Origin of the sequence: Algibacter miyuki, assembly GCF_030409805.1 — a bacterium.
GTDB classification, from domain to species: Bacteria; Bacteroidota; Bacteroidia; order Flavobacteriales; family Flavobacteriaceae; genus Algibacter; species Algibacter miyuki.
In genome coordinates, this window is record NZ_JAUFQP010000004.1 from 1 (window position 1) to 115343 (window position 115343).

At 33.6% G+C, this 115343-nt stretch carries 101 protein-coding genes and 2 tRNA genes (1 of these 103 running past the window's edge); 44 read left to right on the plus strand and 59 right to left on the minus strand.

Annotated elements, in window-relative coordinates; genetic code table 11:
• From QWY92_RS02175 to QWY92_RS02190, 4 genes are all read left to right on the plus strand, one after another.
• A partial coding sequence (locus tag QWY92_RS02175) for a hypothetical protein (RefSeq protein WP_290268285.1) occupies positions 1-204 on the plus strand: 204 nt, incomplete at its 5' end.
• 197 nt (positions 205-401) lie between these two features.
• Positions 402-701: a TonB-dependent receptor domain-containing protein gene (locus QWY92_RS02180; RefSeq protein ID WP_290268286.1), complete on the plus strand. Its 300-nt coding sequence runs from the start codon at positions 402-404 to the stop codon at positions 699-701.
• Positions 702-843: 142 nt separating this feature from the next.
• Complete coding sequence (locus QWY92_RS02185) at positions 844-1617, plus strand: TonB-dependent receptor domain-containing protein (RefSeq protein WP_290268287.1); 774 nt, start codon at positions 844-846, stop codon at positions 1615-1617.
• A gap of 387 nt (positions 1618-2004) precedes the next feature.
• On the plus strand, positions 2005-4944 hold the full coding sequence (locus tag QWY92_RS02190) for a TonB-dependent receptor (protein ID WP_290268288.1): 2940 nt from the start codon (positions 2005-2007) through the stop codon (positions 4942-4944).
• A gap of 297 nt (positions 4945-5241) precedes the next feature.
• On the opposite strand, the gene QWY92_RS02195 is transcribed toward QWY92_RS02190, so the two are convergent.
• From QWY92_RS02195 to QWY92_RS02210, 4 genes are read right to left on the minus strand one after another with little or no spacing between them, the layout of a single operon-like run.
• Entirely contained in the window at positions 5242-8769 is a 3528-nt protein-coding gene (locus tag QWY92_RS02195) for an efflux RND transporter permease subunit (RefSeq protein ID WP_290268289.1), read from the minus strand.
• 47 nt (positions 8770-8816) lie between these two features.
• Entirely contained in the window at positions 8817-9986 is a 1170-nt protein-coding gene (locus tag QWY92_RS02200) for an efflux RND transporter periplasmic adaptor subunit (RefSeq protein WP_290268290.1), read from the minus strand.
• A 6-nt stretch (positions 9987-9992) separates the two neighbouring features.
• Entirely contained in the window at positions 9993-11318 is a 1326-nt protein-coding gene (locus QWY92_RS02205) for a TolC family protein (RefSeq protein WP_290268291.1), read from the minus strand.
• Between the two features lie 3 nt (positions 11319-11321).
• Complete coding sequence (locus QWY92_RS02210; RefSeq protein ID WP_336622083.1) at positions 11322-12092, minus strand: TetR/AcrR family transcriptional regulator; 771 nt, start codon at positions 12090-12092, stop codon at positions 11322-11324.
• Between QWY92_RS02210 and QWY92_RS02215 the strand changes: the two genes are divergently transcribed.
• From QWY92_RS02215 to QWY92_RS02235, 5 genes are all read left to right on the plus strand, one after another.
• Complete coding sequence (locus QWY92_RS02215; protein WP_290268292.1) at positions 12053-13027, plus strand: polyprenyl synthetase family protein; 975 nt, start codon at positions 12053-12055, stop codon at positions 13025-13027. The genes QWY92_RS02210 and QWY92_RS02215 overlap by 40 nt on opposite strands.
• Positions 13028-13057: 30 nt before the next feature.
• On the plus strand, positions 13058-13408 hold the full coding sequence (locus QWY92_RS02220; protein ID WP_290268294.1) for a hypothetical protein: 351 nt from the start codon (positions 13058-13060) through the stop codon (positions 13406-13408).
• A gap of 67 nt (positions 13409-13475) precedes the next feature.
• A complete protein-coding gene (locus QWY92_RS02225) occupies positions 13476-13910 on the plus strand; it encodes an RrF2 family transcriptional regulator (RefSeq protein WP_290268295.1) in 435 nt (144 codons plus the stop codon).
• Positions 13911-13959: 49 nt separating this feature from the next.
• A complete protein-coding gene (gene ric, locus QWY92_RS02230; RefSeq protein ID WP_290268296.1) occupies positions 13960-14691 on the plus strand; it encodes an iron-sulfur cluster repair di-iron protein in 732 nt (243 codons plus the stop codon).
• 111 nt (positions 14692-14802) lie between these two features.
• Positions 14803-15990 (plus strand): hypothetical protein, encoded by a 1188-nt coding sequence (locus tag QWY92_RS02235; protein WP_290268297.1) that lies wholly within the window; start codon positions 14803-14805, stop codon positions 15988-15990.
• Positions 15991-16025: 35 nt separating this feature from the next.
• Here QWY92_RS02235 and QWY92_RS02240 read toward each other — a convergent pair whose 3' ends face one another.
• From QWY92_RS02240 to QWY92_RS02255, 4 genes are all read right to left on the minus strand, one after another.
• Positions 16026-16736, minus strand: coding sequence for an SCO family protein (locus QWY92_RS02240; protein ID WP_290268298.1), 711 nt, complete (start codon positions 16734-16736; stop codon positions 16026-16028).
• Positions 16737-16740: 4 nt separating this feature from the next.
• Positions 16741-17517 carry a formylglycine-generating enzyme family protein gene (locus tag QWY92_RS02245; protein WP_290268299.1) on the minus strand — a complete coding sequence of 259 codons (777 nt, stop codon included), beginning with the start codon at positions 17515-17517 and terminating at the stop codon, positions 16741-16743.
• A gap of 9 nt (positions 17518-17526) precedes the next feature.
• Entirely contained in the window at positions 17527-18975 is a 1449-nt protein-coding gene (nirK, locus tag QWY92_RS02250; RefSeq protein ID WP_290268300.1) for a copper-containing nitrite reductase, read from the minus strand.
• Positions 18976-19132: 157 nt separating this feature from the next.
• On the minus strand, positions 19133-19663 hold the full coding sequence (locus tag QWY92_RS02255; RefSeq protein WP_290268301.1) for an alpha-ketoglutarate decarboxylase: 531 nt from the start codon (positions 19661-19663) through the stop codon (positions 19133-19135).
• A gap of 157 nt (positions 19664-19820) precedes the next feature.
• Between QWY92_RS02255 and QWY92_RS02260 the strand changes: the two genes are divergently transcribed.
• The gene (locus tag QWY92_RS02260; protein WP_290268302.1) at positions 19821-22559 is read left to right on the plus strand and encodes a 2-oxoglutarate dehydrogenase E1 component; all 2739 of its coding nucleotides are present in this window, start codon (positions 19821-19823) and stop codon (positions 22557-22559) included.
• 40 nt (positions 22560-22599) lie between these two features.
• Complete coding sequence (gene odhB, locus QWY92_RS02265) at positions 22600-23805, plus strand: 2-oxoglutarate dehydrogenase complex dihydrolipoyllysine-residue succinyltransferase (protein WP_290268303.1); 1206 nt, start codon at positions 22600-22602, stop codon at positions 23803-23805.
• Positions 23806-24306: 501 nt separating this feature from the next.
• Here odhB and QWY92_RS02270 read toward each other — a convergent pair.
• From QWY92_RS02270 to QWY92_RS02295, 6 genes are all read right to left on the minus strand, one after another.
• The gene (locus QWY92_RS02270; protein ID WP_290268304.1) at positions 24307-24936 is read right to left on the minus strand and encodes a response regulator; all 630 of its coding nucleotides are present in this window, start codon (positions 24934-24936) and stop codon (positions 24307-24309) included.
• Between the two features lie 50 nt (positions 24937-24986).
• Complete coding sequence (locus tag QWY92_RS02275; protein WP_290268305.1) at positions 24987-25430, minus strand: retropepsin-like aspartic protease; 444 nt, start codon at positions 25428-25430, stop codon at positions 24987-24989.
• On the minus strand, positions 25396-27975 hold the full coding sequence (locus tag QWY92_RS02280; RefSeq protein ID WP_290268306.1) for a CHAT domain-containing protein: 2580 nt from the start codon (positions 27973-27975) through the stop codon (positions 25396-25398). Before QWY92_RS02280 ends, QWY92_RS02275 begins: the two co-directional genes overlap by 35 nt.
• Positions 27976-28005: 30 nt before the next feature.
• Positions 28006-29961, minus strand: coding sequence for a DUF7849 domain-containing protein (locus tag QWY92_RS02285; RefSeq protein WP_290268307.1), 1956 nt, complete (start codon positions 29959-29961; stop codon positions 28006-28008).
• A 377-nt stretch (positions 29962-30338) separates the two neighbouring features.
• Positions 30339-31316, minus strand: coding sequence for a hypothetical protein (locus QWY92_RS02290; RefSeq protein ID WP_290268308.1), 978 nt, complete (start codon positions 31314-31316; stop codon positions 30339-30341).
• A 90-nt stretch (positions 31317-31406) separates the two neighbouring features.
• Entirely contained in the window at positions 31407-31850 is a 444-nt protein-coding gene (locus tag QWY92_RS02295; RefSeq protein ID WP_290268309.1) for a hypothetical protein, read from the minus strand.
• A 143-nt stretch (positions 31851-31993) separates the two neighbouring features.
• On the opposite strand from QWY92_RS02295, the gene QWY92_RS02300 reads away from it, so the two are divergent.
• The 10 genes from QWY92_RS02300 (at position 31994) to QWY92_RS02345 (ending at position 38529) form a co-directional block, all read left to right on the plus strand.
• Positions 31994-32575 carry an RNA polymerase sigma factor gene (locus tag QWY92_RS02300; protein WP_290268310.1) on the plus strand — a complete coding sequence of 194 codons (582 nt, stop codon included), beginning with the start codon at positions 31994-31996 and terminating at the stop codon, positions 32573-32575.
• A 5-nt stretch (positions 32576-32580) separates the two neighbouring features.
• On the plus strand, positions 32581-33330 hold the full coding sequence (locus QWY92_RS02305) for a tetratricopeptide repeat protein (RefSeq protein ID WP_290268311.1): 750 nt from the start codon (positions 32581-32583) through the stop codon (positions 33328-33330).
• A 61-nt stretch (positions 33331-33391) separates the two neighbouring features.
• Positions 33392-34159, plus strand: a complete 768-nt coding sequence (locus QWY92_RS02310; protein ID WP_290268312.1) for a TatD family hydrolase — start codon at positions 33392-33394, stop codon at positions 34157-34159.
• 3 nt (positions 34160-34162) lie between these two features.
• Complete coding sequence (locus tag QWY92_RS02315) at positions 34163-35185, plus strand: asparaginase (RefSeq protein ID WP_290268313.1); 1023 nt, start codon at positions 34163-34165, stop codon at positions 35183-35185.
• A 74-nt stretch (positions 35186-35259) separates the two neighbouring features.
• A tRNA-Ser gene (locus tag QWY92_RS02320) sits at positions 35260-35347 on the plus strand.
• Between the two features lie 75 nt (positions 35348-35422).
• Positions 35423-36196: a MotA/TolQ/ExbB proton channel family protein gene (locus tag QWY92_RS02325; RefSeq protein WP_290268314.1), complete on the plus strand. Its 774-nt coding sequence runs from the start codon at positions 35423-35425 to the stop codon at positions 36194-36196.
• A gap of 23 nt (positions 36197-36219) precedes the next feature.
• A complete protein-coding gene (locus QWY92_RS02330; protein WP_290268315.1) occupies positions 36220-36639 on the plus strand; it encodes a hypothetical protein in 420 nt (139 codons plus the stop codon).
• 3 nt (positions 36640-36642) lie between these two features.
• Positions 36643-37233: an ExbD/TolR family protein gene (locus QWY92_RS02335; protein WP_290268316.1), complete on the plus strand. Its 591-nt coding sequence runs from the start codon at positions 36643-36645 to the stop codon at positions 37231-37233.
• A gap of 18 nt (positions 37234-37251) precedes the next feature.
• A complete protein-coding gene (locus QWY92_RS02340; protein WP_290268317.1) occupies positions 37252-37725 on the plus strand; it encodes an ExbD/TolR family protein in 474 nt (157 codons plus the stop codon).
• A gap of 108 nt (positions 37726-37833) precedes the next feature.
• Positions 37834-38529 (plus strand): porin family protein, encoded by a 696-nt coding sequence (locus tag QWY92_RS02345; RefSeq protein WP_290268318.1) that lies wholly within the window; start codon positions 37834-37836, stop codon positions 38527-38529.
• Between the two features lie 58 nt (positions 38530-38587).
• Here the strand turns inward: QWY92_RS02345 and QWY92_RS02350 are convergent, their stop codons facing one another.
• The 11 genes from QWY92_RS02350 to rplM form a co-directional block, all read right to left on the minus strand.
• Entirely contained in the window at positions 38588-39193 is a 606-nt protein-coding gene (locus QWY92_RS02350; RefSeq protein WP_290268319.1) for a hypothetical protein, read from the minus strand.
• The gene (rpoN, locus tag QWY92_RS02355; RefSeq protein WP_290268320.1) at positions 39193-40650 is read right to left on the minus strand and encodes an RNA polymerase factor sigma-54; all 1458 of its coding nucleotides are present in this window, start codon (positions 40648-40650) and stop codon (positions 39193-39195) included. The genes QWY92_RS02350 and rpoN overlap by 1 nt, the downstream gene beginning before the upstream one ends.
• A 166-nt stretch (positions 40651-40816) precedes the next feature.
• Positions 40817-42250 carry an asparagine--tRNA ligase gene (asnS, locus tag QWY92_RS02360; protein ID WP_290268321.1) on the minus strand — a complete coding sequence of 478 codons (1434 nt, stop codon included), beginning with the start codon at positions 42248-42250 and terminating at the stop codon, positions 40817-40819.
• 114 nt (positions 42251-42364) lie between these two features.
• Complete coding sequence (locus tag QWY92_RS02365) at positions 42365-44773, minus strand: efflux RND transporter permease subunit (RefSeq protein WP_290268322.1); 2409 nt, start codon at positions 44771-44773, stop codon at positions 42365-42367.
• Positions 44774-44820: 47 nt separating this feature from the next.
• On the minus strand, positions 44821-46089 hold the full coding sequence (locus QWY92_RS02370; RefSeq protein ID WP_290268323.1) for a DUF5686 family C-terminal domain-containing protein: 1269 nt from the start codon (positions 46087-46089) through the stop codon (positions 44821-44823).
• A gap of 80 nt (positions 46090-46169) precedes the next feature.
• Entirely contained in the window at positions 46170-46724 is a 555-nt protein-coding gene (gene frr, locus QWY92_RS02375; RefSeq protein WP_290268324.1) for a ribosome recycling factor, read from the minus strand.
• A 49-nt stretch (positions 46725-46773) separates the two neighbouring features.
• On the minus strand, positions 46774-47481 hold the full coding sequence (gene pyrH / locus QWY92_RS02380) for a UMP kinase (protein WP_290268325.1): 708 nt from the start codon (positions 47479-47481) through the stop codon (positions 46774-46776).
• A gap of 437 nt (positions 47482-47918) precedes the next feature.
• Entirely contained in the window at positions 47919-48893 is a 975-nt protein-coding gene (tsf, locus tag QWY92_RS02385; RefSeq protein WP_290268326.1) for a translation elongation factor Ts, read from the minus strand.
• An 87-nt stretch (positions 48894-48980) separates the two neighbouring features.
• Complete coding sequence (gene rpsB / locus QWY92_RS02390; protein WP_290268327.1) at positions 48981-49757, minus strand: 30S ribosomal protein S2; 777 nt, start codon at positions 49755-49757, stop codon at positions 48981-48983.
• A gap of 199 nt (positions 49758-49956) precedes the next feature.
• Entirely contained in the window at positions 49957-50343 is a 387-nt protein-coding gene (gene rpsI, locus QWY92_RS02395; protein WP_290268328.1) for a 30S ribosomal protein S9, read from the minus strand.
• A gap of 1 nt (position 50344) precedes the next feature.
• Positions 50345-50800 (minus strand): 50S ribosomal protein L13, encoded by a 456-nt coding sequence (rplM, locus tag QWY92_RS02400; RefSeq protein ID WP_290268329.1) that lies wholly within the window; start codon positions 50798-50800, stop codon positions 50345-50347.
• A gap of 276 nt (positions 50801-51076) precedes the next feature.
• On the opposite strand from rplM, the gene QWY92_RS02405 reads away from it, so the two are divergent.
• The 3 genes from QWY92_RS02405 (at position 51077) to QWY92_RS02415 (ending at position 53671) form a co-directional block, all read left to right on the plus strand.
• Positions 51077-51661: a YceI family protein gene (locus QWY92_RS02405; protein WP_290268330.1), complete on the plus strand. Its 585-nt coding sequence runs from the start codon at positions 51077-51079 to the stop codon at positions 51659-51661.
• A 28-nt stretch (positions 51662-51689) separates the two neighbouring features.
• Entirely contained in the window at positions 51690-52958 is a 1269-nt protein-coding gene (locus QWY92_RS02410) for a hypothetical protein (protein WP_290268331.1), read from the plus strand.
• Positions 52959-53080: 122 nt separating this feature from the next.
• Positions 53081-53671 carry a YceI family protein gene (locus tag QWY92_RS02415; protein ID WP_290268332.1) on the plus strand — a complete coding sequence of 197 codons (591 nt, stop codon included), beginning with the start codon at positions 53081-53083 and terminating at the stop codon, positions 53669-53671.
• An 82-nt stretch (positions 53672-53753) separates the two neighbouring features.
• Here the strand turns inward: QWY92_RS02415 and QWY92_RS02420 are convergent, their stop codons facing one another.
• On the minus strand, positions 53754-54662 hold the full coding sequence (locus QWY92_RS02420; RefSeq protein WP_290268333.1) for a hypothetical protein: 909 nt from the start codon (positions 54660-54662) through the stop codon (positions 53754-53756).
• Positions 54663-54870: 208 nt separating this feature from the next.
• Between QWY92_RS02420 and QWY92_RS02425 the strand changes: the two genes are divergently transcribed.
• Entirely contained in the window at positions 54871-56502 is a 1632-nt protein-coding gene (locus QWY92_RS02425) for an ABC-F family ATP-binding cassette domain-containing protein (RefSeq protein ID WP_290268334.1), read from the plus strand.
• Positions 56503-56845: 343 nt separating this feature from the next.
• Here the strand turns inward: QWY92_RS02425 and QWY92_RS02430 are convergent, their stop codons facing one another.
• The 5 genes from QWY92_RS02430 to QWY92_RS02450 all read right to left on the minus strand — a co-directional run bounded on the left by QWY92_RS02430 (position 56846) and on the right by QWY92_RS02450 (position 60566).
• Complete coding sequence (locus tag QWY92_RS02430) at positions 56846-57589, minus strand: hypothetical protein (RefSeq protein ID WP_290268335.1); 744 nt, start codon at positions 57587-57589, stop codon at positions 56846-56848.
• A 58-nt stretch (positions 57590-57647) separates the two neighbouring features.
• Positions 57648-58223 carry a peroxiredoxin-like family protein gene (locus QWY92_RS02435; RefSeq protein ID WP_290268336.1) on the minus strand — a complete coding sequence of 192 codons (576 nt, stop codon included), beginning with the start codon at positions 58221-58223 and terminating at the stop codon, positions 57648-57650.
• A 17-nt stretch (positions 58224-58240) separates the two neighbouring features.
• Complete coding sequence (locus QWY92_RS02440) at positions 58241-58501, minus strand: heavy-metal-associated domain-containing protein (RefSeq protein WP_290268337.1); 261 nt, start codon at positions 58499-58501, stop codon at positions 58241-58243.
• A 253-nt stretch (positions 58502-58754) separates the two neighbouring features.
• Positions 58755-58943, minus strand: coding sequence for a T9SS type A sorting domain-containing protein (locus tag QWY92_RS02445; protein ID WP_290268338.1), 189 nt, complete (start codon positions 58941-58943; stop codon positions 58755-58757).
• Positions 58944-59348: 405 nt separating this feature from the next.
• Positions 59349-60566, minus strand: coding sequence for a hypothetical protein (locus QWY92_RS02450; RefSeq protein ID WP_290268339.1), 1218 nt, complete (start codon positions 60564-60566; stop codon positions 59349-59351).
• Positions 60567-61041: 475 nt separating this feature from the next.
• On the opposite strand from QWY92_RS02450, the gene QWY92_RS02455 reads away from it, so the two are divergent.
• The 5 genes from QWY92_RS02455 to QWY92_RS02475 all read left to right on the plus strand — a co-directional run bounded on the left by QWY92_RS02455 (position 61042) and on the right by QWY92_RS02475 (position 66485).
• Entirely contained in the window at positions 61042-62994 is a 1953-nt protein-coding gene (locus QWY92_RS02455) for a YgiQ family radical SAM protein (protein ID WP_290268340.1), read from the plus strand.
• Between the two features lie 161 nt (positions 62995-63155).
• The gene (locus tag QWY92_RS02460; RefSeq protein WP_290268341.1) at positions 63156-64907 is read left to right on the plus strand and encodes a carbamoyltransferase family protein; all 1752 of its coding nucleotides are present in this window, start codon (positions 63156-63158) and stop codon (positions 64905-64907) included.
• The gene (locus QWY92_RS02465) at positions 64894-65304 is read left to right on the plus strand and encodes an SxtJ family membrane protein (protein ID WP_290268342.1); all 411 of its coding nucleotides are present in this window, start codon (positions 64894-64896) and stop codon (positions 65302-65304) included. The genes QWY92_RS02460 and QWY92_RS02465 overlap by 14 nt, the downstream gene beginning before the upstream one ends.
• Before the next feature lie 2 nt (positions 65305-65306).
• Entirely contained in the window at positions 65307-65465 is a 159-nt protein-coding gene (locus QWY92_RS02470) for a DUF5989 family protein (RefSeq protein WP_290268343.1), read from the plus strand.
• 57 nt (positions 65466-65522) lie between these two features.
• Positions 65523-66485 carry an SGNH/GDSL hydrolase family protein gene (locus QWY92_RS02475; protein ID WP_290268344.1) on the plus strand — a complete coding sequence of 321 codons (963 nt, stop codon included), beginning with the start codon at positions 65523-65525 and terminating at the stop codon, positions 66483-66485.
• Between the two features lie 8 nt (positions 66486-66493).
• On the opposite strand, the gene QWY92_RS02480 is transcribed toward QWY92_RS02475, so the two are convergent.
• From QWY92_RS02480 to QWY92_RS02505, 6 genes are all read right to left on the minus strand, one after another.
• Positions 66494-67654, minus strand: a complete 1161-nt coding sequence (locus QWY92_RS02480) for an SGNH/GDSL hydrolase family protein (RefSeq protein ID WP_290268345.1) — start codon at positions 67652-67654, stop codon at positions 66494-66496.
• Positions 67655-67666: 12 nt separating this feature from the next.
• Positions 67667-68623 (minus strand): acyltransferase family protein, encoded by a 957-nt coding sequence (locus QWY92_RS02485; RefSeq protein ID WP_290268346.1) that lies wholly within the window; start codon positions 68621-68623, stop codon positions 67667-67669.
• 6 nt (positions 68624-68629) lie between these two features.
• Positions 68630-69295: a methyltransferase gene (locus QWY92_RS02490; protein WP_290268347.1), complete on the minus strand. Its 666-nt coding sequence runs from the start codon at positions 69293-69295 to the stop codon at positions 68630-68632.
• Between the two features lie 11 nt (positions 69296-69306).
• Complete coding sequence (locus QWY92_RS02495; RefSeq protein ID WP_290268348.1) at positions 69307-70842, minus strand: B12-binding domain-containing radical SAM protein; 1536 nt, start codon at positions 70840-70842, stop codon at positions 69307-69309.
• Positions 70842-71621, minus strand: coding sequence for a class I SAM-dependent methyltransferase (locus QWY92_RS02500; RefSeq protein ID WP_290268349.1), 780 nt, complete (start codon positions 71619-71621; stop codon positions 70842-70844). Before QWY92_RS02500 ends, QWY92_RS02495 begins: the two co-directional genes overlap by 1 nt.
• A gap of 122 nt (positions 71622-71743) precedes the next feature.
• Positions 71744-72106, minus strand: a complete 363-nt coding sequence (locus QWY92_RS02505) for a hypothetical protein (RefSeq protein WP_290268350.1) — start codon at positions 72104-72106, stop codon at positions 71744-71746.
• Positions 72107-72255: 149 nt separating this feature from the next.
• Here QWY92_RS02505 and QWY92_RS02510 point away from each other — a divergent pair, with 149 nt between their 5' ends.
• The 3 genes from QWY92_RS02510 to QWY92_RS02520 all read left to right on the plus strand — a co-directional run bounded on the left by QWY92_RS02510 (position 72256) and on the right by QWY92_RS02520 (position 75946).
• On the plus strand, positions 72256-73374 hold the full coding sequence (locus QWY92_RS02510) for an SGNH/GDSL hydrolase family protein (RefSeq protein ID WP_290268351.1): 1119 nt from the start codon (positions 72256-72258) through the stop codon (positions 73372-73374).
• A gap of 3 nt (positions 73375-73377) precedes the next feature.
• Complete coding sequence (locus tag QWY92_RS02515; protein ID WP_290268352.1) at positions 73378-75018, plus strand: glycosyltransferase family 39 protein; 1641 nt, start codon at positions 73378-73380, stop codon at positions 75016-75018.
• A 91-nt stretch (positions 75019-75109) separates the two neighbouring features.
• Entirely contained in the window at positions 75110-75946 is an 837-nt protein-coding gene (locus QWY92_RS02520) for a 2OG-Fe(II) oxygenase (protein ID WP_290268353.1), read from the plus strand.
• Between the two features lie 2 nt (positions 75947-75948).
• Here QWY92_RS02520 and QWY92_RS02525 read toward each other — a convergent pair whose 3' ends face one another.
• The 6 genes from QWY92_RS02525 to QWY92_RS02550 are packed head-to-tail and all read right to left on the minus strand — an operon-like array spanning position 75949 to position 82368.
• Complete coding sequence (locus QWY92_RS02525) at positions 75949-77100, minus strand: lipopolysaccharide biosynthesis protein (protein WP_290268354.1); 1152 nt, start codon at positions 77098-77100, stop codon at positions 75949-75951.
• Positions 77093-78142, minus strand: coding sequence for a glycosyltransferase family 4 protein (locus tag QWY92_RS02530; RefSeq protein ID WP_290268355.1), 1050 nt, complete (start codon positions 78140-78142; stop codon positions 77093-77095). The genes QWY92_RS02525 and QWY92_RS02530 overlap by 8 nt, the downstream gene beginning before the upstream one ends.
• Positions 78143-78186: 44 nt before the next feature.
• The gene (locus tag QWY92_RS02535; protein ID WP_290268356.1) at positions 78187-79023 is read right to left on the minus strand and encodes an FkbM family methyltransferase; all 837 of its coding nucleotides are present in this window, start codon (positions 79021-79023) and stop codon (positions 78187-78189) included.
• Between the two features lie 2 nt (positions 79024-79025).
• Positions 79026-79952 (minus strand): GNAT family N-acetyltransferase, encoded by a 927-nt coding sequence (locus QWY92_RS02540; RefSeq protein ID WP_290268357.1) that lies wholly within the window; start codon positions 79950-79952, stop codon positions 79026-79028.
• A 3-nt stretch (positions 79953-79955) separates the two neighbouring features.
• Positions 79956-80942, minus strand: coding sequence for a polysaccharide deacetylase family protein (locus QWY92_RS02545; RefSeq protein ID WP_290268358.1), 987 nt, complete (start codon positions 80940-80942; stop codon positions 79956-79958).
• Positions 80923-82368 (minus strand): ArnT family glycosyltransferase, encoded by a 1446-nt coding sequence (locus QWY92_RS02550; protein WP_290268359.1) that lies wholly within the window; start codon positions 82366-82368, stop codon positions 80923-80925. The genes QWY92_RS02545 and QWY92_RS02550 overlap by 20 nt, the downstream gene beginning before the upstream one ends.
• A gap of 42 nt (positions 82369-82410) precedes the next feature.
• Here QWY92_RS02550 and QWY92_RS02555 point away from each other — a divergent pair, with 42 nt between their 5' ends.
• Together QWY92_RS02555 and QWY92_RS02560 are read left to right on the plus strand one after the other, a co-directional pair.
• On the plus strand, positions 82411-83211 hold the full coding sequence (locus QWY92_RS02555) for a glycosyltransferase family 2 protein (protein ID WP_290268360.1): 801 nt from the start codon (positions 82411-82413) through the stop codon (positions 83209-83211).
• A gap of 31 nt (positions 83212-83242) precedes the next feature.
• Complete coding sequence (locus tag QWY92_RS02560) at positions 83243-84661, plus strand: B12-binding domain-containing radical SAM protein (protein WP_290268361.1); 1419 nt, start codon at positions 83243-83245, stop codon at positions 84659-84661.
• Between the two features lie 97 nt (positions 84662-84758).
• Here the strand turns inward: QWY92_RS02560 and QWY92_RS02565 are convergent, their stop codons facing one another.
• From QWY92_RS02565 to QWY92_RS02590, 6 genes are read right to left on the minus strand one after another with little or no spacing between them, the layout of a single operon-like run.
• A complete protein-coding gene (locus tag QWY92_RS02565; RefSeq protein WP_290268362.1) occupies positions 84759-85862 on the minus strand; it encodes an SGNH/GDSL hydrolase family protein in 1104 nt (367 codons plus the stop codon).
• A 7-nt stretch (positions 85863-85869) separates the two neighbouring features.
• Positions 85870-86622 carry a class I SAM-dependent methyltransferase gene (locus tag QWY92_RS02570; protein WP_290268363.1) on the minus strand — a complete coding sequence of 251 codons (753 nt, stop codon included), beginning with the start codon at positions 86620-86622 and terminating at the stop codon, positions 85870-85872.
• A complete protein-coding gene (locus QWY92_RS02575) occupies positions 86619-88010 on the minus strand; it encodes a B12-binding domain-containing radical SAM protein (RefSeq protein WP_290268364.1) in 1392 nt (463 codons plus the stop codon). The genes QWY92_RS02570 and QWY92_RS02575 overlap by 4 nt, the downstream gene beginning before the upstream one ends.
• The gene (locus QWY92_RS02580) at positions 88007-88789 is read right to left on the minus strand and encodes a class I SAM-dependent methyltransferase (protein ID WP_290268365.1); all 783 of its coding nucleotides are present in this window, start codon (positions 88787-88789) and stop codon (positions 88007-88009) included. The genes QWY92_RS02575 and QWY92_RS02580 overlap by 4 nt, the downstream gene beginning before the upstream one ends.
• The gene (locus QWY92_RS02585; RefSeq protein ID WP_290268366.1) at positions 88782-90224 is read right to left on the minus strand and encodes a B12-binding domain-containing radical SAM protein; all 1443 of its coding nucleotides are present in this window, start codon (positions 90222-90224) and stop codon (positions 88782-88784) included. The genes QWY92_RS02580 and QWY92_RS02585 overlap by 8 nt, the downstream gene beginning before the upstream one ends.
• A 2-nt stretch (positions 90225-90226) precedes the next feature.
• On the minus strand, positions 90227-91051 hold the full coding sequence (locus QWY92_RS02590) for a nucleotidyltransferase domain-containing protein (protein WP_290268367.1): 825 nt from the start codon (positions 91049-91051) through the stop codon (positions 90227-90229).
• Positions 91052-91747: 696 nt separating this feature from the next.
• Here QWY92_RS02590 and QWY92_RS02595 point away from each other — a divergent pair.
• Both QWY92_RS02595 and QWY92_RS02600 read left to right on the plus strand, forming a co-directional pair.
• Entirely contained in the window at positions 91748-92815 is a 1068-nt protein-coding gene (locus QWY92_RS02595) for a methyltransferase (RefSeq protein WP_290268368.1), read from the plus strand.
• A 107-nt stretch (positions 92816-92922) separates the two neighbouring features.
• A complete protein-coding gene (locus QWY92_RS02600; RefSeq protein ID WP_290268369.1) occupies positions 92923-93729 on the plus strand; it encodes a TspO-related membrane protein in 807 nt (268 codons plus the stop codon).
• A 3-nt stretch (positions 93730-93732) separates the two neighbouring features.
• Here QWY92_RS02600 and QWY92_RS02605 read toward each other — a convergent pair whose 3' ends face one another.
• The gene (locus QWY92_RS02605; RefSeq protein WP_290268370.1) at positions 93733-93888 is read right to left on the minus strand and encodes a hypothetical protein; all 156 of its coding nucleotides are present in this window, start codon (positions 93886-93888) and stop codon (positions 93733-93735) included.
• Positions 93889-94078: 190 nt separating this feature from the next.
• Between QWY92_RS02605 and QWY92_RS02610 the strand changes: the two genes are divergently transcribed.
• On the plus strand, positions 94079-94372 hold the full coding sequence (locus QWY92_RS02610) for a hypothetical protein (protein WP_290268371.1): 294 nt from the start codon (positions 94079-94081) through the stop codon (positions 94370-94372).
• Here the strand turns inward: QWY92_RS02610 and QWY92_RS02615 are convergent.
• The 5 genes from QWY92_RS02615 to QWY92_RS02635 form a co-directional block, all read right to left on the minus strand.
• Complete coding sequence (locus tag QWY92_RS02615; protein WP_290268372.1) at positions 94369-95490, minus strand: HNH endonuclease; 1122 nt, start codon at positions 95488-95490, stop codon at positions 94369-94371. The two genes, QWY92_RS02610 and QWY92_RS02615, sit on opposite strands and share 4 nt — an antisense overlap.
• A gap of 142 nt (positions 95491-95632) precedes the next feature.
• Positions 95633-97105 carry a DNA cytosine methyltransferase gene (locus tag QWY92_RS02620; RefSeq protein WP_290268373.1) on the minus strand — a complete coding sequence of 491 codons (1473 nt, stop codon included), beginning with the start codon at positions 97103-97105 and terminating at the stop codon, positions 95633-95635.
• Positions 97106-97196: 91 nt separating this feature from the next.
• Positions 97197-100040: a DNA polymerase I gene (gene polA / locus QWY92_RS02625; protein ID WP_290268374.1), complete on the minus strand. Its 2844-nt coding sequence runs from the start codon at positions 100038-100040 to the stop codon at positions 97197-97199.
• A gap of 296 nt (positions 100041-100336) precedes the next feature.
• Positions 100337-103354 (minus strand): T9SS type A sorting domain-containing protein, encoded by a 3018-nt coding sequence (locus QWY92_RS02630; RefSeq protein WP_290268375.1) that lies wholly within the window; start codon positions 103352-103354, stop codon positions 100337-100339.
• A gap of 17 nt (positions 103355-103371) precedes the next feature.
• Positions 103372-103527 (minus strand): hypothetical protein, encoded by a 156-nt coding sequence (locus QWY92_RS02635; RefSeq protein ID WP_290268376.1) that lies wholly within the window; start codon positions 103525-103527, stop codon positions 103372-103374.
• 251 nt (positions 103528-103778) lie between these two features.
• Between QWY92_RS02635 and QWY92_RS02640 the strand changes: the two genes are divergently transcribed.
• On the plus strand, positions 103779-105683 hold the full coding sequence (locus QWY92_RS02640; RefSeq protein ID WP_290268377.1) for a tetratricopeptide repeat-containing sensor histidine kinase: 1905 nt from the start codon (positions 103779-103781) through the stop codon (positions 105681-105683).
• Here QWY92_RS02640 and QWY92_RS02645 read toward each other — a convergent pair.
• Positions 105664-106278: a response regulator transcription factor gene (locus QWY92_RS02645; protein WP_290268378.1), complete on the minus strand. Its 615-nt coding sequence runs from the start codon at positions 106276-106278 to the stop codon at positions 105664-105666. The two genes, QWY92_RS02640 and QWY92_RS02645, sit on opposite strands and share 20 nt — an antisense overlap.
• Positions 106279-106607: 329 nt before the next feature.
• On the opposite strand from QWY92_RS02645, the gene QWY92_RS02650 reads away from it, so the two are divergent.
• Both QWY92_RS02650 and QWY92_RS02655 read left to right on the plus strand, forming a co-directional pair.
• Positions 106608-107843 carry a metallophosphoesterase gene (locus QWY92_RS02650; RefSeq protein WP_290268379.1) on the plus strand — a complete coding sequence of 412 codons (1236 nt, stop codon included), beginning with the start codon at positions 106608-106610 and terminating at the stop codon, positions 107841-107843.
• Between the two features lie 134 nt (positions 107844-107977).
• Positions 107978-108274: a thioredoxin family protein gene (locus tag QWY92_RS02655; protein WP_290268380.1), complete on the plus strand. Its 297-nt coding sequence runs from the start codon at positions 107978-107980 to the stop codon at positions 108272-108274.
• A 194-nt stretch (positions 108275-108468) separates the two neighbouring features.
• Here QWY92_RS02655 and QWY92_RS02660 read toward each other — a convergent pair whose 3' ends face one another.
• Positions 108469-109134, minus strand: coding sequence for a polysaccharide deacetylase family protein (locus tag QWY92_RS02660; protein ID WP_290268381.1), 666 nt, complete (start codon positions 109132-109134; stop codon positions 108469-108471).
• Between the two features lie 3 nt (positions 109135-109137).
• Complete coding sequence (locus QWY92_RS02665; RefSeq protein ID WP_290268382.1) at positions 109138-112521, minus strand: glycosyltransferase family 117 protein; 3384 nt, start codon at positions 112519-112521, stop codon at positions 109138-109140.
• Positions 112522-112672: 151 nt separating this feature from the next.
• Here QWY92_RS02665 and QWY92_RS02670 point away from each other — a divergent pair.
• Positions 112673-112745, plus strand: a tRNA-Gln gene (locus tag QWY92_RS02670).
• 270 nt (positions 112746-113015) lie between these two features.
• Here the strand turns inward: QWY92_RS02670 and QWY92_RS02675 are convergent.
• Positions 113016-113840 carry a universal stress protein gene (locus tag QWY92_RS02675; RefSeq protein ID WP_290268383.1) on the minus strand — a complete coding sequence of 275 codons (825 nt, stop codon included), beginning with the start codon at positions 113838-113840 and terminating at the stop codon, positions 113016-113018.
• Between the two features lie 213 nt (positions 113841-114053).
• Between QWY92_RS02675 and rimP the strand changes: the two genes are divergently transcribed.
• Both rimP and nusA read left to right on the plus strand, forming a co-directional pair.
• Entirely contained in the window at positions 114054-114515 is a 462-nt protein-coding gene (gene rimP, locus QWY92_RS02680; RefSeq protein WP_290268384.1) for a ribosome assembly cofactor RimP, read from the plus strand.
• 12 nt (positions 114516-114527) lie between these two features.
• Positions 114528-115343, plus strand: the 5' portion of a protein-coding gene (gene nusA, locus QWY92_RS02685) for a transcription termination factor NusA (RefSeq protein ID WP_290268385.1). The gene runs 417 nt beyond the window's last position; 816 of the gene's 1233 nt are visible here — the first part of the coding sequence; the start codon lies at positions 114528-114530; its stop codon lies beyond the right edge, outside the window.

Consider the following 115343-nt stretch of genomic DNA (forward strand, 5'->3'; position numbering starts at 1 on the left):
TTTTTTAACGCAGGAGTGCCTTCAAAAATGATTCAGGTGAGTTTTTATACTTTTGGAGGTGTAACGTCTAGACAAGGCACAAGTTTTGCGTTATACAGAGCGCCTTACTGGGTTGGAGATCCATATAATTTATTACACGAAGCGGGTTCTGATTATAATGGTTTCAGCCCACTTTTGAAACCGATGTTGTCGATAACAACTTAACGGCTGGTGTAAAGTGGAAATTATTTAACTTCGATGTCGATTTTAGTGGAACATACGGAAGAAACAGAATTGATTACGATGTAAACAACACTTTAAATATAGACTTAGGAGCAAATAGTCCAATTGAATTTGCTGTTGGGGGTTATACGTTAGCAACTCGTTGGCGAATTTAGATTTGTCAAGAAGTTTTAGGGCAAGTGAATATTGCTTTTGGAGCAGAAATAAAGAAAGAGAACTTTTCTGCAAGAGCAGGTGATCCTGCTTCCTACTATAATCCTACAGGGAATGGTAATGCGCAGTCTTTCCCAGGTTTACAGCCTGCTAATGCGGTGCGTGCCGATAGACATAATTATGGTGTTTATGGCGATTTAGAATGGGAGCCAACCGATGCTTTACTAATTGGTGGAGCTATTCGATATGAAGATTTTAGCGATTTTGGAGACAATGTATCATGGAAAGTAAGTGGGCGTTACTCCTTAGGTGATAAAGGGCTTTGAGGGCATCATATAGTACAGGGTTTAGAGCGCCATCGTTACATCAAATATATTTAAGTAATGTGCAAACATTGGTTTCTGGTGGTAGTATTTCAAACCAGGCACGTTTAATAATGTAGACCCAATTATTCGAGAAGATTTAGGTGTGCCGCAGCTTACTGCGGAAACATCTAAAAACATATCGGCAGGTATAACTTATAAGGTTAAACCTAACCTTTCTGTTTCAGCAGATTTTTATAATGTAAAGGTGGATGATCGTGTTTTATTTACAGGTGAAATTGGATTCGATGGCGATGATGGATCAACAAATCCAGTAGAAAGTGTATTGATAGCTAATTCTATTACCAGTTTGAAGTTTTTTGTAAATGCTGTAAGTACAAGTACTTCAGGAGTAGATTTAGTGGTTAATTATACTAATATCGATTTAGGTAAAGGGCTCTTGAATGCTACTTTAGCGGCTAATTTTAATGAAACTACTATTGAAGGCGCAATTGATACACCTGCTATATTTGCAGCAAATGGTTACGAAATTTTCAATAGAAAGGAGCAAGCTAGAATTACATCGGCAAGACCAAAATCTAAAGTATTATTAGGTTTAGATTACGATTTAAATAAATGGGATTTTATTGTAAATAATACTTATTTTGGCGAGGTTACGTGGCAACATGGTAGTAATCCTGCGTTCGATCAAACCTTCGCAGGTAAGGTGCTTACAGATTTAATCGTTGGTTATGAGTTTAATGAAAAGGTTTCGGGGAACATTTCTGTAAATAATTTATTTAATGTGTATCCAGATGAATTAGATGCTAAAGGTGATGTGGTTACCGATCTTGGAGGGCGTTTTAAATACGCTTGGGAAGTAAATCAATTTGGTTTTAACGGTACTATAATTAATGCGAGTTTAGCCTTTAAATTCTAAAGTTAATAACGCTTGTTTTAGAAAACGTATTTTTTATTCTATAAACCCCAAATTTTGGCCTTTTCTCCAAAATTTGGGGTTTTTTTTTAAGTTTAACATTTTTTTTAGACTATTTAAAATAATTCTTAAATACTAATAAAACGTTAATAATACGTTTTATTTTTAAGGCTATACTTTGTGGTTTGTTTTTTTAGAATATTGATTGTCATTGAGTTATAGTTGTGTTTGGTTTTTTGTTTAAAAAAACAAGACACAAAAACAGTTTTTTAATTTGTAAGTTTTTATATCGGAAAGGATGTTTTGTGTGTATTGTTTTACATCTAAGCATTTAATATCCAATATAATATGCATATATTAGCTTTAACTAATTCAAAATTATTTATTATTATGAGTAAACTTTTAAACTTTAAATGCTTGATGTTTCTATTATTTATGGGAACTTCAGGAACGCTATTCGCCCAAGATGTTTCGGGTGTTGTAAAAGATGATTCTGGAGCACTGCCAGGTGTGTCCGTTGTTGTGAAAGGCACAACAACAGGAACAACAACAGATTTTGATGGAAATTATTCTATCAACGCCAGCAACGGCGCTATTTTGGTGTTTTCTTATGTGGGTTATGAGACACAGGAGAAAGCTGTTTTGGGTAGTGTAATGAATATAAGGATGCAATCTGGAGTTGCTTTGAATGAGGTGGTTTTAATTGGGTCTAGAAATCCAAGTAGAACATCTGTAGACACGGCTGTTCCTGTTGATGTTATTGATATGGCCGATTTAGCTACTGCGGGTCCTCAAGTTTCAGTAACACAAATTTTGAACTATGTGGCGCCTTCATTTTCATCTAACACACAAACTGTTGCCGATGGGACGGATCATATTGATCCTGCTCAATTAAGAGGGCTTGGACCAGATCAAGTATTGGTTTTAGTGAATGGAAAAAGAAGACACACATCGTCTTTAGTAAATGTAAACGGTACGCCAGGACGTGGTTCTGTAGGAACCGATTTAAATGCTATTCCTGCAGCATCTATTAAAAGAATTGAAGTATTACGTGATGGTGCTGCGGCACAATACGGATCTGATGCGATTGCTGGAGTTATCAATATTGTATTAAAAGATAATGTTAATGAACTTACAGCTGCCATAACTACGGGAGCAAACATGTCTAAAAATGGAAATGATCATGATGGTGGTATCGATGGTGAAAAAACACAAATTGATTTAAACTATGGTATTCCATTAGGTGATAAAGGAGGTTTTATTAACATGACGGGGTCTTTAACAACACGTCAAAGAACTTCTCGTGCACGTGCAACTACTGGAGATATTTTTCATGCTTACAATTCTATAGAGTGGCAAGCGTATCAAGATGGTTTTAATCTGTCTGATTTAAGAACCGATTTAGGAGCTATTCAAAACTATGCTTCACAAGTAGGTCATTTTGATTCTGGTTTACAATCGCAAATCGCTGGTGCTTCAAGTATTGAAGAGTTATCGGGGTATAATACAGTTACAGGAGCGCAAACTGCCGGAATTTTAACTGGTTTAGATGTTACTGATGCTGAGTTAGTGGCTAGAGGTCAAACGCGTAACGATTATAATATGAGCGTAGGTCAGTCTGCTTTAGATCAAGGGCAATTTATGGGTAATTTAGAAATCCCTTTAGGTGATGATGAAAACGAGGCTAAATTATATGCTTTTGGTGGTTTATCTTACCGTCATGGTGATGCTTCTGGATTTTATAGAACGCCTGGGCATGCTTCTGGTAGAGGAAATACCTTATCTTATATTAATGGATTCTTACCAGATATCGAGTCTGATATTATTGATAAATCTTTAGGTTTCGGTATTCAAGGAAAAATTAACGATTGGAATATCGATTTATCTCATACTTGGGGTTTAAATACTTTTGCATATAATATTACGAACACCACAAACTTTTACTTACAAGCTTCATCTCCAACGGAATTTGATGCAGGACTTAATGGTTTTCAACAAAACACGGTTAACTTCGATATGTCTAAGTTTTACGAAGATATCATGTCTGGTTTAAACGTTGCTTTTGGTGCGGAATATCGTGTTGAAAATTTCTTTATTGAAGCTGGTGAAGTATCATCTTACGCTAAATATGATGTTAATGGTGAGATTGAAACTGTTGCAGCGTCTGGAACTCCAGCATTACAAGTAACTGACTTTTTTGGAAATCAAACCGATGCAGGTTCTCAAGTATTTTCAGGGTTTACTCCAGGAAATGCTATAGATACTAAAAGAAACAGTATGGCATTATATGTTGATGTTGAAGCAGATATTACCGAAGCATTTTTAGTGAGTGGAGCAGTGCGTTTTGAGGATTTTAGCGATTTTGGAAGCACATTGAATGGTAAATTAGCCATGCGTTATAAATTAAGTGAGAACACCAATATTAGGGGGGCTTTAAGTACAGGGTTTAGAGCGCCATCTTTACATCAACAATTTTATAGCAAATCGAATACCTTATTTAACGATCAAGGTATTGCAGAGCAAGTGGGTACATTTACAAATAACTCTAGAGCAGCAGCTTTATTCGGAATACCGAAGTTAAAAGAAGAAACATCGTTTAATGCGAGTTTAGGGTTTACTTCTAAAATACCAGATGCTAACCTAACATTTACAGTTGATGGTTACTATATCGCTATTGATGATAGAATTACATACACAGGTAACTTTTCAAGTCCTAATGATGGCTCTCAGTTAGCCGATATTTTTACTAATTTAGGTATTGGTCAAGCAGCGTTTTTTGCAAATGCTATTGATACAGAAACTAAAGGTTTAGATGTTGTTATTTCTCATAAAGCAAATATTGGAAACGGACGATTAACTAATAATTTAGCAGCAACTTATTCAAAAACTAAAAAAGTAGGCGCTACAAAAGGAAGTGATATTCTAACGGCTGCAGGTTTATTGGATAATTATTTTGATGAAGCTTCTAGGATATATTTAGAGCTTGCAGTACCTAGAGTTAAAGCGAATCTATCGCATAACTTAGAAATGGGAGATTGGAATTTCTTCTTAAGAAATGCATTCTTTGGTAGTGTTTTCGATACCGGAAACTTAACAGGTGGTGGTCATCCAGAAATTGGATCTAATGTAGTAACCGATTTAACTGTAGGTTATAACTTTAGCGAATCTCTTAGGTTAACTGTAGGAGCAAACAATTTATTAGATGTTTATCCAGATGAATTACCAGGTTATTTAACGTCTAGCAACCAGTTTGTGTACTCTCGTCGTGTATCGCAATTTGGTAACAACGGACGCTATGTTTTTGGTAGATTAACATTCAACTTGAAATAAGATAGTTTACCTATTAATATTTAAAAGCCTCGTAAATCATTTGATTTACGAGGCTTTTTTTTTGAGCTTATTTAATTATGATGATACAATTTCTCCTTACGTTGAAATGGTTTACGTAAACTTTATACGCTTAGAAGTATACCGACGATTGGCGGTGTCACACACGATTCTATTAGCATAGTTCTATTTAATGATACTACGTGTTTTAACAGACTAATATCAAAAAATAAAAACCCAGACACTTTAATAAAAAAGGTCTGGGTTTTCGCTATTAATTGAGTTAGTCAAACAATTAAATTAATCTTCGATACGCTTATCCATATTGAACGTTTCTTGCGCCGCAACGGCCTCTGTTTGAGGAACACGATCGCTATAAATTTTCATTTTGAATTTTGTTACTAAATAAAATAAGATTGGTACAACAATCAATGTTAAGAAAGTAGCAATAAACAGGCCATAAATTACAGTCCATGCTAATGGTCCCCAGAAAATAACGTTATCTCCTCCCATATAAATGTTTGGGTTGAACTCGCTAAACAACGTGAAAAAGTTAATATTTAATCCAATAGCTAGCGGTACTAAGCCTAAAATGGTTGTAATAGCGGTAAGTAATACCGGACGTAAACGTGCTTTTCCACCTGTAATAATGGCTTCTAATAAATCGTCGTTTTGTAAATATTGATCATCTTCTAAATGACGTTTTACCTTTTTTCTATCAATTAAAAGTTGTGTGTAATCTAAAAGTACCACACCGTTGTTTACTACAATTCCGGCGAGAGAAATAATTCCCATCATGGTCATCATAATAACGAAAGAACTTCCGGTAAGCACAATACCTCCAAACACACCAATTAAACTTAAAAAGATAGCTAACATGATAATTCCAGGTTTTGAAACCGAATTAAATTGAAATATTAAGATGAAGAAAATTAAGCCTAAACCGGTGAAAAATGCTCCCATTAAAAAAGCCATTTGCTTGTTTTGTTCTTCAATCTGACCAGTGTAATCAATGTTTACATCATCAGGTTTTTCCGTAAAGGTTTTCATTTCATTTTGAATTTTTGAAACAATGGCAGCAGCATCGGTATAACCAGGGGCTAAGGCCGAATACAATGTTACCACACGCTTTACGTCTTTATGTTTTATAGCGCTAAATCCAGAAGAATTCGTTTGCTTAGCAACAGCTGAAACAGGAATTTCTTTTACTTGCCCAGAAGTCATATCTCTAAATGTGATTTTCTGATTAAAAAGTGCACTAGTGTTGTATCGATCTTCTTTATTAAAACGTACATAAATGTCGTAATCGTCTCCGTCTTCTTTGTAAATACCAGCTTTAGCTCCGAAGATAGAATTACGTAATTGTTGACCAACTTGCCCGGTAGAAATGCCTAGTTCTCCAGCTTTCTTTCTATCAACTACCACTTGCATGGCTGGTTTCGATTTGTTGACATCAATTTTTAATTCATCAATACCTTGCACGTTTTTAGAGTTGATAAAATCACGCATGCTTTCTGCTGTAGCAATAAGTTCAGCATAATCATTACCTTCTAATTCCACGTTAATAGGGTAGCCTGCAGGTGGACCATTGGCATCTTTTTCAACTGAAATAGCAACGCCAGGATAAATATCTTTTAAAGCGGCTTGTACTTTTTTAAGAAGATCTTGGCTATCGGCACCCTCACGGTATTTATACTCACGCATGCTGGCTGTAATTTTTCCTCGGTGTGGCATTTCGGCAGCCGATCCTCCATCGGTTTGTGGGTTTCCTGCACCTTCACCAACTTGAGAAACTGCACTTTCTGTTAAGAAATTGAAATCACCATCCATATACGCATCGTCGTTTAATATTTTATAAACGCGAGTTTCAATATCTTTAGTAATAGCATTGGTTTTTTCAATGTCTGTACCTTCTGGATATTCAATATATACAATAATTTGGTTGGGTTTATTATCTGGGAAAAATTCTACTTTGGTACGCTGACTTCCTACTGATGCGCCAAAACCCATAAAGGCAATAATCAACAAAATAAAAGTTCCAATCGTAATAAAAGCAGGTTTTTTTCCTCCCAAAGCATAGCGAAGCGATTTTTCATAAGCTCGCTCCCAGCGTGGTAATACTTTGTTTTGGAAGCTATTAGACCATTTTCTGAGTAATAAACGATAGATCCAAAGTAGGATAACAACAACAATCATTAAGGTTCCTAAGGCATTATAATCACCACCAAACAGCATGATTAACAGGCCGATAATACCAAATATAGCTGAGATTTTGATAATTTGGTTTAACGGCATGTCTTTGTCTTCTACCGTCATGTATTTCGATACTAAAACGGAATTGAAAAAGATAGCTACAAATAATGATGATCCTAAAACTACGGATAGAGTTATCGGGAAATATTTCATAAACTGCCCCATAACACCTGGCCATAAACCTAACGGAATAAATGCGGCAACCGTTGTTGCTGTAGATATAATAATAGGATAAGCAATTTCGCCAATACCTTTTTTGGCAGCTTCAACACGGCTCATACCTTCTTCACTCATTAAGCGATAAACGTTTTCTACCACCACAATCCCGTTATCTACCAGCATACCAAGTCCCATAATTAATCCGAAAAGGATCATGGTGTTCATGGTGTAGCCTAATAAATCTAAAATCATGAGCGACATAAACATCGACATCGGAATGGCAAATCCAACAAACAAAGCGTTTTTAAAGCCTAAAAAGAACATTAAAACGGTTACAACAAGTATGATACCGAAAATAATATTGTTTACTAAATCGTCAACCTGCCCGATAGTTTTAGACGATTGATCGTTTGCGATAGTTACTGTTAAATCTGGAGGGAATACATTTTTAATGGCGTCCTTAACAATGATATCGATTTGTTCCGCAGCAGCAACCATGTTTTTTCCGGCACGTTTTTTAACGTCCAACATCACTACTGGGTGCCCAAATTCTCTGGCGTACGTCGTTTTATCTTCATCTTTAAATCGAACTTTGGCAACATTTTTTAAGTAAATAGGGTTGTTGTGTTCCGATTTAATAACAAAGTTTTCTAAGTCTTTAGGGTCTTCAATTTCACCTATAATTCTAATCGTACGGCGTTGTCCACTGGTAATTAAATTCCCAGCAGATAGGGTTATGTTTTCTCTGTTAATGGCGTTTATAATATCGTCGAAGCTTACTTGTGCAGCCATCATTTGATAAATATCAACAGCGACTTCAACTTCTTTTTCTTGAGCACCACGAATATCAACTTGTTTAATTTCCTGAAGATTTTCAATTTCATCTTCTAGATATTCACCAAATTCTTTAAGTTTATCAACGGGGTAATCGCCAGAAATGTTAATATTTAAAATGGCAATTTCTTCCGACATACTTAAATCGAAAACATTAGGTTCTACTTTGGCGCCGTTAAAGGTTGGCCAATCTTCACCCGAAGTTTCAGAGTCTAATTCATCTTTCACCTTTTGTTTGGCAGCTTCAACAGTGATGTTTTCATCAAATTCAACAACTACAATAGAATAATCTTCTTGTGATGTTGAGGTGATTTCAATAACATTACTAACTGTTTTTAGCTTGTCTTCAATAGGGTCGGTTATCAATTTCTCGATATCCTCAGCCGTATTTCCAGGGTAAATAGAGCTGATGTAAATTTTAGTTTCCTTAATTTCTGGAAAGTTTTCTCTAGGCATACTAAAGTATGAGCCCGTACCAAGAAAAAGGATGAGCGCAATTAAAACATACATGGTTGTTTTATTGTCTATGGCCCAGGATGCTAAACCAAATTCCTTGATTACATTTTTTTTCTTTTTAGTCATAAGTATTAAGTCTTTAGACGTTAATGTTTGTTGCTAGAATTAGTGGTTTATTGTGTAATTAAAATTTTAACGCTTTGCCCGTCTTTAACACTTCTGGCACCTTCGTTAATAATTTCGCTTCCGTTTTCTAGTCCAGAAAGAATTTCGATGTAATCACCTTGTGTTTTTCCTGTGGTAACAAAAGCGCGTTTTGCTTTAGCATGGTTATCTTCTTTTTCGCTTATGGTGTATACATATTGTTGGCCTTCGGCGTTTTCTGAAATAATACTTTGCGGAATTAATATCGCTTTCGGGTTGGTATAATCGTTAATTCTAAGTTTAGCTGTTAAGTTTGGTTTAATGGTTCTGTCCTTATTATCAACAGCAACTTCTATTTTAAACGTACGATTTGCAGGGTTGATGAAATTTCCGGCTTGACGTACTTTGGCATCCATTTGTTTGTTCAGAATAGGGAAATCTACTTTTACATCTTTTCCTGGAGCTAATTCTGTAATATAACGTTCTGGTACATCGGTTTCAATGTACATATCTTGAAGATTTACAATTCTGAAAAGTTGAGATTGTCCCGGTGCTACAACACTACCTTGTTCAGTAATGACATCGTCAATAGTGCCCGAAAATGGCGCTCTAACAATAGTTTTGCTTACCTGTTGCGATAATTGTCCAACAGCTTGTACTTGTCCGTCGTAAGTTGCTTTGGCTTGTAAATATTGAATTTCACTACCAATTTTTTGTTCCCATAAACGTTCCTGACGTTCAAAAGTTGTTTTTGCTAAAGCTGTTTGAATTTTTAATTGAGCTAATTGTTGGTTTAAACCACCATCGTCAATTTTTGCAAGCGATTGTCCTTTGGTAACACGTTGTCCTTCTTTTACATATACCGTGGTTAAAACGCCCGAGTATTCTGGGTAAATCACAATGTTTTGTTTGGTACTCACACTACCTTGCAATTCCACGTAGTGTTTAAAAACCGTGTCGTTTGCAGTAAAAGTTGTAATTAATGGAATTTTTTCCTGAGGATCTAATTCCTTAATTTTTAGTTGTAGTAGTTTTATTTGTTCGGCAAGGGCTTGTTCTGCTGTTTCAAGTTCTACCGTTTTTTTATGAATTAATTCTAAATCGTTGGTTGCAATAACAGCTTCAACAGATTGTTTTTTTTCGCCACCACAAGACGTTAATAATACTGCGGTTAATAAGGTTGAATATATATATTTCATGATGGGTTATTGTTTAATGTTAAGTAAGTTTTTTAGTGCTGCTTTTTTATTAATTACGTCTATAATAGCTTGTAAATATTCTTGTTGGCTAGTGTATAATTGCAATTGTGCTTGTCTTAAATCGAAACTACCAGCAATACCTTCTTTGTATTTAATGGTGTTTTTGTGTTCAATTTTTTCGGCAAGTGCTAAGTTTTTTTGCTTGTTAGTATAGGTGTCTATAGCTAAAGTGTATTCGTTTTTAGCATTTTTAAACTCTAACGATATGGTGTTTTCTTTATCTATAAAATCGTTTTTGGCAATATCCCATTCAATTTTGGCTCTTTGTCTTCTTGCTTTTCCTCCAAAAGAAGAGAAAATAGGGAAGGTTAAACTCACACCGCCAACAGTTGTAAATAACCAGTCTTGCTCTTTGCTTGTAAAGGTTGAAAAGCTGTTGCTGTAGCCTAAATAACTAGAGGTTAAAAAAGCATTTATTTTTGGTAACTGCTCCGATTTTTCTAATTTGTATTCTAAATATTTGCTTTTTACTTCGTTTTCGGCAATTTTGTAATCAATATTATTAGCAACAGGATGCGTCGTATTAATAAGGTCTAAAGAAATATTATCTGTAATTAAACTTTCTAGGGTATCGGTAAGTTCAATAGTTTCTTCAGCATCAATCCCTAATAGAATTTTTAAATAACCTTTAGAAATTTCATAAAGTGTCTCTAGATTTTTTAAGTTATTTTCTAAATTAGATTTGGTTAACTGAAGTTGCTCAACATCTTCTTCTTCAATTAAACCATTTTCATAAATCTGAGAGGTTTCTTCTAAATTAGAACTTAAAGCACTAATATTATTTTTCATAATAGCAATGCTTTCTTTAGTTAAAAGGGCATTGTTATAAGCGCTAACAATATTAGTTTCAATCTCGTTTTCGGTTTTATCTTTGGCATTTTCCGATATTTCTAAAAACACTTTGTTCGATTGAAGTCCTACGATATAACCACCATCAAAAAGTAATTGATTTAACGTAACACTTGGTGTCATGCTGTGTTTCGGAAACAAGAATAAAAACGGATCGTTCGGGTCTAAAGCCGCCGTGTCGAAAGGTGATTTTATGTTCGATTTGTAATCTATAGCGCCGTTTATTTGAGGTAATCCAATCGCTTTAGTTTCCCAAACCTGCTGTTCTGCCGCAAGAATATTTAAGTGCGCATTTTTAATTATTCTATTGTTTTCTCGCCCATAAACTATAGCTTCGTTTAAAGAGAAGCTACGTTTGTTTTCTTGAGAAAACAGCATGATACTGCATAGTAAACTAAAAAGTATGATGAGTTTGTGTTTCATTTTTTATGATTGATTTGTTGTTATAAATTTATTTAAAATGTCTAAGCCTTTTTCGGTTACAATGGCTCTTAAGTGGTATTCTAGGTAGCTTTCCATTAAATAATTCATCGAAAATGTTTCTAGAGGAAAAATAGAATGATCTTTAATACCCGTCATACCATTAAAATACATTCTGGATATGAAGTCGATATCAATATTCGGACGAAACAATTCGGTTTCAATACCTTTTTGAAGACTAGCCTTTACGGAATCATGCATTTTTTCGAATTGCTTTAGGTGTAAACTAGCATGTATTTGAGGGTAATATTTTTTAAGTTGAAATTGGGGTGACGATTTTTCGCTCTTTAAATGATGCATCACGAACATTTTAATATCGTACAATTCCTCAATTGGGTTGTTGGAATTATTGCAAATACCATCAATACCGGTGCAAATCATATCAAAAAGTGAAAACGAAACCGCTTCAACTAATTTTGTTTTATTAGCAAAATGCACGTAAATGGTTTTTTTAGAAATGCCCATTTCGTGAGCAATATCGTCCATCGTTACACTCTTAAATCCAAGGTTTAAAAACAAGTTTTCAGTTGTATGTATAATTTTTTTTCTCATAATCTCGGGCAAATGTACAACAGGAAACTTTAAAAACAAAAATAGTTTCCTTAGTTTTAATGATTTCTTAATATTAAACAGAATAGAAAGGGTGTTAATTTGTGCAATTCCTTTATTTTTGTTCGATGCTTTCAATAGAACAATACCAACACGAATTCGTTTCATATTTAGAAAAATATGAAACCGGAAAGGAACCTAAAAACCTGTACCAACCCATTCAATATATTTTAGAATTAGGCGGAAAAAGATTGCGCCCAGTTTTAGCTTTAATGACGGCCGATATTTTTGGGGAAGATTATAAACTAGCCTTAAATGCTGCGCTAAGCGTTGAGGTGTTTCATAATTTCTCTTTAGTTCATGATGATATAATGGACGATGCGCCATTGCGTCGCGGCCACCAAACCGTACATGAAAAGTGGGATATTAATACCGGAATTCTTTCTGGAGATGCCATGCTAATTATGGCGTATCAGCTTTTTGAAAACTACGATGCGGAAACCTTTATGGAGCTTGCTAAACTCTTTAGTAAAACGGCGCTAGAGGTTTGTGAAGGGCAACAATACGATGTAGATTTTGAAACCAGAAACGATGTTAGTATTCCTGAATATTTAAAAATGATAGAATACAAAACAGCTGTTTTGGTTGCTGCAGCCATGAAAATGGGAGCTATTGTATCAAAGGCTTCACAGGAAGATCAGGATAATATTTATAATTTTGGTCGTTATTTGGGGATTGCTTTTCAATTACAGGATGATTATTTAGATGCGTTCGGTGATCCGAAAACCTTTGGGAAACAAGTTGGCGGAGATATTATAGAGAATAAGAAAACCTATTTGTATTTAAAAGCTTTGGAGTTTTCTAATGAAACCGATTGTGAGGAATTAATGGCATTGTTTGCATCAAATCCAGAAGATGTTTCAACCAAAATAGAAACGGCAAAACAGTTTTTTGTAAATTCAGGGGCGGCAGAGGCTACTCAAAAAGCAATTAAGGAATATACGCTAAAAGCTTTTACCGTACTGGAATCTTTACATGTTTCTGAAGATAAAAAAACGATGCTAAAAAACTTTGGCAGCCATTTAATGAACCGAACAGTGTAACCTTTTTTCCGAGTACTCGGATGTTCTATTATGCAATTACCCTCAAATTTTGAAGCTTTAATTAAAGAAGCTAACGCGTTAGATTTATATAAGAAGTTAATTCTTCAACTCAATAAAGATTTTCTTTTGGCAAATGTTGATTTGGGTTTTCATGAAGAAACCTTGCCGTCGAGTTTAAAACTACTTTTGCACGAAACGGTGTATAAACTTATTCAAGAAAAATTCACCGAATATTTAAACCTGCTTTATATTATCGATGTGTCGGAATCTGAGGTAAAAGCCTTAAATGGTGATGATATTTTAAAGCTTTCAGAAGATGTTTCCTTCTTAATATTGAAACGCGAATGGCAAAAAGTCTGGTTTAAGAATAAATATTCTTAAATTCAATAAAGATAATATTGTCCGAATTAAAAATTTTTAATATATTTGTTTCAAATAAACCTACGATATGTTTTCTAAAGCTTGTGAATATGGAATTAAAGCAGCAATTTTTATTGCTACAAAATCCTATGAAGATAAGCGTGTTAGCCCAAAAGAAATTGCCGAGGAAATAAATTCGCCCCAAGCTTTTACGGCTAAAATATTACAATCGTTGGTGCGTCATGATGTGGTGAGTTCTGTAAAAGGCGCTTATGGAGGCTTCGAAATTGAAAAACGTAAAATAAGTGAGGTTAAATTAGCTCAAATTGTGAATGCTATTGATGGCGACAGTATTTATGTTGGCTGTGGTTTGGGCTTAGCAAAATGTGACGAAAATCACCCATGTCCGGTGCACGACAAGTTTAAAAGCGTGAGGGAAGAACTTAAAAATATGCTAGAAAACACCACCTTAGAAGAGTTAGCGCTTAATATTAAATCTGGCGCTTCCTTTTTAAGAGCCTAAAAAAAATTTGATTATAAATAGGATAAATTTATCCGAAATAAATAAAGCTATGGAAACATTAAATAATTATGCTGAAAAACAAATAGGAGAATTAGTAGCTCAAGATTTTAGAACCGCTGCTGTTTTTAATAGTTATGGTATCGACTTTTGTTGCAAAGGAGATAGAACCATTGATGAGGTTTGCTCGAAAAAAGGGATTGATGCTAATGTAATTATGGAAAAATTAGATGCCATTTTTAACGAATCAACCAATCAGGCGGTAGATTATAAATCATGGCCTTTAGATTTATTAGTAGAATATATTGAGAAAAAACACCATCGCTATGTTGAAGAAAAAATTCCTGTAATACGTCAGTTTCTAGATAAACTATGTCGTGTTCATGGAGGAAGTCATCCTGAATTATTCGAAATTAATCAACTTTTTACAGCTTCGGCAGGAGAATTGTCGGCACACATGAAAAAGGAGGAACTCATTTTATTTCCTTTTATTAAAAAAATGACTTTAGCAGAAGGGCAAGCAGGAGCAATTCACGCGCCTCACTTTGGGACTGTAGAAAACCCTATTGCTATGATGAAGGAAGAACATGAAAATGAAGGTGAGCGTTTCAGACAAATTGATGCGCTTTCTAATCATTATAATCCACCTGTAGATGCGTGTAACACCTATAAAGTAACATTCGCTATGCTCGATGAATTTGAAAAAGATTTGCATTTACACATTCATTTAGAAAACAATATTTTATTTCCAAAAGCTATAAAATTAGAGCGGAAATTAAGGTAATAGAAACGTTGTTTTATAGCTTTAATCCTAGAAGGTCTATCATAATACCTTCTAGGGTTTTTTATTTCTACCTTTTAAGCTTGTTATATTTATCCATTAGAAACTCAAGTAATGCCGAAAAAATTAGTTGTTGTCTGTTTATTTAATTTTTTAATTGCAGCCTTAATGGGCTTGGCTTTGCGTTATTCGTTTTTAGATTCTGTGGGATTAAATTATAGGTTTTTAACCCATGCACATTCGCATATTGCTATGTTGGGTTGGGTGTATTTAATGCTTTACACGGCTATTGTGTATTATTTCGTTCCCGAATATAAAACGAAACCAATTTTTACCAAATTATTTTGGCTTACTGAAGTTGCTGTAGTAGGCATGATGTTGAGTTTTCCGTTTCAAGGCTATGCTGCGGTTTCTATTTCATTTTCAACTTTGCATATTTTTTGCAGTTATGCTTTCGTTTACTGCATTTGGAAACATCATAAAACTAAATCTGCAGTTACCAAATATTTACTAAAAGCATCGCTGGTTTTTATGGTGCTTTCTACAATTGGAGTTTGGTGTTTAGGACCGGCGGTGTCTATTTTAGGTTCGGCTTCGGCATTTTATCAAATTGCGATTCAGTTTTTTTTACATTTTCAATTTAATGGGTGGTTTTTGTTGGCCATTTTTGCTGTGTTTTTTCATCTGGTTAAGGTGGAAAATACACCTGTTTTTAAATACTTTTTTTGGACGTTAATAGTATCCACAGTATTAACTTTTGCTTTACCTATTCAATGGTTTGCTCCACATCCAATATTGCTTTGGATTAATGGTTTTGGGGTGGTTTTACAATTTGTGATGCTCTTTTTATTTCTGAAATTGATCCCTTTTAAAAAGGAAGGAGAAGCTCAACCGAAACTCATTATCAATTTATATCGGTTCGCCGTGCTGTGTTTCGCGGTAAAAACCATTTTTCAATTAGCCTCTTTAGTACCTGAATTTTCAAACGTGGTTTATGGGCATCGCAACTTTGTTATTGGTTTTATACACTTATTAATGTTAGGGGTAGTGTCTAGTTTTTTGTTTTCTTTTATTCTGAAAAGTGGATGGCTTTCGAACTCCAAATGGTTAAATATTGGGGTTTATAGCTTTTTGTTAGGCTTTATTTTAACCGAAGTGTTATTGCTTGTTCAAGGCTGTAAATTCTTTGTTGGAAGCGGGCTGATTCCAAATTACTATTTACTTCTTTTTCTTTGTAGTGTATTATTGCCTTTCGGAATAGGACTTTTTATAGTCCATGTTACAAGGTGTAAATTGAAATAATTTACTTTAATTTTTAGAGGAAGTTAGTGATGATATTACGGAATGGTTTTTAAAATGGCAGCAATAGTTTCATCGTTGTCAACGCCTAAGCCTTCTTGCTGATGGATTAATTCGCCAGCAGGATTAAACACACTAATAATATTGGAGTGTGAAAAATCGATTGGTGAAATTTCTTTGTATTTCATAGAAAGTACATTGGCAAATTCTCGAACTCCTGATGTGGTGCCTTGTAGAAACATCCATTGTTCGCCGTCCATTTCATTTTCAATAGCAAAAGCTTTTAAACGTTGGGGTGTGTCTGTTTCAGGATCTATACTAACCATCACAAATTGGATGTTTTTAATGTCTTCCAAAGGTAGTTTCGTTTCAATATTACGCATATCGGCAACTAATCTCGGGCATGCTGCTTTGCATGATGTGTAAATCATAACCATGACTAAGGTTTTTCCTTTTAAGGCTTTTAGTTCTATGGTTTTTCCTTCTTCAGTATCCCATTTTGAAGTTAAATTGAATATCGATGTTTCGGAAATGGCATCATTGAGTATTGGTATTTCAGAGCTTAAAGCTTGTAAATCCATTTTGCAAACAGCGCAATTGCCAGGTTTGTTGAAGGTTTTATTGCCTTCGCACTTCATTGGGCATTGGTAAGTTGTTGAATTGTCGCTATTAGATTTCGTGTTAGAATTGCAAGTTTGCAAAAGCAACGTTGTTATTATTAAAATGAATATGTGTTTTAAAGCTTTCATAGGTTTATTGTTTAGTTATGTCTTTTGCGCATCGAAATCCTAAATTTTTCATAGCGTATTTGGCTTTCAAGCTTCCTCGTATGGCATAGCGCATAAAGGCGGCATAATTCATTAAATCGGTTGCATTTATGGCAGCGCTTCCACAGAATAGATTAGAATCTTTATCTACATCTTTTCGAGATTCACCAGTAATTAAAACCGAATTAAAATCCAATGTCCATTCCCAAACTAAGCCATGTAAATCGTAAACACCCCAAGCATTTTTTGGATGTAACCCAATGCTGTTTTCATTGGAATGTGGTGCTTCATACCAAGCTAATATTTGTTTGTTGAAGGTTGGTTTTACACGGGCATCTTTTGTGGTTTCATCAGCCATAGCTACGTATTCCCATTCATCAATTGTAGGTAAACGTTTATCTTGACATTCGCAGTAAGCTTTCGCTGCAAACCATGATATGTAGGTTACTGGGCTATTTGGTTTTTCGGTTGGTTTGATGTTTAAATCGTTGTCCCAATTAGCGAGATAACTTTTGTCTGTAAATAATTTTAAGGCTTTAGATTTTTGCCATTTTGGGTTTGATTTCAGAAAAAGGATATATTCTGCATTGGTAACTGGGTATATGTCTATTTCAAAATCTTTGACTTCCACAACGGTTGAATCTCTACCATATAGAGGGATGTAACGGCTGCCTTCAATATAAACCATGCCTTTAGATTGGGCATAAATACATGTTTGGGACACCAACAAAACAAACAGTAATCTAAAGGCTAGGTTTTTCATTATTAATTATTATTTGCTGTTTCTTACTTGTTCTACCATGGCTTTAGTAACTACGGTTTTATTGTTGCCCCAGCTGTTGTAAACGTAGGTTAGTACATTAGCGATTTCGTCTGGAGACAGCATTTGTCGCGTCATAACACTGTTGTATTTTTGACCATTTACGGTAATTTCTCCTGTTTTTCCGTGAAGCACAATACCGATAGCACGATTAACATCAGCATTTAAATAATCGGATTTAGCTAAAGGAGGAAAGGCATTCGGAATCCCTTGACCTTCTGCTTGATGGCAAGCAAAGCAGGTTTGCATATAGGCTTGTTTTCCAAATTCCATTTGTTCTTCGAAAGATTTTGCAGGAATTTCAGAAGCTATAATTTCATCTGTTGTAGGCATTTGCTGTATGCCTGGGCCTTCGGGTAAGTATATATCGTCTCTTATTTCTCCAGAATATATAGTCTTATTTTCTTCACCTTCCACTTTAAGCATCCCTAAAGCGCCTTTGTTAAATGCTCTAAAAATAGAGTGATCGACTAAAATAAATGTACCGGGAACATCCACTCGGAATTCTACCATAGCAGCGCCACCGGCAGGAATTACAGTGGTTTGTACATTGGTATTTACTAAGTCTCCACCTTCAACATGTACTTTATCAAATATTTCACCAATAACATGGAATGAAGATACTAAGCCAGGTCCACCATTTCCAACAAAAAGTCTAACGGTTTCACCAACTTTTGCAGTTAACGCGTTATCGCCAGTAAGGGCGCCTACTTTTCCATTGAAAACTACGTAGTCGGCATTTTCATCTACAGCTTTTTGCATATCAAAAGGTTGTAATCCACGTTCACCATTTTTTCCTTTGGTGTAAAAATCACCTTGCATCACATAGTATTCTTTGTCTACAGGAGGTAAACCACCTTCTGGTTCAACCAAAATTAAGCCGTACATGCCGTTAGCAATGTGCATTCCAACAGGAGCTGTTGCGCAATGGTAAACGTATAGACCAGGATTTAAGGTTTTAAAGCTGAATGTTTTTTCGTGCCCTGGGGCTACAAAAGAAGATTCGGCGCCACCACCTGGGCCTGTTACGGCATGCATATCTATATTGTGTGGTAATTTGTTATCAGGGTGGTTTTGTAAGTGAAATTCAACTTCATCGCCAACACGTGTTCTAATAAAACTTCCTGGAACCGTGCCACCAAAAGTCCAATACATGTATTTTACACCATCGGTCATTTCGCCTTCTTTTTCAAGAATTTCCATTTTCACGATAAGCTTTTTTGCTTTTCGTCTTCCGACAGGTGTTGGTACGTGTGGTGGAGATGTGAGTTCTGCTAACATTTCTCGACTAACAGGAATTTCAGATGCGTCGGTTTGTTTTTGTTCTTTTTTATCAGAACAAGCTGTGAACATTAAAGCGCCCAATAATGTTAATCCAAGTAGAGATTTTAGTTGTTTCATTAGTATTAATTTTTTAGTGTTTTTAAACATCAGTCTAAATAGGATAAAAAAGTCCTATTTCAGATGGTCAAAGTTAATACTAAAGCTAGCTATAAAATATGACAAATGTCAGTTTTATCCTAAAAGAGAAATTTATTCTAAAAAAAAGAATCCTGGTTTAAAAATGGAATCTGACAAAAGGAGCCCAAGCTTGAGAATATATGCTTTTTTCGTCATCATACAATACGTCGTAACGTACTCCAAATGTAATATTGCCATTGCGGTATCCTGCACCGAAATATAAAGCAGGTATCCAATAATTGGTGTCTTCGATGTTTAAATTAACATTATAGCGTCTGTTAACATTTAACTGCTCAAACTCGGCGGAAAGCTGAATTTCGTTTATAGGGTTAACAAATCCAATAATACTTCCACCTAAAATAGTAGATTTATAAACGTTTTTCTGACTATTATATGTACCATTTAAACCGACACCTAAAGAGAATGTATTGTTAAATTGGTACATGGCATTGGGGGCTAGAGTAGCCGTGAAATATTCGTTTCCAAAATTTAAGCCTATACTACCACCGTATTTAACATGTTCCCAAAAGTCACCTCTGAATTGTTGCGCGTGTAATTTGTTTAGGTTAGAAAACAAAATGATAGAAAAAACAATAAGGGCCTTATTAATTGTCGGAAATAGTTTCATAAGATTCAGAAAATGGTAAGAATTTAACACAAAGTACTGTTGTATTAGTTAAATCACGATTATTTGCTATAAATATAGTTAAAGAAACCTCTAATTTTACTAAAAGTTGTATTTTTGAGAAATATTTTGACTAACCTACAAGGGATTAAAAATAGCAATGGATAAATTTTCATTTTTAAATGCAGCACATACAGCATATTTTGCCGATTTATACGAGCAATATTTGCAAAGTCCAGATTCGGTAGAGCCGAGTTGGAGAGCCTTTTTTCAAGGGTATGATTTTGGTAGTGAAAACGCCGAATTTAACGAAGAAATTGTAGAGAGTGCTTCTACAAAAATACCAGAACACGTACAGAAAGAATTTCAAGTTGTAAGACTTATTGATGGTTATAGAATGCGCGGGCATTTGTTTACTAAAACAAATCCTGTACGCGATCGCCGTTCGTATTCACCAACTTTAGAACTCGAAAATTTCGGTCTTACCGCAAACGATTTAGATACCGTTTTTAATGCGGGAGAAATTTTAGGCATAGGTGTAAAAACACTACGTGAAATTGTTGTTCACCTAGAAAAAATATATTGTAGTTCTATTGGTATAGAATACATGTATTTGCGTAACCCAGAAGTTATCGCATGGTGGCAAGAGCAGCTTAATGCTAATGACAATCAGCCTAATTTTTCTGCGGAAACCAAAAAATATATTCTTTCAAAATTAAATCAAGCAGTTACTTTCGAGAACTTTTTGCAAACAAAATATGTTGGGCAAAAACGTTTTTCATTAGAAGGTGGCGAGTCGCTTATACCAGCCATTAGTAATGTGCTTTTTTATGCTGTTGAAAAATACGGTGTTAAAGAATGTGTATTAGGTATGGCACATCGTGGTCGTTTAAGTACACTTATAAATATTTTTAGAAAACCTGTTAACGAACTGTTTAGCGAGTTTGATGGAAAAGATTTTGAAGATGTTGATATTGATGGTGATGTAAAATACCACTTAGGATTAACACTTGATAAAACGTACCAAAACGGTAAAAATATTAAGATGAATTTGGTTCCGAATCCATCGCATCTTGAAACCGTAGCGCCTGTTGCCGAAGGGATTACACGGGCTAAAATTGACAGTGATTATGATGGAGACGACTCTAAAATACTACCTATTATTGTGCATGGTGATGCCGCTATTGCAGGTCAGGGTATTGTTTATGAGGTAGCCCAAATGAGTAAGCTTGCTGGTTACAAAACTGGAGGAACCGTACATATTGTTGTAAACAACCAAATTGGTTTTACAACCAATTATTTAGATGCACGATCTAGCACCTACTGTACTGATGTGGCTAAAGTAACCTTATCTCCCGTGTTACACGTTAACGCAGACGATGCTGAAGCTGTTGTTCACGCTGTAGAAATGGCATTAGAATACAGAATGCGATACAAAAAGGATGTCTATATCGATTTATTAGGCTATAGAAAATATGGTCATAATGAAGGTGATGAGCCAAGATTTACACAGCCTAAATTATATAAGGAAATTGCGAAACATGCCAATCCGTTTAAAATTTATGCAGATAAATTAATTGCTGAAAAAACAGTAGATCAGGCATATGTTGATGGCATTATTTCAGATTTTAAAGATACCTTAGAAAAAGAATATACAAAATCGAAAGAAGCAAAATCTTCGAAAGTACGTGAGTTTATGTCCGAACGTTGGACCGGTTTTGAACGCCAAGGTGTACAGTCTATGCTTATCTCTGAAGATACAAGTTATCCGAAGGAAAACTTAGAAGCGATTTCTAAAGTGGTTTCTACAGTGCCTAAAGGAGTGAAGTTTTTGCGCAAAGCGGAACGTATTCTTGCTGGTCGTGAAAAAATGGTTTTTGAAACCGATACTTTAGACTGGGGAATGGCTGAAACTTTAGCATACGGAAGTTTACTTGAAGAAGGATTTAATGTTCGTATCTCTGGACAAGACGTAGAGCGTGGAACTTTTAGCCACCGTCATGCTATTTTACGGGATGAAATTTCAGAAGAACGTATTAATTTGTTAAATACAAATCCGGAAAATAAAGGTAAAATGGATATTTATAATTCATTTTTATCAGAATATGGCGTACTTGGTTTCGATTATGGTTACGCCATGGCAAACCCTAATACACTAACCATTTGGGAAGCTCAATTTGGAGATTTCAGTAATGGAGCTCAAATTATATTCGATCAATATTTGTCGGCTGCCGAAGATAAGTGGAAAGCGCAAAATGGTATCGTTGTTTTGTTACCACACGGTTATGAAGGGCAGGGCTCTGAGCATTCTTCTGCTAGAATAGAGCGTTACTTACAATTATGTGGTGATGATAATATGATTGTTGCCGATTGTACAACACCTGGAAACATGTTCCATTTGTTACGTCGCCAAATGAAACGTAATTATAGAAAACCATTAATTGTTTTCACTCCTAAAAGTTTATTACGTCATCCAAAAGCCGTGTCAAGCATAAAAGATTTGTCTACTGGGCAGTTCGAAGAAGTAATTGATGATACCATAAACCCAACGAATGTTAAGAAATTAGTGTTCTGTACAGGGAAATTCTATTACGATTTATTAGCTGAAAGAGAAGAACTTGGAAATGAGAGCGTGGCCTTAGTAAGGTTAGAGCAGTTATTCCCACTTCATCTAGAAAAAATACAAGCTGTTATTGATAGATATCCAAACGTAGAAAATTATGTTTGGGCACAAGAAGAACCAAAAAACATGGGGGCTTGGAGTCATATGGCACAACGTATGGATTTAGTGAAGTTAGAAGTTTCATCACGTCCATATAGTTCTGTTCCTGCACCAGGTTCTAGTACTAGAGATAAAAGAAGACAACGTCGTGTTATCGATGAAGTTTTTGGGAATTAAAGAAAAAAATAAAATTCATATACCATTAAAATTATAAAAAATGATTTTAGAAATGAAAGTGCCTTCACCAGGCGAGTCTATTACAGAAGTAGAAATTGCTACTTGGTTAGTTGAAGATGGCGATTACGTTGAAAAAGACCAAGCCATTGCTGAAGTAGATAGTGATAAAGCAACTTTAGAATTACCTGCAGAAGCAAGTGGAATAATCACGCTTAAAGCGGAAGAAGGCGATGCTGTCGAAGTTGGAGCGGTTGTTTGTTTAATTGATACAAGCGCAGAAAAACCAGCTGGTGGTGAAGCACCAAAAGCGGAAGTTAAAGCAGAAGCTCCAAAGGCTGAAGCACCAAAAGCAACTGAAGCAAAAACATACGCTACAGGTACAGCAAGTCCGGCAGCTAAAAAAGTTTTAGCTGAAAAAGGAATTGATGCTACATCGGTTTCAGGAACAGGAAAAGCAGGACGTATTACTAAAGAAGATGCCGTAAATGCAGTGCCTTCAATGGGAACGCCAACTGGCGGTAACCGTGGTACGTCTAGAAGTAAAATGTCTATGTTACGTAGAAAAGTAGCCGAACGTTTAGTTGAGGTGAAAAATACAACGGCTATGTTAACCACGTTTAACGAGGTTGATATGTCTCCTATATTTGCCTTACGTTCAGAATATAAAGAAACCTTCAAAGCCAAACATGGCGTTGGTTTAGGGTTTATGAGTTTCTTTACTTTAGCTGTGGTTAGAGCATTAGAAATGTACCCTGCAGTAAATTCAATGATGGATGGCAAAGAAATGTTATCATATGATTTCTGCGATATTAGTATCGCCGTTTCAGGCCCAAAAGGATTAATGGTTCCTGTAATTCGTAATGCTGAAAACTTATCGTTTAGAGGTGTAGAATCGGAAGTGAAACGTTTAGCGCTTCGTGCTAGAGATGGTCAAATTACTGTTGATGAGATGACGGGTGGAACATTTACAATTACTAATGGTGGTGTATTCGGATCTATGTTATCTACTCCAATTATTAACCCACCACAAAGTGGAATTTTAGGAATGCACAACATTGTAGAGCGCCCAGTGGCAATCGATGGTCAAGTTGTAATTCGTCCAATAATGTATGTGGCATTATCTTACGATCATAGAATTATTGATGGTAAAGAGAGTGTAGGGTTCTTAGTCGCTGTAAAAGAAGCTCTAGAAAATCCAACAGAATTATTAATGAACAATGATGTTAAAAAGGCTTTAGAGCTTTAGTAACGATAAGTTTTATAATATAAAAGGGTCTTTCTTCAATTGAAGAAAGACCCTTTTTTTAGGAGGTTAATTTTTTTTTACTTTTTAAAATAACATGTAGAGGTTCAGTGAGATGACGAGAGCAGCTAAAATAAAAAGTACGATTAAAACGAGCTTGTTAATTTTGGTTTCATCTTGATGCATGGTTTTGGTTTTAAACATGTATTCTTGGTTTTGTAATAAAAAAGAGATATTTTGAACGTATCCAGTTTTTATTGAGGTTTTACTTATGGGTGTTGTATAATAGCACTGTAAAGGTATGTTGTATTAAGCTTAAAAAAAATACGCTTTTCTACGTATTTTTATCCCCAAGAAGGTTTGTTGAAGTGAATTTTGGAAATACAAAAAGCTCTAAATCATTACAATTTAGAGCTTTTTTTTAATTCTCCCTAAGAACTAATTAATAGCACTGTAAAGATATATGTTATTGAGGGAATAAAAAATACGCACTTCTACGTATTTTTATAAAAATGCTTTATTTATATTGGCCCAAATGGCTAAAGAAGTTGGTTTTTTATCTAAATTTAGTTTAGCAACCATATTACTACGGTGTTTATCTACCGTGCGTATTGAAATAGAAAACTCGTTTGCAATATCTTGGCTTGTTTTGTTTTCAGAAATAAGGCGCACTATTTTTAATTCAGATTTTGTAAGAAGTTCTAAGTTTTTAGGCTTAACAATAGTGTTATGCTTCAGGTTTGGCGCTATTTCTTTACTGAAATAAGGCTTTCCTGTTAAAACTTGTTTGATGCAGGTTTCAATTTCTTCAACAGCAAACTCTTTTAGAATGTACCCGAAAACGCCAGCATCAATGGCTTGATCGTAAACTTCTTCTTCTTTATCAAAAGTGATAAGTATAACTTTTGTTGGTAATTTATGCTTTTTACACGCTTGCGCAATTTCCAAACCTGTTTTATGCGGCATTCTAATATCAAGCACTGCAATTTCGGGCTCTAATTTCACTATTAAATTATAAGCGGTATTGCCGTCCTGAGCGCTTCCGATAATATTAAATCCTTTGGAGGTTAAAAAGTCGGTAAGCCCACGCAACATGAGTGGATGATCATCGGCTATGACGATGGTTGTATTCATTAATGTGTTAGTAAGGGAGTGATAATTGCTATTTTGACTAAAGTAAACGATTATAACTTCAAATACAAGTATTTTTTTTCATAATCAATAATGCCTTTTGCCTTTTTTAAAATATCAGCGCCAATAATACCGTCGACAGGTTTTGAATTATGATTAATTAGCGCTGTGTTTACATGCGATAAATTGAACAAAACCAGCACCACCTTGTTGTTACTCCATTTGCCAATTTTAACTTTGTTTTTTTTAGACATTTTGGTGTCCATATCAATAGCTCCCGCGCCAGCGGCTTTTATTAAAGAATCTTCAGCTTTAAGCTTAAAAGTTTCAACAGCTTCAAAACCAACGCAAGAACTTGACGCTCCCGTGTCTAAAATAAAAAGGCCTTTTTTTCCATTGATAGACGCTTTAATTTCGAAATGATTCGTCTTGGTTAAATGCAGTTTTACTTTGGTATAACCTTTATTTAGAAGGAACTCTTGAAGGCTTTTGCTCATGGGTTTTTCGTTTGAGGCATAAAAATAGTATAAACACTGCAATTAATAGTGAGATTACAACATAAATGTAGTGGTTGTCTGGTTGTGGCTCTGAAAGTTGGCCATAGTAGACAAAGGCGCTCCAGTAATAAGGTGATTTTTTCAAATTACTGATTTCTTGGTTTTCGAGGTAGTTTATTTTCGATTGCCAATTGGCTGTAAAAACTGACTGTTCCTGATTGTAATTTTGGTAAAAATCAGTCATAATCTGTGATGTTGATAAATCGTTTATTTGCCAAAGTGAAAATAAAACGTTTTGAGCGCCGGCATATTGAAAACCACGGGCAATACTCATAGCGCCCTCACCTTTATAAAGCTTCCCTATGCCTGTTTCGCATGCACTCAACACAACGAGGTTGCTATTTAAATCTAAGCTGTATAATTCATTTAAAAACAAGGTATCGTCATAAAATGAAAGGTTTGATGGTTTTATAAAATCGCCACTACTCGCGTGTGTAGATAAATGAATAGTACCATAGTTTGGTGCGTTTTTAATGAAATTTGCTTTAGTTGCTTCCGCATTCATAAAAAGTTTTGAAGGCATTTCTTTTTTAATAGCTTGTGCTTCGGTTATAGAATACGAGAGTGTTTGGTTTGTGTTTTCAAAAACAGGAAAAAAGCCTAAAACATCTTGATTTTTATGATTTTTAGAAGGGTTTAAATACAGTGTAATACTGCTGTTGTACGTTATTGTTTGTGACTTAATTACAAAAGGCATTTTTGCAAACGCTGCAGTTTTCGTGGGGTTATTAAGTAAAGCTTCAAAAGGAACAAAGTTTAGAAAGCCATCAGGTATTATAATTACGTTTTTATGGTTTGAAAGCGCCTTAAAATTTAAAGTTTCATAGAGGTTGAACGCCTGATTTGTATAATTCTGAATATCGTTGTTTATGTTTGAAGGCTCGTTAAAAAGTGTGATGAAGTTAGAAATATCAGACTTAACATCGGTATGTAATGGCAATCGATGTAGCTGAATGGTTTCACTTGAAATAATAAATTGATAAATACTGTTTTTACCATAAAAATACTCCGATAAAATGGCTTGATCTTTTCGTAATTGAGATTTAAGCACATCGATAGAAAATACATCATTTTCTTCTGGATGAATTTCAGAAATTAGAGATTTCATCTGTTTTAACGCCATACTTGTCACGCTAAGTTTTGTGCTTAAGTCGCTTATGGCTTCTGTACTTAAGTCCCTCTGAACTAATTGGCTTGTTAATTGTTCTTGCTGTTTCAATAGTTTGAATTCTTTCTGAAGCAAACTATCGTTGGGGAATTGTTGTAATTGTCGTTTTTTTAAAAACATATCTTTTAATACGGAAGCTTTGCTGTTTTCGGCATATTGCAACGCACGAACTAAAAGTGATTTATTTTGAGTTTCAGAAAAACGATCGAATAAAATATCAATACATTTCTCACTTCGTATGCGGTTATTGGTTTCGTTTAAAATTTTAGTTTCCTGGGATGTCCAATTAGTTTGTAATAATTTAGAAACATAAAAACTAAGGTCTAAACTTTGTAAAGCCACGTCAGGATTTGTCTCAATTTCCGCATATAAATCGAAAATATCAATAAACTTGTTTTCAGCGTAAAGTATGTTTTTATCGGGCAAACTATTACTTTTTAACTGTGGAAGAAGTACTTTTAATGCAGCGTTTAAATGTGTGTAAACAGCATTGGGTTGTTTTAAAAAATAATAAAGTTGTGCTTCTTCAAGATGAATTTGTGCCTTATTACGTTGAGTGATTTTGTTTTTTAACTGTTCTTTTTTATAAGAAGAAAAAGGAACTAATGCCTTATTGTAATCTTTATTTTTTAAATGAATGAGGTAAGTGTTTCTGGCTTCATTTAAGTTAGATGAAAGGTTTGTTTCGCCTAGAATCGAAACTTCAGGAATTTGATTTAAAGCAATTAAACTTTCCGATTTAATTTGAAGTAAATGTGCTTTTTTATCTTCCGGAAGGTTTTTAATATTTAAGCCATTATCAACTGTTTTAATAACAGTTTTGTGTCTTCCTAAGGTGTAATATAGTTTTGCTAAATTTATGGAGCCACTAATTTGATGGGGTGTATTTTTATTTTTTTTAGCTAAATAAACGTAACGGTTTATGGTGTTTAAAGCATTGGTAAAATCGCCTGTTTTTGTATATAATGTGCCTAGTGGGTTTAAGGCGTTTTCGATAATATCAAAATCTGAAATTTCAGAAAGTTCATTATCTTGATACCGTTTTAAAGCATCTTCATAAGTTAAAATGGCTTCTTTTAACTGGCCTGCTTCAAATAAAAAGTAAGCTTTATGGGTTTGCAGAAAAACCAAGGCTAATTGTTCGTCTTGGGTTTTTACTTCAGCTTTAAAGTTGTTTTCTCGTTTTTTTAAATGTTGAAGGGCACCTTGGTTTGGATTAGCAATAAAGGTTTCCGTAGTGATATATATAGTTTCTTCTAGAGTTTGAGAAAATCCGAAGCCGTAAATAAAGAAAAGTAGAAAATAGATTTTGTTCATAATTTCGGCTAAGCAAAAAGTACTTCAGATTTAGAATTTCCAGATGGCATAAAATTGCCAATAATTAAAATTATCTTCAAAATTCATAATATATCGGGCGCCTAAGCTAGGGCCAATTCGGGCAAAACCTACAGTAGCTTCAAGAAGCAAACCTGTGCGTAAATTGGTAAATGTATTGGTTTCGCTATAATTTTCTTCAAAAGAATTAAAGAGTGCGTTATCCGTAGCATCGCCTTCAAATTGTTCAATATATAAGTCTTGCTTGCTTTTTTCGCTTACTGAAATGGTGTTTTGTACACCAGCGCCCAAACCAACAAAGTTGTTTACATTGTAGCGTAATAAAACAGGGATGTCCCAGTCAATATTTTGGTAAGAGTTGTTTGTGGTGGTACGTTGTAAAAAACGGAACCCTTGGGTGCTTTCTGGAATAAATTCTTCTACAACGGTGGTATTGGCGTCGTAATTATGGAAATTATTCATAAGTTCGATTTGCCAGTAAAAGCGATACGATTTATATGGGGATAATGTGGCGCCGATAAAATAACTTTCGGAATTTTTTAAATCGCTAAAAGAATTATATCCCATTTTGGCTCCAATAGAAAGACCTGGTAAAAACCTAGTAGTAGAATAATTGGTGATTATCGGATCGTTTTTATCAAAAATAATAGCCGTTCTACTTTTGGTTTTCTGCTTGTGGAAATCTTTAGCAAACTTCACCTTATATTTAACAAAGCCTTTAGTGGAATCGTATTCTTTTACATTTTTTTGTTCGCTGCCTGGTAAATAAATATTTTTAAAGGTGAAAATAGCCTGCTTGTCAGTAAAGGTAGTGTCCAAACAACTGTAAAGGACTTCGCGCTTTGGGCAGATTTCGCATTTGGGATACATATCGACAACTTCAATAGTCGATTTATCTAACATATCTGGAATATCGGTTTCCAAACGGATGGTGTTTGCTGGGCCTTCACCATTATTTTGAAACTTGATTTTATACTTTAAGGTTTTAAAACGTACCAAGCGGTAATTCATAAAAGTACCGTTCGACGACATTTTATTAGGATCGTGCGAGGTTACAATTTCCATTTCCATGTCTTTTACCTTATGGTTGTCGTAGTTAGAATCGGGCACATAAATACCACGCACTGAAATTATAGCGCTGGTATCTTTAATCATTTCTGCTGTGGTTTTTAAGCTGAAAAAGATGTTGCGCTCTTCGTTAGGTTGCATATTATCAAATTCGATAACGCGCCAGTTTTTATATAATGATTGTGATTCTGATAACGTTAAAGGTAAGTTGGTTTTTATGGTAGAATCTTGTGGAATGTCTTGATAAGCTTCCATTTTATAATTTGTAGAGGCTAAAAAGATGTTCTGGTTTTCAATTTTATTGGTGCTAACGAAGGCATCGGTAGGACTATTTTTTTCATTATGATGCATCCTTGTGTCGGTCAACTCAAAATTATCGGCACTGTATTTTAATTCATTATAAAACAGGAAAAGTTTACCTTTAGTGCTGTAGTTTTTGGTGTTTTTATAACTTAAAATGGTAACTATATCTTGTTCTGGAACGGGTTCTCTGTTTCGTTTTAAGGTAAAATCGTCTTCCATAGAAGCTTCATCCTGAAAATCATCAGTAACCGAGGTGATGTTTATTTTTTTAGGACGTGCCGTTGGAGGTTTTCCGGTGTCGTAATTATTGGTAGCCCATAGCTTTACTTCATATTCGCCTTTCTTTTTGTAAGTGTGTTTTGGCGTGGCTTGTTTACTGTAGCTCCCGTCTCCCATTTCCCAGTAATGAGTATAAAAAGCTTTTGGTGCACCTGCAATTTGATTTAAGGCGGGTGTTTCTGGCGATAGTAATACGGTGTTTGCTGTAACGGTTGCTTTTATGGAGGCTGTTCTAGTTATTGTGTCTGTAGATTGTTCTTGAGCAAAAACAGATAAAGGGAGGAACGTAAGTAGGAGTAGGGCAGTAAAATGTCTCATAAAACAATGCGGGTTATTTGTTTATAAAGATACAAAAGAGATTGGTTTTTAGAGTATAGGGATTTGTTTTAAGGCTGTGATTTCTAAAAAAATCTTGTATGTATTAATAGGAAACTAAGATATAATTAACCTACATGAAAAGGTTGGTTATAATGATGGTGAAGTTTGCCCAAAGCATAACAAACACCCACACGATAATTATTTTTATAAAAGTACGCTTCCCCATATTAATACATCAAAAGTGGAGCTGTTTTGTTACCCGTACATTTTAATTTTTTTTAAATTAAAAACCCAGAAACAAAAGTTTCCGGGTTTAAAAAGTAGGTTAATTAAAAATCCCTCAATAATTAATTAACAATTTGGGGCAAAAAAAGGTGTTACGGTAATGCGTTGATAATAGCTGTAAGTTGTGCTTGTGTTACGGTTGCTGTTTCACTTTCGGTAATAGTGATGATGCCGTTTTCTACTATGGTTGCTGCTTGTACAGCGTATTTCCAATTGCCTTCATCTTCGCTAACAAAAATAACGTGACATTCTAAACCTACCGGGATTTGCCCGTAGTGTTCACTAAATAAGCCTGTGTTTGCGTCGTAAGTATCTAAGTTTGCTAATGCAGCAGGTTCACCATCATAAGATAAATATACACCACTGTTTGTGTTATCGTAGCCTTCTGGTGCGGCAACTAAAATGGTTGTTTTTTCTCTTGGGTCGTTATAAAAACGATCTACGTTAGTCCATCCAAAGTCGCCAATAAAAGCATAATAGTTGTTGCCTTCTGCAAATACACCACGTTCGTCACCATTTTCATTTTGGGCTTCTTCCCAAACTAAATTACCATCGTCGTCAATATTACCGTCCCATAAAATCATGTCAGGGTCAACGTCTCCAGTTAAAGCGGCAGGGATTCCTAATTGCATGGTGCCGTTAAGTTGTAAATCTGCTCCGTTTTGTGTGGCATTTATAAAGAACTCACCACCAGAAATTAGTAAGGCTTTGTCATTGGTTGCTGTAAGCCCCATTGTAGGTTTATTGGTAACTAGCATATGGCCTCTTTCAAACAATTCCACAAATTCTAAATCTATGGCACCAGTAATAGGGTTTCCATTTAAGGTTAAATTATTTGTACTGAAGCTAATATCTACGCCGTTTTCCGAAGTTAAAGTTATCCATCCATCAGCGGCATCAAACTGAAACGTTTGTGTTAACCCCTCTAAAGCATCGTCTTGTATGTTTCTAAACTCGGCAGCAGTTGCTGGAATTATAAGTTCGATATCGTTGTCATCTTTTGTTGAACAGCTTGTGAAAATTAAAGCCGATACAAGTAAAGTACCTAAAATGTGTTTTAAATTTTTCATTGTCTTTCGTTTTAAATTGATTATTCACCTTTATATAAACAGGGCTTTAGTTTTGTTACCCTGTTTATGGTATTATTTTAAAATTTCTTTTTATTGTTGAGGTTGACTCATAATAAGTTGATCTACAATAGCATCTCCAGAAGCCACTAAAGCAATCATTTTACGAGCGTATGCTTCAGTTGAGGCGTAACCTTTGGCTTTCCCAGAAACTGTTTTTACTTCCCAAAAGTAATTTCGGTTTTCAGTGGTGTTCGCTTCATTTTGTAGCATGAAATAACTTGAAATTTGTTTGTTCATTATAATTTCGTTGCTCGTTGTTAAAGCAATCATACGTTTTGCTTCTTCAAGGCTCGGTGCTGTGCCAGCATATTTTCCTTTGTTGGTTTGTACAGCCCAATCGAATACTTGCGTTATGGTATTTTCTGAAACAGTAATAATATTGTTTTCAGTATTGATCATTGTTTTTTCGTTAGTAGCATTTAAATTTGAAATCGATAACACTACAATTGCGGTCATTAAAATTGAATTTCTCATAATTTCTAAATGTTTATTGTTGTTAAAATTTGGTTTAATTCGTTTAGCCAATCTGACTGTTACACCCTTATATCAAAACCATTTTAAATTTGTTACCCTTTTTTTTGAAAGTTTTTTTACATTCGTTGTAAATACAAGGGGTAATGAGTGAAAAAAAAATACACGAAGACCAGAAATATATTGTAGGTTTATTAAAGAACAACAGCTTTATAATACAAGCCATTTACGATAAGTTTGCGCCTAAGGTGATTAATTATATTAAGTTGAATAGCGGTACGCGAGATCAAGCGCAAGATGTTATACAAGACACCTTAATAACGATTTACAACCAAGCGAGCCAGAAAAACTTACAATTAACCTGTCCGTTCGATGCATATTTTTTTCTCCTTTGTAAAAGGAAATGGCTAAACGTGTTAAAAAAATCTTCGAATAAAGAGGTAACAATTAATGAGGAAGTGCTATCTAAAGGAGACGAGGCTCAAGAATTTGCTTTCGAAACAGCAGTGTTTGGAGAAAAACAAGCCTTATTTGCCGAAATGTTCGAAAAATTAGGAACCGCTTGTAAAGATTTGCTAAAGGCGACTTTCAAAATAAAATCAATGGAAGAAGTTGCTGCAAGTTTAAATGTAAGTTATGCTTATGCACGAAAAAAAAAATCGTTGTGTATCGGCAAACTCACCGAGTTAGTTAGAGCGTCGCCAAAATTTAACCACCTTAAAAATTAACCAAAATGGCAGAGCAAGATTATATACAATTTGAAGATTATCTTTCCGAAAACCTCTCGGAAGCAGATAAGTTAAGCTTTGAAAATAAGTTGAATACAGATAGCGCTTTCGCGGAAAGGTTTCAAACCTACAAAAATTTGTCTCATTATTTAAGTGATAAATTTGGAAATGAAACCGAATCGGAAGCCTTTAAAGAGAATTTAAAAAGCATATCGAGCAAATATTTTGTACAACAGGACGAAGCTATTTCCGAAGAAAAAAGCAGTAAAAAATCTTTTACGTTTTATAAATATGCCGTAGCAGCCTGCGCTATTTTAATGATAGGTGTTTTTACTTTTAATCAATTTTCAAATCCAACTTATAACGATTTTAACACGTTCGATACAATGAGTTTAACCGTGAGAGGTGATAATGATGCTCTTTTAAAAACAGCTGAAAACGCTTTTAATAATCGCGATTTCGCTTCCGCAGAAAGTGCATTAGCTCAGTTAATGGAAAACGATGAAAATAATTTAGAGCTGCTCTATTATCGTGGGATTGCAAATATAGAATTGAATAATTTTGAAACATCGGAAGATTTATTAACGGAATTGGCCAATGGTAATTCGGCATACAAAAACAAAGCGATTTGGTATTTGGCATTAAGTAAATTGAAGCAGGATGATATTTTAGATTGTGTTGATATTTTAAAAACCATCCCTGAAGAAGCTGAAGATTACGAGCGTGCTCAAAAACTATTAAATAAATTAGATTAACGGACTTTTATTTAATGGCTAAATGGCGGCCAAGAATTTAAATACTTCTTACTTTTGCGGCATGATTATTACAGATACGCACACCCATTTATATAGTGAAGCCTTTGATGACGATAGAGCTGAAATGATTAACCGCGCCATAGAACAAGGCGTAACACGGTTTTTTATTCCAGCGATAGATTCTACATATACAGAAGCTATGCTTCAACTAGAAAAGGACTATCCAGAAAACATGTTTTTAATGATGGGGCTGCATCCAACCCACGTTAAAGAAAATTATATAGACGAGTTAAACCATATAGAGCACATGCTGGCCACGCATAAATTTTATGCCGTTGGCGAAATTGGCATCGATTTGTATTGGGATAAATCGACTTTAAAGATTCAGAAAACGGCTTTTAAACATCAAATTCAATTAGCGAAACAATATAAATTACCTATTGTTATTCATTGTAGAGATGCTTTCGATGAGGTATTCGAAGTTTTAGAAAGTGAAAAAGGAGATGATTTGTTCGGAATATTTCATTGTTTTACGGGAAGTTTAGAGCAAGCGCATCAAGCCATTTCTTATAATATGAAATTGGGTATTGGTGGTGTTTCAACCTTTAAAAACGGAAAAATTGATCAGTTCTTAAATCAAATCGACTTAAGCGAGATTGTATTAGAAACCGATGCGCCGTATTTGGCTCCTGTGCCTTTTCGTGGTAAACGAAACGAAAGTTCGTACATTATAAAGGTGTTAGAAAAGCTGTCCTATATATATAATGTATCTTTAGAACATGTAGCGCAAAGAACCACAGCCAATTCAAAAGCCATTTTTAAAGTTTAAAATATGCAACCTAACATACTCCTTATATATACCGGCGGTACCATTGGTATGGTTAAAGATTTTAAAACAGGAGCACTAAAAGTGTTCAACTTCAAAAATATTATAAAAAATATTCCAGAATTACAGTTGTTAGATTGTAATATTGAAACGTTTTCGTTTGAAAAACCTATTGACTCTAGTAATATGAATCCGAAATATTGGGTTCAAATGGTTGAGGTTATTGAAAAACATTACGACGCTTTCGATGGATTTGTTGTGCTTCATGGTAGCGACACCATGAGTTATACGGCTTCGGCTTTAAGTTTTATGCTCGAGAATTTAGCCAAACCAGTAATTTTTACAGGATCGCAATTGCCTATTGGCGACTTACGTACCGATGCCAAGGAGAATTTAATAACGTCTATTCAAGTGGCGTCGCTTCAGAAGAAAGGAAAACCTGTAATTCAAGAAGTATGCTTGTATTTTGAATATAAATTGTACCGTGCTAATAGAACGACGAAGATAAATGCTGAACATTTTCAGGCTTTTGCATCGTTTAATTATCCAGATTTAGCTGAATCTGGTGTGCATTTAAAAATAAATCACGAACATTTATTTAAACCAAAAGGAAACAAAAACTTGGTGGTGCATAGAGATTTAGATGAAAATATTGCGCTTATTAAGTTGTATCCGGGTATCTCTAAAATTGTTTTGCAAGAGATTTTTAAAACGCCAAATTTGAAAGCCGTTATCTTAGAAACCTATGGTTCTGGGAATTGTACTACTGAAAAATGGTTTATTGCTATGCTAAAGGAAACTATTGAAAATGGAGTACATATTATAAATATTACACAATGTTCGGGTGGAAGCGTTATGATGGGACATTATGAAACTAGCGATATGCTAAAAAAAGTAGGGGTAATCTCCGGAAAAGATATTACAACAGAAGCTGCGTTGGCGAAGACAATGTTTTTGTTAGGAAAAAAAATGTCATCTAAATCGTTCAAAACCACCTATGAAACATCTTTAATTGGAGAATTGACTTAAAATTAACTGTTAAAGTTTTAGTGTTCAGATTATTTTTTGTTATTTCATCCCCGAATTAAAAGTTATTGAAAAATAGAGAGGTGGCCGAGTGGTCGAAGGCGCACGCCTGGAAAGTGTGTATACCCCAAAAGGGTATCGAGGGTTCGAATCCCTTCCTCTCTGCTTAATTTTTTTATTTTTTAATTACTTTTTTTTTATATCTTTAACACTTTAACTAATAAAATTAAGATCTAGAACATGAAAAGATTATTTTCTATCCTTGCCGTTACTGTAATGATGGCATTCGGAACTGCTAATGCAACAACCATTGCAAACACAAGTACAGCTGTAACAACTGTAACCACATTAACTCAAGACGATGCTGCTCCTGCTGCCGAAGATATCGGTTTTCATCAGGAATTGAAAAAACGTTTTATTGAAGGTGGTCCAGGATTTATGGGTATTGTATTATTATGTCTAATTCTTGGATTAGCAATTGCTATCGAGAGAATTGTCTTTTTAAACTTATCTTCTACAAACACGAAGAAATTAACACAATCTGTTGAAGATGCATTAGCGTCTGGTGGTGTTGAAGCTGCAAAAGAAGTTTGTAGAAATACAAAAGGCCCAATCGCATCTATATACTATCAAGGTTTAGATAGAACAGATGAAGGTATTGAAGCTGCTGAAAAAGCTGTTGTAGCTTACGGTGGTGTTCAAATGGGACAATTAGAGAAAAACGTTTCTTGGATTTCATTATTTATCGCTCTTGCACCAATGCTTGGTTTCATGGGTACGGTAATTGGTATGATTCAAGCCTTTGATAAAATTGAAGCTGCTGGTGATATGCAACCTTCTCTTGTTGCAGGTGGTATTAAAGTAGCACTTTTAACAACAGTATTTGGTCTTGTAGTAGCTATTATTCTTCAAATTTTTTATAATTATATTATTTCTAAGATTGACAGTATTGTTAACGACATGGAAGATGCTTCTATCACGTTAATGGATATCTTGATCAGATACAAAAAATAATTAATTATAAAACCTAAAGAATTATGAATACTCATAAAATAATAAAAATCATAGCTTTTGCTCTGGCGATTCTTGGCTCTATTTTTGCGCTAATGATCATCTCAGGGTCGGACGGTATGATTGATAACATACTATTTATTACCTATGCAGTACTAGGATTAGTTCTAGCATTAGTGTTAATATTTGTTTTAAAAGGTTTAGTTACTGGAGATATCAAAAAAACTTTGATGACCGTAGGCGCCTTTTTAGCAGTCATTTTTATAACTTATGCCATGTCGTCTGGTACCGATTTAGATTTACAACCTTTTAATGATAAAGGTTTAGGTATTACCGAAGCAACCTCTAAAAATGTAGGAGCTGGTTTATATGCCTTTTACGTTTTAGCATTTTTAGCAATTGGATCAATGCTATTTGGTGGTGTAAAAAAAATATTAAATAAATAAATTATGGCAAAAAGAGCAGCACCAGAAGTTAATGCAGGCTCAATGGCCGACATTGCTTTCTTATTATTAATATTTTTCTTGGTAACAACTACTATTGAAACAGATTCTGGTATTAACAGAAAACTGCCTCCAATGGAAGAACAAACAGATCCACCTGTTATTAAGCAGAAAAATATTTTTACAGTTATTGTAAATAAGAATGATGAATTATTGGTTGAAGATGAACCGATGAAAATTAAAGATTTGCGTAAAGCAGCCATTGCGTTTTTAGATAATGGCGGTGACAGATCTTGTGATTATTGTAAAGGAGCTAAACTTCCTGAATCATCTGATAACCCAGATAAGGCAATCATCTCTTTAGCAAATGATAGAGAGACTACTTATAAGACTTATATTGCTGTACAGAATGAATTAGTAGCAGCATATAACGATTTAAGAAATGCGAGAGCCCAAGCACAATACAATATGTCGTTTCTAGAAATGGAAGCAAATCATAAAGATGTAAACTGGCCTGGGAATAAAGCAGAGTTAAAAAAGAAGATCGATCAAATCAAACTTGATTATCCTCAAAAACTCTCAGAAGTACAGAAATAATTTTAACATTAATAAACTATGTCTAAATTTAAAAAGAAAAAAGGTGGCGAAATGCCCGCGGTTAATACGGCGTCTTTACCAGATATTGTATTTATGTTATTATTCTTTTTCATGGTAGCTACAACAATGAGGGAAACAACCTTAATGATTGAAAATAACTTACCATTTGCGGATCAAGTTGATAAACTTGATAAGAAAGATTTGGTAATGTACATTTATGCTGGTAAACCAAGTGAGAACTATAAGAAATACGGAAACGAATCAAGAATTCAATTGAACGATAAGTTTGCGGATGTTAAAGAAATCGCAGCGTTTATTAACGCAGAACGTGCCACTAAAAGAGAAGAATTAGTACCATTTTTAACTACAGCTTTAAAAGTTGATAGTGAAGCTAATATGGGATTAATTGGTGACATTAAACAAGAATTACGTAAAGTTAATGCTCTAAAAATAAACTATACCACTAAAAAAGGTAAGGTTGTAGGAAATTAACATATTACATTCTTAATTTTATAATAAAGGCGTTTTGATTTAATCAAAGCGCCTTTTATTTTTGCTTCAAAATTAATCTTAAGATATTTTCATATTACTGTTTCAAAAATGATAGATTTAAAAAGTGTTGTTGTATTGCTGTTTGTGCTTAGTACAGTCTTCTGTTTAGCTCAAGGAGAGCCTGTTGTAGAGGGAGACGGGCGTTATAAAGAAGATCAGTTTTATATTGGCGTAACCTATAACTTGTTAGGGAAGCAACCAACCGATTTGAAACAAAGTGGGTTTTCCACAGGGTTTCATTTGGGCTTTATTAAAGATATGCCTATCAATAAGGCTAGAAACAAAGCAATAGGACTTGGTCTTGGTATTTCTGCAAATTCTTTTAATCAAAATTTATTAGTATTCGAAGATGATGCTGGTACTATAAATTATAGTATTGAGGGGGCTGATACATTCACAAAGAATAAGTTTTCCAGTCATTTTATAGAAGTGCCTTTAGAGTTTAGATGGCGAACATCTACAGCAACCAGTTATGAGTTTTGGCGGATTTACGGCGGTTTTAAGTTTAGTTATATGTTGGCCAATACCACAAAGTATATTGGAGATTTAGGAACCTTTAAATACAACGATGTTTCTGATTTTAATAAAGTACAATATGGTTTAACACTGAGTGCAGGATATAATCTTTGGAATTTATATGTTTATTATGCCTTAAATCCGGTGTTTTCTAACGACGCACAATTGAATGGAGAAAATATAGATATCCACGCTATTAAAGTGGGGTTAATGTTTTACATTTTGTAAATACGTTATCAAACTATAAAACCTCTAAAAAATGGGATGCTCTGTAATTAAAAAGATTCTAAAACCAGTAATTCACGAGTATTAACTGGGGAATTAACCCAACAAAAAAACCAACAATCAATTCTTTGTTGCTATGTGCGCTTAAATGTAGTCTAGAAGTTGCCACGGCACCAATGGCGAGTGCCATAAATGCAAGTAGGCCGGTTAAGTTTATGGCAAACATAACACCTAGAGCTACAAAGAACATGAATAAGCCCGAAATACCAATCATGTGTATACTTGCTTTAAATTTGAAAAGAGCGAGTATTAAACAAGCCATATTAGAAATTAATATGCCTACGAAAAAGTAGTAAAGCGCAATGGCTGAAGTTGGCGTTATAATGCGCTTTATAACGAGCAACATAATAATACAATTTAGTGCAAGTGGATAAATGCGCTCTTGCGTTGTTGCCAAATGAATGGTTTTTACCTTGCCTAATGTGTTTAATAAAAAAAACATGAGCATGGGTAAAATAAGGGTGAGTATCAGTAAAGAAACTAATTTGGCTTGTACTATTTCCGGGACAACAAAATGTGGGGTGATGTAATAGTAAAAAGCCACGCCTAAAAGCGGCATAAATAGTGGGTGAAATATATAAGAAAGACTCCTAAGTAGCTTATTCATTATATTTTTTTACGAAGTCTGGCCACCGGAATATCCAGTTGTTCTCTATACTTAGCAACAGTTCTACGAGCAATAGGATAACCTTTTTCTTTTAAAATAGAAGCTAAAGTTTCGTCTGTTAGTGGTTTTTTCTTGTTTTCTTCTTCAATAACAGTTTCTAAAATTTTCTTTATTTCTCGGGTAGAAACATCTTCACCTTGGTCATTCTTCATCGATTCAGAAAAGAATTCTTTAATCAATTTTGTGCCATAAGGCGTATCGACGTATTTACTATTTGCAACGCGAGATACGGTGGAAACGTCCATAGAAATCTCGTCTGCAATATCTTTTAGAATCATGGGTTTTAAATTACGCTCATCACCCGTTAAAAAGTATTCTTTTTGGTAATGCATAATAGCACTCATGGTTACAAACAACGTTTGCTGACGCTGTCTAATAGCTTCAATAAACCATTTTGCGGCGTCTAGCTTTTGTTTAATAAAGATTACGGCATCTTTTTGCGATTTCGATTTATCTTTCGCTTCCTTGTAACCGTTTAGCATGTTATTGTACTCACGAGATACATGAAGTTCGGGAGCATTTCTACCGTTAAGGCTGAGTTCTAATTCGCCATCAACAATTTTAATAGCAAAATCAGGAACAACATGTTCAACTATACGGTTATTTCCTGCGTAAGAACCTCCTGGTTTTGGATTTAGATGCTCAATTTCCGTTATGGCATCTTTAAGTTGTTCTTCGGTAATATTAAATTTTTGAAGTAATTTCTTATAATGCTTTTTCGTGAATTGATCGAAAGCGGTATCGATAATAGCTGTTGCTAATTCGGTGTCTGCTGTTTTATCTTTTCGATGTAATTGAATGCTTAAGCACTCTTGAAGGTTGCGAGCGCCAACCCCTGCTGGATCTAATTGATGCACAATTCTCAATACTTTTTCAATTTGTGCTTCTTCAGTATATACGTTTTGGGTGAAGGCTAAATCGTCCGTAATATCGCTTATGTCACGACGGATATATCCACTTTCATCAACGCTTCCAACTAAAAATTCGGCAATATCTCGCTCTTCTTCTGTTAGTCTGTAGGTATTTAATTGATTTATTAAGTGCTGCGTAAAAGAAGTTCCGGCTGCGTAAGGCATGGTTTTTTCTTCATCGTCGGCACTATAGTTATTGGCTTGGGTGCGGTAATCAGGGATTTCATCATCACTTAAATACTCGTCAACATTAATGTCTTCTGCATCTATACTGTCGTTATCATTAATATCGTCGGTGTTGTCTAAATCTGAATCGTAATCGCTATCGTTTTCCTCTTTACCACCTTCTAAGGCTGGGTTTTCTTCTAATTCTTGTTTTAAACGCTGTTCAAATGCTTGTGTTGGCAGCTGTATCAATTTCATTAATTGAATTTGCTGTGGCGACAGTTTTTGCGATAGTTTAAATTGTAAAAATTGCTTAAGCATGATTTGAATTTAGGGTTCTATAACCAACTAATGTAGTAATAAGTAACGAATAATTCAAACAATGAAAAATGGGTACTTACTATGTGGTGTTAAGTTGGTGCCAATCAAAGATAAAAAAAGCCGCACGATTTGCAAAGTACAGCTTCATTTATCAAGTGTATATTTATTAAAACTCGGCGTTATGCGGTGTTCTAGGGAATGGTATAACGTCTCTAATATTGGTCATTCCGGTAGCAAACATCACTAAACGTTCAAAGCCTAAACCGAAACCGGAGTGTACAGCGGTACCGTATTTTCTTAAATCTAAATACCACCATAGATCTTCTTCAGGAATATCAATGGCAGCCATTCTTTCTTTTAAAATATCTAAACGTTCTTCACGTTGCGCGCCACCAACGATTTCTCCAATACCAGGGAATAAAATATCCATAGCTCTAACGGTTTTTCCGTCTTCGTTTAAACGCATGTAAAATGCTTTGATGTTGGCAGGATAATCAAATAAAATCACCGGACATTTAAAGTGTTTTTCAACTAAAAAACGTTCGTGTTCGCTTTGTAAATCTGTGCCCCATTCATCAATGATATATTTGAATTTTTTCTTTTTGTTAGGTTTACAGCTTCTTAGAATATCGATAGCTTCGGTGTAACTAACACGTTTGAAATTGTTCTCGGTAACGAATTTTAATTTTTCAATTAAACTCATATCGCTACGTTCAGCTTGTGGTTTCGATTTTTCTTCGTTTAATAAACGTTGATCTAGAAACTCTAAGTCTTCTTGGTTATGTTCTAAAACATGGGTGATAACCGATTTTAAAAAATCTTCGGCTAAATCCATATTTCCTGCTAAATCCATAAAGGCAACTTCGGGCTCTATCATCCAAAATTCGGCTAAATGCCTAGATGTGTTTGAGTTTTCAGCTCTAAATGTTGGACCAAAGGTATATACTTTTCCTAAAGACATGGCGTAGGTTTCGGCTTCTAACTGACCAGAAACGGTTAAGTTCGTTTCTTTTCCGAAGAAATCTTTAGAATAATCTACTTTGCCATCTTCGGTTAATGGTGTGTTTTTTGGATCTAAGCTAGATACTTTAAACATTTCGCCTGCACCTTCAGCATCACTTCCTGTAATAATTGGAGCGTGCATATAGTAGAAACCATTTTCATTAAAATATTTATGAACGGCGAATGATAAAGCCGAGCGTAAACGCATAATAGCGCTAAATGTGTTGGTTCGGGTACGTAAATGGGCATTTTCTCTTAAAAACTCAAAAGAGTGTTTTTTAGGTTGAATAGGATATGTTTCCGGATCGGAATCGCCAAGTACTTCAATATTATGTACTTGAATTTCTACTTTTTGACCTTTACCTTGACTTTCAACTAATTCACCTTTAATATGAACTGCTGCTCCTGTGGTGATACGTTTTAGAACACTTTCGTCAAATTTTTCGAAATCGACAACACATTGGATGTTATTTATCGTTGAACCATCGTTTAAAGCGATAAAACGATTAGCCCTAAAGGTTCTAACCCAGCCTTTTATGTCAACTTCAAGTAGTGTGGTTTGTTGTGATAGTAATTCTGAAACAGTACGTGATTGCATATAAACGAGTTTTGAAGTGTAAATATAACGGTTTCAGTAGTTAAAAATCAAATAATAAATTCGAAAAATCTCGAAAATTTGTTTTATTTCTTCAAAAGTTATTCGAAAGTGTAATTAAAATGAGTCTTTTTCGTTCAAATTCTTGTCTTCCTTCGGAATAATATCTATAGTAGGCTTACGTAAAACTTTTTTATTAGCAATGCTACGTTCCAATGATAATAATAAGGATGGTAGTAATAGTAAATTTGAAAGCATAGCGAATAGTAAAGTGGCCGAAACTAAGGCGCCGAGCGCAACTGTACCTCCAAAACTAGAAATGGTAAATACCGAGAAGCCGAAGAATAATACGATAGACGTGTAAAACATACTAACGCCGGTTTCGCGTAAAGCACCATAAACCGATACTTTAATTTTCCAGTTATTGGCTTGTAACTCTTGACGATATTTTGCCAAAAAGTGAATAGTATCATCAACCGAAATACCAAAAGCGATACTGAATACTAATATAGTAGATGGTTTTATTGGTACACCTAAATACCCCATAAGTCCAGCTGTAATGATAAGTGGCAAGAGGTTTGGCACTAATGAAATAATAATCATTCGTAAGGATCTAAACATGTATGCCATAAATAAGGCAATAAGCAAAATAGCTAGGGATAATGAAATAGCTAAGTTTTTAACCAAATATTTGGTTCCTTTCTGGAACACCAGGGCTTTCCCAGTCATGGTTACATTAAAACGATCTTTTGGAAAAAGTTTATCAATTTTAGTTTGAAGATCTTCTTGAATACGCTCCATTCTATCGGTACCAACATCTTTAATAAACGTTGTGATACGGGCATATTGACCCGTTGAATCTACGAAGTTTTTAAGTAAATCGGTATTTGAAGATGAGTTTTTTGCGTATGATAGAATAAAACTATTTTCCTGCGATGTTGGCAATTGGTAAAACTTTGTGTTTCCGTTGTAATATGCCTGTTTTGAGTATTTCACTAAACCAACAACCGAAATAGGTTTTGAAAGTTCTGGAGTTTCTAAAATCAAATCTTCCAGCTCGTTCATACGTTTTAAAGTGGCCAGTTTCATAACCCCTTTTTTACGCTTGGTGTCTATCATGATTTCTAATGGCATAATGCCGTTAAATTCACTTTCGAAAAATCGGATATCGTTTACAAATTCCGATTCTTGAGGCATATCTTCAATTAAACTTCCTGATATTTTAATTTGATAAATTCCTATAATACTTACAATAAGAAGTAACAATGATGAAATGTAAATGGCAATGCGCTTCTCTTTAACCATACGTGCCATCCAATCTACAAAACCACCAACCCAACGTCTGTTAAGGTGTTCTAAATGGCGATCTTTTGGGTAAGGCAAGTAAGAATATATAATAGGAATAATAAGAATACACAATATAAAAATAGACAGTATACTTAATGATGCGACTAAACCAAACTCTTTTAATAACTTACTTTCTGTTAAAATAAAGGTGGCAAAACCACAGGCTGTAGTAACGTTAGTCATTAAAGTGGCGTTACCAATTTTGGTGATAACACGTTGTAATGATTTGGCTTTATTGCCATGAAGTTTAACTTCGTGTTGGTATTTGTTAATTAAGAAAATACAATTGGGAATCCCGATTACAATAATTAATGGCGGTATTAATGCCGTTAAAACTGTGATTTCATAATTTAATAAGCCAATGATTCCTAAAGTCCACATCACACCAATACAAACCACCACTAGTGAAATTAGGGTAGCGCGGAACGAACGGAAGAAGAAAAAGAAAATGATGGAAGTTACTAGCAAAGCAGCACCGATAAACAATCCAATTTCATCAACAATATTAGTAGAATTTAAAGTTCGGATATATGGCATGCCCGAAATACGAACATCTAATTTGTATTTTGCTTCGAAATCTTCAATTTTCGGGATTAAAACATCCATTACAAAATCCTTTCTAGCCGATGTATTTACAATGGCTTTGTTCATGTAAATGGCCGTACGAATGGTTTTTGTTTCTTTATTGAATAAGAAATTATCGTAGAATGGATATTTTTTGAAAAGCTCGTTTTCTAAAGTTTCAATTTGCGCCACAGATGAAATAGAATCTTTAATAAAAGGTTCTAAAACAAATTTTTCGTTTTCGGTATCTTTAACAAGTTTCTGAAGTTCTTTTATAGAAATAACCGATTCTACGGCGTCCGATGAGTTTTTAAAACTTTCCGAAAGGTTATTCCAAGCATTTAGTTTTTCAACAGTAAAGAGGGTAGAGTCTTTAACGCCAAGTACAATCAAATTGCCTTCTTCACCAAAGACCTCTAAGAAATCATTGTAAATCACATTTACCTCATGGTCGTCGGGCAATAAGTTAGCTTCGGTATAGGTAAACCGCATGTTATCCCATTGCTGACTAAAGAACAAAGTGGTTGCTAAAATACAAACCAGAATAATAAGTTTGTTACGTAAAATTAATGTCGCAATGACATCCCAAAAGTCTTTCGTGAAAAGTTTAAACATGCTATATATAAAAGATGCGCAAAGGTAGAAAAAACGAATAGATTACGTTATAAAGTGACGTTAAATGTAAACTTAAATGCTACATTATCACCCATTACAGGTAAGTGGTAAGCTCCATAACGGTAAGTAAAGCTTAAACCAAAGCCGAAAAATAATTTGTTAATTTCGAAACCCGATTCGGTATAGCCTTTATCTAAGGAGCCAAAAGTAATATCTTGGTGACGTTCTGGCTGGTCAATACTACCTAGAGCATAGCGGGTAATTAAAACCATTTGTGGTTTATAACGATTGGTAATATTGAAAGGTGCTAAATAATGTTTAAACTGAAAGGTGGCAAACTTATCGGAGAAGAACTCGTTAAAAAACATGGTTTCAAAACTGTTTAATCCGGCTACCGAAAAGCGTTGCAAAATAGTTTCTTTGTTGATATTGTTGGGGTAGGCGTGGTATAAATGTGTTAATGGTGTATCACCACCAGAAACTCCTGAAACTAAAGTGATTTCTGAAAACGATTTTTTTGTATCGCCGATTTTATAAAGGGTTCTGAAATCGAATTTAGAGAAATTGAAATCACTTTTAAATACATTTTTAAAACTTTTGGTGTATTGAAAGGTGAATTTCGGGTAGCCATCTTTGGTTTCTTTCATTCCCGTTTTTGTAGATTCAAACCGGCTAAACGGACTCCATTGTATGGCGCTTTTTACAGAACTCGTTGTGAAGTTTGTATGTACTTTATCTGGTAAATTAAATCCATAACTGTACGTTGGGTCTATTTTACTGGTAGAGAATTCGGTTTCGGTAGAAATTTTGGGTGTAAACTCATGTTCTAACGAAATGGCTTTGGTAATATGTTTATGAAACAGACTAATATTTAATAACCGTGGCTCAAAAAACTGAAAGATACGCTTATCAGTTAAAAACTGAGTACTTCCGGTTTCGCTTAAATCGTCGGTATACGATGCGTTTATCCAAGTATTGCTAGCTTCGGCTACGCGAACACCTGCGCCCAAGCTGTATTTAAAATTAGTATCTCTAAAACCGTAAACCAAGTAGGTGTTAATGCGGTATTTATCAGAGAAGGCGGTATTGGTTTCTAACCCTAAACCTGTTCTAACGGCTTCGTATTGGTTGTATTTCATTAAATATCTTAAATCGAAATTAAAATATTTAGTAGGAAAATAACCGTTAGCAAGTGCTTTAACAAAGGCACGTTTCTTTACAGAATCACGTGCTTTTTCAATCGAAATATCATGACTTTGTTGCGCATTTAAAGCGAACGCAAATAAAAAACATAAATACAGAATGCCGTGTTTCATTTAAAGCAACAAGAATAAATTATCAAAAAAAAAGCGACATCGTTGTCGCTTTTTATGTTTTCAACTGTTATACAATAATTTTAAACAGTCATGATTTCCTTTTCTTTAGCTTCGAAAAGTTCATCCACTTTTTTAACGTGTCTATCCGTCATTTGTTGCACGTCTATTTCTGTATTTTTCTTTATATCTTCAGATACATCTTCGTTTTTCTTAATATCGTTGTTAGCATCTTTACGTGCTGCACGAATACTAACCTTAGCATCTTCAGCTTCAGCTTTAGCTTGTTTAGCCAAATCTCTACGACGTTCCTCGGTTAATGGTGGTACGTTAATAATAATAACATCGCCATTATTCATAGGGTTAAAACCTAAATTAGCATAAGCAATACCACGCTCAATTTCTTGTAACATGTTTTTCTCCCAAGGTTGTACAGTAATGGTTCTACCATCAGGCGTGTTTATATTAGCAACTTGGCCAATAGGCGTTGACGATCCGTAATAATCCACCATTACGCTACCTAACATAGCTGGACTGGCTTTACCGGCTCTAATATTAATAAATTGCTTTTCAAGATGTCTTAAGGCATTATCCATCGACTCTTTTGTACTATCTAATATAAATTGAATGTCTTCCATTGTTTTTAACTTTAATAAGGTTTAGCTATATCCAAAAATTACGCCAAGTTTAAACGTTTACTTCGGTACCAATTTTTTCACCTGCAACCACTTTTAGTAAGTTACCAATTTTATTCATATCGAATACAATAATAGGTAATTCGTTTTCCTGACTTAAGGTAAACGCTGTAGTATCCATAACTTTCAAGCCTTTTTGTAAAACATCATCAAAAGAAATACTTTCAAATTTTACAGCTTTCGAGTCTTTTTCAGGATCGGTATTGTAAATGCCATCTACACGTGTGCCTTTCAAAATCACATCAGCTTCAATTTCAATGGCTCTTAAAACAGCAGCCGAATCGGTTGTAAAATACGGATTTCCAGTACCACCTCCAAAAATAACAACACGACCTTTTTCTAGGTGGCGCATGGCTTTTCTTCTAATAAAAGGCTCAGCAACTTCGTTAATTTTAATGGCTGTTTGTAAACGTGTTGGTATATCGGCATCTTCCAAAGCACCTTGTAGCGCTAAACCGTTAATTACGGTAGCCAACATGCCCATATAATCACCTTGAACGCGATCCATACCTTTACTAGCGCCTGCTACACCTCTAAAAATGTTTCCACCACCAATAACAATGGCAACTTGTACGCCTTGGTCTGTAATGGTTTTAATGTCTTGTGCATATTCGGCTAAACGGTCAGGGTCAATGCCGTATTGGCGTTCACCCATTAAGGCCTCGCCAGATAGTTTTAAAAGTATTCTTTTATATTTCATGTTGTGCTTTATGAGATGCTCGCTTATGCGAAAACAAAAGTTTAGCAAAGCTACATAAAATTTTTATTTTTTTGAATTTATTACACGGAATACCAATGGTAATTTCAATATAGTTAAAATGTTTTGGGGCGGGTTTTTAAGAAAAATAAAAACCGAGCTATCCACTATATCTTTTTAAAAGCACGTGATACAACCAAAAACACGTTATTGTTTGCTATCTTTTAGCTTAAATATATGGTTACATCTTTGTAGTTTTAAAAAGGATGCCGTTGCTATCTCTCCCGCGGGTGTCCGCCAACATGTTTAATATATCTGGGGAGTATAAAGTATTATTCTTAAATTTAAACCATAAAAAAAACCGCTACATCTAAAAAGAGTAGCGGTTTTAAAATATTTTAATACTTCCGTTTATAGGAAGCTAATAAAATGTATGTTGATTATCCAACAGAAACACGTTTGAAACCTGTAATTTCAACATCTCCGAAAGAAGAAACGTATGTTGCAACGTTTGATTTTTCATCTTTAATGAAATTTTGATCTAATAAACATTTTTCTTGGTCTAAAGTCGTGTTATCAGAAATGAAACGCTCCATTTTACCAGGTAAAATTCTATCCCAGATTTGTTCTGGTTTCCCTTCAGCTTTTAATTCAGCTTTAGCAGCTTCTTCAGCTTTAGCTAAAACATCATCAGATAATTGAGCCATAGAGATAAATTGAGGTACATTTTTAAGTGTTTTACCTAAACGACCTAACTCGATATTATCTTTTTCAATAACAGCAATTCTTGCTTCAGTTTCCGATGCTACGTAATCAGCGTCAAAATCTTTGTAAGATAATGTTGTTGCTCCCATAGAAGCTACTTGCATAGCTACATCTTTAACTAAAGTTTCAGCGTTATCTACTTTTGCAGATAAACCAACTAAAGCAGCAATTTTGTTAATGTGAACGTAAGTTCCAACAAAAGGAGCTTGTAATTTTTCAAAACTAGTAATATCTAATTTTTCACCAATTACACCAGTTTGTTCAACTAATTTTTCAGCAACAGTCATGCCTCCAAAATCAGCAGCTAAAAATGCATCTTTAGAATCTACTGTTAAAGCAATATCTCCTAATTGGTTAGCTAATGCTAAAAAGTTTTCATTTTTACCAACAAAGTCAGTTTCACAACCTAAAACAATAGCAACACCTTCTGTTTGGTCTGCATTAATTTTAGAAACAGCAGCACCTTCAGAAGAATCTCTGTCAGCTCTTTTTTCTGCTACTTTTTGCCCTTTTTTACGTAAAACATCAATAGCTTTATCGAAATCGCCTTCCGCTTCAACTAAAGCTTTCTTGCAGTCCATCATTCCTGCTCCAGTAGCTTGTCTTAATTTGTTTACTTCAGCCGCTGTAATTTTTACTGTAGTACTCATAGTATTTATAATTTAAAAAAGTCGTTCAATATATTTTCAATAAAGAAAAGAACTAAACGACTTATTTGTTTGTGTTAATGTGTTTTTTTATTCTTCTTCTTCAGAAACAGCTTTTGGAGCTGGAGCAGCTTTTGCTTTTGGAGTTTCCTCTTTTGCAGATGCTGCAGCATCTTTATCAGCTTTACGTTCTGCTAATCCTTCAGATATTGCAGAAGTTACGTGAGATAAAATTTTATCAATTGATTTAGAAGCATCATCATTTGCAGGGATAACGTAATCTACTTGACGTGGATCTGAATTGGTATCAACCATTGCAAAAATTGGAATGTTTAATTTTTGTGCTTCTTTAATCGCGATGTGCTCACGTTTAATATCTACAACAAATAAAGCACCAGGTAAACGCGTCATATCTGTAATAGAACCTAAGTTTTTTTCTAACTTCGCTCTTAAACGATCAACTTGTAAACGCTCTTTTTTAGATAACGTTAAGAAGGTACCATCTTTCTTCATTCTATCAATAGAAGCCATTTTTTTAACGGCTTTTCTAATAGTTACAAAGTTAGTTAACATACCACCTGGCCAACGCTCAGTAATGTATGGCATGTTTATAGCGCCAGCTTTTTCAGCAACGATATCTTTTGCTTGTTTCTTTGTTGCAACAAATAAAATTTTACGACCAGAGTTAGCGATTTTGCTTAATGCTGCACCTGCTTCGTCAATTTTAGCTGCTGTTTTGTATAAGTTAATTATATGGATGCCATTACGCTCCATATATACGTAAGGCGCCATGTTTGGATCCCACTTACGTGTAAGGTGACCGAAATGTACACCTGCTTCAAGTAATTCTTTTACTTCTACTGCCATTTTGTAATAATAGTTTACGTTCTGTTGAATTAGCAATGTTCCATTTTGTTTAAACTTTTAGAGTTTAAATTCTGGCTTCATTTAGATGCTAAACTAAATCCTGTTTTTTTACAAACCAGGACAACAATAACTTGTTTTTTTATTTTTTGTGAAATGATAAAGGCATCTGTAAAACAGATCCTGAACCATGTCCAGGATATTAACGTTTCGAGAATTGAAATTTCTTACGAGCTTTCTTCTGACCGAATTTCTTACGTTCAACCATTCTTGGATCTCTTGTCAATAAACCTTCTGGTTTCAAGATTAATCTGTTTTCAGCATCAAGCTCACACATTGCGCGAGAAAGAGCTAAACGTACAGCTTCAGCTTGTCCAGTAATACCACCTCCATATACATTTACTGTAATATCAAAGTTGCTGTCATTGTTAGTCAAAACTAAAGGCTGATTTACCTTGTACTGTAAAGTAGCTGTAGGGAAATAGTTAGTTAAGTCTTTTTTATTAATCGTAATGTTTCCTGTTCCTGTAGAAACATAAGCACGAGCAACAGCCGTCTTTCTACGGCCAATTTTGTGAATTACTTCCATGTTATTTAAATTCTTCTAAGTTAATTACTGCTGGTTTTTGCGCATCATGTTTGTGCGATGTTCCAACAACAACGTTAAGGTTACGGAATAATTGAGCACCTAATTTGTTTTTAGGTAACATTCCTTTAACTGATTTTTCTACTACTCTTGCTGGATCTTTTCCAAACAATTCTGTAGCAGTTAAACTTCTTTGACCTCCTGGATATCCAGTGTGACGAATGTACGTTTTAGCGTTCCATTTGTTACCAGATAAACTGATTTTTTCTGCGTTGATAACAATAACGTTATCACCACAATCAACGTGAGGTGTGAAGTTCGGCTTGTGTTTTCCTCTTAAAAGTTTTGCAACTTTAGAAGCTAAACGGCCAAGTGCTTGTCCTTCAGCATCAACTAAAACCCACTGCTTATCTGCAGTTGCTTTATTGGCTGAAATCGTTTTGTAGCTTAATGTGTCCACGTTTTTAATTTATTTTTTATTAAACATTCCTCTCTTAAAAAGAGTTTGCAAATTTACGATTATATATTTGATTACCAAATAGTGTGGTCACTTATTTTTAAACTGAGTTCTTTACAGAGCTAATATTTTGATTTTCAAAAAGTTTTATTCTTTTTTGAAGTATATCTACCTGATTACTAGGGAATATTTTGTTGAAGGCCATATGACATGATAAATATCATATTTTAAACAGCTGTTTGTTTAGACATTTGTACAAGAAATATAAATGATCTAACTATGAAGACACTAGTAACACAGGGAAAAAGAGTTCTAAATTTATTTATGCTTTTTGTACTAACATCTACTTTAGTACAAGCGCAACAACTAAGCTTGGTTAATAATGAATCTACACTAACCGTTTTAGGGACCTCCAATATTCATGACTGGCATCTAGAAGCCGAAAGTCAAACAGGGACTATTAAATTTAAAAATTTAGAAACTTGCCAAATAGAAGCATTGACTTTAAGTATAGAGGCTGAAGGTTTAGTAAGTGGAAAAAAATCAATGGATAAAAACACTTTTAAAGCTTTAAATACAGAGGATCACAAAAGCATTTTATTCAAGTTAGTTGAAGTAAAAAGTATAACTAATAAGGACGCCGGTGTTTATAGCGTAAATACTCAAGGAGATTTAACTATTTCGGGAGTTAAAAAACGTATCAGCTTAAACTTTAATATCAGTATAGATGGCTCTAGCGTAACCTTGGTTGGAGAGAAAGCTATTAAAATGACAGATTTTAATGTAGATCCTCCAAAAGCCCTTTTCGGATCTATTACTACAGGTGATGCTCTTACCATCAAATTTTCAACACTATTCAGATAAATAAACCAAATTTTAAAAACACAGAATTATGAAATCAATCTTAAAAAAATCAATCGTATTAGCGGTCCTATTAATTGGATTTAATTTTTATGGACAGAGCAGAGAGCTGAACAATTTTAGGCAGCCTGATAAAAATGGAGTAAATGTATTTGAAGCGCCTAAAGACACCGTATCAAATTTTGATGGCGTTAAAGTAAGAATTGGCGGATCTTCAACATTGCAATTTCAAGCTTTAGATAACGAAAATTCAGGAACGACTCCGTTAGCAGAGATAGGCAGTAACTTCAATTTAGCTACAGCAAATTTAGATTTAGATGTTTTACTTTATGATGGTGTAAGAATGCACTTAAGAACGTATTTATCATCTAGACACCACCACGAACCTTATGTAAAAGGTGGGTATTTTCAAATCGATAAACTAGACTTTATTAAAAAAGGGTTTATGGAAGACTTGATGAAAAATGTAACCATTAAAGTTGGACACATGGAAAACAACTATGGTGATGCACACTTTAGAAGAAGTGATAATGCTCAAGCCATGCACAACCCATTTATTGGTAACCTTATTATGGACTCGTTTACAACAGAAGTTGGTGCTGAAGTTTATTATAGAACAGATAATGGGTTTCTTGGGATGATTGGTTTTTCTAACGGAAAATTAAACCAAAGCGTAGAAAAATCTGATGGTTCTACTGGTGGAGCAGCATTTTTAGCTAAATTAGGATATGATAAACAAATAAACGAAGACCTTAGATTTAGATTAACAGGTTCTGTTTACAATACAGGTTATGCCCCTAACGTTTACTTATACTCAGCAGATAGAGCGGGTGCAAGATATTACAGCATTATGCAAGATGCCTCAGCAACTAGCGATAATTTTAGAGCAGGCCGTTTTGATCCAGCGTATAAAAATAAAATAACTGCTTTTATGGTTAACCCATTTTTAAAATACCAAGGATTAGAAGTATTTGGTACTATTGAATTAACATCAGGAAGAAGCCTTACTGAAGTAGATAGAAGATCATCTGAGCAATTTGCCGGAGAAGTTATTTACAGATTTGGTAATGAAGAAAACCTATACTTCGGTGCTCGATATAATACCGTAAGTTCAGAATTAGCTACCGGTGACGATGTAAGTATTAACAGATTCCAGTTAGGAGCTGGTTGGTTCTTAACTAAAAATATCTTAATGAAAGCAGAATATGTAGTGCAAGAATATAACGACTTTCCTACTGCAAACCTTTTAGAAGATGGTAAATTTAACGGATTGACGTTAGAAGCTGTAATTAGTTTCTAAACAGAATAATGAATCAATAAAACTGAAAATTAAGTCTAGAAGATGTGTTTTAAAGCATGCTTTAACAATAATCCCAATGCTTTTAGACTTAGTTTTTTTAATAAAAAAATTAAAAGTAAGACATGAAAAAGGTGCTATTTCTTATTTCTATTTTAGCAACAATGGCTTTTGCAGGCGAAATTATGGAAACAACTTCTGTAGTAATTGCCCCGAGTAGCGAAATTGTTATTACAGGAAAAACGAATGTTAATAGCTTCAATTGTCAATATAATGTGTTGGAGCTGAAAGAGCCAATACCTGTTCATTTCAAGCGTTATAATAATGGTAAACTTGTTTTCGAAAACACCATTCTAACATTAGAATCTGCTGCTTTTGATTGTGGAGGACCGGGCATAAACTCAGATTTCAATAAACTTTTAAAATCAAAAACATATCCAGAAGTTATTATTGAATTAAAAGAAATAGGTAAACATCCCAAGGATAGCAAGTTAATTAATGCTTTAATCAACCTGGAAATTGCAGGTATAACAAAAGCATATACCTTTCCTGTAAAACTAGAAGGATCGGAAACCTTAAATATTGAAGGTGTTTTAAGTTTAAATATTAGAGACTTCGACTTAGATCCACCAAAAAAAGCTTTGGGTATTATTGTGGTTAAGGAGGTTATTGATATTTCATTTCATTTAAAAGCTAAAGAATATGTGAAGTATTAATAAACTTAACATTAACTAAAATTAAAAACCGCCTTCAAACAAAATTCGAAGACGGTTTTTTTATATAGTACTTTAAAATGTTTTATCTAATGCTGTAAACAATACCACCAGTATAAGTCGTTGCTTTACCAATATTTCTACCGTCCACAATTGTGCCAATACCTGCGCTAATACCAAAGTTTTTTACAATAGGTATAAATAAATCGCCACCAACACGAGAGTAACTTACTCGAGTTTCAGGGAAATTATTAGCAAAACCAGGACCAGCAATATCTACACCTTTATCAGAAGTAGATTGTGCATCAAACCAAGCATCAACATAAAAACTATTGTTGCAATACCCTAATTTTATTAAAGTATTAAGGCTGTTTGGCGCATTAAAATCCTGTCCGTCACCAATATTAAATTCATTATCTGCTTCACCTCTTACGGTAGCGCCAAGTACTACAGTTCCAAAAAGACCAAAGTTATTTTGGTAGTGCATCCCTAATTTACCATCTAAAGCAGGCGCGCCTGTACCTAGAGATAAAATTCCGTTAGATTCGTAACCCATAGGGATAGAACCTCCAGCAGCAGCAAAATACGTCATGCTACCATTTTTTAATTGGTCAATATATAAAGCATATTTTACCATAATACTCAAATCTTGAAGATCCGATTGTTCAGTAGTTCCATTAACAGGATCAGCAACACCTTTACCTTCACTAGAAATGTAAGGTAAACTAGCAATAGCAGTAAGGCGATCGGTAATAGCATAATTAGCATATAAGTTAATAATGTCCTGCGAAATTTCATTGTGAGCAGGTACGCCGTCTACTTTTGTTTTTCCAACGTAAAAAGCATCATAGACGCTAGAAGAATAAGATAAAGAGATGTTAGCTTCTCCTTTCTTGTTGAAAAAACCATCTACAAGCCCTTGAGCTTTAGAAGTCATTGGAGCTAAAAACAGTGCAGTAATAGCCATTGCGGTAAAATTAATTTTCAGTTTCATTTTTATATTTTTTTTAGTTGAAGGGTTAGACGCTCTATTGTAAGTAAGTTTACATTTATTTTTAAAGAAATAGGATTAAAGGAAATATTTGTTAGTCAAACGATTGGTTTTTAATGTGAAACACTACAAATATTTATTTATGCTAATCTGATAAATTCCAATCCATAAGCCGTTTTTTTACTAATTTCGCAGCTTTAAAATTTATACTATGATTTCAGTTGATAATTTAGCCGTAGAGTTTAGTGGAACCACACTATTTAGTGATGTGTCGTTTACTATTAATGAAAACGATAAAATTGCATTAATGGGAAAAAATGGCGCAGGAAAATCGACTATGATGAAGATTATCGCCGGCGTACAAAACGCTACACGTGGAAATGTGCGTTACCCAAAAGAAGCCGTTATAGCTTATTTACCACAGCATTTATTAACTGAAGATGATACTACAGTTTTCGATGAAGCCTCCAAAGCCTTTAGCCACGTGTATAGTATGCGTGACGAAATGGATGGTTTAAACAAGCAACTAGAAACACGTACAGATTACGAATCGGATGAGTACATGAAAATTATTGAACGTGTTTCCGATTTAGGTGAAAAATATTACGCCCTTGAAGATGTAAATTACGATGCCGAAGTTGAAAAAGCATTAAAAGGCTTAGGTTTTAAACAAGAAGATTTTACCCGAAATACCAATGAGTTTAGTGGTGGATGGCGTATGCGAATAGAATTAGCTAAAATTTTATTACAGAAACCAGACCTGATATTATTAGATGAGCCTACCAACCATATCGATATAGAATCTGTAATTTGGTTAGAAGATTTTCTGCTAAATAAAGCCAATGCTGTAGTGGTAATTTCTCACGATAAAGCCTTTATTGATAACATTACAAATCGCACCATAGAAGTTACCATGGGGCGTATTTACGATTATAAAGCCAACTACACCCATTATTTACAATTGCGAGAAGATAGACGCGCGCACCAAATAAAAGCGTACCAAGAACAACAACGTTTTATTGCCGATAACCAAGCCTTTATCGATCGTTTTAAAGGCACATTCTCTAAAACCAACCAAGTAACCTCACGCGAGCGCATGTTGGAAAAACTAGAAATTATTGAAGTGGACGATATTGATACCTCAGCACTAAAATTACGTTTCCCGAAAACACAGCGTTCAGGCGATTATCCCGTTACAGTAAAAGATGTTTCAAAATCTTATGGAGAGCATGTGGTGTTTAATAACGCCAATATGTCTATTGCACGTGGCGAAAAAGTATGTTTTGTAGGTCGGAACGGTGAAGGGAAATCTACCATGATTAAAGCTGTTTTAGGCGAAATTGACGTGGACGGCGAATGTGCTTTAGGGCATAATGTAAAAGTGGGCTACTTTGCGCAAAATCAAGCCGCTTTGTTGGATGAAGATTTAACCATCTTTCAAACCGTAGACGAAGTTGCCAAAGGCGATGTACGTACCCAGATAAAAAATATTTTAGGTCGTTTTATGTTTAAAGGCGAAGATATCGATAAAAAAGTGAGCGTACTTTCTGGTGGTGAAAAAACCCGATTGGCCATGGTGAAACTCTTGTTAGAACCCGTAAACTTGCTTATTCTCGATGAGCCTACAAACCATTTAGATTTAAAATCTAAAGACGTTTTAAAAGAAGCCTTACTCGATTTCGATGGCACCCTTATTTTAGTGTCGCACGATAGAGATTTCCTTCAAGGTTTATCCAATAAAGTATTCGAATTTAAAGATCAACGTGTTATTGAACATTTTGAAACCATTGACGATTTCTTAATTAGAAACCGAATTGAAAGCATTAAAGCGATGGATTTATAGACCTGAAAAGGTTTTGTTTGTGGGAGTAGTTTGTTTTGTTTAGGGCGTTACCCAAGGGTCGGGCTTGCGGCAGTCGCTTTTTTGTGTTGCATAGGTGCAACAACACAAAAAGAGCTTCAACAAATGCCTTAATCCCTAACGCATGTATCCGCTTAATTTGTTTTTAAATTGAACGTTGTTTTTTTTCGTTTGGGTGTTTCGTTTAGCGGTTATGTATATGGAAAGTTGTGTGTTTGTGTGCGAGGATTTTCCGAAGGAAAATCAGCTGTAACAAAAGCGTACGGACTCTTGATTAAGCACTAAACTAAGCATTATTTTAATACTGTGTTGGCAAACGTTTTTTTTAGTTTAAATATTTATCTATATCCTCTATGTATTCTAATCCTTTTTGTCCTAATTGAAATGCTCGTTTAACAGCTTCTTTCATTACATATTTTCGAGAAATCTCAACGAACTCCTTAATGTATTTAACTCCAAGTTTTGTTAGTTTTGCCCACACATTACAGATTCTATTAGCAATTTCTTGCCGCCCTGAAACTGTTAAACTGTCGTTCAGTTGAGTGATCTCATCTTGAATGTCTTCGATTTCTGAAGTATTTTCTTCATTCTTATATTCATTTAGTTTAAGCTTTATTTCTTCAAAATGCTCATATAGAGGCAATATAGATGAAGGTTCAAGTGGCTTGTCTTTCTCTTCCTCAATTATTTCAAAATATGAATAATAGTCTTCTTGAAAAGCTTTTTCTATTGGGTCGTCAAAAACTGTTTTAGTGTTTTTAAATTCACTTAATAATTTAAACCAAATTTGAAAATGTGCATCAATACTTTTCTGGTCAGATTTTATCCAATTAGTTCTAGGCTCAACAGATACAGATGTAAATGGCTGATATTCAATTTGAATTTGATTTTGATTATTTTGTTTTCTGTGTGATTTAATATGGAAGAAAAAATTTGAGTCAATTGAACTTCCTTTGAATCGAATTAAATCCTTTTCGGAACTTACTCTTTTGAATAGTCCGTCTTTTTTATTCAAATAAGGTTCAATTGCCTTGTGTACAACTAAAGGTGTTTGTTCTTTCTTATTCATTCTCAAATACTTGGCAGCTTTTTAGATGTAAAATCGTTCTAATGTTTTATATCCTACGTTAAACGAAGTTAGTTAATCTTTTTAGAACTTCTAAAATATCATCTGGAGACATACGTTCGGTATAATTGGCTTCAACATGAGACGCGATTACCGTAAAATCTTGGTTTATAACAAAAGTAGCGGGAACAGGCAGTGTTATGGAGCTATCACCATTTAAAACGGAAAGGTCGCGTCTTTGGTGGTAATCTTCCCCAGGATCAAATTGTAGATTATAGGCTTTTATTACATCTTGATTGCCATCACTCAAAACCTCAAATTGAAGTGCGTTTTTTTGCGAGATGCTTAGCGCGTCGTCTGGTTTTTGCGGACTTATTGCTACTATTTGTGCGTTGAATGCTTTAAATTGATTGGCATATTTTTGAATCTCAATCAAATCTAGATTGCAAATGGGGCACCACTCTCCTCTGTAAAATTTTAAAATAACAGGACCCGTTTTTAAACAATCGGATAATGCTATTGTTTTACCAAAGGCATTAGGTAATTCAAAATTTGGTGCTTTTTCTCCAGTTTTTAATCCTTTTGCTTCTAAGGCATTGGCTATAACTAGTTTTTGGAAATCTTGTAGTTTACTCATTAATATTTTACTTCTATTTACAGTTCAAATAACGATTTTGGAATGGCATGAAATCCTGTTTTAATCACAGCGTCCTCAATGTCCTTTACTGAAACAATAGAAGATGTATGAATTGTTATTTTCTTTGGAAATACATCCTCGTCTAAAAGAACATCTTGTACTCCATAAATATTTGAAATGGCATTTTTAATTTTTAACAAATCTTTATGTTCGGTTGCGTTTGTTTCAAAAATTTTCCCGTGGTTTCCTGGTATTACATTTTCTGATAATAAACTCATTTTGATTTTGTTTTAAATGGTTCGTGGTTTCTCTTAAATGGTGTCAAACTTTTTGGGATATGTAGTTGTTTTTAATGTTTTGTATTCTGAGTTAAACGAAGTTAGTTGAATTTTTTTACAGAGCCAAGCGGTTTTATTTAATAACTATTAAAACTATAAAAGCTTCATTTTATTTAAAAAATGAAGCTTTTTATTTATTGTTGTTGGCATTCGCTGTAAACTCGCGCCGGTATAAGTTTATTGTTTTATAAATTTAGAGGTGTTTCCATGTATCAAGTTTCAATAAATATATTCCATTTGTTAAATCTTGTATGTCTATTTTTTCTTGATTAGAAATGCTTCCTTTTTTTACTTCTGTTCCTATAATATTGTAAATTCCGTAATGTTGTGTTTCTGTTAATCCAGAAATGTTTAAAAAATCACTTGATGGGTTTGGGTACATATTAACGTTTTTTTTGAAAAACGTTAATTTCTCCAGTAGACAATGTTTCTGAAATCGTAAAAGATGTTCCAACTGCTGATTGTGGCGTATTGTTGTCATACTCCCAATTATTTAAGTTCATAATTGAAGCTAAAACCGTTGCTTTATCACCAGAACGTAAAGCTGTTGATTTATATCTTGCATTATCAGCTTCTGTTTGAGCAGCACCAAATGCCTTAATCCCTAACGCATGTATCCGCTTATTTTACGTTGTTTTTAGAGTGTTTCAACGCTTGAGTTAAACGTAGTGCGGAGGCTGGAAAATGTCAAGTTTTCGTCAGCGAATAAAGTTATGAAACGCTTAACTACCAAAATCATAAAAAAAGAATGTGAACTTATACATGTTCACATTCTTTTTTGTAATTTCTAATGGTCAAAATCTGCTCCTAAAATTTTGAATTGAAAAGGTGTAATATTAAGGTTGTATTCATTAGTAATACTTAAATTATTTAGTTGTAGTTGTACTATTTTTTTCTGAGTCGGAATTGAAATATAAATAAAATCTTCACTCAAGTCAATACTACTAATCACAGCACTATGGTCTATAGCCTCTGTATCCATAGTAACATTTAATTGTCCTTGATATTTTGCCAATCCTGTTTCAACTTCTGTAATATTTAAGTAACCTTCTCCTGTTAAGCTTACAACTAAATCTCCTTCTTTTGAAGTTATGCATTTAAATAAATTATTAGTTTCGTAAATTGGAGTAATTTCTTCCGCTTCAATGTTTATAAAATAAGCTCCTTTGCTAGTTGTATATCCAACAAACAAATTATCATCACTAGTACTCAATAAACTTCCAAACCATGCATCATCTTCAAAGTCATTAGGATAATTGATTAAACTTTGTTGTCCTGTACTTTTTACGACCAAAATCCCTGTATTAGACCCAAAAATAGCCACATTATCATTCCCTGCATTTCCATGAATACCAGAAGTAACAATTACAGTCTCATCTTCAAAAAGAACTTCTTCACTTTGATTGATAATTTTTACCGATTCAGGAAGTCCTACACCAGATCCTAATTCTGTAACTGCAATAGTTCCATTTTCATAAATCACCATTGCGCCATGATGTGCTGCAGAACCTGTATTAATTGTTCTAACAGGAGAAGATTCATTATAAATACTATTCTCATTAAACAAACTTAAAGTAGCATCGCCATCATTATAAACTGAAACATAACCCTGTTCAGATTTAAAATGCGTTGGGCTTTGGCTTTCAAAACTAATTGCAGCCATGCCTTGCTCGCCAAGATCATGACTATGGCTACCGTGATCAATCTCACCTCCGTAATTAAATGTTTCAGTAAAGTTGTTGTCTCTATGAGTAATTACGCCGTAGAGTCCAGATTCTGTTGCATAAATACTTCCTCCACTAAAACGAGCTTGAAAGTCTAGAATAGAATTGTTATAAGGTTTTAAAAAATTTAGCACATTAGATTCCGAATCAGAAATTAACAAAGCCATATTTTCATTTTCTACAATTTGTTCTTCAAAAGGTAATTCATCTGTATCATCACTAGAACAGGATGAAAATACACTTATTACCAGTGCATAACTTAAAATTTTAAATAATTTCATTTTTCATTTTTTATAAATTCAGGGCAAATATAAATTAATAAAATATTAATGCAACTTAGTTGCATTAATATTTTATTAATTTTTCTACAAATAATTTTCAGGTAAATAAAGTGAGGTTTTTCAATTATTTATATTTGGTTCAAGATGTACTGGTTCCTTAAAAAAGCATTATATATTTCTTCCAAACAAAATTTAGATTACATCCTTTAAACCTTCCAAGAGAAGAAGGTGACTTCAGCCTATTGTGCCAGAAATAGCAAACTAGCCCGCGTTAGTGATTGATGCGGCATCCTTTTTAAAACTTAAATAAGATAAAATATTTTAGGATAGACCTAGATGAGGTTGATATTCATGGGGTTTTGGTAGAGATTCAATGTTTTAAAAAGATATAGCGGAAAGCACGGCCCAAAGGGAACGCCCGAAATACTAGAATTATAATGCCAACGAGTCGTTTTTTGACTATTTTTGCAAAGTTATGCAAGATTTAAAACTTTCGGATTGGTTACCTACCACAAACAAAGAGGTGAAAATACGCGGATGGGAAGCGCTAGACGTTATCCTATTTAGTGGCGATGCTTATGTAGATCACCCAACTTTTGGGCCTGCAGTTATTGGGCGTATGCTAGAAAGTTTTGGCCTGCGTGTAGCCATTGTACCGCAACCTAATGTAAACGATAATCTTCAGGATTTTGTGAAATTGGGACAGCCAAAAATGTTTTTTGGTGTTACTGGTGGTTGTATGGACCCCATGATTAGTAACTATAACGCGAATAAAAAACGCCGTGATAAGGATGCTTATACACCAAATGGTGATATTGGATTTCGTCCGGATTACGCAACGACTGTTTATTCTAAAATTTTAAAGGAAAAATGGCCAGATACACCTGTTTTAATTGGTGGTATTGAGGCATCGTTACGTCGTGTTACGCATTACGATTATTGGAGTGATAAGTTATTGCCTTCTATTTTAGAAACCTCGAAAGCCGATATGTTGGTTTACGGTATGGGTGAACAGCCTTTGCGCGAAGTGGTGCGTTTGTTAGAAAGAGGCGTGCCTTTTAAAAGTATAAATACGGTGTTACAAACGGCTGTACTTTTAGATGAAGGTGAAAAAATACCAAAAAATAGTAATTGGGAAGATGTTGAAATAGCATCTCACGAGGTTTGTTTAAAGGATAAGAAAAAATATGCGTCTAACTTTAAAGTGATAGAGCAGGAGTCGAATAAATTGGCTGCGCGACGTATTTTTCAGAAAATTGGAGATAAAACATTGATGATTAATCCGCCTTATCCAACCATGACGGAAGGGGAGATTGATGCGTCTTTCGATTATCCATATACCCGATTACCACATCCAAAATATAATAAACGTGGCCCTATTCCGGCTTTCGAAATGATAAAGTTTTCCATTAATATTCACCGTGGATGTTTTGGAGGCTGTAGTTTTTGTACCATATCGGCACACCAAGGAAAATTTATTGCATCGCGCAGTAAAGAGTCTATTTTAAAAGAAGTAGATACGGTGGCTAATATGCCAGATTTTAAAGGGTATTTGTCTGATATTGGTGGGCCAAGTGCCAACATGTATCAAATGAAGGGGAAAGTGCAATCTATATGCGACAAGTGTGTGGCGCCTAGTTGTATTTCGCCTGTTATTTGTAGTAATTTAGATACTTCGCACAAACCGTTAACGGAATTATACCAAGCGGTTGATAGTCATCCAAAAGTAAAAAAATCATTTATTGGTTCGGGCATTCGTCATGATATGTTGGTGCCTGAGTTTAACAAAAATGCCGATCCTAAGGAGTTAGATGCTTACACAGAAGAGGTGATGACGAAGCACGTTTCTGGCCGACTAAAAGTAGCGCCAGAACATACTAGTGATCCGGTATTAAAACTGATGCGTAAACCATCGTTTTCGTATTTCCATAAGTTTAAAGAGCGTTTCGATAAAATTAATATTGCTAAAGGTTTAAAGCTGCAGTTGATTCCTTATTTTATATCGAATCATCCCGCTTGTGAAGTGGAAGATATGGCGAACCTAGCTGCCGAAACCAAAGATATGGGCTTCCAGTTAGAGCAGGTGCAAGGTTTTACGCCAACACCAATGACGGTGGCTACGGTAATTTATTACAGTGGTTACCATCCATACACACTTAAAAAAGTAAATACGCCTATTACTAGAAAAGAAAAAGATGAACAACACCGTTTTTTCTTCTGGTATAAAGATGAAAATAAAGACTGGATTAAAAAGACTTTAAACAAATTAGGGCGTCAAGATTTACTTAAAGTATTACTTCCCGAAAAAACAGAGAAGTGGCGTAAAAACACACCAACTGGTGATGCAAAGCATACCTTTGATGATGCTGTTCCGTTTAATAAACGTAAAAACAAGGCAAAGTTTAAGAGTAAGAAGAAACGTCGATAGAGACAGTTGTTACTAAAAAAAACGGCTATTATGAAGTTTAATTTTAATTCATTATAGCTATTTTTCAATGCGATTACAGAATGAAAGAAAAGTCGGATGCAATATGAAAGATATTATAATATAAATGTTATATTTATAATCTTTTTTTATCTGCTTTTTTTATGAATATAATTGGTGTTTCTTGTTTCTATCACGACTCGGCAGCTTGTTTGCTAATAAACGGAGTATTAGTGTCCGCAGCACAAGAAGAAAGGTTTACAAGAATTAAACACGATAAGGCATTTCCTGAAAAATCAGTACAGTTTTGTTTGGAAAGTAATAACTTGACCATTGATGATGTTGATTTAATTGTTTTTTACGAGAAGCCATTTTTGAAGTTCGATAGAATAATAAATACGTTACAATATCAGGCGCCTTCTACATTTCAATTATTCAGAAAAACGTTGTTGTCTTGGTTTAAAACCAAATTATGGGTTTCAAGTATTATAAAAACAACTTTAAATTACGACGGAGAAATAATTTATACCGAGCATCATGAATCTCATGCTGCGGGTAGTTTTTTTACTTCTCCTTTTGAGGAAGCCGTAATTGTCACCATTGATGGTGTAGGAGAAAAGGCTTGTACCACAATTTCTGTTGGTAAAGGCAATCAGGTTGAAATTTTAAAGGAACAGCATTATCCGCACTCTATAGGATTGCTATACTCCGCATTTACACAGTATTGTGGTTTTAGAGTGAATTCTGGGGAGTACAAATTAATGGGTTTAGCGCCTTATGGAAAACCGATTTATAAAGATTTAATTTTAAGGGAAATTGTTAGTTACGATAGTACAGGTTTAGTGACTTTAAATTTAGACTGTTTTTCTTTTGAAAAAGGAGAGTCGACAATTAATTCAAGATTTTGCGACGTATTTAAGAAACCACAAAGGCCCCTAGAGGCTAAGATGGACGATTTTTATTGCGATATTGCGAGCTCTATTCAAGCGGTAGTTGAGGATGTTGTTGTAGCCTTATTATTGCATGCTAAAGCTATATCTGGGTTAGAAAATGTATGTTTATCTGGAGGTGTAGCTTTAAATTGTAAAGCTAATGGAGAGCTACTCGCAAAAGCTATTTTTAAAAATATATGGGTACAACCAGCTTCTGGCGATTCGGGGTGCTGTGTTGGTGCAGCCTACGTTGGTTGGTACCATTACTTAAATAAGGAACGTGTTTATTTAAAAGATACTTTAATAGATCAGGCTTATTTAGGTTCGCAATATACCAATGATGAGGTAGAACGTACATTGCTGAAATACAACGTGAATTTTAAAAAAATGACAAATTTTCAGCTTTGTGACTCTGTTTCTAATGCTTTGCAAAATAAATATATAGTGGGTTGGTTTCAAGGTAAAATGGAATTTGGACCAAGAGCATTAGGACACAGAAGTATTTTGGCCAGTCCTTTGTTTAAAGACATGAAAACACATGTAAACTTAAACATAAAATTTAGAGAAGGTTTTAGACCTTTTGCTCCAATTGTTTTAGAGGAAGATTGTGATGCATGGTTTAACATGCATGACATCACTTCGAAATACATGTTGTTTACAGTAAAAAGTGATAAAAAAGATAGTATTCCATCTTGCATACATGAAGACAGAACGGCTCGGGTTCAAACATTAAATAAAAGTGAAAACCCGTTATTACATCAATTAATAAAAAACTTCAAAGATAAAACGGAATGTCCTGTGTTAATTAATACCTCGTTTAATGTTAGGGGAGAACCTATTGTAGAGTCTCCATTAGATGCCTTAAAATGTTTTTTTAATACTAAAATGGATGTCCTTGTTTTAGAAAACTATGTGGTGTATAAAACGGATAACGTAAAATTTGATGATAGATTAATTAATATAGAGACTCGTGAATTGGATTAAATTAACTTATAGTAAAGTGTTGAACATGAGTTCGACCCCCAAGAAACAAAAAGAATTTGGGTATTTGGTTTTAGTAGTTCTACTAATTGCTTTAGCAATGTCATTTTATAAAAATGATTTTAGTGTAAACCTAGTGCAGGCGTATTGTGGCTTGGCAATGGTTATCACAGTAGTTATTATGTTTTTTGCTAAGTTTATTTTTAAACCATTTTTAGTGATATGGTTATTGATAGGAGAGGTTTTAGGAGCTGTTATGAGTGTTTTAGTTATGGGGGTTGTTTATTTTCTTTTGTTTTCGCCAATAGCAATACTTATGAGGATTTTTAATAAAAAGCCAAATTATAAGGCCGAGTGGAAAACAGTAAATAGAGTAATTGATTATACAAAATTAGGGTAGTTATGAGTAAATATGATACAGTAAAACAGTTAGGTGTTTTTTTAATCAAGCAAAAAAAGTTTTGGTTAATCCCCATAGTGATTGTGCTAATATTACTTACTTTTTTAGTGGTGTTTGCAGAAAACTCGGTTATTGCTCCGTTTGTTTATACTTTATTTTAATAAATGCTCTTCTTAAAAAAGGTTTTTAAATTCGGTTTTAAAGTTTTCATTCTCAGTTTGATTACTTTGTTAATTTTCGAAGTATGCTTTAGACTTAGTGTTATTGATTTTTATAGATTAGAAGCAGAGGCTTTAAATACTTCTGAAAATTTAAAAGTAGAAAACGCAGTAGATTATCTTGTTTTTGGCGATTCTTTTTCGGCGACTTCTTCGGAAATAAATTACATCGATATGTTAAGAAAAAGGAATCCAGAACTGTCCTTTTTTAATGTTAGTGTGCCTGGAATAGGCATTAGGGAAGTTAATACTTTTGCCGCAACAAAAATCAGGAAGCATAAGCCTAAAGCTATTATTTATCAAATATATGTAGGTAACGATTTGATAGATGTTAATCATTTATGGTGTTTTGAAAACGTTTCCTTATTCAGAAATATGTATTGGGAAACCTCAGATTATTTGTTGGGTGTTAAGTATTTAAATCAAAAATCAACACTACTAAAGCCAAGAGAAAGTTTAAGGGCGGTTACCATGGCTATTGATCAATTTAAGCCAGAGTATTATAATATAAGAACACGACAATATTTAAATTGTAATCCGTCATATTTAGATCATACCGTTAGGTTAAAAGCTAATTTTAAGGAACGTTATAAGGCGTGGATTGGCCATATGAATGTGTTTTTAGAATCTATACCTAATGATATACCCGTTTATTTAGTTTGGGTGCCACACTGTGGGCAAGTAAACCAAAGTTATTTAGAAAACATGAAAAGTATGGGAGCTATTTTTAGTGATGATCATGCCTTATCTATGATAAATTATCCGTTTCTTGAAGGCGCAAAGCAAGATTTAAGTGTGTTTTCAAATGTGAAGCATTTAAATCCGTTAGGTAAGCTGCAAGAAAAAAATACGCCGTCATATCCTTTATATTTTGCAAACGATCCTCATTTTAATAAAAACGGCAATGTGGTGTTAAGTGATTTTTTACAAAACCATATTCCATTCTCTAAGAAAACATTTTAAAAGTGGTTTTATTCTTGGTTTTCGATAAATTTTGTTTGAGTTAAAGCGGGTTCGATTTCTTTAAAAATACGATCTGCAACAAGTTGGTTTCCGTATTCACCAGTATGGCAGAAATCGGTGTAAATTGTTTTTTCAGAAGTATCAAAAACAGTACTAATATCTAAAAAAGTACTGTCGGTTTTCATTAATGCATCTTTTCGAATAATACTATAAGATAAATCGTATAAATTCTCGTAGTATTGTTGGTCTCTAAAATAACCTTGTTCAGCTTCTGTTAAGTTTTTCTTCGAATAAACCACAGGTTGCAGAAAATTGAAAACTTTAAAATTGTAGCTTTTTTCTAAACTTTTTGAAATTTTGACGTAACCTAAAAAGATGTTAGCAATATCTACAGCTAAACTGTCTGGGCGATCATCCAATCTCGCATGGATGGTATTGTGTTTTAACTTTCGTTGTATGGTTATTACTAGCCTGCATAAATAACTAGATCTAAGCATGAGTTTAATTCTTTTTTTGTAGTTGTGTGCTACTTTAAATTCATTCTTTCGATTGTATGCATTTGTAGGTGTGCCAGCTTCGTTATTTTGATGAGCTGAAATAATTTCGTTAACACCATCGTAAAAAATCACAATATCTGGAATATTGTTTTTAATAAGCTCCTGTTGCAATTGGATGTTTTCGGTAGCTCGAGTATAACCATGGCAACCAAAATTTGTAACCTCTACGTTTTTATCTGGGAAATTAGTGTGTATTAATTTAGATAATTCAGACGGAATAGTATGCGCGTCTCTAGAGCCTGCGCTATACATGGTAGAGCCTCCAAAACAAAATATTTTTAAAGCGTTATCAGAATTTTTTAAACTAGGGTTTTCTGTTTTTCGCAAACCGTTTTCATAAATAGTATTGTGTTTGGCGTACATTGGTTTAAAACGATAGTGTAAATAAGACTCCCATTCCATATCCTGTAGCCTTAGTTCTCTAAAGATTTCTTTTACCGTTTCTAATTCTACACCATCATAAACACCAGTAGCATAGATGCGTTCAGTGTTTTCGTCAACACCACTTTCGTCATGGTAACTGTAATATACTCCTAAAAAAATTTCTAATAAAAGAAAAATAATAAGTAAGTTTCTGGATATAATTAAGATAAATTTGAGTTTGTTTTTCACGAAGATAAGAGGTTATAAAATGTATTTTAATTTCGAATTTAATTGAATTAAAAAGTAACTTGCTATAACTGTTAGTATGCTTGTGGCAATAGTTAAAACCGTTGGCGATAATTTAAAATAATTTATGATTAAAAATATGATAAGTGGGTGTGCTAAATAAATAGCAATGGAATATGCCGATAGTATTTTGCTGTTAATATTAGAAGTGATTTTAAACCGGAAAGCTGAAATAAATAAAACGGGACCTAGAAGTAAATAGGCTAATTTCATAGTCACTAGTGTTTTATGAGTTAGGAAGTAGTAGTTAACTAAGCAATCTAAAACCAACAATAAGAAACTCATTGCTAATAAAATATAGAGATGCCTTTTTTTTATTTTGAGATGGAAATTTGTTCGTTTTATAACTAAGCCAATACTTAAAAAGGGCAATCCGTAAAATAAAAAATTACGATGTGAAGGTGGGTAATTCATTATTTTATCTAAAAAAGCATAGTTTGAAAATACATGAAATAGACCTAAATATTGAATGCTAACACCTAGAGTATATAGAATAATAGCGGAAATAATTAATGTTTTATTCGATAAATTCTGAAAGAAATATAGTAGTAAGCCACCAACTAAAAGTGCTGCTAAGTACCAAAGGTGATTAAACCCAAAAAGTATTATAGGTATAACCTTTATAAAGTTAAAATGCGTTAGGTTAAGCCAAAAATACGAATATACAAGCATCCATATTATATAGAGTATGGCCACGCGCTTTAACCAAACCTTAATACGATTGTTTTTAAATACCATTAAGAGGAAGAAGCCGTTAGTGCACAGAAAAAATGGAACTGCAATTATAAAGAGACCATTGATTAAAATTTGATAAACCATTTTGTTCTGATCAAACAAAAAACCACAATGTACTGCCAATACAAATACTGAAAGTATTATTTTTATCGTATCAAGAAGTATATTTCGTTCCATACCAGCTTAATTTATGGCTTTTTTTTGAACACTGAATATGTAGTTTTTTTCTTTGTAAACTGTTTTTTCTAAAAGTAGTTCAAAAAGAAACCCCTTATTAAGAGCGAGCTGTTTAATAGTGTTTAATTTACAATCTTCCGATAAAATCATCCATGTATTAGTTACACTTTGTGTTTCGAGTTCTTCAAATAAATTCTGGAAATACTCGAAATTTTCACCACAAAACCAGGCACGTTCTTTGTCGTTCTTAGGTTGTTTTGGGTAGTATGGTGGGTTTATTATAATATAATCGAAGTGTTGTTTGTTAATGTTTTTAAATAAATCGGAGTAAACAACATCAACAGGAATTTTATTTTTAATTGAAGCTTTTTTTAAGGCCTCGATAGCAATAAGATTGATGTCTGAAGCTGTAACTTGGGCTCCTTTAGAAGCAGCAAATAACGAAATAATACCAGAGCCACAGCCTAATTCTAGAAAAGACTGGTTAGTTAAGTTTAACGGTTTTATAAAATCTAATAATATTTTAGTGCTTATGGTAAAATGAGGAGGGAATACCTCGGAGCTAATAGATACTTCAATACCTGAATAGGTATATTTTCTTTGTTTTAAATGAAACGTATTAAAAGCTAACTTTGCAATTGGAAATATGATTTTCTTTACTTTTTTGAGCATATTTGAACAACTTATTCTGAATAAAAACCTTCAATTTCGGGTTGACGATATTTCCAAATTTTATGAAGTACTTTAATTTCATAAGGAAATTTATACCAGCCATATTTAAATCGATAACCTGAAACGGTCTTTAATATCCATTTTTTATATCCTTTAATTCTAAAATCTGATGTTGTAGGGTAGTAGCCATTTAATACGGTTTCAAAATTTTGAATTTTATCGATCATATAAGGTTTTAGCCAAGGGGTTAACGGGTTTTTTCTTAAATCGAATTTTTCCCAGCTGGGTTCAATCCATTCCTCTAAAGTTTCCGGAAACGAAAAACCGGCATCAATAATTTGTTGGTATAATTCCGAACCTTCAGTAGGCACCGGACTGTATAGGTAAATAATTATTTCGGCATGCGGATTAATGGCTTTTATTTCACGAATAAAATTAATATCCCAAAGTATTTGCTCGTATACCTTTTTTTCGTCTGGACCGGGCAGGCCTAGTACAAATGACAGTTCGGGTATAATATCTACGTTTTTCATGCGTAGCACAAAATCTTTTATCATTTGACCCGATTGTGTGCCGCCTTTGTTCATTTGTTTTAATACTTCATCGTTACCCGTTTCTGCGCCCAAAAACATCATTCTGCAACCCGCTTTTCGCATCAATTTTAAATCGTCGTCCGAGTACTTATTTATGGTATCAATTCTACCTTCGCCCCACCATTGAATATTATCATTTAAAACAAGATTAGAGAACTCTAAAACACGTTTTTTCGAGGTGAAAAAATTATTGTCGTGAAACTCTACAGCATCAATGTTGTATTTTTCTTTAAAGAAAGACACATCTTTATAAATGGTAGTCGCTGCTTTGGCTTTCCATTTTGCATTGTAAATTGGGACTACAGCACAAAAAGAACATGTAAATGGGCAGCCCATACTCGAGTGATAGGCAAACGTTTTTCGACCCATAAAGGTTTTTGCTAAGTAGCTTTCTAGTGGGTAAAAGGTGTTAAAGTATTCGTAAGGGTATGGCGGTAAGCTATCTTGATCGAGTAAAGCTTCTTTTACTGTTTGAATAATTTCACCTGCATCATTTTTAAAAATTAAGTTTCTAATTAAACTGAGCTTTTCATCACTTTTATTTTCTAAAACGTCGAGTAATTTTGGGAATGTATTATCGCCAGGGCCATTTATAATATAATCAACATAGCCGGAATTCATACAAACTTTATATTGATTGGAGGCAAAATAGCCACCCCAAATATTTATAGATTCCGGAAAAAGTTCTTTTATTTTTTTAGCATACGGAATGGCTTGCTTTAGTTGTGGTCCAGGCATTGCTGTAAGACAAAAATATTTGAATTCGCCAGTTGAAAAGTGTTTAAAAATAACATCCCAGGGGTTGTTTTCTTTATTGCCATCCACTAAAATGTATTCGTATTTTCCGTGAATTGCCGCTCCAACTTGAATTATAGTATTGGGCAGTCTGTGCTTAGCATTTGCACTTCTTGGATTAAATATGATAATTTTATTTCCCATTAGTTTATTTCCCATTAGTTTATTTTCTTAAAAAGGTAATTAGGGTTGTTATAAATTTTTATAAACTGCGGATTTTTTAAAATTTCAGAAATGAATTTGGCGCTGCCAAAATTAGATCCTTTAGCTGAGTCATCAATTAAAACATAGCCGCCAATTAAAAGTTTTTGGGAAACATTATTAAAATCCATTTTTGTTTGATTATAAGAATGATTTCCATCAATATAGCAAAAAGCTATTTTTGAGTTTAATTTAAATGTTCTATTAAAAACATCTGTAAATTGGTTTTCTGTGTTCCAATTATTAAAAAAACTATCGGATGTTGTGTGACAAATATATGGTAAATACTTTGGGCTTAGAAAAGTTGTGGCATTTATAAAAGAATTTTTAATATAATTCATATAATCAGTCCTTTCGATTTCTTTTTTACCATCTATGTGATTTTCTGTCATTCCAAGATGATCCTTAAACCCTTCGTATATCCATGCGTCACAGCCATAATGTAATATCTCTTTGTTGTGCTTTGCAAGAAGATGTAAAATTAAATTTGTCGATAATCCACCGTAAACACCTATTTCAAAAGTTATTCCATTTTCAGGCATATTTTTAATAGCATAATTTATTAAAAATATATTTCCTTCATTTAACATTCCTTCTCCAATTACAGAACACCGCAATCTAGCAATAAATGAATCTTCAATTTTTTTTGTTTTAGGTTTAAAAAATATGCAGCTCATTACGTTATTTATTACTTTCCTATTGATGGTAAAAAAGAGATTAAGCTTTTGTTTCAACATTATTAATTAGTTTTTAAATATAAGGTTTTTGTTTTCTAAAATGAAACTAGATAGTTGTTTGGCGAAGATATGATTTGCTTTTCCGTTTGGGTGTGGATCTAGTTCATTTAAAATATAGTGCTTTAGGTTTTTGTTTTGAAAGGCTTTGGATGCATCCAAAAATAGTAAATCATTTTTTTTGTGCTAATAATTTTATTTCCTTTGGTATTCTGCTTGTAGTTTTTATCTTTAAACCCTTCCTTATTGGTTTTAAAATCTACAAGTTTATATTTTGTATCTAAATTTGGAAGTAATTCATATTTTAAGTCCTTAGCTTTAGAATATTTTAATAGGTTAGAGTTGTCTAATATTCCGAAAGAATTTGTTCGTGAGTATGAAAAAGCCGAACTTCCAAAAAAGTAAACTCTAGAAATAAATTCTCCTAGAAAAAGACCTAAAAAAATGCCAATAATAATAGAAAAAAGTTTAAGTTTTAACTGTTTCATTTATAATTTTAAAGGCTAATACGCTTTAATGTAGCTATAAATATAAGTGAAGCATTATGCTAATTCTAATTTTTTTTTTAAGAATAAGTAATCTTAAGGTATAGGCTGTATCTTTGTTTTGACATTGAATTTTTACAAAAGGACAGATTTTGCAGAAAAAAAACATTATTTCAACAATAAAAAATTTAATTTTAATCTTCGGAATTACTTTTGTTTTACTTGAAATTGTACTTGCCATATATATTAGAGCAACCGAAATAAAAATAGAATTACCAACCTATTCCTTCGAAAACACACAAGGATTTTGGTTTGATATCAATCCGTTTTATGGCACAAGCCACCTGCCAAACCATACTTATAGACAAAAAAAATACTGTTTTGATGTGTTATACCAATCCAATTCTCACGGTTTTCGCGATCAAGAAAGAATTATAAATGCTGAAAATAAAAGAGTTGTAGCCCTAGGCGATTCGTTCACCGAAGGTGTTGGAGTTGCTATTAACGATAGGTTAACCAACTTACTCGAGGAAGATACCAACATACCACACCTAAATTATGGAATGGCGGGAAATTTTGGGTCAACACAACTTTACATGCTTTACAAAAATGAGGCTAGTAAATATACACACGAAGCAGTATTGATTGGTATTTTGCCATCTAATGATTTTATAGACGACGATTACGAAATAAATTTAAAAGTAGGCGGCGACCGCTACCAGCCTTTTTTAAACGGAACATATCCTAATTACGATGTGGTTTATTACGCCGATAGTTTGCATAAATCTAAGGCCGTACCTCGAAAGCAAAGATGGATAGCAAAAATTTTGAAAAACTTTACAAATACTTACAACATGTTAAGTTATTTAAAGGCCTTGCGAAAAATAAAGGTAATTCCAAAAGATAAATTATTAGATGTCTCTAAAGTGCCGAGTTATTTTAATTACACCGATAAGCAGTTTAACCGCATGCGTTACGCCATAGAGCAGATTAAAATTTTGGCTGGTAATCGGCCTGTAATGGTGTACAGTATTCCTATTTTTAAAGAAATAGAAGCTTATCGAGAGCATGGTAAAAACCCGTTAGGCAAAGCTTTAAAAGCTATTTGCTACAATATAGGGGTAGAGTATTTAGATTTATTGCCAAAAACGGATAAACTGTCTATTGAGGCTTGCGAATCATTATTTTTAACCTGCGATGGGCACTGGAGCGAAAAAGGAAACCGTTTTGCTAAAGAAGAAATTCAATCAAAATTTGAATACTATAGATAGTTTATGGTTAAACTGATAAATAAATACAAAGATCAATTGGGCTTTTTGGTGCTTTGGTTGCTATTAATTTTTATTATAAATCCTATTGGTGATTTTCCTTTAAACGATGATTGGTGCTACGGGAAATCTGTAAGAACACTTTATCAGGACGGCTATTTAAAACTCTACAATTGGGGGGAAATGACCTTGGTAGGGCATGTGTATTGGGGTTATTTTTTTACTAAAATTTTTGGTTTTTCTTTTACTGTTTTACGTTGGTCTACTTTAGTTTTAGGGTACGCCACTATTTTAGGTATTTACAATTTGCTAAAAGCCGCCAAACTTGTAAGATGGATGGTTTTATTTGGGACGGCGTTGTGTGTAATGAATCCTATTTTTTTATCGCTCTCGTTTTCTTTTATGACCGATGTGCCGTTTTTATGTGTTTCCATTTGGTCTTTATACTTGTTTTTAAAAGCGCTTCAAACCAACCGGTGGCAACCCATATATTGGGCTGTTTTCTTTTGTTTTTGGGCATTTCTTATTCGTCAATTAGCATGGGTATTTCCTGTAGTTTGGTTGCTTACAGTACTTTTTACTAAAAAAAGAACTGTTAAAAATATAACACAAGCGCTGTTGCCTCTTTTGATGATGGTGGTTTTCTCTTTAGTGTTTTCTTATATTATGGATTCTCAAGGGCTATTGCCTAAACGTTACAATTCTAAATTTACTGTACTCTTGGGAAGTATTACAAATTTGGATTTAGGCGTTTTCTTTAGATTTATTAGTTATTTTTTAAGATCGGTGGCTTATATTGGGTTTTTATTTGCGCCAATTCATATTTTTTATTTAAACCGTTATAAGTTTAAAGCGTATCATGTTTGGACTATAGTTTATACCGTTGTGGTTACGGCTGCTATTATTTTGGCCGGAAAAACAATACCGAGTTTAGATAATGTTTGGATCGATTTTGGAGTGGGACCAATCACACTAGCCGATCATTCAGGTAATTTTACCACAACACCATCTCCAAGAGCACCAGTATGGTTTTGGCAAATGGTAACGGCTGTAGGAGTGTTCTCAAGTGTAGCATTAATTTTTAATCTCAGGCAGTTTATAATAGCGCTGTTTAATAAAAAAATAATTTCACACGAAGTTGTTTTGTCTGTTATGTTTTTTGTGGTGTACTTAACGCCCTTTTTAATTGTTGGTGTTTATGATAGATATTTATTGCCTCTATTTCCAATGGCTATAGTGCTTCTTGGTGCAAATAGTAAAAAAAATCCAAAGGAAATGTTTCAATATTGCGCTTTCGGTTTTTTAGGGGTACTAACTTGGTTTTCTGTTTCAGCAACACATGATTATTTATCATGGAATCGGGTGCGTTGGGAAGCTTTAAATGAATTAACAGATTCTGGAGTTTCTAAAGAACATATTCAAGGCGGTGCAGAGTTTGTAACATGGTATCATTTTTCCGAAGAAAGAGAAAGATGGTGGGAAATTGTTACGCCCGTTTATACGTTGGTTTTTCAACATGAAAAAAAAGATCAAGTTATTAAGACTTATCATTATAGGCGTTGGTTGCCTGGAAATGGGGATATGTACATGATTTTTAATTCAGTTCTAGCTGAAGAAATAAAAATAAAAAGCCATGTTAGAGAATAGTAATTTCTTAATTTATATAATTAAGGGCTACTCTGTATATTTTGTAATTTTTTTATTACATTTAAAGCTTTAATTTTAAGCAAGGGAGGTTTTGAGGGTTCTTAATTATCTAAAATGGAATGCAGCTTTAAGCGTCGATAAAAAACGGTATCAAAACGCTACTCCTTACCCTCATATTGTATTCGATGATTTTTTAGAAAAGCAAGCCGCAGATTATGCATTAGATGTGTTTCCGAAAATTAAGGATGCAGGATGGATTCATTATTTACATGTTAATGAAAAAAAACATGGTTTAAATAAACTGGATTTAATTCCGGAGTTTATTCGAGATGACATTATTAAAGAATTCAACTCTTTAACGTTTGTTGAATATCTAGAAAATTTAACTGGAATTAAAAACTTGTTACCTGATACAACTATTGAAGGAGGCGGGATTCATCAAAGTGAAAATAAAGGGTTTCTAAATATCCATGCCGATTTCACGGTACATCCTCATAAAAAAACATGGAGAAGGCGGGTAAATGTTTTAATTTATCTTAATAAAAATTGGTCTTCATCTTACGGAGGGGCATTAGAGCTTTGGGAAAAAGATATGTCGAGTTGCACGGTTTCTATTGCGCCAATTTTCAATCGTATTGTAATTTTTAATACCGATGAAGATTCTTATCACGGGTTTCCAGATCCAATAAATTGTCCAGAGGATGTGACACGAAAATCGATTGCATTATATTATTTTACTGAAGAAAAAATAGGATCATTTAGGAAAAAGTCTACTAATTATCGTGCTCGTCCAAACGATGGTTTTAAGGCTGTTTTAATATGGTTAGATAAAAAAATGATTATTGTTTATACTTGGTTAAAAGGAACTTTAGGGATTAATGATGATTTTGTGAGTCAAGTTTTAAATTTTTTTACTCGAAAAAAATAAATTTAACTTAAACTTTGAGTGCATTTCCAGTGCCATTTATAAGCAATGAGAACTACCCATTGGCTAATGCAAACACTACCTAGTACACCTAAGATTCCGTGAGACTTGATGACGAGTAAAATCAAACTTATGTTTACCAGAAAACCGAACAAACTTATATAAATAATAGCTTGTTCTTTATGAGTTTTTAGAAGTTCCATAATGTTTAATGTGTAAAAATAGCAGGGAAGGGCAATTAAGGCTCCAAGAATATAATATATATACGAAAAACCTAATTGCATAAAATATTCCATCATAATCCAAATAAAAAAAGCACCTAAAACGGTTAAAGGAATCGCTATAACATACAATCTGTATTTTATTTTTTGAACAACTAATGGTGATACACGATACATGTGCTTTGTAAACGGAATAGTAATATATGCAGCCAAAGCTTGTAGCATTAAAAAAGATGTGATTAGTAATTGATATTCTGCTAATTGTGCTTTTTCTAAATAAAAATCAACTACATAAATGTCTGCTTTTGAAATAAGCCAACCGCTTAGCCCTAAAATAAAAAAAGGTAGACCTGATTTAAATTCTTGTATAGATATTTTTGCAGTAAATGGTTCTTTCCAAAAGTTTAATTGTACGCTCAATATGATGAGTTTAGCCAAAGTGGCAATTGTATAGATTTTTAAAAAGTTATCTAAAACAAAAAAATCAACATAGAAAATGCTGCCGAAAATGATACCGAATGCCGTGATTTCCGCAATTAATTGAGCTCTAAAACGTTGGTGGTATACCACTAAAGTACTCAATGATGCATAACTAAATGTTAGTATAACAAGCAGAATGGCCCAAAATGCGATTGATGTTGGAAAAAACAAATATAAGGATAACGTTAGTGGTAAGAGTAAGCTTCTAGATAGGAAATTGCTAAAAAAAGCATGGTACATTTGTCCTGGTTCTTGGCTGTATTTTCTAAGTAAATAATCTCGGTTTCCCCACCCTAATAAAAAGGTTATTAAGAAGACCCAAATCATGACATTAATTAAAAGTGCCCAATCTGTTTTTCCAAATGTTTTTATGCCAAAAACAACAATCAAGAAGTTAAATGCAGGACTTGCAAACCCTTGAATGGTATTCATTCCTATGGTTATTAATTTACGCATTGTACAAGTTTAGATAGGCGTTTATAGTTTGCTTTTCCGAGCTTATTAGGATGCGGTTTTTAGTGTGTGTTTTTTCTGAAAGTATGGTTTGGCACGCTGCAACTAAAGCTGTTTCACTGTTACAAACTTTCCAATGTGTAGAGGTTTTTGCTAAGCCAACATCATAAGAAACAATTTGCATTCCTGAATAAAGCGCCTCTAAAAACACAAAGCCAAACGACTCGTATAAACTGGTGTGAAGTAGTAATTTAGATTGTGCCATATTTTTTAAAACTTCATGTCGGGAAATTTTTCCTTTAAGTGTTACTGTTTGGGATAATTTTGATTTTTTTATTAATTGCTCCAATTCGTTTCGCCATGCGCCGTCTCCAATAATAACAACATTGAGGTTGGTGTGGACTTTTATTAATTGAGAAATAACATTTATAAAATGAGCGTAATTTTTAATACTATTTACCGATCCAACACCAAGAATATCAATATTGTTTTTTGAAAGTTCAGGGAATTCCTTGGTGTTTAAATGCCAAGGGATTATGGTTGATTTTAGTTTATGGTTTTTTAGTAATTCAGATTGATGGTTGATAGAAAGGGTAACTATTTTTGCTGTAGAATTGGTTAGTTTTTTTGTGTATAAATTACCAGATTTTGCATCTTGACCCATTAATGTTACTACATGCTTAATGTGGTGTTTTATAGAAAAGCGTTCGCCAATCATAGCACATTCTCCAATCCAAAAACTATGAATGGTATCAATAGGTTGCTCTCGATGTATTTTTTTTAATATATTTAATGCCTTTTTCCATGTGCATAATTTCTTTAAGAGTTTATTCTTTCCGTTCAAAGGGATAATTTCAATACCATTCCAATCATAAGTTTTATTTGTAAAAGGAAATTGAAAACTTAATAGTGTTAATTTGCTATTAGGCAGGGCATTTTTCATGCTTTTAAGAAAAACTTGCAAGGCAGGAATAGTAGTCGAGTCATTCTCCGATTCGGGAAAGCCTGGTGTTAAAAAAACAATATGTTGAGATGTTTTATTCAATAGATTATGATGTACAACTTCAATAAAGTTTAAAAATAGTTGTTTTAATTATGCCATGCTGTATTGGTAAAAACTAAATCGGTTTCTTTTATTAGTTCAGGGTGGCGCTCAAGATTTTCAAAAGATATTAAAGTGCCATCTGTTTTATAAACATATTTATACATTTTTACGCCATGGTATAAATTTGATATTTGTTTTCTAATTTTATATTTAAATAATGAAAACCCAATTTTGCTTTCTAATTTTATAAGCAGTTTGTTTAAAAAGCTTGACGGGATATGTGTGCTATATAAATGTTCGCATAAAAAATGATAGTGAAAAGACACATATAGTGTTGGGTAGTTTAGGTGTTCTAAAGTAGATTTAAGGGTTGGCAAAATTTTGAATTCAGCACCTTCTACGTCCATTTTAATGAAATCTAGGTCTTTAATTTTGGATCGTGTAATAAAATCGAATAAAGAAATGGTTTCTATTTCTAAAGAATTTTCAGTATCCCGTTTACGCGCTAAAATGCTACTCGACGATTGCCCGTAAGCTTTTCTAGCAGATAACCGAAGTGTTTCTTTTTTGTCAGAAATTGCTGTTTGGTATATTTTTATTTTTTCTGATATTTCGGGATTTAAAGTAATGTTTTTTTCTAATTCACTATAACAAACCGGATCAGGGTCTAGGGCATGTACTGTATTCGCAGTTTTTGCAGCATAAAGGGTTAGAACACCGCTCCATGAACCAATATCTAATACTATGCTGTTTTTTTTTATGAAGTAATCAAAAATTGAAAAAGAATAGGGTTCCCAATCTTCCGAATTAATTTGCTCCCAATACCTTTTGTTTTGTCCAGGGTCAATTTGAAACGTATGATTTTTAAGTTGAATTTCCATATCTAAAATGTGTCTAAATCGGAGTAAGTAAAGGTGAAGTTGTTTAAATTGATGTTAGGGGCAAAATCTAAATAGCCAACCAACCATGATTTTTTTGGGTTAACTATAGTTTTTAATTGTGAAGCGATTACCGATTTGGGGTCTACTTGAAACAAAAGCTCTGTAATTCCTAGTAAAAAAGCTTTTCGTTTTAGTTTTTTAATGGCTTTTTGTAAAGCAATTTCAGAGGGGGCATACGATAATCCTACATGAATAATGGCTTCAATTTTAATCCAGAATACACAGCCTTCTATTTCAATACAATAATGCTTTTTAAAACTGTTTTTGTATGATATAAATTCAGGGGTAAATAATTGGGTATGCTTGCTTTTTTTTTCTTGCATTAATTTTTCGATAGCATTTTGGGACACTTTTTGATTAAAAAAGAGGGCGTAAAAATTATTCCAACCAATTTTGTTTAGCACCTTTCCAAAGGGGAGTGTTTTAACTGTTATATGAAAACGTTGCAACGGTACATGCTCTTTCCATTCTAGTTTTTTTGTGCTGAAATAGGTGTTTTCACTATGAAAGGCATACACGAATTTTATGTTGTTTTTAACCATAATGTTATAGGCAAACTTTGCTAATTGAAAATGTAAACCTTTTCGTTGATGGTCGGGCATGGTATAAGAGTCGCAGGCGTGTGCAACATATATTTCATGCCCATTTTTAATAAATTTTTGAGGTATGGCGCCATAAAATGCAACAGGAATATTATTATAGTAAGCAATGCTGCAAATAAATTCAACACCAAGGTAAGATGTGTTGTATTTATTTTCTAAGTACTCTAATGAAACGCGCTTATTAAAAACTTCCCAGAAGAGTTTTTTTACAGCAGGAAAATCACTTTTCTCTAATCTTTTAAGCCGATAAGTATTTCGATATAGCATAGTTTAAAAATAAGAACCTTTTAATAAATATGATATTTGTTGCTCCATTGAAATGTAAGGGTTTATTACAAACCTGTTTTTATAATTTTCATTTTGAGAGTCTTCCTTTGTATTGTAGTCTATTAACAATAAGCGTTTAAATCCTAATTCTGAGCAATACTTTGCAATATCGGGATTGTATGCACCAAATGGAAATGCAAACTCGGTAATGTGACGTTTACAAATACTTTCCAGTTGTTGTTTACTCGTTAGAATTTCATTTTGGGCAACCTCCAACGGTACATTAGTTAAATTTATGTGAGTGTTTCCATGTGCTCCAATGGTGAATAAGGGGTGGATTGCTATTACCTTAATTTGTTCGGGTGACATTAATTTCCAATAATCTCCTAGTGCCTCAAGAGGTAAGTTCTTCCAGTCTTCACTAAAAATGTGGTAGATGGATTCTATGGCGTCGTAAGACACTGTTTTGGCTATGGTTTTCAATGATATTCCGTTCCAAATAAATTCATTTTTATTGTTTTTTTTATATAAATTTTGTTGAAAGGTGATTTCTGTTCTTGTGGTGTGGTAGGATACTAAATCTATAAAATCAGGCCATAAATAGGGAGCTTTTTTATGAACTGTAGTTATGTAGAAACACGCAGGTGCATTATATTTCTGTAAAATGGGTACGGCATATTTATAGTTGTTTAAATAACCATCGTCAAAGGTAATGGCAATGTTTAAAGTGTTTTTTTTGAATTTTTTATTGTAAAAATCATCAAGTGAAATAACATTGTAATGTGTTGTAATATAGTTAATGAATGCATCAAAAAAGGTTTCGCTTACAAATCGGCTATTGTAGCGGGTTTCTCCATTACGGTCAATGCCGTGAAATAATAAAATACGTTCGCCGTAGCGGTTTTTTAATAATAATTTACCCAAACCAAGTTTGAATAAGGTGATGTTGTATAATAAACCTAAGCGGTATTTAATGCGTATCCAAAGCATGTTCAATTTGATATAATTTCCACCCGTCAGGATGTGTTTGTAAAATCTTTAATTTGTAGTTGTGTTCCATAAATTGCCAATTCAGCATAGGGTTTTTACCTTGCCATTGCAGGGCGTATTTATCAGGGTTAAATAGAATTAAATCGTGAGAACGGTAAGTTTTATACACTTCTAAGTACATGTTTTTGTATTCAAAATTTAGACCTCTCCCTTGTAAAGATAAATCTAAATCAAAACTATAAAGAGTTTTTCCTTCATATGGTTTTACCATGGTAACTATTTCTTTTTCTAAAATACTTCGGTTAAAAATATGATTAAATGTTATATACCAAAATAGTAACTGCAGGGTAACCGCAAATAGACCAAGGATTAGTAGGTGTTTTTTAATAAATTTGATATTAATTATTTTTTCAAAAGCAGGAAACATAAAAATTAATGTTAACGGAAATACTAATGCTAAAATTCGTGAATTTTGAAACGGAATGCCCGCGAGAAATAGAATGTATAATGAGATACAAAAGCCAAGTATCTTTTGATTAAAAGTAAAGCCGTACTTGTAGTTTTTTAAAGTGATAACACTTAAAATAGCACCGATAAAAATAAAACCAGGATGAAAGAAAATGTATAAAGTGTAAATTAAATTTGGAAATTGATAAAACTGGGTGCCATCTGTAGTTTGATAACTTGATTTAAAATAATTTGTTACCGACCATACTTTTAAAAAATAATTAGAAGAGGCTTCAAAAAGAGCGTCCCATTGTAAAATTAAAAAAGGTATACAGGCCATAAAGCTAACTAAAGCTCCAATTAAAAAGGGCTTAACAGCTTGGCGCTTAATAGTGGTATATAGGCTGTAAATAATAATAGGAAATGTAATGAATAGTGAAGGGTATCTCGTCATCAATGCGCAAGTTGCAAAAATAAATACAGGAGCAGTACTCGTTTTTTTGTATTGGGATTTAAAGAAGAAATAAAAGGATAGGACTATAAAAAGCAGCGCAGTGATATCGGACATAACAATTAAGCCCATTTTCAATAAAAATGGAGAGAGTACGGTAAAAATAAGCACGTATAACACGCTAAAAGCAGCATTAGAATATAGTAACCTAATTGTTTTTAACAAATAAATGCTAGCCATTGAAAAACTAATACAGCTTAAAAACTGCAGAGCAAATGCGGTGTCTCTAAATAATAGGCCAAAAAGGCTACCTAGAGTTGGGTAAAGTACAGGCCAGTAAAAAGGACCAGGGTGTGCACCAGTTGTAATGTATTCCTGAATGGCTATTGTGTACCGTAAGTACTCGTAGGAATCTTGTCCGTAAAGCCCATCAAACCCTAAAAGTCTTAGTATAAAAACAAGGAGCAATGGAATAATAGCAATTGAAAGTTTAGCGTATAAAAGGGCTTTCGGTTTTTGAAAATTCACTACTAATTTTGTTTTGTGAATATAAATATAGTTGTTAAATTGATGACCGTAAAACAAATAGAATTGTTTTTTGTTTTTCATAGTAAATCAGTAACCAACCACATGATAAATACTAAAAAAATTGTAGTCGTACTTCCGGCATACAACGCTTCTAGCACACTTAAAAAAACCTATAATGAAATTCCATTTGATATTGTCGATGCCGTGGTTTTGGTTGATGATAATAGTACGGATGAAACATTGCAAGAGGCAAGAAATTTAGGTATAAAGTATATATTAAAACATGATAAAAACAAAGGATATGGAGCAAATCAAAAGAGTTGCTACAAAAAAGCATTAGCCCTTGGTGGAGATATTGTAATTATGTTACATCCAGATTATCAGTACACGCCAAAATTAATTCACTCTATGGCGTATTTAATAGCAAACAATGTATACCCTGTAGTTATGGGCTCTAGAATTTTGGGTAAAGGTGCTTTACGTGGTGGAATGCCTATGTATAAATATGTAGCCAATAGGTTTTTAACTTTATTTCAAAATATTATAATAGGACAAAAATTATCAGAATATCATACTGGGTTTCGTGCGTTTTCAAAAGAGGTTTTAGAAACATTGACGCTAGAGCATAACTCCGACGATTTTATTTTTGATAATCAAATGATATGTCAAATTTTCAATAAAGGTTTTGAAATTGCAGAAATAACATGTCCTACAACCTATTCTAGTGAGAGCTCTTCGATAAATTTTAAAAGAAGTGTTACTTATGGTGTTGGTGTACTTATAGTCTCTGTTCAATATTTCTTACATAAAAGGAAAGTAAAGTTGTCGCATATATTCAAATAGTAAGTATATTTATGAAAAAAAACCAACCATTTTGAAAAAACATAAAATTCTTTTGTACAACCCTATAGCCGTGTTTTTTGATATGCCATTAGCGTTATTAGCAATAGGTTCTGTTCTTGATCCTCAAAAATACGAAGTTATAATTATTGATGGACGAATTGATGATAACCCAATAGATGCCATTAGTAAACATATTGATGAAGCCTTGTGTTTTGGAACAACCGTATTAACAGGGAAACCCATTAAGGATGCTTTGAAAACAACCCAAGCAGTTAAGAGAATGCGTCCAGATATTCCTGTAATTTGGGGAGGTTGGCATACTTCACTGTTTCCAACACAAACTTTAGAAGATGAAAACTGTATTGATGTCACAGCGCAAGGTCAGGGAGAAGACACTTTTAAGGAGTTGGTTGAGGCTTATGCTGATAAAAAGGATATTACTTCAATTAAAGGAATTTGTTATCGTAATTCGGAAGGTGGAATTATAAAAAATCCACCAAGAACCATTACCGCAATGGATACTTTTGCTGATATTAATTATGAATTAATTGATGTAGAAAAGTATTTTAAAAAGAAAGGAAGAAGGCAACTCGATTACATTTCATCAACAGGGTGTTACTTTAGATGTACATTTTGTGCCGATCCATTCGTGTATAATAGAAAATGGACTGCAATTTCCCCTGAAGTTATGGTTAACAAACTTGCTGAATTACACGAAAAGTATCAATTCACAGATTTGAATTTACAAGATGAAACGTATTTTACATACCGAGATCGCGTTATAGAAATTTCAGAACGTATCATAGAAAAAGGATTAAACTTTTCATGGGCAGCCACCATGAGAGCAGATCAAGGTTCTCGAATGACTATTGAAGATTTTAAAATCTGTGCAAAATCAGGATTACGCCGATTGCTTATTGGGGTAGAGTCGGGGTCTCAAGAAATGATGGATTGGCTTAAAAAAGATATTAAATTAGAGCAAGTATACATGTGCGCCGAGCGCTGTAAAGAACTTGGTATTGCTGTTCAATTTCCGTTTATAGTTGGTTTTCCAGAGGAAACCGATAAAAGTATTGAGGAGACAGTGAAAGTAGCATTAGAATTAAACAGTATGCACCCAAACTTCAATACACCTATTTTTTATTTTAAACCTTACCCAGGAACTACAATTACAGATAACGTGATAAAAGACGGGTATAAGTTACCGAAAACAGTGCATGAATGGTCCGATTTTGATTTTGTTGGCTCGTCTGGGCCATGGGTTAGTGCTGAAAAATATGATTTCTTCGAGAAATTTAAATTCTATTTGAAATTCGCATATTCTAATCAGAGATTAATATACAAGCCATTACAGTTTTTAGCAAGATGGCGCTGTAAATATAAATTTTTCAGTATGCCTATAGAAAAGAAAATTGTAGATGTTTTATTTAAAAAGCAGCAATTAGCATAGTCGCTATTTCTATTTGTTCTTAAACCATAGCCGTTAGTACCATTAAATATTTTCTTGATGGTATTAACGGTTTTTTTTACGGAGTATTATTACAGTATTATTGGTTTAGTAGAGGCTTTAAATAGTCTGCAATTTGATCCGATGCTAATTCAGCTCCAGATTCATTAAAATGAAAATCATCATAAAAAGATGCTGTAGTTTTTGGAAGTTGTAAATCTAGACATGAAACATTATTTTTTTTGCAAACGGCCTTTAGGCGTGTGTTAAAAATAGCCATCCCTTCGTGTAGTGATCGGGTGCTATAAAAAGCTTCATTATTTGCAAAGCCGCTCGTTACTATTAAATCTTCATATTTTTTTTCAAGATTTGGTTTCCACATAGTAGCCTGTGTTACAAAAATAAGTTTGATTTTTTTGTTATTAGCTTGTTGAATTAAGTTTTCAATATTAGCTGTGTAATGTTCTAAGGCTGGTTCTAAATTGGGTAATTCATCTATAATTTTAGATCGTTTTTTTAAATCTTTTATATTTTCAACCGTTTTTGTTAAATAATCTTTATGCATTAAATAAAAAAGAATGTTTTTCTTTGCTCTAGAGGCAAGCTTAAACAGTGTGAATCTTTTATGAAACGGCAGATAGGCATTGGGAGAGTGCTGGAATGCCACACGATTTAAATCGTATTTAGGCGTGTTTAAATATCTTTCAGCAGAAATTAGATAAGCTACAAAATCGTTTACACCTTGCATAATTACAACCACTTTTGTATTACTTAATTCTGGTTTTTCTAGAATGTGTTTAAATTGCTCTATATGGTGGTTACTGCTGTTTCCGGGTCTTCCGAAATTGCCAACCCAATAATCGTTATTTAATTTGGTTTCTAATAATGCGGGCCAAGTTTTGGTTTGTGTTAAAGCAAAACAAGCTGTAGTACTTCCTCCAAAAGTTACAATTTTAGGTTTGTCGTCGTCATAGTTTGTGGTCGATCTGGCACCTAAGGCATCAAAAGCGACTTCAGAATTTTGATGGATACCAGTTATTTTATTAGAATCGATTACCCATGTAAAGCCAGAATGGGGTGTGCCTGTATAAAATTCACTAGGGAAAAGATTGAAAAAAGATAAAATTATTTCGGCTATTATAAGGATGACTAATGTGAAAACACCAGAAAACATCAATTTTTTTAAATATTTTTTGTGAAGCATTATGAGTTTATGAGTTAGTTTTGATGAATCGATACCATGAAAAAGGGGAGTCTTTCTTGTTTAAAACCTTGTTTAGGAGTTTGTTGTTGGGGCTGTAGAGAGTTTCAAAATTACGAATATTATCAAGGTTGTGATGATGATAGTTTTTAGCCATTTTAGGAACGCCAAGTGTTGTGTAATATGCCTTAGTACGTTCTTTAGCGTTGGTAATGCGGTTTTTTTTATAAAAAGGACTATCGATAATATGAATTTCGCCTTTTGGCTTTAAAAATAACTGTAATTGTTTGATTAATGCTTCAAAATTTTCAAAATATTGAATAGCACCGTTCATGGTGATAATGTCAAACTGCATTTTAAAAATATCGGAAACCTTGTAGATATCTGCATATACAAAATTTAAGTTGTTAGAGTTAAAAACTCTTGCAGCTTGTTCTAACTCATCACGATTTATGTCTAATCCAATCACGCTGTTTTCTCTAGAAACCTTTGCTATTCTATTAGAAAACCAGCCATTTCCGCAGCCAATATCTAGAATAGTTAAGGCTTTGTTTTTAGAAGCTAAGTAGGTTGTAAAACGTGTTGTAGATTTTACACGTAGAGGCCATTCGTACCGTTTCGAATACGGTAGTTTTTCAACCTCAGCATCGGTAAACAGGCGCCGTTCTTTTTCGCGAACTTTCAAGTAACATTCAGAAAATACTTGATTTTCAGGAGTAAAATAATAAACGCTATTTATTTTAGTAACATCGCTGAAATTCATGGTAGTTTGTATAGTTTCATTGCCGATTGTGCTAAAATGGATTTTGTTTTTAATTTAAAACACGATATTAAATTGCGGTTTTTTCCTTTAAGTAGTTCCTTGTTATAGTTAACTTCATTAACAATTAAACGCACTGCAAAATCATAAAATTTTCTGGAATAAGTGCGTTTAAAATCAATATCTCTATCTGTTGAGGTTTCCCAATTGGGCTTACTTATTATTCTATCTTCAATTTCGGTGTATAAAGATGTTCCTTTAATAGGATATGCAACTGTAATAGTGAAATGTGTAGGGTTGGCGGCTTTTAGATATCTAATTGATTCTTTTATATCAAGTTCGTCCTCACCAGGGTAGCCAACCATAATAAATGTACCTGTTTCCATACCAAGGGCATTGGTTTTTTGAATAGCACTTTTAACGACATCAACATCTACACGCCTGTCCATGGCGTCAATTATTTTTTGCGAACCACTTTCGGCACCAATCCAGATACGATAACATCCCATGTCTTTTAATAGTCCAAGAATTTCATCGTTTAAACGCTCGGCTCTGGTAATGCATTCAAAAGGAATTATAGCGTCTTGCTTTAATATTTCTTCATGAAATTCTTTTATCCATTTATGGCTAACGGTAAATACATCGTCTACAAACCAAATGCTATCTGGGTTGTATTCTGTTTTAAGGTATTTTAATTCTTCGGCGACCATATTTGCAGGGCGTCGTCTATAGCTTTGTCCATAAACAGCAGTGCTACACCATTTACAAGTATAGGGGCATCCACGCTGTGTGCTTACGGTCATGGAGCTTTTTTTGTGATGCGTTTTCCATGTGTTTAAATATTTATCAACAGGAATAGCCGCTCGATTTGGTAGAGGTAATTCCTCTAAACTTTTCATTTTTATTCTGGGGGGCGTTTTTATTACCATCCCATTTTCTAAATAAGCAATACCGGTAATGTTGTTGTGTGGTTTGTTGGCTAAAATGGCACTATATAACTCCAAGGTGGTTTGTTCACCTTCTCCTATGATAATAAAATCGGCTCCTGTGTTTAAGTAGTTTTCTAAATTATAGGTAAGGTCGGGGCCGCCTAAAATAATTTTTGGAAACCCATATATCGCGTCGTTTTTTAAAATTTTAACTAATTTAATAACGTTTATTTTAGTCATTAAATTGGTGTAAATAGCAACGGCTTTAGGTTGTTCTTTTTTTAAAAAAAGAAGTTGCTCTTGTGCTGTGTAAAATGTAGAATCAAAAACATGGTTTTTTACGTTGTTTGCATTTAGGTAGCCAGAAATGTAGAGCAAGCCTAAAGGCGCATAAGGTTTCATTATTTTTTGTTCCTTATCATCTTCATTTAGAAAATACGAATGTGTTAATACAATGCTCATTTAAGTTGAAGTTCTATTAAGAAATGATCGGCGTATTTTGCTAAAAAGGTTGGAGTTGCTATTGCGTCTATTCCTTTAAATATTGATAACACTACTTTTTTTGTCAAAATTGAATTTTCAAGATATGAAGGCGGAATGGCTAAACCAATGGGTTTTATTTTATTTATGTAAAATCTATTTGTTGTTAAGTTTATAATGTCTTCAGGATTGTAGTACCATGTTTTAACAGTAACGCCATCTACATGTACTTCTAAACTTTTACTGGTATTTCTTCGGATTGCTTTTTTGAAATCTCCTTTTAAGGAAAAGTAGAGGTTTTCCCAAAGGCATTTTTTAGGCATAATAACCAATACTAACTTTCCACTTGGAGTTAGTAGTTTTTTTGCACTTTTTAGGAATTGCTCTAATTGTGGTTTAGATAAACAGTTTAATCCTCCAAAATTTGAAAAAATAAAATCGAATTTTTGATTAAACGAAGTTTCGTGTAGTGTATTTATATCTTGAACTATAAATTTTAAATTACTAGAATGTTTTTTTGCTTTAGAAACCGCTATCATGGCTTCTGAAATGTCTGTAGCAATAACTTGATGTCCTAATTTTGAGAAACAAATAGCATCTTCGCCTGTACCGCAGTTAAGCTCTAAAATATTAAGCTGTGTTTCTGTTTGTATTATGGGCTTTATATATTTATAAACACGATGGCGCTGGGCTTTGCCAATGTTAGAAAATGTAAATGTGGCATCATATTTTGTGGCTGCAATGTCGAAATCATTATCCATTTGTAGGTTTCATATTTTTTAATTGCATTTTATCTATAAAAGCAGAAGGTACATAATACGCTAATTTTAGTATGGATTTGCCCTTTTTTAAATTAAACTTATTTAAGTTTTGTATGCCTTGGCTAATTCTATATTCTTTATGCACGTAACGTTGTAACTTTTTGTAAAAAGCAGAACTATAAGTGCCCTTAAAAAGCATAGCAAGATCATCGGAATCTCTCCAGTTGGCTTTTAGTTTTAAATCGTCTTTTACTTTGTCGTAAAACTTGGTGCCTGGTAAAGGATAGGAAACTGAAACTCCAATATTGTCAGGAACGAGTTCTTTAATCATACTAATGGTTTTCGTAATATCTTCTTTGGTTTCACCGAGATATCCAAACTGAATAAAGAAGGCGACACGAATATTTTTTTCTTTTAGTAGGCGCGTAGCTTCATAAATTTGTGCCACACTAGTGTCTTTATCCATTGCGTCTAAAATAGCTTGTGAGCCACTTTCAGCACCTACCCAAACTTCTTCCAATCCGCTTTCTGCTAAAGCATCGATAGTATCTTCTTTTAAAAGTAAATCAACTCTACTTTGTATGTAATATGAAATAGAAAGCTTTTCTTTTTTTAGTGCTGTATTAAAGTTTTGTACCCATTTTGGTTTTAATCCAAAAATATCATCGCACATCCAAAAACGGTTAACGCCATAAGTTTGGCTAAGGTATTTTATATGTTTTGTGATGTATTCGGGTGAATGCGAATTGTAACGGTTACCATAAATAGGTTTTGCACACCAATTACATTTGTACGGGCAACCTCTGGTGGTGGCTATATTTAAGGTGAAATCATTTCCGCTTTGTTGCCATACTTTTTTATAGGCTTCAATATCAACCAAATCCCAGGCAGGTATTGGAAATTCATCTAAATTTTTAGTAACAATGCGTTTGGGTGTTTTTACAATGGTATTGTTCTGTATGTAAACAATACCTTTAATATTATAAGGGTTTTCGTTTCTAGATAACGTATTAACTAATTCTTTTAAGCTTACTTCACCTTCTCCTTGGATAATATAATGGGCTCCATTTTTAAGATATTTTTCAAAATGATCTGTAGCATCCGAGCTGTTAACAATTACGGTGCAGCCTTCAGATTTTGCCATTTTTATCATTTTAAAAGCGGCTTCTCGCATAGTGGTTAAGCACATTTTGGTGAGGTAGTTAAAGCCATCATCATAAAGTACAAAAAACTGAGGTTTTTCGGCTTTTAATTTGGTGATAATCCCTGTTGGAGCATCTATCAAGTTGGTGTCAAATAAGGAAACGGTATATCCGTTTTCTCTTAAATAAGAAGCCGCGTAAATGGTTCCTAAAGGAGGGAAAGGGGTTTTGTTATCCCATTGTTTTTTGTCGAATTTATAAAAATACGAATGCGAAAAAAGAATAGAGTCCATAGTTAAAAAGCGTTTATATGATGCGTAGTTTCTATTTCGGCCTTTTTAGCATTAAAAGCATCCATTACCTTTTTTTGAAAATTTTGTGGGTGGTGTTTACTTACAGTTTCGGTTGATTTTAATGCAATTTCAAATTCTTTTTTATCTATGTTTTTAAATTTCGATTCCCAACGTTTTAAGGTCAGGTTTTTAAAGTGATTTTCCAGGCGATTTCCTATTTTTTTGTTGCAAATATATTCTATGAATTTAGAAATTATAAACGGTTTTATGGTGGTATCTACTTCTACTTGCTGATTATTTATGTTCGGCAAGTAACTATGTGCCCATGTGTTTTGCTTTAAAAATTTAGAAAATACGGCTTTTCCTGTAATGGGTATTAGCGTGCGTAATTCTGTGGCTGTAAAGAGATTTTTTTCTTTAATCTCTAAGTCGTTTTTACTAATAAAGTAATTAACGCAAAAGTATTTTTTTGAATTTAGTAAAAATACTTTTTTAAAGAGTATTAGTAGGGTTCTGGCAATCCAAAGCCTATTAGGTTTTGTAATTATAAAAAAATCGATATCGCCGTCATTATCATAACAGCCTTTAGAGAGAGCTCCTGAAATACTAACACTTTCGATATAAGGGAATTTTGAAATAAATTGAGCTTGCTTTAAAGCTTTAGGCATAATGTTTTTGGCATGTGCATTTCCTTTTGTTCTTTTTGTTACAATAGTTTCGTCATTGTTATAGATAAAGTAACCGTTATACTCTTTAACAATGTTTAGTGATTTTAGTTTTACTAATTCTTTTTGTAAAGCAATAGCGTCGTTAGATTTAGAAAACAAAAAAATTTCATCTTTAGTTAATGGGTAATTAAAGATTGAAAAATATAGTATGGGCTGTAAACTATTCAAGTTGGTAGTAATTTTCTATCTTTTGATGTAAAATAAGTTATACGCTAAGTTACAGTTTTTTTTTGATTCCGATTCATGTGTGTTATTTGGTTTTATGATAAAACTGCCCCTTTTTTTCTGCGAAATATGTATTTTTTTTGATTATTTTTTGTGCAACTCTTAGTTCTGTTGGAATGTGTTATGTATTGATATCTGGTTAAACGTAATATTTAATGGCATGTTGAAGTGAAATTTTATCATTTTTGAGATTTTAATATAAAGATGAAAATAAACACAGGCTGAAAAAAATACTTAAGGAGATATTGTATTTTTAAGTAAATTTAAAAGAAAGAAAAACCCATGGTAGCTGTTTTATTGGTAATACAGAGGTTGAGAATACTTTTATGTTACAATGGCGTTTAAAGAAGTATCTTTGCGCTAGTATTATTTATCTGTTGATATTAATTATTCTTTCGTTCACACTTTGGCGATGTTAAAGACTTTTTTCTTAAAGTCTCTATTTTGATTAATCTAAACACTAGTGGTCAACTTAATGCCTGATTACTAGTTAGTAACTATTTATAGTGATATTAATCTACGACTTGCTCATGTCATTACTCTGCAATCCGTTTCAATTTATAATAAACGATGATTACAGATATATATGTAAACAAGCCCGTGCCTTATTTTTCAGAACAACCCTTGCCACAATTTAATCGCTCTATTGATATTGCGCGTATTATTAAAGGCTTAGAAGCTGATAAACCTGTATTGATAACCGAGTTTTATAGTAACGGCTTACAGTTGCTTAAAGCGTTGCAAGAGCACCTAAAGGATAAATTTCCAGGACAGACTTTTAATGAGCAACGCGCAAATCGTTCGGCTTTTAGAAAGTTGTCTAGTCTTATTTATATAAAAATTATAGACCATAAACTAACCGTAAAAAAGGCGCCTGCTATTGGTTGGTTAGAAAAACTTTATCCAGAACATCAAAGTTTTTTATTACCATTCACCAAAGTGCAAGGATTAAATAGTGCGTGGCAATGGCACCTTAACGGTATAACGCTTCCTGTATTACGAAATAAAATACATCCGTATTATGGGGTTTATTTTCCAACACGTTTCGATCATTTAATCGTGTTTGATAATTGGTTGAAGCGTTATAGTGGCGCGAAAAAATTGGCTATAGATGTTGGCGTTGGTAGTGGTGTGTTGTCTTTTCAATTAATTAAACATGGTTTTCAGAAGGTTTTTGGAACAGATACAAACCCAAATGCTATTGTTGGCTTAACGGAATCTATGGGAGATACTAAAATGTCTCGGAAAATAGAACTCGATTTCGCACCTCTTTTTGGCAAGTGGGAGAAACCTGTTGAACTCATTGTTTTTAATCCGCCTTGGTTGCCTGTATCTCAAGATATGGATACCAATGACGAAGCTATTTATTATAACGAAAACTTATTTTTAGATTTTTTTACTGAAGCTAAAAAACGATTATTACCCGATGGTAAACTGGTGATTATATTTTCCAATTTAGCCGAAATTACCAACGTTACAGAAGTACATCCCATAGCAAAGGAACTAGCCGAAGGCGGACGTTTTAAATTAGAAAACTGTTTAAGAAAGTCAGTGAAATCTGCTTCCAATAAAACCAAGCGCAATCAAAATTGGCGTGGCGAAGAAATGGTAGAACTTTGGGAATTGGTGCATGCTTAAACTTATAGTTTAGTTATTTGCCATAGGCTGTAACAATAATTAAAAATGGAATCGAAATTTTTTGTAAACCATTTTCTACACGTTTATTTTTTAGTTATATTACTGATATGAAAAAACAATTACAAATAATTAACGGTGTCGCTTTTGTATGTGTTCTTGTAATGAACTATTTGTCTAACACAGGTTTATTAAATAACACCACTATAGGGGAAGTTTCTAAAGATTATAACACCTTATTTACTCCCGCAGGTTATGCGTTTTCCATTTGGGGAATAATCTATTTACTCTTGTTAGGGTTTATTGTTTACCAAGGGCGCAGTCTATTTGTAAAAGTTAGAAACGACGATTTTATTTTAACAACAGGTTGGTGGTTTCTAACCTCTTGTATTGCTAATTGTGCTTGGATTGTAACCTGGATTTACGGTTATACCTTAATATCGTCCATATTTATTTTTATCATTCTATTTGCGTTATTACAAATTGTGCTTAAAAATAAAATGGAATTGTTCGATGCTTCAATTTCTGTTATTCTGTTTTTATGGTGGCCCTTTGTAATTTATAGTGGCTGGATTACCGTGGCTAGTATTGCAAACGTATCGGCCGTTTTAGTAAAATACAATTGGGATGGTTTCGGTTTGTCGCCAACATTTTGGACTATCGCATTAATAGGTATTGCAACCATAATAAACTTAATGGTTACCTGGAAACGAAACATGCGCGAGTTTGCACTTGTTGGTGCTTGGGCTCTAATTGCTATTTATGTAGCTAACAGCAATGCCAATACCACTGTAGCTTATACTGCAGGAGTTGCTGCTGCAATTTTAATTATAAGCAGCTCTACGCATGCCTTTATTAACCGAAAAACAAATCCAGCGATAAAGTGTAAGGAGTATCTAGATGCTAGGAAAAACTAAAGCCTAACGTTTTACTTTTTTTAATTTTTTCTGAGTTTTTCCTTTTCTTGTAGCTACAGCATGTGCTAACACAGCGACTTCTATTAGTAGAATTGCAATTTTAGCTTTTTTACTCCTTGTTAATGTACTTGTAAGTCCTAATACTTTTGTAATGATCATAATTTATATCTTTTTAAGAACAAATTATGGATAAAGTTCATTGTTGAATGACTTGATGAAAATTTATTTTGACTGGATTGGGAGTTTTTTTGTTGAATTAAGGAATACTTTAGGAATAGAACAATCTATTGAAATTACGAGTAGTCAAATTTTAGAGAATCAATAAAGTGCTACTAATTGTATGTTGACTATGGTTTGTTTAGGCTCTATTTTTGCTGAAAACAAATATATTATGAAACTAAATAGAAGAGGGCAAATAGTAAAATTTCACACACCGAATCATGATGAAGATCCGGAGCAACTTTATATTGTTCTTGAGTATATTGAAGATGGCAATAGATCTAGAGCAAAAATCCAAGCTTTAAATACTGGATTGTCATTTCCATCAACTAGTATTATGCTAGTTGAAGATTTAGAGGTTGATGAAGGGCAAACTTTAGAGCTGGATTATTATCTTAAGCATGGGGATCATGGTTTATTTTAAAGTAAATCATTAATGTCATCCTGAAAAACGTAATTTCTATGATAGTCTAAGTATATTTCTCTGTTTTCGGGAAAAATTCTCATTTTGTTTTTCGCATTTGGATTAATACTAAGTTTTTCCCAAGTATAAGAACTTAATTGTGTTCCACATATTAATTCTCCACTGTTAGTAAAAGTTATGTAACCTTGGTCAAATAATTTATCATAAGTAGGTGATAAAGCTAGTCCATTTAAATAATCTAACGCTTGGTCATTTTCGTTATTTTTGATACAAATACTATAAGGTTTTATATGACTTGCAATTAATAAACGTTCATCTGTAATTTTTGTAAAAGGACATTGAGGCATATAATTAATAACTTCACGTCGATATTTTTCTGAACCTTTTCGATATGTTCTTTTTATATTTCCAGATTCAATTTCTACTTTTTCTAATTCTTCTTCAGTTGTTAATGATTTTGGATGTACAAAAGACCTAAATTGATAGTCTAATAGGATTCTAAAATAGAATAGTGGTTCTTCATTTTTATTTTCGACTGGAATTAGTTTTAAAATTGATAGATAGCTTATACTGGGGAGTATTAATTCTCGCCATAATTTCCATATAAAATTATCAGAACGAATGTAACCTCTATTTTGTTTCTGCGAGATATTGTCAGAAGCATCATAAATACTAAAGAATATTTGATTTGTTTTAAGGTTGTCTACTTCTTTTAATCTTTCGTTATAATATTCGCTAATGTTATTGTGATAATGTTGTTCTTGAGCAAAGTATTCTGTCTTAGCATCTCTCAAGTATTTTTGAAAATTAGTTTTACTAAAAAAACATTTATTTTCGCTAATCAAAGCACCGCTTTCTTTTGCTGAAAAGAATGTTTTTCGTTTTTTATTGGAATCATAATGTTCTAATCCCCATGTTTCATAATTAAAGAAATTAGACATTAATTCACCTTTTTCTCCATTATAAGTTCCAACATGCTTTTTTGATTCTCCGTTTCCTCTAAATTGTGATAACTTATTTTTTCTATGAATAAAACTATCTTCTGCTCTAAAATCTTGAATAGAATCGATTATAAAATATTCTATTCCTTCAATTTTAATTTTCTGTAGATTTTCCATAAATAGTTTATATGCTTTTTTGTTCTGTTGATTCGTTAAGTTTTTATCGAATGTAATAAAAGTCTATAATTATTGATAATTAATTAGTTTTAAGTTCAAATTAAGTTATTAGCTGCTGTCAGGTATTTATTAATTATTTTATTTATATACCATATTTAGTAATATCCATTTGTTTCAATAATGCTATTAGCACATCAACAACAATGCTATTTCCTGCTTGCCTGTACATTTGAGTGTCACTAACTTCTTGTTTAAAGTCATCTCTAAACCCCATTAAACGTAAACATTCTTTTGGTGTTAATTTCCTGATTCTGCCTTTATTATGAGTAACATAATTATCTACACCAGCTCGATGCATTTTATGCATTGACTGTAATAATGGCCTTGCAACTTCTAAATCTGTTTTAATAGACGTTTTAAAGTTTTTTGTGCCCTCAGTTAAAACATATTTTTTAGTTTTTTCAAGAAGGTAATATTTTTCTTCAACTTCACTTACATCAAATACTAGTTCGTTGAATTCAGGAATTTCTTGACTTTCAAAGATAAAATCACCATGCCAGTTAAATTGCTGATTAGCCTTTTGACAAATAGCAATATCACCGTTTATTTGGGTATATCTTTTTTTTCTGTTTTTAGAACTTGTAACAAACTTGACCCCCTTTTCCTTTAAATAATATTTACTATCTGTATAATCCTCAAGAAAATCTTGCATTTTATACTCTAATTTAATGGGTTTTGGAAAATCAAACTTCACCTTTTTATCTTTGAAGCCAACAACAAAAATTCTTTCTCTATGCTGTGGTACTCCATAATTTTTGGAGTTTAAAACCTGATAAAAATATTTATATCCTAGTTCGTCAAAAGTTGCTTTAATTGTTTCAAATGTGTTTCCACTATCATGATTAATCAATCCTTTAACATTTTCAAAAATGAAAACTTTAGGCTGACTTTCTTTTACTACTCTTGCAAACTCATAAAAAAGCGTACCTCTAGTATCTTTAAATCCCTTCCTTTTTCCAACCATTGAAAATGATTGACACGGGCTTCCTCCAACTAATAAATCTACTTTTCCTTTGTATTTCTTGCCTTGTATTTTTTGAACATCATCATACCAGTTTTCTTCTTCAATATCATAATTAGCGAAATAACTTTGTTTAGCATATTTATCGATATCACTAGCGAATACAATTTCAGATTCTAATTTTAATCTTTTAAAAGAGTATTCAATTGCTCCAATGCCAGAAAACATCGTTGCAACTCTAATTTTAGCTTTAGGATTAGAAAACTCTTTTTCAGTCCAATTTTGTTCGTGTTCTGTTTCTGAAAAATATAACTCTAGTTGTTCTTCCACAATATTTAGTACCTCTTTATAATGTGGGTAGTTTTTAATTTCTTGAGTTACTTTTGATGAATAATAATGATTTAGTACGTTTTTTTGTTCTGTTTCCAATATTTCGGCAAGCGGACTAAAAAGGTTTTCTGAAAGATTTCGTTCTTCACGCTCTATTTTTCCTAAAGTAGAAGTATCAATGTCTAAATAAGCAGCTACCTTTTTTAAAGGAAAACCAAGTTCGTTTCTACGTTTTTTTATATATTCTCCAAAAGTTACTGTCATAGTTAATATAAATTTTTAGGACAAAAGTAGTCCAAAAATATGGAAATTAATATAGCTTATTATATTTTGTTTTTTGTTCTAGTTAAATCCACTAATGTGCCTCCAACCAGTTCAACCCAGTATCAATTTCAACATCCAATGGCACGTCTAATGTATAAGCATTTTCCATTTCGGTTTTCACTAAGGTTTTTATGCTTTCGAGTTCAGGTTTGTACACATCGAAAACCAATTCATCATGTACCTGTAGGAGCATTTTGGTTTTAAAATTACCAGCATTAAGTTTGTTAAAAATATTAATCATGGCAATTTTAATAATGTCGGCAGCAGAACCTTGTATAGGCGCGTTTACGGCATTACGTTCTGCGGCACCACGCACCACGCCATTTCTAGAATTAATATCTTTTAAATAACGACGACGCCCTAAAACGGTTTGCACATAACCATTATCGCGTGCAAAATCGACTTGCTCGCTCATGTATGCACGTAGTTTTGGGTAGGTTTCGTAATAGGTGTCAATAAGTTCTTTGGCCTCACCTCGCGATAAATCGGTTTGGTTGCTTAACCCAAAGGCAGACACGCCATAGATAATCCCGAAGTTTACGGTTTTAGCGTTGCTACGTTGCTCGCGTGTTACTTCATTTAAAGGCACATTAAATACTTTAGATGCGGTAGAGGCGTGAATATCTTCGCCGTTTTTAAAGGCAGAAATCATGGTTTCTTCCTTACTTAAAGCGGCAATAATACGTAATTCTATTTGGCTATAATCGGCAGCTAATAGCGTGTACTCTTCGCTTCTTGGCACAAAGGCTTTACGCACTTGGCGACCACGCTCGGTACGGATTGGTATATTCTGTAAGTTGGGATTGTTACTACTTAAACGGCCTGTAGCGGCAACGGTTTGCATGTAATCGGTATGTACACGGCCTGTAGATGGTTCTACTTGTAGCGGTAAGGCATCGACGTAAGTGCTTTTCAGTTTTGCTAAACCACGGTAATCTAAAATATTTTGAATTATAGTATGATCTTTAGCGAGGTAAGATAAAATATCTTCGCCTGTAGCATACTGTCCTGTTTTAGTTTTTTTAGGTTTATCTACCAGTTTTAGTTTTTCAAAAAGCACGATACCTAATTGCTTTGGCGAGGCAATATTAAACTCTTCGCCAGCGGCTTCGTAAATGCTTTTTTCTAAAGTTTGAATATCGTTATTTAAAGCTTCGGCTAAAGAATTAAGGAAATCTTTATCAAGATTAATCCCTTCTAATTCCATTGCGGCAAGCACACGAAGTAACGGGATTTCAATCTCATCGAATAATTTTTGAGTATTGGCTTCTCCCAGTTCGTTTGTAAAATGCTCTTTGAGTTGCAAGGTAATATCGGCATCTTCAACAGCGTATTCCGTTTGTTTTTCCAGAGGCACATCGCGCATGGATAATTGGTTTTTTCCTTTTTTACCAATAAGCTCAGTAATGGAAATTGGCGTGTAGTTTAAATAGGTTTCGGCCAAGACATCCATGTTGTGGCGCATATCTGGGTTAATCAGATAATGGGCCAGCATGGTATCAAAAAGTTTACCGCGGACTTCAATATTATATTTTGCAAGAACTTTGATGTCGTATTTTAAATTCTGACCAATTTTCTCGATGCTTTCGCTTTCAAAAAACGGACGCACTTGCTCGATAAGGGCTTGGGCTTCGGTTTTATCTTCCGGAACCGGTAAATAGAATCCTTTTCCTGTTTCCCATGAAAATGAAATACCAACCAGTTCTGCGGTTAGTGGGTTTAAGCCCGTAGTTTCGGTATCAAAACACACCGAGGTTTGACTCATTAAATTTTTAAGAAATAATTTTGTGCCCATACCTTCAGCCACACTTTGGTAAAAATGCGAGGTGTTTTCGGCCGTTTTTCGGGTATGCTCGGTAACGACTTCGGTTACGTTTGCCGGATCGCCACCAAACAGCGAAAATTGCCCTGCACCAGCCGAAGCTTCTTCTTTTGGTGTGGCTTTGTTTTCGGTTGATTTAGTTGCGGTTTGGGTAGAAGCATCTTCCGTTTTAACGGCAAAGGTTTTGGTGAAATTATCGATAAGGCGTCTAAACTCCAATTCTTCGAAAATCTCTGTAACTTTCGGAATATCGGGTTGATCTAACTCGAAATCTTTCGCATTAAATGCCACCGGAACATCCAGCATAATAGTTGCTAATTTTTTAGAAAGTAAACCGAGTTCTTTATTCGCTTCAATTTTCTCTTTCATTTTACCTTTTAGCTCGTGGGTGTGTTCAAAAAGGTTTTCCATAGAGCCATAAGCGGCTAAGAATTTTTTAGCGGTTTTTTCGCCAACACCTGGTAATCCTGGAATATTATCACTGGCATCACCCATCATGCCAAGAAAATCTATAACTTGTAAGGGGTCGGTAACTTCAAACTTTTTCTGTACTTCGGGTATGCCCCAAGTTTCGTATCCGCCACCAAAAACAGGACGATACATAAATATATTTTCGCTAACCAGCTGTGCAAAATCTTTATCTGGCGTTACCATAAAAGTTTGGTAACCTTCTTTTTCAGCTTGTTTGGCTAGGGTGCCAATAACATCATCGGCCTCGAAACCTGCTTTCACCATAATAGGGATGTGCATGGCTTTTAAAATCTCCTGGATAATAGGTACTGCAATTTTTATAGCTTCAGGCGTTTCGTCTCTGTTGGCTTTATAAGCCTCGAACATTTCTACACGGTCGGCACTGCCTCCTTTATCGAAACAAACGGCTAAATGGTCTGGTCGCTCACGTTTAATTACGTCTAAAAGTGAGTTCATAAATCCTAAAATAGCTGAGGTATCAGTGCCTTTAGAGTTTATTCTTGGGTTCTTTATAAAGGCATAGTAGCCACGGAAAATTAATGCAAAAGCATCAACTAAAAATACGCGTTTGTTATCGGACATTTTATTTATTTTGATGGAATTTCAAAACTACGAAAAGTTATTGTTAAAATTCCGAAGCAATCCATTGTTGTCGGATAAAAGAAGCTAAAAAACTTCGCTTTTAGAATGAAAAATTAAGACTTGGATTTAAATAATTGATAATCAATCGTGAAAAACAAATGAGATCTAAGCTTTTTTAGATTGAATTTCATTTAAAATATTGATGTCATTTTTTTAGAATCATTAAAACAAAAAAAAAGGAAACAGCACCAAACATATGATGTGTTTCCTTTTAGGAAATTGATTAATAGCGCCTTTTATATTTTGATTATCTTTTTTACTTGTTCGCCTGTATTGGATTTTATTCTTATGAAATACGTGCCGGAGCGCAAAGCACTGATGTTGATACGATCGGTTTCTTGAGTGTGTAAAACGTCTTGACCCAATACGTTGTAAATACTAACATTTGTAACCATGCTCGCAGATTCTATATGAATGTAACTGTCGGCTGGATTTGGATATATTTTAAAATCTGTTTCCTTAAAATCATTGGTGCTTAAATATTGGCAGCTTTCGCTAAAACTGGATTGCGAGTCGATAGTTTCACTCCAATGTAATGTACTAAAAGTTTCATCATCGACTTCGATACATAATAAATTTACATTTTCTACAGTGATGAACGTAGTGATATTAGTATTTGCACCATTTTTAACATTTAGATATAATAAATTATTCCCTCCAACATTTACGTTTGTTAGATTGGTGTTATTAGTTAAATTTAAACTGGTTAATTGATTACTGTAACATAGTAGAACAGAAAGCGCCTCAAAATCTTCTATACCTGTTAAATCGCTGATATCTTTGAAAGAAATCGATAGTGTGGTTATGCCATCGATGTTTTCTGTTGGCACATAATCATTTAAAGGACCAGAATCGAAGCCTAAACTAATAAGAGCTTGTTCAAAATTATCATCTGGAACGTAGGTTAGTGGTGTTACTATACAATTTTCGCTAAAATTGGCGTGCGCATCTTTACCTGACCAGTGGGATGTACTGTATGCTGCATCATCGACTTCTATACAGGTTAAATTATCATTAGAAGAAGCCAGGAATTCTATAAAATTTAAATTGTTATTGTTTTTTACGTTTAAGCTTGTTAGCTTGTTGAAATGTACATTCAGACGGGTTAAAACATTGTTCTTGGATACATCTAAATCTGATATTTCGTTTACTGGACAAGATAACTTTTTTAACGCGAGGTTATTGGATACATCTAGGCTTGTGAGGTTGTTACCAGAACAATACAAATCTGTTAATAATTCATTATTAGATAAATTGATATTTGAAACTTCATTATAAGTGAAGAGTAATGAGGTTAACGATAAATTATTTGATACATCTAAACTGGAAATTAAGTTGAAGTTTATATTTAAAATAGTTAATGCGCTATTGTTTTCAATATTAATACTCGTAATCTGGTTGTTATTACAGTATAATTCTTCGAGAATTATAAAATCTTCAATACCTGTTAAGTCTGCAATATTTTTATTTGAGACATCCAGAGTGGTTACTGTATTTATGTTATCCGTTGGCACATAATCATCTAAAGCACCAGTGTCATACCCTAAGTCTATAAGAGCTTGTTCAAAATTATCGTCTGGAACGTAGGTTAATGGTACAACGCTACAACTTTCATTAAAACTGGCTTGTGCGTCTATATCTGTCCAATTGGTTGTGCTATATGTAGCATCGTCTACTTCAATGCAGGTAAGCTCAGGATTATCAGTGGTAACAAATTCCGTTATAATAGTATTATTACCATTTTTTATTTTCAAACTTGTTAGTTGGTTAATATTGACATAGAAAAAAGATAAAAATTGATTTTGGCTAGCATCCAATGTTGTTAATAGATTATTGTGAGCATATAAATCGGTTAATGCGATATTCTTGCTTAGGTCTAAAGTCGTTAGTTCGTTGTATGCACAAATTAATACCTTTAAAGCAACAAAGTCTTCTATCCCAGTTAAATCAGTAATATTTCTTACAGAAACATCTAATGTGGTTATGGTATTAATATTTTCAGTTGGTACATAATCATCCAAAGGTCCAGAATCGAAGCCTAAACTTATAAGAGCTTGTTCAAAATTATCGTCTGGAACGTAGGTTAATGGTACAACGCTACAACTTTCATTAAAACTGGCTTGTGCATCTATATCTGTCCAATTAGTTGAGCTATATGTAGCATCGTCTACTTCAATGCAGGTTAGGTTTGGGTTATCTGTTGCGTAAAAAAATATAAAATTTGTATTGTTGCCGTTTTTAACGTTTAAGGCGGTTAATTGATTGTTATAACAAGCCAATTCGTTTAAAGCTGTATTAGAAGAAACATCTAAGCTCGAAATCTGGTTCTCGTAAACAACAAGTGAAATTAAAGCTGTATTCTGACTTACATCCAAACTTGTAAGTTGGTTTATACCACAATAGAGCTCAATTAAATCAATGTTATTGCTTACATCTAGACTTGTTAATTGATTTTCATGAGCCCTAAAATGGGTTAAGCTCTTATTTTGGGTAATGTTTAAACTGCGAAGCATATTAGAAGAACAATATAAACGTGTTAAGGCTTTATTGTGACTTAAATCTAGACTTGTAAGTTGGTTTTGAGGACAAGTTAAACTTGTTAAAGCTGTAAAATCTTCAATACCTGTTAAGTCTGCAATGTTCTTGCTGCTTACATTTAAATGGGTTCTGTTTTTAATGTTTTCGGTAGGCACATAATTATCCAAAGGTCCAGAGTCATAACCTGCATCTATTAATGCCTGCTCAAAATTATCGTCTGGCACATAGGTGCCACAACCTTCACTAAAACTCATTTGAGAATTAATTCCAGAAATCCAATTAGCCGTGCTGTATGCTACATTATCAACTTCAATACAAGTTAAATTGGTGTTGTTGAAAGTCTTAAAATTGATGAAATTCGCATTATTGCCATTTTTCACATTAAGGTAAGATAGATTGTTACCTGCGCAATTTAATGCTGAAAGTATGGTGTTATTGCTGAGGTCTAAGTCCGTTATTTGGTTACCACTACATTCTAAACTTGTAAGCGAAGTAAAATCTTCGATGCCTGCTAGATTCGTGATATTTTTATCAGTTAAATCTAAGGCGCTAATAAAGTTTATGTATTCGGTTGGTACAGAGCCATTAATAGGTGCTACATCATAGTCTAGATCGATTAAGGCTTGTTCAAAATTTGGATCTGGAATTAATGTGGTTTGCGCATGACCTATAAAAGTCAATAAAACCAATGCTAGTGTTGTTGTGAGGGTTTTCATAATATGAATGTTAGAGGTTAAATAGTTATTCCTTCGTTTTCAAAACAGTTAATTGTAGGTTCACTTGTGATTATTGTAATGTTTTCTGCAGAAGAACAGATATCCTTGGCAACTTGGGGAAATGTAAAGGCTGTTATTAAAAGTGTTGTAGATAAAAGGTAAATTTTCTTCATAATATTTTTTTTTAATGGTTAATTACTAGTGTTTAGTGAGGGATTTCGATAGTTGTGATTTTTTATTTTATAAATTTAATGTTGGGTTTTTCATGGTTTTGTTCGGTTTTAATGGACTAGGTAAAATTCATAATTTAGGCTCTAATTTTTTTCATACCAATGGGTGATTTTTGTGAAAATCTTATTTTGTATTTTTGTATTGTAATCATTAACAGTTCTTTAAATTGTCATTCAAACCACTTTATATATGCATGCTTTTTGGTTTTTTGACTTTTGGTCAAGATGCGAAGCCGGACGCCTATCAGGATAGTTTGCAATCTATAATCGATTCCAGTTTTAAAAAGGAACAAAGAAAGGACGCGCTCTTTTTGCTTGGTCAATATTTAGTACAACGTAACCCACAATTGGCCGAAAAAATAGCTACGGAATTAAAAAACGAGCATCTCATTAATGCTGACAGTGCCGAAGTACGGAGAAATAACTACATTTTTGCTGCGAGTCACAGATGGCAAGGCGACTATGCTACAGCGCTTAACTACTATCATAATATTTATCAATATTCTAAAAAGCATCAAGATTCGATGGATATTGCTAGTAGTAGTCATTTTATTGGTACTCTAAATACTTTTTTAGGTAATAATGTTGTTGCTCAAAAACATTTAATTGAAGTTTCTGAAATTTATGATGCTATAGGAACTGTTGAACAAAAGGCCAAAATAAATAATTCCTTGGCGGGGTTTTATTTAAATATCGATCAGTTAAAAAAAGGGGAGGAGCAATACTTAAAGGCCTTAGAGCAATATGAAATTTTACAGGACAGCGGCGGGTTAGCAAGTGTGCATGCTAATTTAGGATTGCTTTACACCGATTTAAATGAATTTAAAAAAGCAGAAAGACATTTAATGAAGCAGAAAGGGTATAATGCTGTATTTCCAACACTTCGCGAAATGGGTTTTCATTATGATTTTTTAGGACTTTTACGACAAAAACAAGAGCGTCTTCAGGATGCGTATCAAGAACATTTTAAGGCCTTAAAAATTAGAGAAAATTTAAGTAGTACGTATAATTTATGTGAATCTAAATTGAATATGGGTGAGATTCTCATTAAATTAAAACGTTATCCTGAAGCCATTGTGCATTTAAAAGATGTTTTTAAATACGACGAGCATAAATCGCTGTACCAACAACAACGAGCTTATCAGCTTTTATCTGAAGCTAATGAAAAAAGTGGTCATTTTAAAGACGCTTTGTCTGATTTTAAAGCGTTTAAAGAGCTCAGCGATTCTATTTATTCCAAAGAATCTATTGAAATTATTGCCGAAAAAGATGCACAATACAGTCAGCAAAAACAAGAAAACAAAATAGCTTTATTGAATAATGAAAAAAAGATCTCTGAAGAAAAGGCTTCCCGTTCTAAAGTTATTGCTTTGCTCACTTCCATAGGTTTGTTATGGTTAATTATGGCTGCTATAGCTTTATATAAAATGTATTCAAAAATTAACCATAAAAATCAAATTATTACTAAAGCGCTAAAAGATCGAGAATTGTTGTTGCACGAAACGCATCATCGCGTTAAAAATAACTTACAATTAATTTCTAGTTTGCTTAATCTTCAGTCTAAATATGTTGTAGATGAAAAAGTGTACGAAGTTTTACAAAACGGTAGAAATCGCGTGCAATCTATGGCTATACTTCATAAAAACTTGTATGTTGGCGAAGAACTCGACATGATAAATATTCAGAATTATTTTGAAGGTTTGGTTGAAAATATTCTAAATTCTTATAATAAATCCGAAGAAGATATGGCCTTTAATATTCAAGCTAAAGATATTGTTATGGATGTAGAATCTGTAATTCCGATAGGGCTTATTGTTAACGAGTTAGTAACTAACGCCCTTAAACATGCCTTCCCATTGAATAAAACTAAAAAACCAAGCATTAATATCATCATGCTAGAACATGATAATGACCACCAACTAATAGTGAAAGATAATGGTATTGGTTTTGATGAAAAGATGAAAAATAAAGCAGAATCTTTTGGGCAGCGTTTAATTAGCTTATTCACTAACAAACTAAAAGCAACTGTTGTCATCAATAGTCAAAATGGCACCGAAGTATCTATTGTATTTCCTAAAGCTAACGCAACAGTTCGTTAAGCAGCGTAATGGTTTCTAAGCGTGTGTGGGTATTCATTTTTTCGTAAATATTTTTTATGTGAGATTTAATGGTGTTAACACTTACAAATTGCCCTTCAGCCAATAACTGATTCGTTTTTCCTTCTTGCAATCCTTTTAATATTTCGAACTCTTTTTGGGTTAAAGGTGTTTGTATTAATGAGTTTATATTGTCTCGGTTTAATGCTACAGGCAAAACAAATTTCGAGAAATTATACAATGCAATTTCAATGGTAGAATACAGTTCCTTTTCATTAAAAGGTTTTACTACATAACCCATCGGTAAGGTTTTTTTTGCGCGATCTAAAACCTGCTTTCCAGAATATGAAGTGAGATACAAAAACGGTATTTTTTTGGTGTTATTAATATGTTCAGCCACCAAAAAACCTTCATAATCACCTTCTAAATTAATATCAATTAATACTAAGTCTGGGCGCAAGGTATCAATAGCTTCAATAGCATCATCTTTGCTGTAAGCCACACCAATGGTATTGTAATTCACGTTAGAAAGCATCCCTTTAATGTCTTCACAAATAATAGGGTCATCTTCTACAATTAAAATTCGAATCTCTAACATCAAAATTAATTTATCAAAAAAATAAAGATATAAATTTTTATAAAAATGGCATGTTATTTTTTGTCTAAAAAACGAAGTAATTTTCATGCTATTAATCTAGCGTTTATTGCTTTATGGTTATTCGTTTTTTTTGAAATGGGTTTAGGATTCTATTGAATATGTCGCTTTTTATCTTTTAAATACAGGAGGGATTATGAAGTGTTTAAATAAAAAATAATTTGTTTTTCTTAGATATGTATAATCATAAAATCTTAACCATAAGTTAAAAACAACCATGAATAAAAAGATTGCTTTTCAATACCACTATCTTTGGGAAAAAGAAAAAGAGTATGTTTCGTTGGATGATATTTTTAGCCATTTTTTTAGTGGCAGATTACTATGCTTTTCAAGCTTTTAAAACGGTTGTGAAAAACAATTGGATTCAGATATTTTATTGGATAATTACCATCGCTATTTTGGGTAATTTTGTGTTTCAGTTTTACGGATTTAGCAGGCGTAATGGTTTTACACATGCGCATTCTTATGCTATCGGATTTTTTATAGCGCTTTTAGTGCCCAAATTGGTGCTTCTTTTTGGCGTGTTTTTCGAAGATATTTTTAGAGTACCTCAAGCTATTTATCGATATTTTACCGTGGGAGAAGCTGCTAAAGGCAATTATTTTGCTTCGCGGCGCCAGTTTATAAGTAAAGTCGCTTTAGGTTTGGCAGCCATTCCGTTAGCTTCTGTAATTTATGGTATTTACAAAGGACGTTACAATTACAAGGTTTTAAAATACACGTTACATTTTGAAGATTTACCGGCTGCTTTCGATGGTTATAAAGTCACTCAAATTAGCGATATCCATTCCGGCAGTTTCGATAATATGGAAAAAGTAAAATATGCCGTAGATTTAATTAACGAGCAAGAAAGCGATGTGATACTATTTACGGGCGATATTGTAAATAATAAGGCTGAAGAATTAGTGCCGTATAAAAACGTATTCAATAAACTGAAAGCTCAAGATGGCCTATATTCCGTATTAGGAAATCATGATTATGGCGATTATGTAAACTGGGATTCCGAAGAAGCAAAACACCAGAATTTAGAAGATTTAAAAGCCCTTCAAAAAGAAATTGGGTTTAACCTCTTGCTAAACGAGAGTACATATCTCGAAAAAAACGGTGACCGTATTGCTTTAGTAGGTGTTGAAAACTGGGGAGCAGGTGGTTTTAAAACCGCTGGCGATTTGCACAAGGCCGCATCCAAAATAGATGAAAACGATTTTAAAATACTAATGAGTCACGATCCATCACACTGGGAAAAAAAGGTTATCAACGATGATTATCATTACCATTTAACACTTAGCGGGCATACGCATGGCATGCAGTTTGGTATCGAAATTCCAGGGTGGTTTAAATGGAGTCCTGCAAAATGGCGTTACAAATATTGGGCGGGCATATACAAAGAAATGGGGCAATACATAAATGTAAACCGTGGGTTTGGCTATTTAGCCTTTCCAGGTCGTATTGGTATTTGGCCCGAAATTACAGTTATAGAGCTCAAAAAAGGCAAGGAAGTGGTATAAAATGCCTTTTTTATGGCTATTTATACTAAATTGTTTATATTTATAAATATCAAAAATGCGTCAATTTTAGCTGTATTTTTTAAAACAGAGTACTAAAAAGCAGTTATAAAAAGTTGACTTAAAAACGATAATATATGTCAAAATTTGGAGAACTTATCGATGTGGAGATTCCGGTATTGTTAGATTTTTATACAGATTTAAATCAAGAAGCTAACACTATGCACGCTGTTTTACGCGATGTGGCAGCCGCTATGGGTGATAAAGCCAAGGTGATAAAAATTGATGTCGATAAAAATCAAGAATTAACCGAAGCCTTGCAAGTAAAAGGTCTGCCAACGTTAATTGTGTATAAAAATGGTGAAATGAAATGGCGCCAAACCGGTGAGCAAGACGCTAACACGCTCATCAATATCATCGAAGAATACTTATAAAACCACCCTCTTTTTCTTAAAATTATTCATTTTGGCGCTACCGCAAGGGTCGGGCTTTACGTTGCAAGTCCTCGCACCTCCTGCGTCGGGCTGTGGGCTTTTCACTGCAATCCCCTAGCGCGGGTGTGTCTGTCAATAAGTTTTATTGTTCGTTTTATAGTTGAGGTTCTTGTAAGGTGTTCCTCTTTAAAAAATCAATCTTGAAATTCTAAAGATTTAAACACAAACCCACGTTTACTAAAATGCTCTAACATTTTTGGTAGTACATATTGCATGTTTTTCGCTGCTTTTAAACTATCATGAAACACTACAATACTACCGTTTTTAGTTTTAGAAATCACGTTTTTAAGGCAAGTTTCTTCATCTAAATTATGTTTCCAATCAAAAGATAAAATATCCCACATAATAATTTTATAACCTAGCTTAATAACAGCTTTCCCTTGTTTAGATTTGATTTTCCCGTAAGGTGGTCTAAACAATTTACATGTATTCTTTTTTAAGAATTCAGGAGTTGTATGTGCTTCAATTGCTTGTTCCGATTTTGTGACTTGAGCTAAATAGTTTGCCGTTGTTGCTTTCCAGCCTTTAATATGGTTTTGGGTGTGGTTGCCAATAGCATGTCCTTCTTTTAAAATGTTTTTAAAGATGTCTGGGTGCTGCTCAACGTTGTTTCCTATACAGAAAAAGGTAGCCTTAGCATCGTGTTTTTTCAACGTGTTTAAAGTCCAATTCGTGATGTCTGGAGTCGGGCCATCATCAAAGGTGAGGTATATTATTTTTTCCGGTGTTGCGATGTCCCAAATATAATTTGGGAACATCTTCTTTACAACACGTGGTGTTTTTACAGGTATTAAGGTCATGCCTTAGTTTATCGCTTCAATCGTATCGGTGCTTACTCCTGCAGGAATGTCTTGGTTTTCCGTTGGTGCGTATTCATCCTGAGTATCTTCGCCATAGAAATATTTAAAGAGTTTTAAATGCTCGTTAAAAACATCGCCTTCAGCTTCAGCAAATGGAATGTCGTATTTAATTAAAACATCAACTAAACCTTTGTAACGTTGTATATCGGTGTAAATATCTTCAAATAAACGCTCTTGTTTGTCTGTTTTTAATTTGCTGTAATACACTAGGTTTTCTTGGTATTTATTGGCAACTTCTTTAAATAGTTGTTGTGCTTTTTCTTTGTTTCCAACTTCATAGTAGGCGCTAATATAAGGCTCTAATAAAGTATAGTATCCAAAATATTCTACAGGCATGTTATGCATGGCAATGTCGGCTATCTCTTCAGCTTTATCAAGTTGATCTTCGTTTATTAATTGCTCGGTTAATCGGGCTAAATTGCCACGATATGTAATCGAGTTTTTACGGGTTTCAACATCGTGATAAATGTCAGGGCTTCCGCTATTTCCCCAATCCCAATGAATAACTTTGTCATACATCAAGTCGCTATCTACTCGACCCATATCAAACGGGTTTGCGCGATCTACTTCTGTTTTAATAGGGACTAATTTATAGCACATACCATCAAGTTGCAGATAATCTTTCATCCAGATATAATCATCATCACCAAAACTTCCTCCAGTAAAATAGATAGGACGTTTCCACTCGTTGTTAGCAACAATATCTAGCATTAATAAACGGTTTTTGTATAATGCGCCACCTTTGATATTAATATCAATATAGGGTACAATTTTATCGGCATCTTTTGGTTTTACAATGCCTGCATCTAGTGCGTTTTGTTTATTTACTGGAACTCTTAATGTTTCCGTTGGTAAATAACTCATTTTTAAATCTTGAGCTCTCACCTGAGATAAATCGACACCTTGTTGTTCTAAAACGTATTTGTATTTTGTTTTAGGGTTGTCGCTAGCAATAAAATCTAAAAACTGTTTCACTTCAATAGTATCTTTAGTCACCGGTTCAATTACGATATAATCGTTGGTGCCGTATTTGTATAAATCGTGAGTCAGTTGCGATGGTATAGGGTCACTCTCATAAGCTTTACGTTTCATTTGGTCTATATACCAATCGGTTTGAAATAAACTGGTGTTTACCACACGCACATCGGTTCTGTAGCCTTCAATTTCTTGGGCGTACCACAAGGCAAACGTATCGTTATCTCCAATGGTAAATAGAATTCCGTTTTCAGCACAAGAATCTAAATACATCTTAGCCATAGAGTTGGCGGTGTATTTGCCAGAACGATCATGGTCGTCCCAGTTGCTAGCTGCCATAATTCCAGGTACTAAAACTAAGCAAGCAATAGTAACTATAGGTGCTGTAAGTTGTTTAGGAACATACTTTTTAAGAGCATCGAAAATGGCGTAAACTCCAAAACCAATCCATAAAGCAAACACATAATACGAGCCTACAACGGAGTAGTCGCGTTCACGCGGTTCAAAGGGGCGTACATTGGTATAGACTTGAATCGCGATTCCTGTGAAAAGGAAAAACACGAGCATTACCCAGAATAATTTTTTATCCTTATTGAAAAGGAAAAATAAACCGATAAGTCCTAAAATAAGCGGGAATAAATAATAAGCATTTCTGGCTTTATTATTTTTAACATCGCTAGGTAAATTATCTTGTGAATAGCCTAAATGCCATTCATCTATAAATTTGATACCCGTAATCCAGTTTCCGTGGTTATCGTATCGACCTTGAATATCATCCTGTCTGCCCGAAAAATTCCACATAAAATAACGCCAATACATGTAACCCAATTGGTATTCAAACATGTAAACAATATTGCTAATCAAATCTGGTTTTTCAACCTCAATTAAGCTTTTTTCACGTTTTAAAAAGTTGTTATAATCTTCGTAATCTATTTTACCTTGCGCTACTTGATTTTTAAAATCGTTAATTTTAGCTTTGTATTGTGTAATCTGATTTAAAGCATACGTTTTTGCTTGCTCTTCCGATGCGCCAGCATTTATAGCACTTCTGTAATATGTGTTTTGTGCGTCTGGTTTTACTTTAAAGTCTAAAAAACCAGAAAACATCATATAATTCTCGGCATGTTCAGCACTCCACATACGTGGTAAGATGGAAGCGTGCTTCGAGTTATAGTTTTGTTTGGCTTTTTTCCAATCGTTTACAACAACGTATTCGCCTTTAGTTTCGTCTTTTTCGTATTTAGGTTTGTCATCCACATATGGATTGTTTTCATCTAAATAAGCGTATTGATCTGTGAATTGAGGTCCATAAAACAAATGTGTTTCCGGGTATTGCTCTAAGTTGTAGTAAGCTAATAATTCTCTCGCACTCGACGGGTTGTTTTCGTTAATAACCACATTGGCGTTGGCGCGAATAGGCAACATTAACCACGTAGAAAAACCAATAATAACAAAAGTTAAACATAAAATGGCAGTGTTTAAATGCACAAAATGCTTCTTTCTAGTGTATTTTAAACCGTAAAAAATAACGCCAACCAAAAATAGGCCTGCAATAATAGATCCCGAATTAAACGGCATCCCGATCGTGTTCACGAAAAAGATTTCGAAAGCACTAAATATTTTTAGAATATTAGGGGCTAATAATTTAAACACAAAAAGCAAAATACCAACCGAAGCAATATTTGCGATAATGAAGTTTTTTACAGTAACCGTTTTGTAGTTTTTAAAATAATAAATAAGGCCGATAGCAGGAATAGTAAGTAGCCCCATAAAGTGAACCCCAAAAGAAAGTCCGATAACAAAAGCAATTAATATCAACCAGCGATTGCCACGTGGTTTATCCATATCCTGTTCCCAACGCAGTCCAAGCCAAAATAAAGCCGACATAATTAAAGTCGCCATAGCATAAACCTCAGTTTCAACAGCATTAAACCAAAACGAATCGGAAAACGTAAAAGCTAAACTTCCTACCAAACCACTACCTAAAATGGCTAAAGCTTGGTTTTTATTGATCTCACCATCGGTAATAATCATTTTTTTCAGCAATAATGTAATAGTCCAAAACATGAAAAGAATAGTAAAAGCACTAGAAACGGCGCTCATCATATTCATCATCCAACCAATATTAGCATTATTTCCAAAGGTGAAAATCGAGAAAAATGCGCCTAACATTTGAAATAAAGGAGCTCCTGGTGGGTGCCCAACTTGTAGTTTAGATGACGTTAAAATATATTCCCCCGCATCCCAAAAACTCACCGTTGGCTCCACTGTTAAAGTGTAAGTAATAAGTGCTATTAAAAACGCGAACCACCCCAAAACGGTATTCCATTTTTTAAAATCAAAATGTGCCATATAAATCATTACGTTAATTGCTTCGGCGAATTTAATAATAAATATGCAATACCTGTGGTTTTTAAGGAAACGTTAAGTTTTTCAAAAAAAAAATAAAAAAAAACTTGCACAAAGGAAAAAAAGTTCTAAATTTGCCGTCTCGAATAAAGAATGGCCCATGGTGTAACTGGCAACACGTCTGTTTTTGGTGCAGAAGAGTCTAGGTTCGAGCCCTAGTGGGCCAACTCTGAAACCAACCCTAACTGTTTTAAATAGTTAGGGTTTTTTTATGCCTATAATTTTGGGCGTTACCACAAGGGTCGGGCTATCACTACTCGCTTTTTTGTGTTGCACGTAGCAATACAAAAAGAGCTCAAACATGCCGTTCTATCCCTAACGCGGGCGTATTTGCCGTGTTGGTTTGTTGTTTCATGATTTTTAATATTACTTTTTTTAAGTGTTGGTATTATTTCAATATCAAGAGAAATATTTGGGGTGTATTCTTTTTTTTAAGGTTAAATCTTAAACGTAATCACTGGGCGATTAGCATGGTTTACTAAATCTTCACTAATGCTACCATTAAAAAAATGAGAAATCCCTTGGCGGCCATGAGTGCTCATGCCTATTAAATCTGCCGAAATAGATTCGGCGAAATTCAAAATACCGGTTTCAATACTCAAATCGTTATAAATATGAATAGTGTGATCTGAAAATTCAAAACTAGACGTAAAATCATCTATTCGGGTCTTGGCATCATTCGAAGTAATAAATTTGTGAGGTGTATTTACCATAAGTAAATGCATTTTTGCACCAAATGCTTTTGCGAAATTAAGCGCATGCTGGTAACTTGGTTTGCTTTCTTCTTTAAAATCCGAAGCAAAAACAAAATGATCAACATGAAACGATTGATGTTCGTTTTTAATAACTAAAACAGGGATTTCCGAAGTACGAACCACTTTTTCAGTATTGCTACCAATAAGCATTTCTTTTAATCCGCTAACGCCATTCGATCCCATAATAATTAAATCGATATCATTTTTTTTACTAATGTGAAAAACGCCCTTGAAAATTTCATGGAAATCCACGGTTTCATGAACCGTTAAATCTTTTAAATAATCGCGGTTTTTTAATTCTTCAAACTTCTTATGTGCTAATTTCATGAAAAATACAGCTTCTGGAAATTCGCTGTGAGAATTTAGCGCATCAACTTCATCTAATGGTAAATCAATAACATGTAACAAATAAATTTCACAATTGTAAGTTTTTGCTAGTTGAGCAGCGACTTTTAAAGCATTTTCAGCTTGTTCGGAAAAATCGGTAGGTACAAGAATTTTTTTCATGGTAAATGAGGTGTTTGTGGGTTAGTTGGGCTTATTACGATATTGTTAGTAATCAGCTTAAAAGTACGCTTATTTGTTTGTAACATAAGCTATGGCGTACCTAAATTTATGAAAAATTACTTTAAAAATCAATAAAATGTTATATATTTGCACCGTTGAAAGGCGAATTAAGAAAATGAGGGGACGGAAAGTCCCCTCTTTTTATACTAGAAAATGTTTAAAACTACAGTTAAAAATTTACTCGAAGAGGCGTTAGCAGAGCGACAAGATTTATTTCTTATCGCATTAACTATTAATGCCGAAAATCATATCAATATAGTTATCGATGGAGATAACGGCGTTTTAGTTGAAGATTGTATCTTTATAAGCCGTGCCGTAGATGATAATTTAGATAGGGAAGAACAAGATTTTTCTATAGAAGTTATGTCGGCAGGAGCAGCAGCACCTTTAACACATCAACGTCAGTATATAAAAAATATAAATAGAACGCTTAGTGTTAGAACAAGTACTGAAGAAATCGAAGGTACTTTAACAAACGCTACCGAAACAGATATAGAGCTCGAATGGAAAGCGAGAGAGCCTAAACCTATTGGAAAAGGTAAAGTGACGGTAAAGAAGCAAGCGAATATTGCTTATCAAGATATTGTAGAAGCAAAAGTTGTGATAAAATTTTAAATCGAACCAGTTATGGAAAATATTGCGTTAATTGAATCTTTTTCAGAATTCAAAGACGATAAGCTAATTGACAGAGTAACGTTAATGGCTATTTTAGAAGATGTTTTTAGAAGTGCCTTAAAACGAAAATTTGGAGATGACGATAATTTTGATATTATTGTAAACCCAGATAAGGGCGATTTAGAAATTTGGAGAAACAGAATTGTGGTTGCCGATGGAGAAGTTGAAGAAGAAAATCAAGAAATTTCTATAACAGAAGCTCGAAAAATTGAACCCGATTTTGAAGTAGGTGAAGATGTATCAGAAGAAGTTAAACTTATCGATTTAGGACGTCGTGCTATTTTAGCTTTACGTCAAAACTTGATTTCTAAAATACATGAACACGATAATACTATTATTTTTAAGCAATTTAAAGATTTAATAGGTGAGATATATACAGCAGAAGTACATCACATTCGTCACAGAGCAGTTATTTTGCTAGATGATGAAGGTAATGAAATTGTGCTGCCAAAAGATAAACAAATACCGTCTGATTTCTTTAGAAAAGGAGACAACGTAAGAGGTGTAATTGATAGTGTTGAGCTTAAAGGCGCAAAACCAACAATTATAATGTCTAGAAGTTCCCCAGTATTTTTAGAGAAATTATTCGAACAAGAAATTCCAGAAGTGTTCGATGGTTTAATTACCATTAAACATGTTGTAAGAATTCCAGGTGAAAAAGCAAAAGTAGCTGTAGATTCTTATGATGATAGAATTGATCCAGTTGGAGCTTGTGTAGGTATGAAAGGATCTAGAATACACGGTATTGTTCGTGAATTAGGAAACGAA

What these genes read in the sequence shown, in the direction of transcription:
- QWY92_RS02280 (WP_290268306.1), bottom strand. Translation starts at nt 27,975, where the DNA reads ATGAACAAAATCTATTTTCTACTTTTCTTTATTTACGGCTTCGGATTT.
- QWY92_RS02505 (WP_290268350.1), bottom strand. Translation starts at nt 72,106, where the DNA reads ATGAAACAGTTAAAACTTAAACTTTTTTCTATTATTATTGGCATTTTT.
- QWY92_RS02350 (WP_290268319.1), bottom strand. Translation starts at nt 39,193, where the DNA reads ATGAATAAGCTACTTAGGAGTCTTTCTTATATATTTCACCCACTATTT.
- QWY92_RS02675 (WP_290268383.1), bottom strand. Translation starts at nt 113,840, where the DNA reads ATGAAAAAAATTCTTGTACCTACCGATTTTTCCGAACAAGCTGAAAAT.
- QWY92_RS02545 (WP_290268358.1), bottom strand. Translation starts at nt 80,942, where the DNA reads ATGCTTTGGATACGCATTAAATACCGCTTAGGTTTATTATACAACATC.
- frr (WP_290268324.1), bottom strand. Translation starts at nt 46,724, where the DNA reads ATGGAAGACATTCAATTTATATTAGATAGTACAAAAGAGTCGATGGAT.
- asnS (WP_290268321.1), bottom strand. Translation starts at nt 42,250, where the DNA reads ATGCAATCACGTACTGTTTCAGAATTACTATCACAACAAACCACACTA.
- QWY92_RS02340 (WP_290268317.1), top strand. Translation starts at nt 37,252, where the DNA reads ATGTCTAAATTTAAAAAGAAAAAAGGTGGCGAAATGCCCGCGGTTAAT.
- QWY92_RS02235 (WP_290268297.1), top strand. Translation starts at nt 14,803, where the DNA reads ATGCCGAAAAAATTAGTTGTTGTCTGTTTATTTAATTTTTTAATTGCA.
- QWY92_RS02605 (WP_290268370.1), bottom strand. Translation starts at nt 93,888, where the DNA reads ATGATCATTACAAAAGTATTAGGACTTACAAGTACATTAACAAGGAGT.
- rpoN (WP_290268320.1), bottom strand. Translation starts at nt 40,650, where the DNA reads ATGCTTAAGCAATTTTTACAATTTAAACTATCGCAAAAACTGTCGCCA.
- QWY92_RS02525 (WP_290268354.1), bottom strand. Translation starts at nt 77,100, where the DNA reads ATGCGTAAATTAATAACCATAGGAATGAATACCATTCAAGGGTTTGCA.
- QWY92_RS02540 (WP_290268357.1), bottom strand. Translation starts at nt 79,952, where the DNA reads ATGCTATATCGAAATACTTATCGGCTTAAAAGATTAGAGAAAAGTGAT.
- QWY92_RS02290 (WP_290268308.1), bottom strand. Translation starts at nt 31,316, where the DNA reads ATGAAAAATTTAAAACACATTTTAGGTACTTTACTTGTATCGGCTTTA.
- QWY92_RS02195 (WP_290268289.1), bottom strand. Translation starts at nt 8,769, where the DNA reads ATGACTAAAAAGAAAAAAAATGTAATCAAGGAATTTGGTTTAGCATCC.
- QWY92_RS02535 (WP_290268356.1), bottom strand. Translation starts at nt 79,023, where the DNA reads ATGGAAATTCAACTTAAAAATCATACGTTTCAAATTGACCCTGGACAA.
- QWY92_RS02295 (WP_290268309.1), bottom strand. Translation starts at nt 31,850, where the DNA reads ATGAGAAATTCAATTTTAATGACCGCAATTGTAGTGTTATCGATTTCA.
- QWY92_RS02425 (WP_290268334.1), top strand. Translation starts at nt 54,871, where the DNA reads ATGATTTCAGTTGATAATTTAGCCGTAGAGTTTAGTGGAACCACACTA.
- QWY92_RS02255 (WP_290268301.1), bottom strand. Translation starts at nt 19,663, where the DNA reads ATGAAACTATTTCCGACAATTAATAAGGCCCTTATTGTTTTTTCTATC.
- QWY92_RS02305 (WP_290268311.1), top strand. Translation starts at nt 32,581, where the DNA reads ATGGCAGAGCAAGATTATATACAATTTGAAGATTATCTTTCCGAAAAC.
- QWY92_RS02450 (WP_290268339.1), bottom strand. Translation starts at nt 60,566, where the DNA reads ATGAAATTATTTAAAATTTTAAGTTATGCACTGGTAATAAGTGTATTT.
- QWY92_RS02455 (WP_290268340.1), top strand. Translation starts at nt 61,042, where the DNA reads ATGCAAGATTTAAAACTTTCGGATTGGTTACCTACCACAAACAAAGAG.
- QWY92_RS02220 (WP_290268294.1), top strand. Translation starts at nt 13,058, where the DNA reads ATGCAATTACCCTCAAATTTTGAAGCTTTAATTAAAGAAGCTAACGCG.
- QWY92_RS02575 (WP_290268364.1), bottom strand. Translation starts at nt 88,010, where the DNA reads ATGAGCATTGTATTAACACATTCGTATTTTCTAAATGAAGATGATAAG.
- QWY92_RS02515 (WP_290268352.1), top strand. Translation starts at nt 73,378, where the DNA reads ATGGTTAAACTGATAAATAAATACAAAGATCAATTGGGCTTTTTGGTG.
- QWY92_RS02325 (WP_290268314.1), top strand. Translation starts at nt 35,423, where the DNA reads ATGAAAAGATTATTTTCTATCCTTGCCGTTACTGTAATGATGGCATTC.
- QWY92_RS02190 (WP_290268288.1), top strand. Translation starts at nt 2,005, where the DNA reads ATGAGTAAACTTTTAAACTTTAAATGCTTGATGTTTCTATTATTTATG.
- QWY92_RS02210 (WP_336622083.1), bottom strand. Translation starts at nt 12,092, where the DNA reads ATGAAACGAATTCGTGTTGGTATTGTTCTATTGAAAGCATCGAACAAA.
- QWY92_RS02635 (WP_290268376.1), bottom strand. Translation starts at nt 103,527, where the DNA reads ATGAAGAAAATTTACCTTTTATCTACAACACTTTTAATAACAGCCTTT.
- QWY92_RS02410 (WP_290268331.1), top strand. Translation starts at nt 51,690, where the DNA reads ATGAAATCAATCTTAAAAAAATCAATCGTATTAGCGGTCCTATTAATT.
- QWY92_RS02470 (WP_290268343.1), top strand. Translation starts at nt 65,307, where the DNA reads ATGAGTAAATATGATACAGTAAAACAGTTAGGTGTTTTTTTAATCAAG.
- QWY92_RS02205 (WP_290268291.1), bottom strand. Translation starts at nt 11,318, where the DNA reads ATGAAACACAAACTCATCATACTTTTTAGTTTACTATGCAGTATCATG.
- QWY92_RS02460 (WP_290268341.1), top strand. Translation starts at nt 63,156, where the DNA reads ATGAATATAATTGGTGTTTCTTGTTTCTATCACGACTCGGCAGCTTGT.
- QWY92_RS02495 (WP_290268348.1), bottom strand. Translation starts at nt 70,842, where the DNA reads ATGGGAAATAAACTAATGGGAAATAAAATTATCATATTTAATCCAAGA.
- QWY92_RS02645 (WP_290268378.1), bottom strand. Translation starts at nt 106,278, where the DNA reads ATGTTAGAGATTCGAATTTTAATTGTAGAAGATGACCCTATTATTTGT.
- QWY92_RS02660 (WP_290268381.1), bottom strand. Translation starts at nt 109,134, where the DNA reads ATGACCTTAATACCTGTAAAAACACCACGTGTTGTAAAGAAGATGTTC.
- QWY92_RS02500 (WP_290268349.1), bottom strand. Translation starts at nt 71,621, where the DNA reads ATGTTGAAACAAAAGCTTAATCTCTTTTTTACCATCAATAGGAAAGTA.
- QWY92_RS02405 (WP_290268330.1), top strand. Translation starts at nt 51,077, where the DNA reads ATGAAGACACTAGTAACACAGGGAAAAAGAGTTCTAAATTTATTTATG.
- QWY92_RS02310 (WP_290268312.1), top strand. Translation starts at nt 33,392, where the DNA reads ATGATTATTACAGATACGCACACCCATTTATATAGTGAAGCCTTTGAT.
- odhB (WP_290268303.1), top strand. Translation starts at nt 22,600, where the DNA reads ATGATTTTAGAAATGAAAGTGCCTTCACCAGGCGAGTCTATTACAGAA.
- QWY92_RS02610 (WP_290268371.1), top strand. Translation starts at nt 94,079, where the DNA reads ATGGTTTGTTTAGGCTCTATTTTTGCTGAAAACAAATATATTATGAAA.
- QWY92_RS02370 (WP_290268323.1), bottom strand. Translation starts at nt 46,089, where the DNA reads ATGAAACACGGCATTCTGTATTTATGTTTTTTATTTGCGTTCGCTTTA.
- QWY92_RS02600 (WP_290268369.1), top strand. Translation starts at nt 92,923, where the DNA reads ATGAAAAAACAATTACAAATAATTAACGGTGTCGCTTTTGTATGTGTT.
- ric (WP_290268296.1), top strand. Translation starts at nt 13,960, where the DNA reads ATGGAAACATTAAATAATTATGCTGAAAAACAAATAGGAGAATTAGTA.
- QWY92_RS02275 (WP_290268305.1), bottom strand. Translation starts at nt 25,430, where the DNA reads ATGAGCAAAAGCCTTCAAGAGTTCCTTCTAAATAAAGGTTATACCAAA.
- QWY92_RS02285 (WP_290268307.1), bottom strand. Translation starts at nt 29,961, where the DNA reads ATGAGACATTTTACTGCCCTACTCCTACTTACGTTCCTCCCTTTATCT.
- QWY92_RS02200 (WP_290268290.1), bottom strand. Translation starts at nt 9,986, where the DNA reads ATGAAATATATATATTCAACCTTATTAACCGCAGTATTATTAACGTCT.
- QWY92_RS02490 (WP_290268347.1), bottom strand. Translation starts at nt 69,295, where the DNA reads ATGCTCAAAAAAGTAAAGAAAATCATATTTCCAATTGCAAAGTTAGCT.
- QWY92_RS02300 (WP_290268310.1), top strand. Translation starts at nt 31,994, where the DNA reads ATGAGTGAAAAAAAAATACACGAAGACCAGAAATATATTGTAGGTTTA.
- QWY92_RS02615 (WP_290268372.1), bottom strand. Translation starts at nt 95,490, where the DNA reads ATGGAAAATCTACAGAAAATTAAAATTGAAGGAATAGAATATTTTATA.
- QWY92_RS02435 (WP_290268336.1), bottom strand. Translation starts at nt 58,223, where the DNA reads ATGAGTAAACTACAAGATTTCCAAAAACTAGTTATAGCCAATGCCTTA.
- QWY92_RS02335 (WP_290268316.1), top strand. Translation starts at nt 36,643, where the DNA reads ATGGCAAAAAGAGCAGCACCAGAAGTTAATGCAGGCTCAATGGCCGAC.
- QWY92_RS02365 (WP_290268322.1), bottom strand. Translation starts at nt 44,773, where the DNA reads ATGTTTAAACTTTTCACGAAAGACTTTTGGGATGTCATTGCGACATTA.
- polA (WP_290268374.1), bottom strand. Translation starts at nt 100,040, where the DNA reads ATGTCCGATAACAAACGCGTATTTTTAGTTGATGCTTTTGCATTAATT.
- QWY92_RS02430 (WP_290268335.1), bottom strand. Translation starts at nt 57,589, where the DNA reads ATGAATAAGAAAGAACAAACACCTTTAGTTGTACACAAGGCAATTGAA.
- QWY92_RS02585 (WP_290268366.1), bottom strand. Translation starts at nt 90,224, where the DNA reads ATGGACTCTATTCTTTTTTCGCATTCGTATTTTTATAAATTCGACAAA.
- QWY92_RS02215 (WP_290268292.1), top strand. Translation starts at nt 12,053, where the DNA reads ATGCTTTCAATAGAACAATACCAACACGAATTCGTTTCATATTTAGAA.
- QWY92_RS02665 (WP_290268382.1), bottom strand. Translation starts at nt 112,521, where the DNA reads ATGGCACATTTTGATTTTAAAAAATGGAATACCGTTTTGGGGTGGTTC.
- QWY92_RS02415 (WP_290268332.1), top strand. Translation starts at nt 53,081, where the DNA reads ATGAAAAAGGTGCTATTTCTTATTTCTATTTTAGCAACAATGGCTTTT.
- QWY92_RS02555 (WP_290268360.1), top strand. Translation starts at nt 82,411, where the DNA reads ATGACCGTAAAACAAATAGAATTGTTTTTTGTTTTTCATAGTAAATCA.
- QWY92_RS02580 (WP_290268365.1), bottom strand. Translation starts at nt 88,789, where the DNA reads ATGGATAATGATTTCGACATTGCAGCCACAAAATATGATGCCACATTT.
- QWY92_RS02245 (WP_290268299.1), bottom strand. Translation starts at nt 17,517, where the DNA reads ATGAAAAACCTAGCCTTTAGATTACTGTTTGTTTTGTTGGTGTCCCAA.
- QWY92_RS02565 (WP_290268362.1), bottom strand. Translation starts at nt 85,862, where the DNA reads ATGCTTCACAAAAAATATTTAAAAAAATTGATGTTTTCTGGTGTTTTC.
- QWY92_RS02260 (WP_290268302.1), top strand. Translation starts at nt 19,821, where the DNA reads ATGGATAAATTTTCATTTTTAAATGCAGCACATACAGCATATTTTGCC.
- QWY92_RS02485 (WP_290268346.1), bottom strand. Translation starts at nt 68,623, where the DNA reads ATGGAACGAAATATACTTCTTGATACGATAAAAATAATACTTTCAGTA.
- QWY92_RS02420 (WP_290268333.1), bottom strand. Translation starts at nt 54,662, where the DNA reads ATGAAACTGAAAATTAATTTTACCGCAATGGCTATTACTGCACTGTTT.
- pyrH (WP_290268325.1), bottom strand. Translation starts at nt 47,481, where the DNA reads ATGAAATATAAAAGAATACTTTTAAAACTATCTGGCGAGGCCTTAATG.
- QWY92_RS02225 (WP_290268295.1), top strand. Translation starts at nt 13,476, where the DNA reads ATGTTTTCTAAAGCTTGTGAATATGGAATTAAAGCAGCAATTTTTATT.
- QWY92_RS02570 (WP_290268363.1), bottom strand. Translation starts at nt 86,622, where the DNA reads ATGAATTTCAGCGATGTTACTAAAATAAATAGCGTTTATTATTTTACT.
- QWY92_RS02655 (WP_290268380.1), top strand. Translation starts at nt 107,978, where the DNA reads ATGTCAAAATTTGGAGAACTTATCGATGTGGAGATTCCGGTATTGTTA.
- rpsI (WP_290268328.1), bottom strand. Translation starts at nt 50,343, where the DNA reads ATGGAAGTAATTCACAAAATTGGCCGTAGAAAGACGGCTGTTGCTCGT.
- QWY92_RS02640 (WP_290268377.1), top strand. Translation starts at nt 103,779, where the DNA reads ATGCTTTTTGGTTTTTTGACTTTTGGTCAAGATGCGAAGCCGGACGCC.
- nirK (WP_290268300.1), bottom strand. Translation starts at nt 18,975, where the DNA reads ATGAAACAACTAAAATCTCTACTTGGATTAACATTATTGGGCGCTTTA.
- rimP (WP_290268384.1), top strand. Translation starts at nt 114,054, where the DNA reads ATGTTTAAAACTACAGTTAAAAATTTACTCGAAGAGGCGTTAGCAGAG.
- rpsB (WP_290268327.1), bottom strand. Translation starts at nt 49,757, where the DNA reads ATGGCAGTAGAAGTAAAAGAATTACTTGAAGCAGGTGTACATTTCGGT.
- QWY92_RS02650 (WP_290268379.1), top strand. Translation starts at nt 106,608, where the DNA reads ATGTTTCGTTGGATGATATTTTTAGCCATTTTTTTAGTGGCAGATTAC.
- QWY92_RS02440 (WP_290268337.1), bottom strand. Translation starts at nt 58,501, where the DNA reads ATGAGTTTATTATCAGAAAATGTAATACCAGGAAACCACGGGAAAATT.
- tsf (WP_290268326.1), bottom strand. Translation starts at nt 48,893, where the DNA reads ATGAGTACTACAGTAAAAATTACAGCGGCTGAAGTAAACAAATTAAGA.
- QWY92_RS02270 (WP_290268304.1), bottom strand. Translation starts at nt 24,936, where the DNA reads ATGAATACAACCATCGTCATAGCCGATGATCATCCACTCATGTTGCGT.
- QWY92_RS02330 (WP_290268315.1), top strand. Translation starts at nt 36,220, where the DNA reads ATGAATACTCATAAAATAATAAAAATCATAGCTTTTGCTCTGGCGATT.
- QWY92_RS02445 (WP_290268338.1), bottom strand. Translation starts at nt 58,943, where the DNA reads ATGTACCCAAACCCATCAAGTGATTTTTTAAACATTTCTGGATTAACA.
- QWY92_RS02345 (WP_290268318.1), top strand. Translation starts at nt 37,834, where the DNA reads ATGATAGATTTAAAAAGTGTTGTTGTATTGCTGTTTGTGCTTAGTACA.
- QWY92_RS02630 (WP_290268375.1), bottom strand. Translation starts at nt 103,354, where the DNA reads ATGAAAACCCTCACAACAACACTAGCATTGGTTTTATTGACTTTTATA.
- QWY92_RS02595 (WP_290268368.1), top strand. Translation starts at nt 91,748, where the DNA reads ATGATTACAGATATATATGTAAACAAGCCCGTGCCTTATTTTTCAGAA.
- QWY92_RS02620 (WP_290268373.1), bottom strand. Translation starts at nt 97,105, where the DNA reads ATGACAGTAACTTTTGGAGAATATATAAAAAAACGTAGAAACGAACTT.
- QWY92_RS02240 (WP_290268298.1), bottom strand. Translation starts at nt 16,736, where the DNA reads ATGAAAGCTTTAAAACACATATTCATTTTAATAATAACAACGTTGCTT.
- QWY92_RS02315 (WP_290268313.1), top strand. Translation starts at nt 34,163, where the DNA reads ATGCAACCTAACATACTCCTTATATATACCGGCGGTACCATTGGTATG.